The sequence below is a fragment of the Salinifilum aidingensis genome (assembly GCF_054782015.1).
In genome coordinates this window covers 225,494-339,923 of sequence record NZ_BAAGTH010000001.1, presented here as the reverse complement: position 1 = coordinate 339,923, position 114,430 = coordinate 225,494, and the positions used below count along the sequence as shown (strand labels likewise).

Here is a 114,430-nt window from a genome sequence, read left to right as displayed (position 1 = left end):
TCCTCGCAGTACGACGCGCTGGGCCACGTCTGGTACGACGGCAAGATCTACAACGGCTACGACGCCGGGACCACCGTGGGCGGTCTGTCGAAGGCCTCCGTCCTGCCGATCGCGGAGAAGGGCGTCGTCGGCCGCGGCGTGCTCATCGACATCGCCCGGTACCGCGGCAAGCGGTACCTGGACAAGGGCGAGACCTTCGACCACAACGATCTCCTCGCCGCGGCCGAGAAGCAGGGCGTGACCATCGAACCGCACGACGTGCTGCTCGTGCGCACCGGATTCATGGGCTACTGGTACGAAACCACGCCCGAGGAGTTCTACGAGAACTTCCTCGAACCGGGATTGACCTACTCGCGGGAGCTCGTCGAGTGGTTCCAGGCGGCCGAGATCCCCAACCTCGTCACCGACACGATCGCCAACGAGGTGACCAAGGAACCGGAGACCGGCGTCATGCTGCCGCTGCACTGCGCGCTCATGCGCAACCTCGGCATCGCGCTCACCGAGGTGATCTGGCTCGACGATCTGGCCGAAGCGTGCGCCGAGGACGGCAGGTGGAGCTTCCTGTACGCGGCTGCGCCGCTGAAAGTCGTGGAAGGCACCGGATCCCCGGTGAACCCGATCGCCGTCCGCTGAGGAGCAGCCGTGAGCGTCTACGACGACAAGCCGTGGTTGGCCCGGTACGAGGCGGGCCAACCGGCCGAAATCGCGATCGAGCACGACAGCGCGGTCGCCATGTTCTCCGCGGCGGTGCGGCGCGACCCGGGCGGCGATGCGATCCGGTACTTCGACGGCCGGCTGACGATGCGCGAGCTCGACGAGCTCAGCGACGCGTTCGCCGCGGGCCTCGTCGCCGAGGCGGGGTTCGCCGCCGGCGAGCGCGTGGCCCTCTACGCGCAGAACGTTCCGCAGTTCGTCATCGCCCAGCTGGGCACGTGGAAGGCCGGCGGCATCGCGGTCCCGGTCAACCCGATGAACCGCGAACGCGAACTCGCCGCGCTGCTGCGGGATTCCGGGGCGAGCGTCCTGGTGTGCCTGCAGGCCCTGCACAGCGACGTCGCCGCCTCGGTGGTGCCGGGCACGTCGGTGCGCGCGGTCATCACCACCTCGGAACTGGAGTACCAGACCCGCGACGACAGCCGGGTCTTCGCCGGTTCCGCGCGCGAGGAGCGCCCGGGCACGCTTGACATGGCGGAGCTGCTGCGGCGGTTCCGCGGCCAGTCGCCCCCGGCGGCTTCCCCCGGGCCGGACGACGTCGCGCTGCTGACCTACACCTCGGGCACCACCGGTCCGCCCAAGGGAGCGATGGTCACGCACCGCAACGTGGTGTTCAACGCGCAGACCTACCGGGACTGGATCGGCATCGAAGCCGGGGACGTGATCCTCGGCGTGGCACCGCTCTTCCACATCACCGGCCTCATCGGACACGTGGCCCTGTCGTTGCTCACCGGTGCGCCGCTGGTGCTCGTGCACAGGCTGGTCCCGGAGGTGGTGCTGGAGGCCGTCCGGGAGCACCGGGCCACCTTCACGGTCGGCTCGATCACCGTGTTCATCGCGCTGATGAACGTCCCCGCAGCCGCGGAGGACGACCTGGCGAGCCTGACCAAGGTGTACTCCGGCGGGGCGCCGATACCGCCCAGCACCGTGGCGGCGTTCCAGGAGACGTTCGGCCACTACGTCCACAACATCTACGGGCTGACCGAGACGACCTCGCCGTCGCACGCGGTTCCGCTGGGCGCACAGGCCCCTGTGGACAGCTCCTCGGGAGCGCTGTCGGTCGGCGTTCCCGTGTACGGCACGGTGGTCCGCATCGTCGGCGAGGACGGCACCGACCTGCCGGCGGGGGAGATCGGCGAGCTCGTGACCTCCGGGCCGCAGGTGGTCGCCGGGTACTGGAACAAGCCGGAGGAGACCGCCGAAGCGATGGGCGGCGGCCGCTTCTTCACCGGCGACGTCGGCTACATGGACGAGGACGGCTGGTTCTACATCGTCGACCGCAAGAAGGACCAGATCAACGCCGGCGGGTACAAGATCTGGCCGCGCGAGGTCGAGGACGTGCTCTACGAGCACGAGGCGGTGCGGGAAGCCGCGGTCGTCGGCGTGCCCGACCCGTACCGCGGCGAGACCGCCAAGGCCTTCGTCAGCCTGCGTCCGGGAGCGCGGGCGGACCCGGAGGAGCTCGTCGCGTTCTGCAAGGAGCGCATGGCCGCGTACAAGTACCCGCGGGAGGTCGACGTGCTCGAGGAGCTGCCGAAGACCCTCACGGGCAAGCTGCTGCGCCGCGAGCTCCGCGAGCGCGAAGCGGGGCGGTGACCGCGCCGGCCCGTGGTCGCCCGATGTCCGCTGCCCGGGTTGGTGGTCGCGGGTGGCCGGGAGCCGGCGGATCCCCCGATCCACGGCGCCGGCCGGGCCGCGGGCCCTTCAGCGGGAGCGCTCGGCGTGGTGGGCCGGTTCGGTCGCGCGGCGGACGTGCCCGGCGATGCGCGCGTAGGTCTCGCGGACGGGTCGGGTGTCGTGCATGTCGTAACCGTGGTCGGCACCGGTGACCACGTGGTGCTCGAGCAGCGCACCCGCGGTGCGGAGGCGTTCGGCGTAGCGCTCGGCCTCCGGGCGCAGGACGTCGTGCTCGGCGGTGATCACCACGGCCGGGGCCATCCCGCGCAGGTCCGCGGAGTCGCCGGGGTGGGCGGGGGATGCCAGGCGATGGGTGCGCTGCGCGGGCTCGGGGACGTAGGAGTGGTCGAAGACGTCCCGCATCCACGGCCGCAGGACCGGCGTGTTCGGGCCGCTCGGCTCGTACGGGCGGTCGCCGACCAGGTCGAGCACCGGGTAGTGCAGCACCTGCAGCGCGATCGGCGGACCGCCGTGCTCGAGGGCCTGGCGGGCCGCCGCGGTGGCGAGGTTGCCGCCGGCGCTCTGCCCGCCCACGCACAGGCGCCCGGCGTCCCAGCCGCGGGCGCCGCCGCGCTCGGCGATCCAGCGGAGCACGTCGAAGGCCTGGTGCGCCGGCTCGGGGAAGCGGTGCTGCGGGGCGAGCGCGTAGTCGACGTTGACCACCACGACGCCGGCCTCGGCGGCGAGGTAGCGGCACAGCGGGTCCTCCCACTCGGTCAGCGGCAGCACGAAGCCGCTGCCGTGGAAGTTGACGTACACCGGAGCGCCCGTCGGCTGCTCCGGCAGGTACACCACGGCGCGCGCCGGCGCGGCCTCGCGCGCCGGCGCGGCCTCGCGCGGGAGCTCGACGACGCGGCGCGGGCACGCCGGGTACCGCTCCCGCCCCGGGGTGCGGGTCAGCCGCACCGCCCACTGCATCGTCCGGGCGGCCAGCGCCGCCACCGCGGGGCGGGCGAGCATCGACATGGCGGGCCTCCTCGAGCGCTGCTTCCGACGTGGGTCTCCGTTGCGGGAGGGGCGGCTGGGGGAGTTGGAGTTCGGGCGGGTCCTGCAGCAGCCGTCTTCCCGCGGTGCACCCGGCGTTCGTCGCCTCCAGCACAGCGGACCGGGAGGTCGTGGCGCAACCGGTGCTGCGGCGCGCGGGTGTCCGGGCGCAGCGGAGCGGGGCCGCGGCGGTCCGGTGCGAGCAGCGGGTGGTCCGGTGCGGGCGGTGGCGGGCGCGGCCCTTACCATGCTGCGGGTGACCACCCGCGATGATCTGCCCGCGTTCGAGCACCTGGACGCCGCGAACCTGCCGGTGCGCCAGCAGCGCATCCTGCTGACGATCCGGGACTGGGTGGTCCGCCGGGGGTATCCGCCGAGCACGCGGCAGCTCGCCGACGCGGTCGGCCTGCGGTCGACGTCGTCGGTGTCGAAGCACCTGTCGGCGCTGGAGGACAAGGGGCTCCTGCGGCGCAGTCCCAGCGTGTCCCGGCCGATCGACGTGCGGATGTTCCTGCAGGAACCCGCGGCGCAGGAGTCCACCGAGGACTCGGTCCCGGTTCCCGTGGTCGGCGACATCGCCGCCGGCAGCCCGATCACGGCGGAGGAGCACGTGGACGACGTGATCAAGCTGCCGCGGGAGCTGACCGGGCGCGGCAACGTTTTCGGGCTGCGGGTGCGCGGCGACTCGATGGTCGACGCCGCGATCTGCCACGGCGACATCGTCGTGGTGCGGCAGCAGCACGAGGCGCACTCGGGCCAGATCGTCGCGGCGATGATCGACGAGGAGGCCACCGTCAAGGTGTACCGGCGGCGCAGCGGCCACGTCGTGCTCGAACCGCGCAATCCCGAGTACCCGGTGCTCGACGGGGACGCCGCAGTCGTCCTCGGCGTCGTCACCTCGGTCCTGCGCAGCGTCTGAGCGTCCCGCCCCGCTCGTTCCCGTCCGCCCCATCCCGCCCCGCTCGTTCCGCCCGTCCCATCCCGCCCCGCTCGTTCCCGTCCGCGGAGGCGCCCGCCAGCCCGCGGAACGCACGTCATCCGTGGAGCAGCGCCGCGGCACTTTCTGGAGTCGTTCCAGAGAGCGCAATTTTCATGAAAATTGGAAATTGTCCCCACGCGGATGGAGCACAAACGATCACCACGCCGTCGGGTGATGTGGGCCGCGGGAACGGCGTGCGGTGGGGGAGCGGTGCGCGGTGGGGGAGCGGTGCGCGGTGGGGGAGCGGTGCGCGGTGGGCCCGCCTGATCCCCGGCGTCGCGGGGCCGGGGATCAGGCTCCGGGGGTGGTGTCGGGTCGTCCGGCTTGTCGGGTCCTCCGGCTTGTCGGGTTGATCTGGGCTCTGTCGGGGTGATCCGGACTGCTCGGGTGGTTCCCGGTCCTCCGGGGGTGCCGGGTCCTCCGGGGGTGCCGGGTCCTCCGGGGGTGCCGGGTCCTCCGGGGGTGCCCGGCCTCAGCTGCGGTCGAGGGCGTCGGAGGGCTTCTTGCGCAGGCGCTGCAGCACGGACGCGGCCCGCTCGGTCAGCCGCGGCGCGCGGGCGGGCCGCAGCCGCCCGGCGATGGCGTCCTCGAGCAGCGCCCCCACGGTTTCCTGCGCGCAGGTCTTGTTCGCGCCGATCCCGCCGGAGGGGCCGCGCTTGACCCAACCGACGACGTAGGTGCCGGGGCGGTCGTCCACGCGCCCGCTGGTGTGCGGGATCGTCGCGCTGGCCTCGTCGAACGGCAGACCGGGCAGCGCCGTGCCGCGGTAGCCGACGGCGGTGACCACCCTGCCGGCGCTGATGTCCACAGTGGTCCCACCGGAACCGCTGCTATCAGCACCGCTGCCACCAGCACCGCTGCCGGTGACGCGCAGCCCGCGCACGCCGTCCTCGCCGAGGAACTCCCGCGGTGCGGAGTGGAAGCGCAGCACGATGCGGCGCCGCCCCGGCTGCGGAGGCGCGGACCAGTCGACGGTTTCACGCGGGACGCCGCGCAGCAGCGCCGCCTTCTCCGCCTCACCCGCGGCATCGATGCCCGCGGCGGTGCGCGGATCGTGCCCGTCGACGACGAGGTCCACACCGGACTGCTGGTCGAGCGCGCGCAGCTCCGGTGCCGTGTAGGCGGCGGCCTCCGGGCCGCGCCGGCCGAGGACGACGACTTCCCGCACGTTGCTGGACCGCAGCTGCTCCAGCGCGGCGGGGGAGATCGGCGTGTCCGCCAACTGCTCGGGGTCGGCGGTGAGGATCCGCGCGACGTCGAGCGCCACGTTGCCGTTGCCGATCACGACCGCCCGCTCGGCGGAGAGCTCGAGCCCGCCCGCCGGGACGTCCGGATGCCCGTTGTACCAGGCCACGAGATCGGTGGCGGCGATGCTGCCGGGCAGGTCCTCGCCGGTCAGGCCGATGCGCTTGGCCGTGGAAGCGCCGACTGCGTAGATCACGGCGTCGTGCTGCTCGGCCAGCTCCGCGGCGGTGACGTCCTCGCCGACTTCGACGCCGAGCCGCAGCCGCACCCGCGGGTGGTCGTGGAAGCGGCTGAACGTCTCGCCGATCTTCCTGGTCGACGGGTGGTCGGGTGCCACGCCGTAGCGCACGAGACCGCCGGCGGTGGGCAGCCGGTCGATGAGCGTGACCCGGGCGCTGGTGTGCAGCAGCAGGTCCTCGGCGGCGTACATCCCCGCCGGGCCGGTGCCGACGACGGCGACGTCCAGCTGCGGGAAGTCCGGCGGCAGGTTCCGGTGGAACACCGGCGGGTTCCAGCTGTGGAAGTTCGGCGCCGGGTCCGCGTTCGCCGGCGCCGCTTCCCGCTCCGCGTAGTAGGCGGCGTTGATGTCGGCGTAGTCCTTGAGCGGTTCGGTCAGCTTCTCGACCGGGAAGATCGCCTCGACCGGGCACGCATCGGCGCAGGCACCGCAGTCGATGCAGGTCGCCGGGTCGATGTGCAGCATGTCGGTCTTGCCGAAGTCCGGCTCGTCCGGCGTCGGGTGGATGCAGTTGACCGGGCAGACCGCCACGCAGGACGCGTCGTTGCAGCAGGTCTGGGTGATCGCGAATGCCATGGGATCAGATCAGGTTCGCGCGCTTGTAGATCTGCTGCGCCGGTTTGGTCAGCAGGCCGGCGGAGCTGAGGAACTCCATCAGCCCGGAGCAGCTGGACCGCAGCATCGACTTGTGGTGCTCGTTCGCCCTCGCCTCGCGGATGGCGCGCTTCGCGTCCAGGCCGGCGCGCTCGTAGACCGTGTCGTTGACCATGCTGGTGACGATGAAGTAGGAGGCGATCGCGACGACGACCGCGTTGATCTCCCGCCGCAGCCGGCTCGCTCCCTGCAGGCGGGCCTTGGTCTCCTCGCGGGCGAACTTCATGTGCCGCGATTCCTCGACGACGTGGATGTTGTTCACGGTGCGCACGAACGGCACGACGCGTTCGTCGCGCATCCAGTCGCGCTGCATCACGTCGAGGACTTCCTCGGCGACGAGGATCGCGGCGTAGGCGGCTTCGCCGGTGGCGACGGACTTGAACACGCGGCCGAGCTCGACGGCCGTCCGCCGCGGGCGGTAGGCGGGCGCGTTGAGCTTGGCGGCCCCGCGGGCGAACATGATCGAGTGCCGGCACTCGTCGGCGATCTCGGTCAGCGCCCACTGGAAGTCCGGGTTGGTCGGGTCCTTCGCGTAGTAGTCCCGCAGCATCATCTGCTGCAGGATCATCTCGAACCAGATGCCGGTGCTCGCCACCGACGCGGCTTCCTGCCGGGTGAGTTCGCGCTGCTGCTCCGGCGTCATCTCGCGCCAGTAGGCGGTCCCGTACAGGGTGCTCCACTCCGGGCTGGTGCCGTGGTAGTTCGTGTCCAGCGGCGTCTCCCAGTCGACCTCCTGCGCCGGGTCGTAGGAGAGGGTCTCCGAGGAGCGCAGCAGCCGGTCCGCCGTCTCGTGGCGGTCGGACTGCGGCGGGGCCGTGTGATCCGCGGTCATGGGAGCTCCCTGCGACGGTGACGACTCTGTCCGTTACCAAGCGGTAAGTGTTACTCGAAGTAACAGTTATTGGGTACCGCGCGGGACGTCGCACACCAAAGCACGTGTGACGCAAATCACTCATTTGGTCGCTCCTGTTGGGCCGCTGGTGGACCCGCGGGCGGGGGCGCCCGGAACCCGCCGTCGGGGCCGGCGGGCTCCCCGGTCGCATCGGGCGGTTTCAGCGGCTTGTCGAGGTCGCGATCCGATTGATCCGCGCCGGGTATGAACCCGGTCGCGGTCGATATTTCACGCCGCGGGATCCGCTCGGAATACTCGGCCGCCGCACCGGTCCCGGCGACCTCCGCAGGGTCGCCCCGCCCAGCACCGGGCCGGCCGGTGCGTCCGCGCACCGCGGCATCCCCGCCGCCGTTGCAGGGAGGTCCCGTGACCAGCACGACCGGGCAGGACGCGCGCACCGGAGCAGCACCGGCCCCGCGGTTCGAGCGCCCAGCGCGCCCGGTGGCCGGCCCGCGCCGCGCGATCGCGGACCTCACCGCGACCACCGCGGCGAACGGCCTCATCGGTCTGGTGTTCTCCGCGACCGGGCCGATCGCGGTGATCCTCGCGGCCGGCACGCGCGGCGGCCTGTCGCAGGCGCAGCTGGCCTCGTGGGTGTTCGGGGTGTTCGCGCTCAACGGCGTGCTGACCGTCCTGGCCTCGTGGCTGTACCGCCAGCCGCTGGCGTTCTTCTGGACCATCCCCGGCACGGTCGTCGTCGGCGGATCGCTGAACCACCTGGCCTGGCCCGAGGTGCTCGGCGCGTTCGTCGTCACCGGGCTGCTCGTCCTCGCGCTGGCGCTGACCGGATGGGTGCGCGCGGTCATGGCCGCGCTGCCCGTGCCGATCGTCATGGCCATGGTCGCCGGGGTCTTCCTGAGCTTCGGCCTCGACCTGATCACCGCGCTCGGTGCGGACCCGGTGCTGGCGGTGCCGATGGTCGCGGTGTTCGCGCTGCTGAGCGCGCACGCGAGCGGTGCGAAGGTCCCACCGGTGCTCGGCGCGCTCGTGGTGGGCGCGGTGGCGCTCCTCGCGGGCGGGCGCTTCACCGGCGGTTCCGGGCAGAGCGCCGGGTGGCTGGCGAGCCCGCTGCTGCAGACCCCGCAGTGGTCGTGGGCGGCGATCCTCGAGCTCGTCGTCCCGCTGGCGGTGACCGTGCTCGTCGTGCAGAACGGCCAGGGCATCGCCGTGCTGCGGCAGGCCGGCCACGAGCCGCCGGTGAACACGTCCGCCGTCCTCTGCGGGCTCTGGTCGCTGCCCGCGGCGTTCGTCGGCGCCGTGTCCACCTGCCTGACCGGTCCGACCAACGCGCTGCTGACGGCCTCCGGCGAGCGCGACCGGCAGTACACCGCGGGGCTGGTCTGCGGGCTGCTGGCGATCGTCACCGGCCTGTTCGCCCCCGCCTTCGTGCGGTTCATGCTCGCCGCGCCGCCGGAGTTCATCGCCGTGCTCGGCGGTCTCGCGATGCTGCGCGCGTTGCAGGGCGCCTTCACCACCGCGTTCCGCGGCGGGTGCACGCTCGGCGCGCTGGTGGCGCTGCTCGTCACGGTCTCCGACGTGCAGCCGCTGAACATCAACTCGGCGTTCTGGGGGCTCGTCGCCGGTGTGGCGGTCTCCGCCGCGCTGGAGCGGCGGGACTTCGCCGCGGCCCGGGAGTCCGGCGGGGCGGCCTGACCCGGAGCTGGCGCCGGCCGAACCGGACCGGGCGGGACCGCCGAAGTGCGCATCGCGCTGCCGCGGCGGGCCGCGGAGGTCTGGGACACCTCGCGGCACGGCTGGCGGCTCGTCCCCGGCGACTACACCGCCGAGATCGGGCGCAGCACCGGCGACCCGCGGCTGCGCACCCGGGTGCGGGTCGGCTGGGCCGGCAGCGCACCGCCGCCGGGCGCGGTCACGGCTGCGCAGTATCGTGGCTGCCGGATGTGCCGGACCGCGATGGGAGCTGATCGTGTCGGTGGAGCCCCGCGTCGAACCTGAGCAGGGCGTCGGGCAGGAGCGCGCGGTCGAACTGGCCGTGGGCGGCATGACCTGCGCCGCGTGCGCCGCGCGGGTGGAGCGCAAGCTGAACAAGCTCGACGGCGTCTCGGCCAGCGTGAACTACGCCACCGAGAACGCCTCGGTGCACGCCCCCGCGGAGGTCGACGTCGACCAGCTCGTCGCGCAGGTCGAGAAGGCCGGCTACACGGCCCGCCCGGCGCAGCGCGACCACCCCGACGAGGAGGACGCGCACCCGGACGAGGACCGCGTGCGCTACCTGTGGCGCCGCCTCGTGCTCGCCCTGCTGCTCGGCGTGCCCCTGGCGGACTTCTCGATCACGCTGGCGCTGGTGCCGTCGCTGCGGTTCCCCGGCTGGCAGTGGGGCCTGGTGCTGCTGACGCTGCCCGTGGTCACCTGGTGCGCCTGGCCGTTCCACCACAAGGCGTTCACCGCGGCGCGGCACGGCACGAGCTCGATGGACACGCTGGTGTCCGTCGGCATCATCGCGGCCAGCTGCTGGTCGTTCTACGCGGCGTTCGCCTACGGCGACGTGCAGCGCTCGGTCGACGGCGTGCTCGGGCTGGTGCTCGAACCCGGCGGGGCGCTGTACATCGAAGTGGCCGTGGGCGTGACGATCTTCGTGCTCGCCGGGCGGATGTTCGAGGCCAAGGCCAAGCGCACCGCGGGCGGTGCCCTGCGCGCCCTGGCCGAGCTCGGCGCCAGCGAGGTCGTCGTGGTGGCCGCGGACGGTTCCGAGTCCACCGTGCCGGTCTCGCAGCTGCGCGTGGGCGAGCGGTTCCTCGTGCGCCCCGGTGAGACCGTCGCCACCGACGGCGTCGTCGAGTCCGGCGCGGCCACCGTGGACAGCAGCTCGATGACCGGCGAGTCGGTGCCGGCCGAGGTGACCGCGGGCGACGCGGTCATCGGCGGCACCACGGCGCTCGGCGGGCGCCTCCTCGTCCGCGCCGAGCGCGTCGGCTCGGACACGCAGCTGGCCCAGCTGGTCGACCTCGTCGAGCGGGCGCAGACCGACAAGGCCGGGGTGCAGCGGCTCGCCGACCGGATCTCGGGCGTGTTCGTCCCCGCGGTGTTCGCGCTGGCCGCGCTGACCTTCGCCGGGTGGATGCTCGCCGGAGGCGGGGTGGAGACCGCCTTCGGCGCCGCCCTGGCCGTGCTCATCATCGCCTGCCCCTGCGCGCTCGGATTGGCCACGCCGACGGCGCTGCTGGTGGCCTCCGGCCGCGGCGCCCAGCTCGGCGTGTTCATCAAGGGCCACCAGGCGCTGGAATCGGCGCGCGCCGTGGACACGGTGGTGCTGGACAAGACCGGCACGGTCACCACCGGCCGGATGTCCGTGGTGGACGTGCGCGCCACCGGTGACACCGGTGAGCTGCTGCGGCACGCCGGCGCGGTCGAGCACGCCTCCGAGCACGTGGTGGCCCGGGCGATCACGGCGCACGCCGCCGACGCGGTCGGCGCGCTGCCGGAGGTGGAGCGCTTCGCCGGGCTCTCCGGTCTCGGTGCCCGCGGCGCGGTGGAGGGCCACGAGGTCCTCGTCGGCTCGCGGCGGCTGCTGTCCGAGGAGGGCGTCGAGCTGCCCGCCGAGCTCGACGAGGTGCGCGAGCAGTGGGAGGGCTCCGGGTGCACCACCGTCTGCGTGGCGCGCGACGGAGCCGCGGTCGGGCTGTTCGCCGTGGCCGACGCGGTGCGCGCGAGCGCGGCTGCGGCGGTGGCCGAGCTGCGCTCCCTCGGGCTGCGCACGGTGCTGCTCACCGGGGACAACGAGGCCACCGCGCGCTCGGTGGCCGACGAGATCGCCGTCGACGAGGTGATCGCCGAGGTGCTGCCCGCGGACAAGGCCGCCGTGGTGGAACGGCTGCAGGAGCGGGGCAGCGCGGTGGCGGTGGTCGGCGACGGGGTCAACGACGCCCCGGCGCTGGCGCGCGCCGACCTCGGGCTGGCCGTGGTCACCGGTACCGACGTGGCCATCGGCGCGGCCGACCTGGTCCTCGTGCGCACCGATCTGCACGTGGTGCCGACCGCGGTCCGCCTGGCCCGCGCCACGCTCGGCACCATCCGCGGCAACCTGGCCTGGGCGTTCGGCTACAACGTGGCCGCGCTGCCGGTGGCGGCCCTCGGCCTGCTCAACCCGCTCGTCGCCGCGGCCGCGATGGCGCTGTCCTCGCTGCTGGTGGTGTCCAACAGCATGCGGCTGCGCACCTTCGCGGAGGCGGGCGGCCGACGGGGCGCCGGCGCTCAGCGCGAGGCGGCGCCCGCTCCGGTCGCCGCGCGGTAGTCCTCCGGCGACGAGGCGGCGAACACCTCGTCGGTGCGCGACCACCGGGCGAGCAGCGCGGCCAGCATGCCGAACAGCACCAGCTCGCCGATCACCAGCGCGAGGATGCCGCCCAGCCGCTGGTCGGCCAGCAGGTCCGGCACCCACGGCAGCGCCAGCGCCTCGTACATGTTCGACGCGGCCGGGCCGTTGCCGATCTCCCTGTCGGTGCCGATGACCAGCGCGCCGAAGACGATGTCGGCGGGCATGGCGGCCAGCAGCATGCCCAGCCGCGCGATGCTCGGCAGCGGCCGCGGCGCCCGGTCGGCGCCGATGAGCGGCCAGGCGAACAGGTAGCCGACCACGAGGAACCACGCGTTGATGAAGATGTGGCCCCAGTGGTAGCGCACGAGGGCGTCGAACAGGTCGGTGAAGTACAGCAGGAAGGGTGATCCGGCGAACAGCACCAGTGCCACGAGCGGGTGCGTCAGCCAGCGCACCGCCCGCGAGTCCTGCAGCAGGTCCGCCCAGTCGGACGCCCCCGGCAGCTGCGCGCTGCCGCCGCGGCCGCAGGTGCGCAGCAGCGTCAGCGGACCGCCGAGGGCCAGCAGCACCGGCACGGCCATGGACACGAGCATGTGGCTGACCAGGTGCGCGCTGAACATCGCCGCCGCGTACCGGCCGAGACCGGAGGAGGTCGCCACGAGCAGCACGAGGCACCCGGCGAGCCAGGCCAGCGTGCGGGCCAGCGGCCACCGCAGGCCGCGCCGCCGCAGGCGCACCACCCCCACCAGGTATGCGACCGCCAGGGCCGCGGCGAGCGCGGTGAACACGAGCTCGAGCCGCCAGTCGGTCAGCAGCCGCCACGCCGTGGGCGGTCCGGCCAGGTGGTAGCCGAGCAGCGTGTCCTGCGTGCCGCCGGCCCGGTCCAGCGCGGCGGGCAGCGGCAGGTGCGTCAGCCCGACCGAGAGCCCCGCCGTGCCCAGCAGCACGAGCAGCTCGGTCCCGGCCAGCCGCAGCGGTCCGGACCAGCCCTGTCCCGGTCGGTCCAGGCCGCGCAGCGCCCGGCGCCGCAGCAGCACACCGCCCGCGGCCAGCGCGGCGACGAGCAGCGTCTTGACCAGCAACGCGCGTCCGTAAGGGGAGGTGAGCAGTTCGGACGGCGGAACGAGCACGAACGCGTCGACCACGCCCGAGGCGATGAGCACGAGCAGGCACGCCGCGGCCAGCCGCGAGTACCGCGCCGCCAGCTCACCGCCGAGGCCGCCCGCGCGGCGCGCGTGGGCCAGCAGGGCGATGAGCGTGCCGAGCCACAGGGCCGCGGCCGGGACGTGCATCACCCGCGCGGCGATGGCCAGGTCGTGGCCCGCGTCGGAGGCGCCGTGCGCGGTCACCAGCGGCGGCAGCAGCGCGAGCGCGGCCAGCACCAGCAGCCCGGCGGCGGAGCGCCAGGCCAGCGCGGTCCGCGCGCCGAACGCGACGACCGCGGCGAGCACCGCGGTGACCAGCCACGCCCGCGGGGTCTCCAGCGCGGGCAGCAGGCCGAGCAGCTGCTCGGGGACGAGCGCTTCGCGCAGCGGGACCCCGGCCTGCTCCGCGGCGCTGAACGGCACCAGCAGCAGCGCGCCCGCGCACCAGGCGATCCCGGTGCGCCCGGCCACGCGGAGCTGCGCGTAGGCGGGGGCGGTGACCGTGCCGGAGGACTGGGCGCGCGTGCAGCAGGTCGCGAAGGCCAGCGCGCCGAGGCACACGACGGCGGCCAGTTCGGTGACCAGCCGCAGCACGGGCGTGCCGATGCGGATGACCGCCCCGGGGTCGGCGCTGCCCACGGCCGCGTAGGGCGTGGTGCCCGCGGCCAGGGTGATCGCGGCGACGACGGCGGCGGCCAGCACCGGACCGGCGACGAGCAGCCAGGTCGGTGCGGATCTGCGTGCGGATGTCACGGCGCCATTCTCGCGCGGCGGCACCTGCGCCCCTCCGCACCCCGGTGCGCTGCTCCGCGGCGGGTCACACGCTCCGCGCGAAACGCCGGTACAGCAGCAGGGCCAGCACGCCGTTGACCGCGAGGCCGCCGAGGACGTGGGGCCACCACTGGCCGCCCTCGGACAGGGTCCAGTACGCCTGGGCCGGCCAGTAGGTGGGGATGACCCCGAGCGCGAGCTGCCACGGCGAGTCGAGGAAGTAGCCGATCAGCGGCAGACCCGCGAGCACGATCGCCACGCCGCGCATGACCGCCAGCCCCTCCACCTTGTTCCGCGCCAGCGCCAGGACCAGCAGTGCGAACATGACTCCGCACAGGCCGTTGCCCAGGCCGATGACGGCGAGCCCGGGCAGCTGCTCCGCGGGCAGCATGCCGCTGGCGGCCATCGTCGCGACCGTGTACAGCGCGGTCAGCAGCAACGCCGTCACCGCGCGGTAGGCCACCACCCGGAGGAGCGGCACCGGGGTGACGCGCAGCGCGGTGAGCGTGCCGGAGTCGCGCTCGTCCAGCACGAGCATCCCCGTGAGGCCGCCGACCACGACCGGGCTGGTCAGCAGCAGGAACGCCGTCAGGATCAGCGGGTGGTACGGCGCGAGGTCCAGGCCGTAGCGCGCGTGCACGGCCGCGGCCACGGGCGGCGTGCCGAAGCGGAGCAGCGCGATCCAGCCCAGCGGGGCCAGCACGACGGCGATGAGCAGCGGTTCCCGCCGGATGCCGCGGAGGTCGTTGCGTCCGAGGACGGCGAAGGCGCTGGCCATCACACACCTCCCGAGCGCGCGACGACGCAGCGGGTGAACAAGCGCCCGGCGAACCACCACAGCACCGCGGCGCAGACCACGGGGTAGAGCAGCGCGTAGGCGACCACCCCCGGTGGCAGGGCGACCTGGTCGAACGCCGCGCCGAGCAGGTGCAGCGGCCCGTAGGTCGGGATGAGCGCGAACCACCAGCTCTGCCACACCCCGGAGTAGGGGAAGATCGGCAGGGTGCACAGCGCCAGCGGCAGCATCGACGGCAGGTACCAGTCGCTGACGGAGGCGAACGGCATCGAGCTGGCGAAGCTCACCAGCAGCATGATCACCGTCCCGAGCACCGCGCCGGCCACGAGCGGGGCGGGGTGGTAGCCGGGCCCGTGCGCGACCGTCGCGACCACGAGGGCGAGCACTGTGGACAGAGCTGTCAGCAGGACCACTTTGGACGCCAGGTACTCGCTGAACCGCAGCGGTGTGACGACCAGGGCGTGCACCGTGCGTTCGCCCTTCTCGAAGAACACCGCACCGGCGATGAAGAAGAAGCCGACGATGGACAGGTCGCCGAGGATCACGTACGGCTCGGCCAGCGAGCGCAGGTCCCGCGGCATCGGCAGCAGGATCGCCAACCACAGCAGTCCGGAGAACACCCCGGCGTGCAGGAACCGGTAGCGGTACTGCAGCCGCAGCTCCAGCCGCAGCGCGGTGCCGAACCGGCGGAGAGCTGCGCGGGGCGCGAGTGCGGCGGTGGTCATCGCAGGCTCCTCCCGGTCGTTTCGACGAACACGTCGTCGAGGGTGGCCTCCTGGCTGTGCAGCGTTTCCACGCGCTGCGTGCGCACCAGCTCCCGGAACGCGGCGTCATCGGCGAGCCCGTCCAGGTCGAACTCCGCCGCGGCGAGCTCGCCGGACCCGGTGCGGTACTCCACCCGCACCGCGCGCTGGCTGCGGGCGACCTTCAGCTCCTTGGGCGCGTCCAGCGCGGCGATGCGGCCGTCGACGACGAAGGCCACGCGGTCGCAGAGCTCGTCGGCGGTGGCCATGTCGTGCGTGGTGAGGAAGACCGTCGTGCCGCGGGCCTTCTGCTCGAGCACCAGGTCTAGGATCCGGCGCGCGTTGCGCGGGTCCAACCCGGAGGTGGGCTCGTCGAGGAACAGCAGGGCCGGCCCGTGCAGCAGGGCGCGGGCGAACCCCAGCCGCACCTGCATGCCCTTGGAGAACCGGCCGACCTTCGTGCGCGCGTCCGCGGCCAGCCCGACGGCGTCCAGCAGCTCGCGCGGGTCGGTGGCGGCGCCGTCGTGCAGCTGCGCGAAGAGCTCCAGGTTCTCCAGCGCGGTCAGCTTCTGGTAGTGGTTGGGCAGTTCGAAGGACACGCCGATGTTGCGGTAGTGGTCCTGGCCCGCCGCGGCCGGATCCGCTCCCAGCACCGACACGCGACCGCCGTGCCCCGTCAGCAGTCCGATGAGGATCTTCTGCGTCGTGGACTTCCCGGCCCCGCTCGGTCCGAGGAAGCCGAAGACCTCGCCCGGCCCAACGGTGAAGTCCATGCCGCGCACGGCGGGCTCGGACGAACCCGCGTAGGTGTAGGTCAGGTCCTGCACGGACACGGCCTCGGTCGGCTCCGCCGCCGCGGACCGCTGCTCGGCGGAGGGGTACCCGGCGGGGGTGTTCCCGGCGGGGGCGCGCCCGGTGGAGGTGTTCCCGGCGGGGGCGTGGTCGCTCGTGTCCCGTGTCATTCGGCGTCCTCGTGGTGCGCTGTGTCCTCGCGGTGCGCGGCGTTCTCGTGGTGCGCTGTGGTCAGTCCGGTGGCGACCACGTCGGTGAGCAGCTGCGCGACCGCCTCGTAGTGCTCGCCGAACTCCTCGCGGTGCGCGGCGATGAGCCCGGCGGCGCGGATGACGCCGAACACGAGCTCGGGATCGGCGTCGACCAGCTGCCCGCACCGCTGCCAGCGGGTGATGAAGTCGAGGACGGGCTGCAGGAGGTGGGGCCGCACCCGTTCGGCCTCGTCGGCGCCGACGCGCCGGCGCACGGCTTCGAGCTCGTCGGGGTGCGTGAGCAGCCGCCGGTAGAGCGGATCGTTCGCGGTGGTCTCGCGGCTGCCGGTGAGGATGCGCACCAGGCCGGTGCGCGCGTCGCCGACCTGCTGCAGGTCGCCGAGGGCGCGTTCGGCGACCTGCGGTGCCTGGCGGAGCATCAGCTCCAGGTAGAGCTGCTCCTTCGAGTCGAAGAACGCGTAGAAGCTGCTCTTGGCGATGCCCGCGCGGCCGGCGAGTTCCTCCAGGGAGGTCTTGCGCAGGCCCTGCGTGGTGAACAGCTCGTAGCCGGCGGAGAGCAGCTCCGCGGTGACGCGTTCGCGCTCCTCCGCGGTGAACTTGGCGGGCATACCGCCTCCCTGCCTTCCTCTGCCCGGGGCCTTCTTGCCGGCGGCTTCTGCTGGGGCCTTCTCGCCGGGGCTGGCGCGAGCTCCGCCGGCGCCAGACCCTCCCGCGTGCTCCGCGGCCGCCGCTCCCACCCGCCCCCGGTGTGCGCATTCCCGCGGAATGGACATATCCCTCGTGCGGGGCCGCCTGCCGAGTGATCAGCGGACCTGCCGGCGCCGCGGCCGGCTGGCGGGGGCGCGTGGTCGCGGTGCCCGTGGAGAATCTGTGCGAACAATGTGGTTTTCCATTCGCGAAAACCGTACTCCTCGGCGAGGCGGCGCGACAAGGTCGCGGCACTGCGGCGACTTTGACACCCTACCCCCCTAGGGTATAAATTCAGGTGTGTCGCAACCGCTGCGGAGGGAGTCGGGCGATGCCGCACCCCGGAGGAGCCGGTTCCGAGCAGACCGGCGTGGAACTGGCGATCGAAGGGATGACCTGCGCTTCGTGCGCCGCGCGGGTGGAGCGCAAGCTGAACAAGCTCGACGGCGTCGAGGCCAGCGTCAACTACGCCACCGAGAAGGCGAAGGTGCAGCGCCCCGCCGCGGTCGGCGACGACGAGCTCATCCGCGCCGTCGAAGCCGCGGGCTACGGCGCCCGCCTGCCCGCGCCGGAGCAGGAGGCCGAGCAGGCCGAGCAACGGCGCCTGACCGCGCTGCGCACCCGCGTGCTCGTCTCCGCGGTCCTGTCCGTGCCGGTCATCGCGCTGGCGATGGTCCCCGCGTGGCAGTTCCCCGCCTGGCAGTGGGTCTCGCTGGTGCTGGCCGCGCCCGTCGTGCTGTGGGGCGCGCTGCCGTTCCACAGCGCCACGTGGACGAACCTGCGGCACGGCGCGGTCACGATGGACACGCTCATCTCGATGGGCACGCTCGCCGCGTTCGGCTGGTCGCTGTACGCGCTCGTGTTCGGCAGCGCCGGGGAGATCGGCATGACCCACGCGTTCGAGCTGTCCGTGCAGCGCGGCGAGGGCGGTGGCGCGATCTACCTCGAAGTCGCCGCGGGCGTGACCACGTTCGTGCTCGCCGGCCGGTACTTCGAGGCGCGGTCCAAGCGCAGCTCCGGTGCGGCGCTGCGCAAACTGCTGGACATGGGCGCCAAGGACGTCGCCGTGCTGCGCGGCGGCGAGGAGCACCGCCTGCCCGTCGAGCAGCTGCGCGTCGACGACGTCTTCGTCGTCCGGCCCGGCGAGAAGATCGCCACCGACGGCGTCGTCACCGAGGGCTCCTCGGCCGTGGACGCGGGCATGCTCACCGGCGAGTCCGTGCCCGTCGAAGTGGGCCCCGGCGATGAGGTCGTCGGCGCGACGGTGAACGCGGGCGGGCGGCTGGTCGTGCGCGCCACCCGCGTCGGCGCGGACACGCGCCTGGCCCAGATGGCGCGGCTCGTCGAGGACGCCCAGAGCGGCAAGGCGCAGGTGCAGCGGCTCGCCGACCGCATCTCCGCCGTGTTCGTGCCGATCGTGCTGGCCCTGGCGCTCGGCACGCTCGTGTTCTGGCTGGTCACCGGCGGGCCGGTGCAGGCGTTCACCGCGGCGGTGGCCGTGCTCATCATCGCCTGCCCGTGCGCGCTCGGGCTGGCCACGCCGACGGCGCTGCTCGTCGGCACCGGTCGGGGCGCCCAGCTCGGCATCCTCATCAAGGGCCCGGAGGTGCTCGAGTCCACCCGCCGCGTCGACACGGTCGTGCTGGACAAGACCGGCACCGTCACCAGCGGGCGGATGGAGCTGACCGGCGTGCACACCACCGCCGGCAGCTCCGAGGAGGAGGTGCTGGCCCTCGCCGGCGCGGTCGAGAGCGGTTCGGAGCACCCGGTCGCGCAGGCGGTCGCGCGCGATGCCGCCGAGCGAACCGGCCGGCTCGGCGAGGTCGAGGAGTTCGGCAACGAGGCGGGCCTCGGCGTCCGCGGGATCGTCGACGGGCACGCCGTCCTCGTCGGTCGGCAGGCCCTGCTGGAGCGGTGGAGCATCACCGTGCCCGCGGAGCTCACCGCGGCCAGGGAGGCCGCCGAGCGGCGCGGCGCCACCGCGGTGCTCGTGGCCGCCGACGGCCTCGCCCGCGGGGTGCTCGTCGTCGCCGACGCGGTCAAGCCGACCTCGGCCGAGGCCGTGCGCTCCCTGCGCGGGCTGGGACTGCACCCCGTGCTGCTGACCGGGGACAACGAGGCGGCCGCGCGGACCATCGCCGAAGGCGTCGGCATCGACGACGTGCGCGCCGAAGTGCTGCCGCAGGACAAGGTGGACGCGGTCGCGCAGCTGCAGGCCGGGGGCCGCGCGGTGGCCGTGGTCGGCGACGGGGTCAACGACGCCGCGGCCCTGGCGCAGGCCGATCTCGGCCTCGCGATGGGCACGGGCACCGATGTCGCCATCGAGGCCGGCGACCTCACGCTGGTGCGGGGCGACCTGCGGGCCGCGGTGGACGCGATCCGGCTGTCGCGCCGCACGCTCGGCACGATCAAGGGCAACCTGTTCTGGGCGTTCGCCTACAACACGGCGGCGCTGCCGCTGGCCGCGGCCGGACTGCTCAACCCGATGATCGCCGGGGCGGCGATGGCCTTCAGCTCGGTGTTCGTGGTCAGCAACAGCCTGCGCCTGCGGCGGTTCCGCAGCGCCGCGGGCCGGGCGGAGGCCGGTGCCGCCCCGAGCGAGCCGCGTCCGGCGGTGCCGGCTTCCGCGGCGCGTTGAGGGAAGCCGTGCGGATCGGTGCTCGCCAGCCCGGCCGCTGCGGTGGTCACGCCTCGCGGCGGGCCCGCTGGCGTCCGGTGCGGCTGGTGAGCTCGGTCTCGATGTCCTCGAGCGTGCGGTTCTTCGTCTCCGGCAGCCAGCGGTAGAGGTAGATCAGCACGAACAGCCCGAGCACGCCGTAGAGCCAGAACACCCCGGCGGGTCCGCCGAACAGGCCGATGAGCGTGAGCACCGAGACGGACACGACGAAGTTCAGCGCCCAGTGCGAGACGATGCCGAACGAACCCGCCTTGCCGCGCACGCTGCTCGGGAAGATCTCGCTGTTGACCAGCCAGATCGCGATGCCGAGGCTGCAGGCGAACGCCGACTGGTAGACGATCAGCGCGGCGATGAGCAGCACGGCGACCGTGCCTTGCACCGGCTGGGTGAACAGCAGGCCGATGAAGGCCAGGGCGGCGATGATCACGACCGTGCCGCCGAGGATGAGCGGGCGCCGCCCGAGCCGGTCGATGAACACCAGCGCGAAGATCGTGAACAGCACGTTGAGCGTGCCGATGCCCACCGAGGCCAGGATCGCGCCCGCATCGCCGAATCCGGCGTCGGTGAGGATCGTGGGCGCGTAGTAGATGATCGCGTTCACCCCGACGACCTGGCTGCCGCCGGCGGCGGCGACGCCGACGGAGACCCACCGGCGGTAGCGCGGCCCGAGCAGTTCGCGGTAGGTGATGCGCCCCTCGGCCCGCACCGTGTCGCGGATCTCGGTGAGCTCGGACTCGACGTGCTCGGGCGGCCGGGTGCGGGCGAGCACGGCCCGCGCTTCGTCCTGCCGGCCGTGCGTGATCAGCCAGCGCGGGCTCTCCGGTAGTCGCAGCAGACCGAGGAACATGGCCACGGCGGGCAGCACGGCCACGCCGAGCATCCACCGCCACGCGCCGGTGTGGGACAGGCCGTAGCCGACGACGTACGAGACGAGGATGCCGACGGTGACCATGAACTGGTGCAGCGACACGAGCGTGCCCCGCCGGTGCGGTGGCGCCATCTCGGCGATGTAGCCGGGGACGACGAGCGAGGAGATCCCGATGGCCACGCCGAGGAATCCGCGGGACGCCACCAGGAACGCCACGTTCGGTGCCAGCGCGCAGGCCAGCGTGGCCAGGATGAACAGCACGGTCACGGCGATGAGGGTGTTGCGGCGTCCCGCCCGGTCGGACACGGGGCCGCCGATGAGCACGCCGATGACCGCGCCGACGAGGATCGAGGCGGTCACGACTTCCTGCGTGGAGTCGCCGAATCCGAACTCCGGTCGGATGTAGAGGATGGCCGCCGAGATGACGCCGGTGTCGTAGCCGAACAGCAACCCGCCGAACGCCGCGATGATCGACGCGCCGATGACGAGGCCGCTTCCGCTGGCGCGCCGGGGGCCGTTGCTCTCGCGTGCGGTGCCACTCGTCATGGCAGCTCCCTCCGACGGTGGTGCCGGCTCCGAACTGGAGAACGCACGCCCGGATCGTACGAGCTGCGCGGGGTTTCCGCCGGACCGCGGACGTCGCACGTCCGAGCACTGTGGACGCCGGACGGCTCCGGCGCGGAGGGCCGCCGCGGTCGGCGGGCTCCACCCCGCCGCGGAGGGGAGCGGGGTCGCCACCGGGCTCTGCCGGGGTCCTCCTTCCGGCTGATGCGCTACCGAGTAGGAAATTTTCCTGGTTTTCCTGTGTTTTGCAGGATATCATTGAGCTACAGTAGGTGCGGAAGGGAAAACCGTTCCCTCGGCGTGCTCGGGAGGCCGGAGATGACCCTGCGGGACGACACGGCGCGCGACGCCACGACACGGCACGACCACCCCGGAGCCGGCAGCGCCGGCGCGAGCGCCGAGGCGCGCAGCGCGGGCGCCGCGGTGCCGGATCCCCGGGAGGGCGGCGCGGTCACCGCCGCGCACGCGGTGCAGGACCTGCGCGCCAGCGTCACCGGCGATCTGCTCGACATCGTCGTCGACCTGGACTCCGGCAGCGGATGCCGCTTCTCCGACGCCCGCGACGGCACCGAGTACCTCGACATGACGATGTACTTCAGCTCCGCGCCGCTCGGGCACGGGCACCCGGCGCTGCGCGAGGCCTCGTGCGAACGGGCGCTGCTGCGGGCCGCGCGCACGAAACCGTCCAATCCGGACTTCGCCACGGTCGAGCAGGCGGAGTTCGCCGAGGCCTTCCGCCGCGTCGCCGGCGACCCCGAGCTGCCGCTGCTGTTCTTCATCGACAGCGGCACGCTCGCGGTGGAGAACGCCCTCAAGATCGCGTTCGACTGGAAGACGAAGCGCAACGCGCGCGCCGGCGTGGCCGCGCGCGGGCACCGGGTGCTGCACCTGCAGCACGCGTTCCACGGCCGCAGCGGGTACACGATGTCGCTGACCAACACCGAACCGGCGAAGGTCCGCGACTACCCCAAGTTCGACTGGCCGCGGATCCCCGCCCCGACCGCGTCCGCGGCGGAGTGGGACACCCCCGGACTGCTGCCCGCCGAGACCGCCGCGCTCGAGCAGGCGCGCGCCGAACTGGAGCGCCACGGTGCGGAGATCGCCTGCTTCGTCTACGAACCCGTCCAGGGCGAGGGCGGCGACCGGCACCTGCGCTCCCGGTTCCTGCGGGAGGTGCGGGAGCTGTGCGCGGAGTACGACGTGCTCACCGTCGCCGACGAGGTGCAGACGGGGGCCGCCGCCGGGGCGCCCTGGGTGTCGGTGGACCTCGACCTGCGTCCCGACCTCATCGCCTTCGGCAAGCGCATGCAGGTCTGCGGTGTCCAGGGTGGACGCCGCGTGCTGGAGGTCGAGGACAACGCGTTCCGGGAACCCAGCCGGATCAGCTCGACCTGGGGCGGTTCGCTGGTCGACATGGTGCGGGGCACGCACATCCTGCGGACGATCGAACGCGAGGGGTTGTTCGACCACGCCGCCCGGATGGGGGAGGTGCTGCGGAACGAGCTGCACGAGCTCGCCGCGGAGTTCCCCGCCGTGCTGCGGCACCCGCGCGGTCGTGGTCTCATGTGCGCCATCGGCTTTCACGACCGCACCGTGCGGGACCGCGTGATCGCCGAGGCCCGGCGGCGCTGTCGCACGCTCTTCCTGCCCAGCGGGCCGGATTCCGTGCGGTGGCGTCCTCCGCTGACCGTCTCGGAGGAGGAGATCTCCGCTGCGGTCGCGGCGATGCGCACGTGCGTGCGACAGGCGCGCTGACCGGGGGAGGGGAGCGGGGCGGAGCCGAGCGCTCCGCCCCGCGGTGTCCCCGCGGGGCGGTGGTGCGACGGAGGCCACGCCCGCGCCGCCGGTCCGTCGTGCGCGCCGCACCTCCGGTTACCGTAGGTATTCATGGATGTCCGGGTCATCGACCACCCCCTCGCCAAGGCGCGCTTGAGCACGATGCGCGACGTGCGCACCAACAGCGCCGCGTTCCGCGCGGCGCTGCAGGAACTGACGCTCATGCTGCTGTACGAGGCCACCCGCGAGGCCGAGGTGGCCACTTACGACGTCGAGACGCCGATCACGCGCACCAGCGGGTACGCGCTGGCCGAGCCGCCGCTGTTCGTCCCCGTGCTGCGGGCGGGACTCGGGATGGCGGACCAGGCGCACCGCCTGGTCCCGGAAGCGCAGATGGGCTTCGTCGGGCTCTCCCGCGACGAGGAGACGCTGCGGCCGACGCCGTACCTGGAGTCGCTGCCGGCGGACCTCTCCGGACGCCCGGTTTTCGTGCTCGACCCGATGCTGGCCACCGGCGGGTCGATGGCGTACACGATCCGCATGCTCGTCGAGCGGGGCGCCAGCGACGTCACCGCGATCTGCACGCTGGCCGCGCCGGAGGGCCTGCGGCGGCTCGAGGAGTCGGAGCTGCCGCTGCGGGTCGTCACCGCCAGCGTGGACGACCGGCTCGACGAGAAGGGCTTCATCGTGCCCGGGCTCGGGGACGCCGGGGATCGCGAGTACGGCGCCGTCACCTGAGCGTCCGCGGATCGGTTGACGTCGTGGTTCGGGTGGGGAACCCCCGACGGGGTGGTCTGCGCACGTGGCGCGGAAGCGGTTGCGCCGCCTCGCCTGGCGGAGCGCTGCGGCCGAGCACGCGGCCACCCGATCCGCGTGGCCGCGTGCGGCGCGAGGCGGCCTGCGTTGGTTCGCCGTTGTCTCGCGGTCATGCACCCGAGGCATGAGATTCACGACCGGGGGGCGGAGATCTCGGCGAGTTCGTGGGAGCCTGTCACGGTGACATCACGACAATCCGGTTTCTTACGCGCGGGGGCCCGTGGCCTGCTGGGGGCGGCGGCCGCCGGGGTGGTGTACCGCAACGCACGGACGTTGTCCCAGGTACGTGCGGTGCTGCCGCTCGGTGCTCCCGGAACCCCGAGCACGCTGCCGCCGAAGGTCACCGCTGTCGTGCCGGCCCGCAACGAAGCCGCTGTGCTGGACGCGTGCGTGCGCGCGCTGCGGGAGCAGACCCACGGCAGCCGGACCGGTGCCGAGGGGAGCGCGCTGCGCATCGTGGTCGTCGACGACAGCTCGACCGATGACACACCGGTGATCGCCCGCCGGCACGCCGAGGAGGACCCGCGGGTCCGCGTGGTCCGGTTGGACGAGCTCCCGGAGGGGTGGAGCGGCAAGGTCCACGCGATGCACTCCGGAGTCGCGCACGCGGACGAGCCGGAGGCCGGCGAGTGGCTCATGTTCGTGGACGCGGACATGCAGCTCGGCCCCGAACTGGTCGGCCGCCTGCTGTCGACGGCGGAGGGAGCCGATGCGGACCTGGTGTCCACGCCCGGCAGCCCGCCGGAGCAGCACTCCGCGACCTGGCCCTGGCTGATGCCCGCGGGCCTGCAGCTGATCGGGGAGAACGCGGCGCCGGACGGGCGGGGCCGCAAGGCCTTCGCGATCGGTCACTGCATCCTGCTGCGACGTTCGCACTACGACAAGATCGGCGGGTGGTCCGCGCTGGCGTCCGTGCGCAACGAGGACATCGCGATCGCGACGCGGGTGCGCGACCACGGGGGCACGACGCAGCTGGTCGATTCGGGCAGGCACGCGATCACCACCGGCATGGACCCGTTCCGCCAGGGCTGGCGTTCGTTCCGGAAGAGCTTCGTGGCGGGCACGCGCGGTTCGGTGCCCGCGCTGACCGCGATCGGCGTCGGGCAGATCGCGGCGTCGCTGGCCGCTCCCGCGGCCGCGCTGGTCGGGTTGGGCACGCGCCGGCGCGGATTGGCCGCGGTGGGAGCTGCGGGCTGGGCCGTGCAGAGCGCCGCGCACGCGCGCACCGCGCGGCTGATGGGCTCGGACCCGCGGTACGCCCCGCTGGCCCCGGCGTCCGGCACGCTGTTCGGCAGCGTCCTGCTCGACGGCGTGGTGCGCGTCGTGCGCGGCAAGACGGCGTGGAAGGGACGCCGCACGCGCTACTGACCGCTCCCGCGGTCAACGACCTGTTCGGTGCGTCCCCGGCGTGCCGGAACGCGCGAGTTCCGGGCCCGGCTGCGACGATGGTGGTCCCACCGTGGCGCACCGTTGCGCGCGTGCGCGGGGTGCGGCGGTCACCTTCCCCGCGAGGGCCGCGCGTTGCGGGGAGGGCGGCCGATGTGGCCACGGACTGGGGCGCCCTGAACATCGCACGGTGATGAGGGAAGGCGGGCTCTGCTCAGGGCGCCCACTGGCCGCCAAGGCGAACCTTGACGACACGATTAGGTTACTCGTTCCACGTCGACCAAGATCAACTGGGGTAATCTGCCCGTGTGACCACGGTTTTCGCGCACGCGCGGAGCCGGTGCCACCGGGGTTGCGGGTGTCGCCGGGTTTGCGAGCGCTGCCGGGATCGCGGGCTTCGCCGGGAACGGTGCGCGAGCGGCGGCGACGGCCGGGCGCACCGGGACGCGGCGCTGCGCCGGCGCCCGGGCCGGGCGCGGCGGGGAGGGTGCGGTGGGGAGCGGTCACGGCATCAGCCCGGCGGCGTAGGCGGCGACCGTGGCACCCAGGTTCCAGCACGCCTCCGCGTCGTCCTTGTCCGGTTCCCCGGTGACGGACACGTTGTCGGTGACCTTCGCCCAGTCGAGTCCCGTGGTGATGGATTCGATGCCGCGCACCGCGCCGGTCGTGTCGCTGCCGCCGTGCACGTACAGGCCGTACGGCCGCTGCCGGGTGGAGTCCAGGCACGGGTAGTAGATGGTGTCGAAGAAGACCTTGAGGGCCCCGCTCATCATGCCCAGGTTGGCCGGTGTGCCGAGCACGTAGGCGTCGGCTGCGAGCACGTCGGACGCGGTCGCTTCCAACGCGGCCCTGCGCACGACCTCGACGTCCTCGATCTCGTCGGTGGCCGCCCCGTCGAGCACTGCTTCCAGCATCGACTGCAGGTTCGGCGACGGGGTGTGATGCACGATCAGCAGCCTGGGCACGTTGTTGACCTTCTCGCGGATGCGCGCGAGCGCGCAACCCACCGGGAGTGTGTGGATCAGCGGGGGCGCGGACCGGGGCGTGCGCGGATCAGCGCACGGTCCTCACCGACGCGCTGGTCACGGCGCCGGTTCGTCCGGTGCGAGCAGTTCCGCCACGGCCGTGCCCAGCCGCGCGAGCCGGTCGCTCGCGCGCTGCTTCGCCGCCGCGAGCGCCGCGGCCGCGTCACCGGCGTGCGCCTCCGGCGCGGGGTGCTCCACCACCTGCAGGTAGCACTTCAGCTTCGGTTCCGTCCCGGAGGGCCGGATGACCACGCGGGTGCCCCCGTCGCCGGTGAGCACGAGCGCGTCGGTGGCGGAGAGCGGATCGCGCAGCCGCAGCGGCGTCCCGGCCAGCTCGGCCGGTGGCCGCTCGCGCAGCCGCGCCGCGCGCTCGGCGCCGTCGGACACGCGCAGCGAGACCTGGTCGGTGCTGTGCACGCCGTAGCGCAGGAACAGCTCGTCCAGCAGGTCCGGCAGGCCGCGGCCCTGCGCGGCCAACCGCGCGGCGAGGTCGCAGCAGAGCACCGCGGCCGAGATCCCGTCCTTGTCGCGCACGTGCTCGGGGTCGACGCAGTGGCCGAGGGCCTCCTCGTAGGCGTAGACGAGGCCGGTGCCCCGCCCGTCGCCGGCGCGGACCAGCCACTTGAACCCGGTGGGGGTCTCGGCGTGGCGCACGCCGAAGTCCTCGGCCATGCGGCCGAGCATCGTGGCGGACACGAGCGTGCTGGCCACCAGCGGCACCGGAGCGCGCCCTCCCCCCAACGTGGACAGGACGTGCCAGCCGAGCAGGACGCCGGTCTCGTCGCCGCGCAGCATCCGCCACCGCCCGCCGTCGGCCACGCCGAGCGCGCAGCGGTCCGCGTCCGGATCGAGCGCGATCGCGAGGTCCGCCGCGCTGCCCTGCGCGTGCCGCAGCAGGGCATCGGTCGCTCCCGGTTCTTCCGGGTTCGGGAAGTTCACGGTCGGGAACTCGGGGTCCGGGTGCTCCTGCTCGGGCACGAACGACACGTCGCCGACCCCGCAGCGCCGCAGCGCCTCGCGCAGCGGCCCGGCCCCCACGCCGTGCAGCGCGGTCGCCGCGACCCGCGGCGCTGCGGACCGGTCGGTCCGGCGCGTCAGGTGGATCACGCGGTCGAGGTAGCCCTCCAGCGCGTCGGTGCACCACTGCCACGTGTCCGCGCGGGGCACGGCTGCGGCCGGCGCGGACGCCGCGATCCCGTTCTCGATCTCCGCGTCGGTGGGGGCGACCGGCTGCACCCCGCCGCGCAGGTAGAGCTTGTACCCGTTGTCCGCGGGCGGGTTGTGCGAGGCGGTGATCTGGATGCCGGCCGCGGCCCCGCGCGCCCGCGTCACGTGGGCCAGCACCGGGGTGGGCAGGGGATCGGCGAGCAGTCGCGCGTCGAAGCCCGCCGCGGCGAGCACCGCCGCGGCTTCCCGCGCGAACGCCTCTGAACCGTGCCGGGCGTCGCGCCCGACGAAGACCAGCCCGCCCGGTTCCGCGCGCCGCAGCCAGTCCGCGAGCCCCGCCGTGGTGCGGATCACCACGGAGCGGTTCATGCCGTTGGCGCCGGCCCGCACGGGCGCGCGCATCCCCGCGGTGCCGAAGCGGGGCAGCCCGGACATGCGCTCGGTCAGCTCCTGCGCGGCCTCCACCGAACCGGCGTCGGACCGCGCGAGCAGGTCGTCGAGCTGCTCGCGCGAGAGTGGATCGACGTCGTTGGCGACCCACTCCCGCGCAGTTTGCCTGATCGTTGCGTCCATGGCCAATGTCCCCACCCCGGTTCGTTCCCGTGCTCCGGGGCTCCCTAAGCGGTTTCCGCGAGGGAGCGCAGGAGCTGCCCCATCCTCGCGGCCGAGGCCCGGCCGGCTTCGAGGACCTCCTCGTGGTCCAGCGGCTGACCGCTGAGCCCCGCGGCGAGGTTCGTGACCAGGGACAGCCCGAACACCTCGAGTCCCGCAGCGCGGGCGGCGATCGCTTCCAGCACGGTCGACATGCCGACGAGGTCGATGCCGAGCTGCTGGAACATGCCGATCTCCGCCGGGGTCTCGAAGTGCGGTCCGACGACACCGGCGTAGACGCCCTCGGCGAGGGAGGGGTCGATCTCGGTCGCGCGGGCGCGCAACCGCGGTGAGTACAGGTCGGTGAGGTCGACGAACTCCGCCCCCACCAGCGGTGAGCGCGCGGTGAGGTTGATGTGGTCGCTGATCAGCACGGGCTGGCCGACGTCGAAGCCCTCCCGCAGCCCGCCGGCCGCGTTGGTGAGCACGACGGTCCGGCACCCGGCGGCCGCTGCGGTGCGCACGCCGTGCGCGACGGGGTCGACGCCGCGGCCTTCGTACAGGTGGGTGCGCCCGAGCAGCACGAGCACCCGCTTGCCGGCGACGGGCACGGACCAGGCCCTGCCGCTGTGCCCGACCGCGGTCGGTGCGGCGAAGCCGGGCAGCTCCTCCATGCCGATCTCGGCGGCCGGGGTGCCGATCTGCTCGGCGGCCGGTTGCCACCCGGAGCCGAGCACGACCGCGATGTCGTGCTGCGGGGTGCCGGTGCGTTCGGCGAGCGCGTCCGCGGCGCGCCGGGCGACGTCCGCGGGCTCGAGGGCGGTGGTGTCAGCGTTCGAAGCAGTCACGCCCCGCAGCTTAGTGGCCGCGCGGCTTGCCGGTCGTGTGCTTGGCCGCACCCGACGCGTCCCGGCGCGTCGGGCGGGCCGCCCAGCCCGGGGGAACAGAGCCCGGGGGAACAGAGCCCACGTGCGCAGCACTGCCGGGGAACAGCTCCCCGGGAACGAGGTGCCGGGGACCGGTCGGACTCCTGCCGCGGGTCACTGCGCGGTGCGGAAGCCGGGCAGCACGGCGGCGAACAGTTCGCGGCCGGTCTTGGCGAAGTGCTCCGGTGCGGTCACGCGGACGATCCACAGGTCTTCCCCCCGCTGCAGCACCTCCGCGATCGAGCTGCGCCGCATCCGCTCGTCCCCGGCGCCGCGCTCGGTCGTCGTGTAGCGCACCTGGTGGGCGTTGCCCCCGGGCTCCGCGGTGTCCGAGAGCAGCTCGAACTCCTGCGGGGAGCCGCCGGCCAGCTCCGGCAGCCGCCGCAGGTAGTCCGTTGTGGAGCGCTCGGTCGCGAGGAACCCGCCGAACCGCTGGACCGCCAGCTCGACCGTCCCGTCGGGGGAGACGAACGAGATGGTCTTGTTCGGGGCGAATTCGCGCCCCTCGTAGTGGAACACCTCCCAGCCCTCGGGCACGCTCAGCGAGAAGCGGCCGCCGGAGGGCGCCGAGGTGTGCTTGGCGTTGTCCGAGTACGGCATGAGCGTGCCGAGCGCGGGTGGTCGGTCCACAGTGTTGCTGCTCAGGCTCGGTGGCAGCACGGGGACCCCGGCGACCGCGCGGGTGCCGGCGAAACCGGCCGCCGCGGCCACCGCGAACACGAGCACCGCGGAGCAGGCCAGCACCGCCGTGCGCCACCGGGAGCGGCGCGGGCGCTGCGGGGTGAGCGGGAAGGGGGGCGCGCCGGGGCTGTCGGCCAGCGGGGCGGCGTCGCCGCCCCCGCCGTCGGGGGAAGCGCCGCTGGGAGGGGCGTCCGCCGCGGAGGAGCTCGCCGCACCGCCCCCGGGCTCCGGCCGCTCGGGGCGCTCCGCGTCCTCGGTGGCGCTCCGCGCGCGCTCGCGGACCAAGCGGACCGTCGGCGCGTCCGGGTCGAGCAGCATCGCGAACGGGTGCGCGCCCGGTTCCGGCAGCAGCGGCTGCAGGCGGCGGCGCACCTCGGTCAGCGGCATGCGGGCACCGGGGTCTTTGACCATGAGGCCCGCGATGACCTCCCCGACGGGGCCTTCGCGGGGCGGTGCCGGGACGGGGCCGCGCACGACGTTGGCGACCGTCTCCAGCGGATCGTCCTCGACGTCGTACGGCGGTGCTCCCCGGACCGCGGCGTACAGCGTCGCGCCGAGCCCCCAGAGGTCGCCTGCCGCCGCCGCACCGTGCCCCTCGGCGGTCTCCGGGGCGATGTAGGCGGGTGTGCCCAGCATCGTCCCGGTCCGGGTGATGGTGCTGTCGTTGAGGCTGCGCGCGATGCCGAAGTCGGTGAGCTTGACCCGCTCCTCGTCCCCGATGAGCACGTTGCCGGGTTTGACGTCGCGGTGGACGATCCCGGCCCGGTGCGCCGCGTCGAGCCCGGCGGCCACACCGTCGGCGACGAGGGCCAGCTGGGTGTCATCGAGGGGACCGTGGTCGTCGAGGATGGACGCGAGGCTCTGGGCGGGGGCGAGCTCCATGACCACGAACGGTTGGCCCTCCTCGCGGGCCACGTCGTACAGCGTCACCACGTTCGGGTGAGTCAGCGCCGCGATCGCGCGGGCTTCGCGGAGGGCGCGCTCGCGCAGCTCGGCGGCCTCCTCCTCGGGGAGGCCCTCGGGCAGGCGCATCTCCTTGACCGCCACCGGGCGGTACAGCAGTTCGTCGGTGGCGGCCCACACGGTGCCCATGGAGCCGCGGCCGAGCCGCGTGTCCAGGCGGTACCGCCCGCCGATGAGGCGCCCGGCGCCGTCGGCGTCGTCGCTGTCGGTGGTCACGCGGATCATTGTCCCGCGCGCGCTCGGCGCAGTGGTGCGGAATCCGCTCGTCCGGTTGCGAAGTCCGGATCGCGAGTGATTTTTCCCACCAAGTGGGTCGCGGGGAGTTGTTAACGTGCGTCGATCGTGCTCCGTGAAAACGACTTTCGCCGTCGGGGCCCGCCGCGCGCGACATATGCGCTATTGGGCATACATCGTACTGTTCGGTTAGATTGGCGGACACCGATTTCGGCGCACCGGCGGTGCGCGGTCGGCGGATGCGCGCGAGCTGCCGGCGCACCTCGCGAACGCGGGGAGTGTCGCGGTGCGTGCGGACAGCGGGTGGCGAACAATCCCGGGCGAGTTCACCGACGTCGAACTCGGCGAGCCGGACGGTGTGCCGCGCGCGTCCGCACCGGTCGGACTGCTGGCCTCCCGGGTGCCGAACACGTCCCAACCACGGGTGGGCGCGCCGACCCGGGAATCCGGGCGGTCGCAGCGGGCCGCCACGCGCGGTGCGCGTCCGCGTCCGGTGGCGGTGACCGTCCGGCAACGAGGAGGTGTCCTTGCTCGCGTTCGTCCTCGTGCACCTGCTCGTGGCGGGTGCGCTCCCGGCGCTCGCCCGGCGCAGCACGCGGGCCGCCTTCTTCACCGCCGCCGTTCCGCCCGCCGCGATGCTCGGCTGGAGCCTGGCGCACGCCGGCAGCGCGCTCGGCGGGGTGCCGCGAACCGAGAGCCTGGCGTGGGCACCGCTGCTCGGGCTCGAGCTCACCTTCCGCCTCGACTCCCTCGCACTGCTGCTGACGATCCTGGTCACCGGCATCGGCGCCCTGGTGCTGGTCTACTCCGCCGGTTACTTCGCACCCGGCAGCGGTGCCGCGCGCCGCTCCGCGCCGCTGCTGCTGACCTTCGCGGCCGTGATGCTCGGGCTCGTCCTCGCCGACGACCTGCTCACCGTCTACATCTTCTGGGAGCTCACCACGATCTGCTCGTTCCTGCTCGTCGGGCAGGCCGGTGTGAGCCGCGAGTCGCGGCGCTCCTCGGTGCAGGCGCTGATGGTCACCACCCTCGGCGGGCTGGTCATGCTGCTCGGGTTCGTGGTGCTCGGCGAGACCGCGGGCACCTACCGGATCTCCGAGCTCGCCGCCGACCCGCCCGGCGGTGCGGCCACCGCGGTGGCGGCCGTGCTCGTCCTCGTCGGCGCGTTCACCAAGTCCGCCCAGCTGCCCTTCCACAACTGGCTGCCCGCCGCGATGATCGCGCCCACGCCGATCAGCGCTTACCTGCACGCGGCGTCGATGGTCAAGGCCGGGGTGTTCCTCGTGGCCCGGATGGCCCCGGTGTTCGCCGGGGTCGAGCTGTGGACGGTGCTCGCGGTGGTGTTCGGCCTCGCCACGATGATCGTGGCGGGGTGGCGCGCGCTGCACGAGCACGACCTGAAGAAGCTGCTCGCCTACGGAACGGTCAGCCAGCTCGGGTTCCTGATGGTGCTCGCCGGACCGGGCACGTACACCACGATGCTCGCCGCCGACACGATGCTGCTCGCCCACGGCATGTTCAAGGCAGCGCTGTTCCTGGTCATCGGCATCATCGACCACCAGGCGGGGACTCGGGACACGCGCGAGCTGTCCGGGGTGGGCCGGCGCATGCCGTGGCTGGCCGCGCTGGCGTCGGTCGCCGGCCTCTCCATGGCCGGGGTGCCGCCGACGTTGGGCTTCCTCGGCAAGGAGGCCGCTTTCGCATCGTTCATCGCCGGTGGGGGCGCGTTGAGCACCTGGGGGACGATCGGCCTGCTCGTCGGCTCCGCCCTCACCGTCGGCTACACCGCTCGGCTGCTGTGGGGCGCTTTCGCCACGAAGGAGGGCCTGTCCCCGAGCCGGGCGGCCGCACCGGGCCCGGTGCTGTGGGTGCCGGCCGCGCTGCCCGCGGCCGTCAGCATCGCGCTCGGGATCGGCTATCCGGTCACCGACGTGCTCGCCGGCGGCTACGCGTCGAACTTCGCGGTCGGCCCGGACCCGTACCACCTCGAGCTGTGGCACGGGTTCAACCTCGCGCTGCTGTGCTCGGCGGTCGCCCTGATCGGCGGTGTCGCGCTGCACCTCGCGCGCGACCCGGTCAGCGCGTTCCGCGCCCGGTTGCCCCGGATCGCCGACGCGCAGCGCGGCTACGAGGCGATCATGGCCGGGCTGGAGCGGACCGCGGTCGGCGTCACCGGTCGGCTGCAGGCCGGGTCGCTGCCGATCTACCTGGGCGTCATCCTGCTGATGGTGCTGTGCGTGCCGGGTGCGGTGATGCTCACCCACCACGCGGACCTGCCTGCGGACCTGCGCGCCTACGACAACCCGCTGCAGGTCGCGCTGGCCTTCGGGGCCATCGTCGCGGCCTTCGCCGCGCTGCGCGCGCGCCGCCGCCTCACGGCGGTGCTCATGGTCGGCGTCATCGGGTACTGCATCGGCGGGCTGTTCATCGTGGACGGCGGACCCGACCTGGCGCTGGCCCAGTTCATGGTCGAGACGCTGACCCTGGTCGTGTTCGTCTTCGTGCTGCGCCGGCTGCCGGTGCGCTTCGGCCAGGACGGCACCAACACGCTGCGCTGGCCGCGCGCGCTCGTCGCCGGCGCCGTGGGCACGTTCATCGCCGTGTCCGCGCTGGTGTTCAGCGCCGCGCGCCGGAGCCCCTCGGCCGTGAGCGGCAACTTCATCGCCAACGCCGAGGAGGGCGCCGGCGCGCACAACGTCGTCAACGCCATCCTCGTCGACTTCCGCGCGCTGGACACCGTCGGCGAGATCTCGGTGCTGGGCATCACCGCCACCGGGGTGGCCAGCCTCATCCTCGCGGGCCGGCACGAGCGCCGGAAGCGCAGCGCCGGCGTCACCCCGCGTCCCGTCACCGGCTCGCCGCCCACCGAGGACGCGGGCACCCCGGCGCCGAGCAGCACCGCGAACGGAACCGAGACGCACGAGGAGGGCCGGCAATGACCAACGGCGGATCCGCGCTGTCCGGCCAGCGCGGCACCTCCGAACTGGAAACCCGCCAGGTGCGCCGCTCCTGGACCAACTGGGACGCCCCGACCGAGCGCTGGCTGCTCACCGGGTTCCCGCGGGACAGCCGCGAGCGCACCGTGCTGCTGGAGCTGGCCGCGCGGACCGTGTTCCCCACGGTGCTCGTGCTGTCGCTGTACCTGCTGTTCGCCGGGCACTACCGCGTCGGCGGCGGGTTCAGCGGCGGGCTCGTGGCCGGGCAGGCGTTCGTGCTGCGCTACCTCGCCGGCGGTCGCATGGACGGCAGCGCCGTGGTCCCGCTGCGCCCGCCGGTGCTCATCGGCTGCGGGATCACCCTGACCGTGCTCACCGCGCTGTTGCCGCTGGTCGTCGGCGACCCCGTGCTCACGGGGGAGATCGTCAAGCTGAACGTGCCGCTGCTGGGCGAGCTCAAGCTGATGTCCAGCGTCGTGCTCGACGTCGGGGTCTACCTGCTGATCGTCGGAGTGGTGCTCGACCTGCTGCGCACGCTCGGCTCGGCGATCGAGGCCGATGCCGCCGCGGCGGAGAGGGGGCAGTCGTGATCGGCATGGCCACCGTCAACCTGACCATGGTCGTGCTGCTGGCCGTGCTGTACTCGGTGGGCTTCTACCTGCTGATGCAGCGGTCGCTGGTGCGCATCCTGCTCGGCGTCGTGGTCATCGGGCACGCCTCGAACCTGCTGCTGCAGCTGGCCGGCGGGCCGCCGGGGCGCGCGCCGTTCATCGGTTCGGCGCTGCCGGAGGAGATGACCGATCCGCTGCCGCAGGCGCTGGCGCTGACCGCCATCGTGATCACCTTCGGGCTGACGACCTTCCTGCTCGCCCTGGCCTACCGCTCCTGGACGCTGCTGGGTGACGACGAGGTGCGCGACGACCTCGAGGACCGGCGCATCCGCCGGCTCGAGCGGCAGCTGGCCGAGTCCGAGGAGGGCGAGACCGAGGACGACTCGATGGCCGACGCCGAGGTGCACGAAGACGAGATGCGCGAGGACGAGGGGGCGATCCGGTGACCGTCCTGGTGGCCCTGCCCGTGCTGCTGCCGCTGATGGCGGCGGGGCTGTCGCTGGCGCTGGGCCGGTTCGCCGACCTCCAGCGGATCATCGGGCTGGTGGTGCTGGCGGTCATCATCGCCGTCTCGGGCGCGCTGCTGCACGCCGCCGACCACGGCGGGCCGCTGGTGCTGCAGGTGGGCGCGTGGCCGGCGCCGTTCGGGATCACGCTCGTGGCCGACCGGCTCTCGTCGCTGCTGCTGGTGGTCTCCTCGGTGGTGACCTTCGGCGTGCTCGTGTTCTCCATCGGGCAGCGCATCACCGACTACGGGCGGGAGCGGCCGAGCACCACGTTCCACCCGATGTACATGATGCTCGCGGCGGGGGTGTCGCTGGCCTACCTCACCGGCGACCTGTTCAACCTGTTCGTCGCCTTCGAGATCATGCTGACCTCGTCGTACGTGCTCATCACCCGGCGCACCACGGCCCGGCGGATCCGTGCCGGGATGACCTACGTGATCGTCAGCATCACCTCCTCGCTGCTGTTCATCACGATGATCGCGCTGGTGTACGCGGCCACGGGCACGGTCAACATGGCCGACCTGGGCCCGCGCATCGCGGAGCTGCCCGAGGGGCTCCGCATCGGACTGGCGCTGCTGGTGGTCATCGTGTTCGGCATCAAGTCGGCCATGGTGCCGCTGCACTTCTGGCTGCCGGACAGCTACCCGACCGCGCCGGCGCCGGTGACGGCCGTGTTCGCCGGACTGCTGACCAAGGTCGGCGTCTACGCGCTGATCCGCACCCAGACGCTGGTGTTCGGCCACCAGGCGAGCTGGGACTTCATGCTCGTGATCGCGCTGGCCACCATGATCATCGGAGCGCTCGGCGCGCTGGCGCAGAACGACCTCAACCGCCTCATGTCGTTCCTGCTGGTCAGCCACATCGGCTACATGCTGTTCGGGCTCGGCGTCTACGACGTGGCCGGGCTGACCGGGGTGATCCTGTACGTGGTGCACCACATCACCGTGCAGGCCACGCTGTTCCTGGTCGCGGGCTTGATCGCGCGGCGCACCGGCACGGTGGCGCTCACCCGCATGGGCGGGCTGGCGCGCGCCTCGCCGCTCATCGCCGTGCTGTTCGCCCTGCCCGCGCTGAGCCTGGCCGGGATCCCGCCGTTCTCCGGGTTCGTGGCCAAGCTGGCGCTGCTGCAGTCCGGTGTCGGCGCGGGCACGTGGCCGGCCTACGTGGTCACCGGCGGGGCGGTGCTGACCAGCCTGCTGACGCTGTACGCCATGGCGCGCGTGTGGACCCGCGCCTTCTGGGGCCAGGTCAAGGCGCCCGAGGAGGATCCGGACCCCACCGACGAGCTGGTCGTGGGCACCGCGACGACGAATCGCCCGATGGTGCTGGCCTCGGCGCTGCTGGTGACCGCGAGCCTGGTCATCGCCGCCGCGGCGGGGCCGCTGGCCGGGATCAGCCGGCGCGCCGCGGAGGACCTGATGCACGCCGAGGGGTACCGCTCCGCCGTGGTGACGACCTCCGAGGGAGGTGCTGCCGGTGAGTGAGCGCGTGACGTGGCGGCACCGCTGGCTGCGGCGGGTGCCGCTGGTGCTCTGGCTGACGCTGGTGTGGCTGCTGCTGTGGGGCACGTTCGACCTGCGCACCCTGGTGTACGGCGTGCTCGTGGCGCTGCTCGTCGCGCTGGTGTTCCCGGTGCCGGCGATCCGCACCGAGCTCGTGGTGCGCCCGGTGGCGCTGCTGCGCTTGCTGGCCTACCTCGCCGCGGACCTGCTCGTGTCGACCGTGCGGGTGTCCTGGCAGGCGCTGCGGTACGGGCCGGGAACGCCCGCGTCGATCGTGGCGGTGTCGATGCGGGCGGACTCCGACCACCTCATCGCCATGGTGGCCAGCGGGGTCTCGCTGGCGCCGGGCAAGTTCGTGCTGCAGATCGACCGCCTCAACCGGATCTGCTACGTCTACGGGCTCGGGGTGACCGAGTCCACCGCGTGGACCGTGTGCCGCGACGTGCTGCAGCTGGAGCGCTTGGTGGTCAACGCGGTCGGCGCGCGGGACCAGGTCGAGCGGGTCGCCGCGCGGGGAACGGAGGGCTGAAGCCGTGTTCTGGGTGTTCGTCGCGACGTTCGGCCTGCTGTGCCTGGCCGGACTGCTCGTGCTCGCCCGCCTGCTGCTGGGTCGGTCCACCATGGACAGGATCGTGGCGGTCGACGTGTTCCTCACGCTGGTCGTGGCCGCCGTGTGCGCGAGCATGGCCGCCCAGCGGAACGGGGCCAACGTGGCGCTGCTGGCCGCGGTCGCGCTGCTCGGGTTCATCGGCACGGTCACCGCCGCCCGCCTGGTCGAGCGAAAGGAGCCGTACCGGTGAACTGGCTCGACGTCCTCTCCGCCGTGTGCCTGCTGTCGGGCGCGCTGTCCTGCCTGCTCGGCGCCGTCGGCGTCGTCCGCTTCCCGGACGTGGCCGCGCGGCTGCAGGCCGCGACGAAGCCGCAGACCCTGGGTTTGCTGCTGATCCTGGTGGGCACGGCGGTGCGGCTGGAGTTCGTCTACGCCTCCGGGCTGATCCTCGTGGGGCTGTTCCAGATGCTCATCTCGCCGATCACGGCCCAGCTGGTGGGGCGGGCGGGCTACCGCGCCGACAGCCTCGACCGCAGCACCCTCCGGGTGGACGACCTGGGGGAGCGGTTGCGCCGCGAGGAGCGGGTGCGGTGACGCGCTTCCTGCGCCGCCCGGTGTCCGCACGTCGGATCGGGGGATCTGCGGCGCGGGACGGTCCGCGGGCGCGGTGATTATGATCGAATGGCCGGCGCCGGACGTGCCGTGGAGGCGGTGCGCGCCGGCGTCGCGCCCGCAGGTGCGCCCACAGCGGAGGGAGCTGCCATGCCCAGCACGTGTCCCACCACGCGCAGCACGTGCCGGCGAGTGCTCGCCGGGCTGGTCGTGAGCGTTGCCCTGCTCGGCCTGCCCGGTCTGGCCCAGGCCGCTGCGCCCGCCGACCCCCCGGCTGCGCGCACCCCGGCGGTGAGCGCCCCGGCTGTGAGCGCCCCGGCGGGGCACGGTCGCGCTCCCGCCGCCGCGGTCCAGGCGCCCCCGGGGCCGGGCCGGGACTCCGGCGCGACCGAGCGGCGCAGCCGGCAGGACATCGCCATCGGCGTCGGCGGTGTGGCGCTGATCGGGCTGGTGCTGCTCTCGCGGCGGGCGCGGAAGAAGCCCGTGCTGTTCGTGAAGTGGAAGAAGTAGTGCCCGCTGCACGTGAAACCATCCAGGTGGTCGGTTTTGGCGAGAAGTTCTCCGGACTGATTCCGGGACCGGACTAGACCTCGCGCCGAACCTGTGGGATTTTCACAACTGCCCGTTGGTGATCGGCACCAGGCCGACACCGAGGGGTGTTCGTGGTCCGGCACCGGGAAGCCCCCCGACCGGTGCCGGCCCACCTCTCTTCGAGCGGTTGCGCCGCTTTCTCGATCGGTTCTGCCGAACTCCGCTCACCCGTTCAGCGCAGAGTGGCGACCGATGACCGGTTCCGCGGGCGCCTGTGCTCTCGTCCGCGCTCCTCCTGCGGCAGGATGTGCACCAGCTGGCGACCGCGCCAGCTGGCGAGCGGAGTGCCCGCTGCCGTGCGAGTTCCACCGCCCCCTCGGGAGGACCGCTCGCGCACTGCCCGACCGCGCAGCCGGCCGAACCACGGCCGCGCGCCGGTCCCGCCGTGCGGGCGCTCCCGCGGCTCGACCGGGCCGGACCGGCACCGGAGCCGGGGGGCGGTGCCCCGAACCGCTCGCGGCGGTGGGCGGGCTGCTCCCGACCGCGCGTCGTGCTGCGCGGTGAGCTGCACGCGCCGCACCGCTGAACGGTTCCCGCAGGCGGCGGTGCTGCAGTCGCGCGGCTTTTCGGGCGCGGTCGTCGCTGCGCGTGCGCACCGGAGCGGTGCGCACCGCGGTTCGTGCAACGGACACAGCGAAGCCGGTGCGGGAGATCGGGCGCGGTTCCCGCACGAGAACGGAGGCATGGCGTGACTGCGACGTACTCGCACGGTTCGCCCGCGGAACGGGCAGGCGACGGTTCCCCCGGCGGGAGCGCCGCCGAGCCGCTGACCGGTCGCGGCGGCACCATGTCCAGTGTGGAATCAGGTGTGGTGGACCTCGGTGCGGGACGCGGCCCGGCCTGGCTGGACGACTGGCTGGCGCGCCGCGGCGAGCGGATCGTGTCGTGGCGGCGGCACCTGCACCGCCGGCCGGAGCTCTCGCGAGCGGAGCACGGGACCACGGCCCTGCTGAGCGACCTCCTGCGGCAGGAGGGGCTGAACCCGCGGCCGCTGGACGTCGGGACCGGACTCGTGTGCGACGTCGGCGATCCGGCCGGACCGACGATCGCCCTGCGCGCGGACATCGACGCGCTTCCGGTCACCGAGAGCAGCGGGCTGCCGTACTCCTCCACCGAGGAGGGAGCGGCGCACGTGTGCGGGCACGACGCGCACGCGGTGATCACGCTGGCGGCGGGCCTGGCGCTGGCGCAGGCGCCGGACCTGCCCGGGCGGGTGCGGCTGGTCTTCCAACCCGCCGAGGAGGTCATGCCCGGCGGGGCGCTGGACGTGCTCGCCGAGGGGTGGCTCGACGGGGTCGACCGGATCTTCGGGCTGCACTGCGACCCGCGGCTGCCGGTGGGCTCGGTCGGAACCCGCGCGGGCGCCATCACTTCCGCCGCCGACCTGCTGGAGCTGCGGCTGAGCTCGCCGGGCGGGCACACCTCGCGCCCGCACCTCACCGCGGATCTGGTGCACGCGCTGGGCACGGCGATCACGGAGGTCCCCGCGGTGCTGTCCCGCCGCGTCGACCCGCGTACCGGGACCGTGCTGACCTGGGGCGCGGTGCACGCCGGCGAGGCGCCCAACGCCGTTCCGCAGCAGGGCGTCCTGCGCGGCACGCTGCGCACCGGTGACCGGGACACCTGGGCCAAGCTCGAACCGCTGGTCTCCGAGATCGTGCACAGCCTGCTGGGGCCGCTGGACGTGGGCATCGACCTGCACCACCGGCGCGGGGTGCCGCCGGTCGTCAACGACGGCACGAGCACGGCCCTGCTGCGCGCCGGGGTGGCCGAGGCGCTCGGCGAGCACGCGCTCAGCGGTACCCCGCAGTCCTCCGGCGGCGAGGACTTCGGCTGGTACCTGGAGAACGTGCCGGGGGCCTTCGCCCGGCTCGGCGTGCAGGGCGAGGGCGTGCAGACCGGGGACCTGCACCACGCCGGTTTCGCGCTGGACGAGCGGGCGCTGTTCGTCGGGGTGCGCACGATGGTGCACACGGCGCTGCACGTGCTGCGGCAGTACACCGGCGGTCAGGAACCGGCCGGACCGGGGGCGTGAGGCCGCCGGGCGCGGCTGCGGGGCCCTGGCCGGGGGCCAGCTGCCCGGCCCGGTCGCGGGAGGGCGGCCGCGGCGCCTCCTGCGTGCCGGGCGGGTCTGCGCTGTGACGGTCTGCCCGGGGCGGTCTGCGCGGGGACGGGCCCGCGCACCGCGCCACGGAGTCACCCGATCGAAGTGAACGTGTGCGGTAGCTGCCCGGATCGCGGGGTTGCGCGGCTCTCCAGGGCATGACGTCGAACACCGCATGGAACGACCGCTGGCAACGATGCGCCGAGGACCTCACCCCGCCGGGCCGGTTCTGGGACGAGACGCTGCACGGGGCGCTGTCCCGGAGCGCCGCGGAGGAGCTGCTCGGACCCGCCGTCGTGGGCGAGGCGGTGCGCGAGGGGACGTTGCGGGAGCCGTGGACCGGGGTGGTCGTGCCCTCCTCCCGGATGCGGGATCCGCTGACGCGCGCCGCGGCCGGCGTGCTGCGTGCCGGCGACCGCGCCGTGCTGTCCGGGCCGACCGCCGTGGCGCTGCACGGCTGTCCGGCCGCTGCGGAGCGCACCGTGCACGTCACCGTTCCCTACGACCGCGACCCGCGACCAGGCCACGGGCTGGCGGTGCACCAGTCGTGGATCCGCGAGTCCGACGTCGTCGAGCTCGACGGGCTGCCGGTGCTCGCCCTGGACGTGGCGCTGGCGGAGCTGTTGTGCACCGGGCCGCACCGGGTGGCGCTGGCGAGCGTGGAGCAGGCCTTCGCGCTGCTGGGCGAGCGGGCGGAGCGCTTCCGGACGCGCTTGGCCGAGCGCCTGTCCAGCCGCAGGGACCGGCGGGGCACGCGGCAGGCGGCCGGGTTGCTGGAGCTGGCCTGGTGTCCCCCGGCGGAGGAGGCGCGTTCGCTGCGGGACGGGGCCTGACCGCACAAATCCTGTTATTTTTATCAGGAATTATGTTATCTTTTGCGTGATGCGTGAGTCGGGGCCGCGGGGCTCCCGGTGGAAAGGACCGACGTGACGGCGAACCCGGGCGACTCCGCTGCGACTGCGGAGATCAACCTCGTCCTGCTCGACGTGGGCGGGCCGATCTACGACGACGTGGTCTACCGCGACGCGCTCCTGGGAGCGGCGCGGGAACTCGCCGGCGAGCGCGGCGCCGACGTCGACGCCGAGGCGTTCCAGCGCGTCTACGACGAGTGTCGGCAGGCGCAGCGGGGCTCGCTGCGCACTGCCGTCGCCGAACGCTTCCTCACCGCCGCGGACCGCCCGGAGCTCTCCCGGCGCGCCGCTGCGCGCTGGGAGTACCCGCCGGAGGCGCTGTACCCGGACGTGCTGCCCGCCCTGCGCGAGCTCTCCGGGCAGTACGCGATCGCGGTCGTGGCCAACCAGCGCTCCCTCGTCGTGGACGCGCTGCGCCGCGACGGGGTCGCCGAGCACGTCGACATCTGGGCGATCTCCGAAACCGTGGGTGCCGAGAAACCCGACCCGGCGATCTTCGAGCACGCGCTGCAGCAGGCCGGCGTGCCCGCCGAGCGCGCCGCGCACGTCGGGAACCGGCTGGACACCGACGTGCGCGGCGCCCGGCGCCTCGGCCTGCGCACCGTGTGGGTCGTGCGGGGCGAGGCCCCGCCCGAGCCGACGCCGCAGCAGCGGGCGGAAGCGGACGCGACGATCCCGGGGCTGGCGGAGCTCCCCACCGCGTTGCGCCGCCTCACCTCCGCGTGACGGGCAGAACGGGCAAGGAGGTTCGGCCGTGACCGAGTTGTTCGCCGGCGTCGACGTCGCCACGGCGAACGTGCGCGTGCAGATCCACGACCCGCACGGACGGGTGCGGGCCGCGGCCACGCGCGCGTTGCCGGAACCGGTCCGCGACGAGTGCGGGGCTTCCGAGCAGGACGCCACCGCCTGGTGGCCCGCCGTGCGGGCGTGCCTGCGCGAGTGCTGCACCGCCCTGGGCGAGCGGAGCGCCGCGATCTCGGCCCTGTCGGTGTCGGCGACCTCGGGCACCGTCGTGCTCGTCGACGAGACGGGCGCTCCGCTCGGCCCGGCGGTGATGTACGACGACCGCCGCGGGGTGCGCGAAGCCGGGATCGCCGCGGACGTCGGCCGCGAGCGGTGGCGGCACAGCGGCATCGTGCCCTCCGCGGGGTCGGGGCTGGCGCACCTCGCCTGGCTCGTGCGCCGCAGCCGCGAACCGGCGGCGCGCGTGTGCCACACGCCCGACGTCATCGCCCGGGAGCTCGTCGGCACCGCCGTGCCCACCGACACCAGTCACGCCCTCAAGAGCGGCTACGACGCCGTTCGCGGCGAGTGGGCGAGCGAGGTCTTCGACGCCCTCGGGGTGCCCGAGCACCTGCTGCCGGAGGTCGTGCTCCCGACCACGCCGCTGGGCACCGTCAGCGCGCACGCGGCCGAGCAGACCGGGCTGCCGGTCGGCTGCGTCGTGCGCGCCGGCATGACCGACGGGTGCGCGGGGCAGCTGGCCTGCGGCGCGGTCGGCACCGGCGAGTTCGTCACCGTGCTCGGCACCACGCTCGTGCTCAAAGGGGTCAGCGAGCAACCGGTGTCCGACCCGAGCGGAGCGGTGTACAGCCACCTGCACCCGGAGGGGTTGTGGTTGCCCGGCGGTGCGGCCAACATCGGCGGATCCGCCCTGTCCGACCTCGACCCGGACGGCCTGGCCGAGCGGGACGAGGCGGCGCAGCGGCGCGGCCCGGCCGGCGTGGTGAGCTACCCGCTGCGCGGCGAGGGGGAGCGGTTCCCCTTCCGCGCGGACGAGGCCGCCGCTTTCACGCTCGGCGAGCCGGCCGATGCCGTGGAGGACTACCGCGCTCGGCTGGAAGGCGTGGCCTTCGCCGAGCGCCTCGCGCTGAGCCGGCTGGAACAGTTGGGTGCTCCGGCGGTGGGGCCCGTCCGCACCGCCGGAGGCGGCTCCGCCAGCCGCGTGTGGTGCCGGATCCGCGCCTCGGTGCTGAACCGGCCGGTGATGCGGATGCTCCGGGCCCGCACCGCACTGGGAGCGGCGGTGCTGGCCGCCACCGGCAGCGCGCACACCGGCTTGGGCGAAGCTGCCGCTGCCATGGTCGGCTCGGGCGAGGTCGTCGAACCGGAGCCGGCGGAGGTCGACCGCCTCGACGAGAACTACCGGCGCTTCACCGCCGAACTGCGCAGGAGGGGGTGGCTGTGAACCGCCGCGTTCACGGGCCGACGTTGCGGCACGGGCGCGTGCGCAGTTCGGTGACGTAATCCGCGGGAGCGCCGGCGGACTCGGCGGCATCGGCGATCAAGCCGAGGTAGCGCGCCGACGGCAGACCGCCCTCGTAGGCCTCGAGCACGTGCAGCCACGCCAGCACCGGACCGTCGAGGGTCTGCACTCGCAGGCGCAGCTTCCGGTACATGCCGAGCTCCGTGCCCTCCCAGCCGTTCATCCTCCGCTCGTCGAACTCGCTGAGGTCGTACAGGACGGTGAAGACCTGGGCGTCGGACTCTTCGACGATCGTGGCGAGGGCGCCTTCCCAGCCGTAGTCCTCCCCGCCGAAGGTCAACCGCCAGTCCATCAGCCATCCCGTGCCCGCCATCGGTGAGTGGGGGGCACGCGTTGTCATGTAGTTGGGATCCATGTTGGATCCGTATGCGGCGTACAGCGGCACATGTCACAGGGTAGCGATCGATCGCCGTGAACGAAGCCCGGAGGGCGAAATCCCTGGCCGTGGTGCATGCCATCGCGTGTCACCACCCATATTGCCGGAATCGCTCGCCGCGTACCGTGAATGCCGGTGCCCACACGCGGAACGGGAGGCGAAGTGACCCGCATCGTGATCATGGGAGGTGGCCCCGCGGGGTACGAGGCGGCTCTGGTCGCCGCGCAGCACGGGGCGGACGTCACGCTGGTCGAGCCGGAGGGCTTGGGTGGGGCGTGCGTGCTCTACGACTGCGTGCCCTCCAAGACGTTCATCGCCTCCGCCGGTGCCCGGTCCTCCTTCCGCGACGCGCGCGACCTCGGCATCCGCACCGGTGACGTGGACGCCGACGTGGAGGTCTCGGTCGTGCACGGTCGGGTCAAGGGCCTCGCGCTGGCGCAGTCGGCCGACATCCGCTCCCGCGTGCGCCGCGAGGGCGTCAAGATCCTCCCCGGGCGGGCCCGCTTCACCAACACCCAGCTGGGCATGGCCCAGCACCACATCGGCGTCGACCTCGCCGACGGCGGGTTCGAGGAGCTCATCGCCGACCAGGTCATGATCGCCACCGGCGGGACCCCCCGCATCCTCCCCGGCGCCGAACCGGACGGCGAGCGCATCCTCACCTGGCGCCAGCTCTACGACCTGCCCGACCTGCCGGAGCACCTCGCCGTCATCGGCTCCGGTGTGACCGGTGTCGAGTTCGCCTCCACCTACACCGAGATGGGCGTGAAGGTCTCGATGATCTCCAGCCGGGACCGCGTGCTGCCGCACGAGGACGCCGACGCGGCGCGCGTGCTGGAGGAGGTCTTCACCGAACGCGGCACCGAGGTCGTCAAGCACGCGCGCGCCGAGCGGGTGGAGCGCACCGACTCGGGCGTGCTGATCCACCTCGCCGACGGGCGGCAGGTGGAGGCCAGCCACGCGCTGATGACCGTGGGCTCGGTGCCGAACACCGACGGCATCGGCCTGGAACGGGTGGGTGTCGAAATCGACCGCGGTGGCTACACCCCGGTCGACCGCGTCTCGCGCACGAACGTCTCCGGGGTGTACGCGGCCGGGGACTGCACGGGGGTGCTGCCGCTGGCCTCGGTCGCCGCGATGCAGGGGCGGATCGCCATGTGGCACGCGCTCGGCGAGGGCGTTTCCCCGATCAAGCTGAAGACCGTCGCTGCCAACGTGTTCACCCACCCGGAGATCGCCACGGTCGGCATCAGCCAGCAGGCCATCGACTCCGGCGAGGTTCCGGCGCGCACGGTCACGTTGCCGCTGGCCACGAACCCGCGTGCGAAGATGGAGGGGCTGCGCCGCGGGTTCCTCAAGGTCTTCTGCCGCCCGCAGACCGGTGTCGTGGTGGGCGGCGTCGTCGTCGCGCCGAACGCGAGCGAGCTGATCCTGCCGATCGCGATGGCGGTGCAGAACCAGGTCACCGTTGACGACCTGGCCAGCACGTTCTCGGTCTACCCCTCGTTGTCCGGCTCGCTCACCGAGGCCGGCCGGCAGCTGATGCGCCACGACGACCTCGACTGACGAGCCGCCGGTCGGCGGCGCCGCCGACCGCTCGGGTGTACGTTCCGCCCGGGAGGTTCCTCGAGTCCGCGGGAGGTGGCCGATGCGCTCGCAGGTGCTGATCTACGACGGTGACTGCGGCTTCTGCACGCGCTGCGTCCGCATCGCTGCGCGCCTTCCGGTGCGGATGCGCGTCGTGCCCTGGCAGGAAGCCGACCTCGCGGCGTACCGCACGACGACCGAGCGGGCGCGGGGCGAAGTGCTGTGGGTCGCTGCGGACGGCCGCGTGCTCGGCGGTGCCGCAGCGGTGGCCGGGGTGCTGCGCTCGGCGGCGCTGCCGTGGCGCGCGCTCGGGCACGCGCTGGACCTGCCCGGGGTGCGGTTCCTGGCCGAGCGCGCCTACCGGTGGACCGCCGACCACCGGCATCGGCTGCCGGGCACGACACCCGCGTGCCAGCTTCCCCCGCACGAGCGCCCGCGCGGGACGCAGTCGGAGTGAACCACGGGGCGCTCCGGCGTCTCGGACGGAAGTTCGAGGAATGCACGGGCGAACCCTGGCCGATAGGTCGACTCGGCATGTCTTTTCGGCCGAGTCGCAGCAGTCCTCTCCCTCCGTAACGTCGCAGGTATCGGAAACGGCGGGCCGGTGGCCCCGCATCGGTGGCTCCGCACCGGTGGCCCCGCGTTCGCATCGGTCCGATGTGGACTCTGCACGTGCGGCCTGCGAGGGGGAGGACGATGGTCGGTCAGGCGTTCGCGCCCGAATACCGGGGTGCGCTGGGAGAGCTCTCCGTGAACGCGTCGTACGCGGACGTGCTGCAGCAGGCGCGGGAGCGCTCCCGGCACAGCACCAACGGGGGCGAGTTCGCGCAGGCGCGGCTGGCGGAAGCGGAGGCGTGCCGCAGGTTGGGCGAGCTCACCGCTGCGGAGGAGGCGTGGCGGTCGAGCTACCGCGCCTCGCAGCACCGCGAGGACCGCGCCGGCATGGCCTGGGCGCTGTGGAGCGGCGGAACGCTGGCCCGGCAGCGCGGGCGGATGCGGCTGGCGCTGCGGTGGCTGGTCCGCGGGCGCGATTTCGCCTGGGAAGCGGGTGATCTGCTCGCGCACGGGTACACGCGCGCCGGGATCGCGGAAACGCTGCGCATTCAGGGGGATTACGTTCGGGCGCGCCCGCTGCACGAGGAGCTGCTCGCCGAGGCGCGGCAGCGCGGGGAGTGCCGGCACATCGTGTGGTCCTTGGAGGGCCTGGCGCAGATCGACCGGCAGGAGGGGGACCTGTCCGCTGCGTGGGACCGCTTCTCCGAGGCGCAGCGCGTCGCCGAGGAGGGCGGTGACGACCGGGGGAGCGCGTGGGCGCTGCGCGGCATGGCCGACGTGCGTTCGTTGTTCGGCGAGCACGAGGAGCCGCTGCGGCTGCTGACGCGGGGCGAGCGGATCTGCCGGGACATGCGGCTGGACAGCGCGTTGGCCTACAACCGCAAGATGCGCGGGAACGTGCTCTTCCGGGCCTGCTGGCACGGGGAGGCCGCACGGGTCTACGAGGACGCCTGCCAGCGCTTCGCGGAGCTGCACGAGCCGCGCGGGCTCCTGCTCGCCCGGCTGGGGCTGGTGAAGAGCAGGGCGCGGCTCGGTCGACCACGGAGCGAGACGGAACGGCATCTGCGGGAGCTGCGCGACACGGCTCAGGGGCACGACCTGCCCGGGCTCACCCGGCTGGTCACCGAAGCCGCAGCCGAATTCTGCCCGGACGCCTCGCTGTAGGGAGGGGCTGCAGGGAGGGGGACAGCCCCAGGATCCGCTCCCGGCCGCGCGGGAGGCTTCAGCGGGTGCGTTCACTCGACCCAGTCGAAGGTCTTCGTCACCGCCTTCTGCCACTGGTGGTACTGCTGCTCGCGCTGGTCCGCCGGCATCTGCGGAGTCCACTCCTTGTCCAGCTGCCAGTTCGAGCGGACGTCGTGCGTGCTGGTCCAGAATCCGACGGCGAGCCCGGCCGCGTAGGCAGCGCCGAGCGCGGTGGTCTCGTTGACCACGGGTCGCACCACGGGCACGCCGAGGATGTCGGACTGGAACTGCATGAGCAGCTCGTTGAATACCATGCCGCCGTCGACCTTCAGCGACTTGAGCGGCACACCGGAGTCGGCGTTCATCGCTTCGATGACCTCGCGGGTCTGGAACGCCGTGGCTTCCAGCACCGCGCGGGCGAGGTGCCCGCGGTTGACGAAGCGGGTCAGGCCGACGATCGCGCCCCGCGCGTCCGCGCGCCAGTGCGGGGCGAACAGGCCGGAGAAGGCGGGGACGAAGTAGGTGTCGCCGTTGTCCTCGACCGTGCTCGCGAGCTGTTCGATCTCGGGGGCGGTGGCGATCATGCCGAGGTTGTCGCGCAGCCACTGCACCAGCGAGCCGGTCACGGCGATCGAGCCCTCGAGGCAGTACACCGTGTGCTCGTCGCCGAGCTTGTACCCGACGGTCGTGAGCAGGCCGTTCTCGCTGAGCACCGGCTCGGTCCCGGTGTTGAGCAGCAGGAAGTTGCCGGTGCCGTAGGTGTTCTTCGCCTCGCCCGGCGACAGGCACGCCTGCCCGAACGTCGCCGCCTGCTGGTCACCGAGGATGCCGGCGATCGGGACCCCGCCGAGGGCGCCGCGCTCCCGGAACTGCCCGTACACCTCCGAGGAGGAGCGGATTTCCGGCAGCATGGACATCGGGATCCCGAACTCGGCGCAGATGCCCTCGTCCCACTGCAGGGTCTCCAGGTCCATCAGCAGGGTGCGGGAGGCGTTGGTGACGTCGGTGATGTGCAGACCGCCGTCGGTCCCGCCGGTGGAGTTCCAGATGACCCACGTGTCCATGGTGCCGAACAGGATCTCGCCGCGTTCGGCGCGCTCCCGCAGACCGTCCACATTGTCCAGCAGCCAGCGGATCTTGGTTCCGGAGAAGTACGGCGACAGCGTCAGGCCGGTCTTGCTGTGGTACCGGTTCTGCCCGCCCGCACCGGAGGAGAAGTAGTTCACCAGGTCGACGGTGCGGGTGTCCTGCCAGACGATCGCGTTGTGCACGGGCTTGCCGGTGTTCTTGTCCCACAGCACCGTCGTCTCGCGCTGGTTCGTGATGCCGCAGGCGGTGATGTCGCCGGTGACGAGGTCCGCCTTCGCGAGCGCCCCGGCGCACACCTGCCGGACGTTCGCCCAGATCTCCTCCGGATCGTGCTCCACCCAGCCGGCGCGGGGGAGGACCTGCCGGTGCTCCACCTGCTCCGAGGAAACGACGCGCCCCTCGCGGTTGAAGACCATGCAGCGCGTCGACGTCGTTCCCTGGTCGATGGCGGCGATGTAGGAGGTCATGTGCTGCTCACCTTCCTGTGTACGACGGGGTGCCGATCCAGCCGGGTCCTGCTGGTGCTGCGGCGCACCGCGCCAGTCGCACCCGGGCCCGGCAGCAACGGCACGCGGAATGTCCCCGGCGGAGTCCTCCTACGCTCCGGTGGCGGGGAGGAGGAGGGCGACGGCTCCGGCGAGCCCCCCGCCCAGGAGCGGGCCCAGGATCGGAACCCAGGAGTAGTCCCACCCGGCGGTGCCCTTCCCGCGGATCGGCAGGAACGCGTACGCGATGCGGGGGCCGAGATCGCGGGCCGGGTTGATGGCGTAACCCGTGGGCCCGCCCAGCGAGTTGCCGATGGTCATGACGACGAACGCCACCCCGGCGTAGCCGAGCGCTGCGTTCCCGAACTCCGGGATACCCGGTACGTCGCCGGGGGTGGCCTGCGGGGACTGGATGATCCAGAACACGAGGACGAACGTCCCGATGATCTCGGTCACGGTGTTCCACGGCTTGTTCGGCACGGTCGGGACGGTGGAGAAGATGCCGAGGGTGTTCGCCGGGTCGTCGTGCGTGTCGAACTGCAGCTTGTAGGCGGCCCAGCACAGCACGGCGCCGATGCAGCCGCCGACGACCTGCGCGACCACGTAGACGGGGACCTCGGACCACGGTGTCTGCCCGTTGACCGCCATCCCGAACGTCACCGCGGGGTTGATGTGCCCGTCCGTCGGCGCCGCAACGCTGGCACCGGTGAACACCGCGAACCCCCAGCCGACGTTCACCATCAGGAAGCCGCCGCCGTGGCCGAGCGTGCGGCTGAGGGTTACGTTCGCCACCACCCCGCAGCCGAGCAGCGTCAGCAAACCGGTTCCGAGGGCTTCCCAGAGGAATATCTCGCCGTAGCTCATGCCGCCGTTCCTTCGTTCTTCGGCCGTTGCGGACAGGGCACTCCAGCAGGGCACTCCAGCAGGGCGCTCCCGATGTCCGACATGGAATGAGTCGGAACAGTACTGCCGCATCGCAACACGTGTCCACGGTTGCCGCCACCCCGCCCCGCCGAACGGCACCGAAGTCCACCTGGGACTGCCGGCGCGGCCGCGTCCGGCGGACCCTACTGGCAAGCCCTCGCCGGGAAGTCCCAGATGCGGGAAGTGCGCGCGGACGAGCGTTAGACTGCGGGCGGCATCGCCGAACCCGGCCGAACCCGCGCGGCTCCGCCGGGGGAGGCGGAGCGCGTCGGGCGCTGTTCGCTCAGCTGCGGCATGATGGTCGCCCGGGACGGCGTCGGCGGTGCACGTCCGCGTCGAACGCAGGACGCGATCCGAGCGAGGAGGACGTCTGGTGTCCAACCACACGACCGGTACGACAGGCAGCGAGGCGTTTCGCCGCGGCGGCAAGCTCGGACCCGCTGAACGGACCGACAACTGGCGCCGGCTCGGAAACGAGAGGTTCGACGTCCTCGTCATCGGCGGCGGGGTCACCGGTTCCGGGGTCGCGTTGGACGCGGCCACGCGCGGGCTGCGCGTGGCGATGGTCGAGGCGCGCGACTTCGCCGCCGGGACGTCGAGCCGGTCCAGCAAGCTCTTCCACGGCGGTCTGCGCTACCTCGAACAGCTCGAGTTCTCCCTCGTCAAGGAAGCCCTGACCGAGCGCGAGCTGATGCTGACCAAGATCGCGCCGCACCTGGTCAAGCCCGTGAGCTTCCTGTACCCGCTGACCCACCGCTTCTGGGAGCGCCCGTACACCGCAGCCGGTCTGGCGCTGTACGACACGATGGGCGGTGCGCGTTCCGTGCCGGGGCAGAAGCACCTCACCCGCGCCGGTGCGCTGCGGATGATGCCCGCGCTGAAGAACGACGCGTTCGTCGGCGGCATCCGCTACTACGACGCGCAGGCCGACGACGCGCGGCACACGATGACCGTCGCCCGCACCGCGGCCAGCTACGGCGCGGCGATGACCACCTCCACCCAGGTGGTCGACTTCCTGCGCGATGCCGACCGGGTCGTGGGGGCGCGCGTGCGCGACACCGAGACCGGTGCGGAAACGGACGTGCAGGCGCAGACCGTCGTCAACGCGACCGGCGTGTGGACCGACGAGCTGCAGAAGCTCTCCGGCGGGCGCGGCCGGTTCCGGGTGAAGGCCAGCAAGGGCGTGCACATCGTCGTCCCCCGCGACCGCATCGTCGGTGAGACCGGCCTGATCCTGCGCACGGAGAAGTCGGTGCTGTTCGTCATCCCGTGGGACAACCACTGGATCATCGGTACCACCGACACCGACTGGAAGCTCGACCTGGCGCACCCGGCGGCCACGAAGAGCGACATCGACTACATCCTCGGCCACGTCAACGAGGTGCTGGCCACGCCGCTCGAGCACGCGGACATCGAAGGCGTCTACGCGGGGCTGCGGCCGCTGCTGTCCGGGGAGAGCGACGACACGTCGAAGCTCTCCCGCGAGCACGCGGTCGCGCGCGTGGCGCCCGGTCTCGTCGCCATCGCCGGCGGCAAGTACACGACCTACCGGGTCATGGCCGCCGACGCGGTCGACGCCGCGGCCGCCGACATCAGCGGGCGCGTGGCCTCGTCGATCACCGACGAGGTGCCGCTGATCGGCGCGGACGGGTACCACGCCCTGGTCAACCAGATCGACCAGCTGGCCTCCGAGTACGGCCTGCACCCGCACCGGGTGCGCCACCTGCTCAACCGGTACGGCTCGCGGGTGCACGACGTGCTCGCGCTCGCCGCCGACAGGCCGGAGCTGCTCAAACCGGTCCCCGAGGCCGCGGACTACCTGCAGGTCGAGGTCGTCTACGGCTGCGAGCACGAAGGCGCGCTGCACCTGGAGGACGTGCTCACCCGGCGCACCCGCATCTCGATCGAGTACCCGCACCGCGGTGTCGACTCGGCCGAGCCGGTGGCGCGGCTGATGGCCGAGACCCTCGGTTGGGACGACGCGCGGATCGCGCGCGAGGTGGAGGTGTACACCAAGCGCGTCGAGGCCGAGCGGGACTCGCAGATGCAGCCCAGCGACGAGGCGGCCGACGCGACCCGTTCCGCCGCGCCGGAAGCGCGGGAGAACCTCGCTCCGCTCGACGTGGGCTGATCCGGACGGCCCGTCGAGGTCGGCCTCCCGCCGCAGGCCGGCGTTCGCGCACCGCGGGCCCTCCGCCGAGCTCTTCAGCCCCGCAGCGCGCTCGGCGGGTCCGAGCCGCACTCGGTGAGCAGCTCCTCCACCTGGGCGAGCAGCCGTCGCGCGTCGACCGGGGCGAGCGTGCTCCACTCCTGCCCGGACGGCGTGCTGCGGCGCAGTTGCAGGTAGCGGCCGCGCTCGGTGTCGAAGAACCCGACCACGTGCCCGGCGCGGACGCGGTTGCCCCGGTGGTCCCGGGCCGCTGCGCCGAACTGCCCCTGGAAGCGCGCGCCGCGCACCATGTCGGTGACCGCCGCCGCGTCGTCGCGGCGCACGCCCCGGGATTGCAGCGCCGCGGTGAGCCCGTGCACGTCGTCACCGGCCTCCGCGGCGGCCGCGTCGAGGTCGGCGCTGGGCACCGACACCGAACGCCCCGGGCCGGCGGGCGCTTCCGGCAGCACGGACAGGGCCTGCCGCGGCAGCCCCCCGGCCGCGACCGGGTGCAGCGTGATCGCGTCACCGTCCTTGACCGCCAGCACCGCCCGCTGGCCGCCGGTCCCGGCGGCCAGCGCCCGCACGCTGCGCCCGAGCCACAGCCGGGCGTCCACCTCGCGAGCGGGACTGGTGAGCACCTCCAGGTGCGCTGCCAGTTCCGGATCCGGCTCGGTGGGACCGGCGAGCCCGCGCCCGATGAGCGCCTGCCAGGCGTCCGCGGCGATGCGCGCGCGCTCGGTGTGCGTGCGCCCCGGCGAGGGCACGGTGAGCACGAGCGGGACGGGGTGCAGGTCGAGGTGCTCGACGAGGACGTCGAGCTCCACGGCGGACAGGGCGACGGGACGGGTCGCGTGCCGCTCGCTCTCGCCGATGCCGATCACCGGTCCGGATCACCCCCGATGACCGGCACCGCCGTGGTGTGCGGAGCGTCGAAGAAGCCTCCCTCGCGGCCGAGGTCCTCGGTGACGGTTCCCCCGGTCGCCTCGTCCCCGTCGTCCGCGCCGTCCCGTGACGTGCCGGCTCCGCCGCGGGGGACGGCCGTGCCGGTGCGGGAGGTCGTCCCGGTGCGGGAAGGTGCGGTGGCGCCGGAGGTCGTGCCGCCGCGGTAGGGCGCGGCGGCCCCCGGCTGCGCCCGGCCGGGGAGCGGTTGCTCACCGGGGCGCGCGGTGGCGCCGCCCGCGCCGGGCGCGGCGGTCCAGCTCAGGGTGACCGCGCGTTCGGCCGAGCCCCCCGGTGCGGGTGCGGGCGCGGTCCCCGCGTCCACGACCGGCCGCGGCGGCCGGTCGAACGCGGCCAGCGCGGTGGTGTTCGCCGCGGTGGAGCTCTCGTAGCTGCGCATCACGTCGTGGGCGCGCTGTTCGGCGGCCGCCTTGCGGGCTTCCTGGTGCTCGTAGTCGGTCTGCCCGCCGAAGAGGTGCGTCAGCAGCGTCGTCGCCGGACCGGGTTCTTCGGCGGTCACGTGCACCGGCGGGGGCATGTCGCGGCGGGCGCGGCTGATGAACTCGGCCTGCTGCTCGGCCCGCTCCCGCATGGTGGCGGCCGCGTGGCGGGCCCGTGCGGCCCAGTCCGCGAGGGGGCGGAGTCCGTCGCGGGCGCTGTCGGCGGCCGCGCCTTCCCAGTCGGCTGCGGCGGAGCGCACGGCGGCGGCGATCCCCTCGTCGATCTCGTCGAGCGCCCGGGTGAGCTCGCCCCAGCGGCGCGCCGGGTCGGTGGAGCCGTCGGGCCCGGGCCCGCTGTTGATCTGCGCGAAGAGCTCGGCATGGCTGTAGCCCTGCCAGCGGTGGTCGCTCATGTTCATCCCCTCGGGGGCAGTCGGCGCGCGGTCAGCAGCCGCTGTCGCGGAGGTCGGCCGCGTTGTCCTCGTCGAGGCGCCGGTACTGGTCGTCGGCGCGGTTCAACGATTCGACCGCGTTCTGCAGCTGGTCGCGGTAGTCGCACAGGGCGGTCAGCGCGTCGTCACCGCCTTCGACGGAGCGCTGGTTGAACTGCTCGGCGGCGTGCGTGCTGACGGGGTCGCCCGCCCACGGGCGGATGCGCAGTTCGGTGATCGCGTGCTCGATCTGCACGCCGACGTCGTCCAGCGACCCCTGCAGGGAGCTGACCAGGTTCGGGATGGCCGAGGGTTCGATGCGCACCGATCCGTCCGAACCGCGTGGTCCGGGGACGGCTTCGCCCGGTGAACTCGCTGGCACGGTGTACCTCCCACACGGAGCCCGCGCTCCCGCACCGCGGCGGTGGGTCGCGGGCTCGGCGCACGATTCCGCGGCCACTCTAGTCACTGATCCGCGCCGCGCGGGAGGCGCTGCGCGGAGGACGCCCGCACTCCGCCCGTCACCGGCTCGGTTCGACGCTCCCGCCCCGTTCCGCGCCCGGTTCGCCGGAGGTGAGGGTGGCCACGGCCTCCTCGGCGACGTGGTGGGCCCCGCTGCACAGCTGCTCGAGCGGTGGGGGCGGGTGCCCGCCGTCGTCGCGGTAGAGCACGTCGATGTGCTGCCCCTGCGCGGTGCTCACGGCGACGTTGCAGGACAGGTTGAGCCCCGGGGTCTTGATGACCAGCGCGGGGAAGTCCTGCACCGTCGTCCGGGTGGCTTCCACCTGCGCCGTGTCGTCGGTCCACAGGCTCATGTCCTCGGTGGCGACCAGGGCGATGCGGGCGCCGACCCGCGCGGTGGTGTTGCGGTGGCTGCACGCCGGTGCGTCGGAGAACCCGGCGTCGACGTTCGCGACGGGGGCGCGGTCGAAGCCGAGCTGCTCGCGCTGGTCGTCGGTGAGCAGCGCGCAGGGGTCGACCCCGTTCAGCGGGACGTCGGCGGGGCGTTCCGGCGGCGGGGCGCTGCTGCTCGTCGGGGGAGGTGGCGGTGGTGGCGGTGCTGTGTGGGCGGAGCGCTCGTCCGGGCTGGACAGGGCGCATCCGGAGAGCACTGCGGTGCAGGCGGCGAGCGCTCCGCCGGTGAACCGCCGACTCGTCCTGGTCCGTGCGCGGGGCATGTGATCACCGTAGCGGAGAGGCTCTCCGCGCCGGAGGAGCTCGGCCACCCGTGGTGGCCGCTCCGCTACCGCCGGAAGGCCCCGCTGCACAGGGCGATCACCAGGGGGATGAGCAGCACCAGTCCCAGCTGCTTCATCGTCAGCAGCAGCGCGACGCCGAGCAGCGCCACACCCGCGATCAGCGCCACCCGGCGCAGCGGGAACCCGCCACCGCCCGAGCGGGCGGGTGGTCGCTCCTGCGCCGAGGCGGCCGGTTCGAGCACGTCGGGACGCGGGGAGGGCAGGTCGGCGAAGAGGGGGAGCAGATCGGAGCGGAAGCGCGCCGCCGCGGCGTCCTGGCAGCGCTGGTCGTACTCGGCGAGTTCCAGCCGGCCGGCGGAGAAGTGCTCACCGAGCAGCCGCATCGCTTGCTGGCGCTCGGAGTCGCCGATGCGCACGTCCCGGTCCACACCGCCATCCTAGGCGTTTCGGGCACGCCGGAAACAGCAGCGGGAAGCTGCCGGAGCGGTCCTGACCGCGCGGCCGGGTCCGGTGCGCGGCACCGGACCCGGCGCGGCACCCGGGCGGACGGGCACCACGGACCCGTCCGACGCGGGTGGTCAGCTGTGCACGAGCTGCCCGGTCCCCCGCTCGGACTCCTGATCGGCCGGAGCGGGGTCCGCCTCGGCCTCCGGGTTGAGCAGCGGCGGCTCCGAGGGCTGGTGCAGCCGCTCGTCGTCGATCAGGCCCTCGGTGCGCGCCACCACCGTCGGCACGACGATCTGCCCGGCGACGTTGGTCATGGTGCGCATCATGTCCAGGATCGGGTCCACCGCGTAGGCGATGGCGATGCCGGTGGCCACGACCTGCGGCGGGAAGCCGAGCGCGGACACGGTGAGCGTGAGCATCGTGAACCAGCCGGTGACGCCGGCCGTGGCGATCGCGCCGAACACGGCGACGAGCACGATGATGACGTACTGGGTCGCCCCGAGCTCGATGCCGAACATGTTCGCGATGAAGATCGACCCGATGGCCGGGTAGATCGCGGCGCAGCCGTCCATCTTCGTGGTCGTCGCCAGCGGCACCGCGAAGTTCGCGTACGCGGGCTGCACGCCGAGGTTCTCCGCGGTCTGCCGGGACAGCGGCAAGGTCGCGCTGGACGAGCGCGACACGAACGCGAACTGCAGCACGGTCCACGCCTTGCTGAAGAACCGCAGCGGGCTCACCCGGGCCACCGTCGCCAGCAGCACGGGGTAGACGACGAGCAGCACGAGCGCGCAGGCCACGTAGGTGGCGCCGGTGAGCTTGAGCAGCGGCGCGAAGAACTCGTTGCCGTAGGTGGCCACGGCGTTGCCGATCAGCCCGAGGGTGCCGAGCGGCGCCAGCCGGATGATCCAGCCCAGGATCCGCTGGATGATCTCGAACAGGGAGCGGTTGAACGAGACGAACGGCGCGGCCTTGTCCCCCAGGCTGTAGGTCGCGGCCCCGACGAGCAGGGCGATGAACACGACCTGCAGGGTCTCGCCGTCGGCGAAGGCGCTGACCAGGTTGTCCGGCACGAGACCGGTGAGCAGGTCCAGCCACGAACCGGCTGATTTCTCCCCGACCTCGCGCACGTTCTCCGGATCGGGGGCCAGGGAGGTGCCGTCCCCCGGCTGGAACAGCCTGCCGATGACCAGACCGATGATCACGGCGATGAACGAGGTGGTCGCGAACCACAGCGCCGTCTTGCCGCCGAGGCGCGCCGCGGTGCGCCCGCCGCCGATGTTGCGCAGGCTGTTGATGCCCACGACGATCGCCGTGAAGATCAGCGGCAGCACGGTGAACGTGAGCAGGTTGGTGAACGTCGAGCCGATCGTGTCCAGCGCGGTGGTCAGCCAGTCGGCTCCGGTGGCTCGCGCGAGCCAGCCGAGCCCGGCGCCGGCGACCAGCGACGCGAGGACGAGGACGGCGAAGATCTTCGGGTTGAACCGGAAGCGGCGGCGCGCCGCCGACGGCGCGGTGGAAGATGCCGAGGTGGGCACGGGGCTCTCCTGATATCGCTGGACGCGGCCGCTCCGCCGCGGGCGCTCCGAGCGCGCCGGCGGGGGAGCGGACCGTGGGCTTTCCCGTCGTGACTGCGGGCACCGGTGCGGTGCCGGCCGGGTGGTGCCGGCCTGGGAAGCGTCCGGTCAGCGACAGATGGCGCTGGCCTGCAGTCGCAGGTCGACGTGCAGGCGGCTGGTCAGCAGGAGGAGCCGCGGGTGTCCCATCACGGTCAGTTGTAACTCGATCGGGGCGCCCTGGCATTCCCCGGGGGCGGGATTTGTGCCCGAGTTCATCCGGGTGTCGCAGTGCTGCACCGATTTTCGCGAGAAGACGTCACTGCTGCGTGTTGCGCTGACCCCGCAACGTGACGACGTCCGCGGTGCCACGGGGATGCCGGCGTCAGGGGGATGCCGGCGTCACGCCGTCCACAGGGTCACGACGTCCACCCCGACCTCGGCGAGCAGGCTCCGCGTCAGCGGCAGGCTGATGCCGAGCACGCTGGAAGGGTCGCCGTCCACGCCCTCCACGAACCAGCCGCCGAACCCCTCCAGCGTGAAACCTCCTGCCACGTGCAGCGGTTCACCGGTGCTGACGTAGGCGTCCACCTCGGACTCGCTCGGCGTGCCGAACCGCACCGTCGTCGCCCGGTGCGCCTGCGCGCGGGCCGCCGGGCGCCCGGCGCTGATCCGCACCACCGCGTGCCCGGTCAGCAGCGTGCTCTCGGACCCCGCGTTGCGCAGCCAGCGCTGCTCGGCCGCCGCGGGCGTGCCGGGCTTGCCCGCGAGCTCGCCGTCGGGCGTGCGCAGCATCGAATCGCAACCCACGACCACCGCCTCGCCGAACTCCTCCGCGACCGCGGCGACCACCGCCTCGGCCTTGGCGGCCGCGAGCGCGAGCACCTGCTCGGCCGGGCCCGCGTCGCCGGCGCGCCGCAGCACCGCCTGCTCGTCGACACCGGACACGCGGACGACCGGATCGATCCCCGCGGAGCGGAGGACGGAGAGGCGGGCGGGGGAAGCGGAAGCCAGCACGAAGCGCACGGGGGAGAGTTTAGGGTATGCGCCGGAAGCGGCTTCGCCGCTTGCCTGACGAGTCGGTGCGCGGCCGAACGATGCGAACTGTTTCACATCGGATTGCAGCGGTGGTCGCGGTCGTGTCGTGGGCGCCTTCGGCGCTGCCGCGCCGAGAACGAGGCGGTGGCCCGAACAGGCCCCGGGTCGTCGCGGACAGGGGGCGTTCTAGGCTGAACGAATGACGACTCCTGCGCTGCTGGACCCTGAGACGCTGCGCACGCGCCTGGTGGAGCACGGCCCGTACGCGGCTCTGGACGTGGTGACCGTGACCGGGTCGACGAACACCGATCTCGTCGCGGCCGCCGGCCGGGGCGCGGTCGACCGCACCGTGCTCCTCGCCGAGGAGCAGCGCACCGGGCGGGGACGTCGCGACCGCTCCTGGACCTCCCCGCGCGGTTTCGGCCTGCACGCCAGCGTGCTGCTGCGACCGGAGCTCCCGCTGGCGTCCCTGGCGCGCCTGCCGGTCGTGGCCGGGCTGGCCGCGGCGGAGACCATCAGCACCGGCTACCTGCTGCCGGTGTCGTTGAAGTGGCCCAACGACGTGCTCATCGGCGAGCCGGGGCGCAAGGTCGCGGGCATCCTCGCGGAGACCACCACCGGCGGGGGCGGTGCGGCCGCGGTGCTCGGCATGGGGATCAACGTGCACCACGCGCGCGAGGACCTGCCGCAGCAGGCCGGCGCCGCCGAGCCGACCTCCCTGGACGCCGAGGGGGCCGGTGTCGACCGGGAGGAGTTCGCGGTGCAGCTGCTGCGCGAGTTCGCCCGCTTCGAGGGCATGTGGCGCGCGGCCGGGGGCGACCTCGCCCGCGCCGGTCTGCTCGAGCGCTACCGGCGCCACTGCGGCACGATCGGACGGCAGGTGCGGGTGGATCTCACCGACGGCGCGGTGCACGGCACCGCGGTGGACGTCGACGACACCGGCGGCCTGCTGCTGCGCACCGAGTCCGGCGAGCTCACGGCGGTCTCCGCCGGCGACGTGGTGCACCTGCGCCCCGCGGGGACGTGATCGCGGGGACGTGACCGGCGGAACGTGATCAGCGGGAGCAGCCGGATTGGTAATACTGAGTCGCACCACCGGCTGCGAGCACCGCTGACGGTGCTCGGGGCGCGGAGCATCCGCGACGACACGCCCGGGCGGACGCGTCCGGGCGGTCGACCGCAGGCGCGCTGATCCGCCGGGAGGACCGCCCGGGGAGATCGGCAGCAGCTCCCGGTGCGGTGCTTCCGGCGGGTACGGTGCTCGCGAGAGCCGTCGAACCTCGGGAGGAAACGCGGTGGCCTACCCTGACGCCCTGCTCGGGGAGGACGAGGACGTGGTGGTGCACGCGCACCCCCACTGGAAGAAGCTCGTCCTCCCGGTCCTGGTGCTGTTCGCCGTGGTCGGCGGCGGTTCCTACCTCGCCGCGCTGGCCGCCCCGCTGTCGTGGCACGCGATCGCCTGGGGCGCGCTGGGAGTCCTCGCCGCGGTCATCCTCGTCCCGGCCACGCTGACCCCCGTGCTGCGGCGGCAGACCACGCACTTCGTCGTGACCACGCACCGCATCATGGTCCGCGAGGGCGTGTTCACCCGCAGCGGCGTGGACATCCCGCTGCAGCGGGTCAACTCGGTGCAGTTCCGGCACGGCCTCGTCGACCGGATCTTCGGCTGCGGCACGCTCGTGGTCGAGTCGGCGTCCGAGAACCCGCTGGAGTTCGAGGACATCCCGCACGTCGAGCAGGTGTACACGCGGCTGTACCAGGAGGTCCCCGCGCCGGGCGGCGAGGACCACGGCCGGCGCGACGCGGTGGAGGAGCGTTGATGGACGCTTGGGAGTCCGGCCTGCCGGTGCGCACGCCCGACGAGGACCTGCCGAGCGCGGTGACGATCTGGGAGGTCGGTCCGCGCGACGGGCTGCAGAACGAGAGCGGCACGGTGCCGGTGGAGGTCAAGCGCGAGTTCCTGGAGCGGCTGACCGAGGCCGGGCTGCCGGTGGTGGAGGCGACGAGCTTCGTCCACCCGAAGTGGGTGCCGCAGCTGGCCGACGCCGCGGAGCTGCTCGAGGCCTTCCGGCCCGCCCCCGGAGTGCGCTACCCGGTGCTCGTGCCCAACGACAAGGGCCTGGACCGCGCGGTGTCCGCGGGAGTGCGCGACGTGGCGATCTTCGCCGCGGCGACGGAGAGCTTCGCCCGGCGCAACCTCAACCGCGCGCTCGACGAGCAGTTCGCCATGTTCGAACCGGTGGTGCAGCGGGCGCTGTCCGAGGGGATGAACGTCCGCGGGTACGTCTCCATGTGCTTCGGCGACCCGTGGGAAGGTCCGGTCGCGGTCGACCAGGTCGTCGACGTGGGCAAGCGGCTGCTGGACATGGGGTGCGCGCAGCTGTCGCTGGGCGACACGATCGGCGCGGCCACCCCGGGCCACGTGGCCGCCCTGCTGCGCGGGTTCGCCGCAGCGGGCGCGGGAACCGACCGGCTGGCGGTGCACTTCCACGACACCTACGGCCAGGCCCTGGCCAACACCTACGCGGCGCTCCGCCACGGGGTGACCACGGTGGACTCCTCGGCGGGTGGTCTGGGCGGCTGCCCCTACGCCCGCTCGGCCACCGGCAACCTCGCCACCGAGGACCTCGTGTGGATGCTGTCCGGACTGGGCATCGAGCACGGTGTGAACCTGCGCTCCCTCGTGGACACGAGCGCGTGGATGGCCGAGCACCTCGGCAAGCCGAGCCCGTCGGGCGTCGTGCGGGCGCTGGCCCCGTGACCGCGGCACCGGAGCCGGAGCTGCGCTCGGTGCGGGGACGCCCGGTGCTCGTGTGGCGGTGCGACCGCCCGTGGCTGGCCATCTCCTCCGGGCCCTGCGGCGGCGGGCTCGGCACCCGCCGGTGGGTGCTCAACGCGATGGTGCACCGCGACTACGTCCGCCCCGACCCGGCCGCGCACGTCGACGAGATCCGCGCCGAGCTCGACCTGCCGGGGTCCGGCGCGGGCCTGCTCACCGCGGTCGACGTGCGGGAGGCGGTCACCGCCGCGGACGCGGGCGTGCAGGCCTGCGTCACCACCGGCGTGACCGACCCGGTGTGGGCCGCCGCCCCGGAACCGGCGCTGCACGCCCCGGAACCGGGCACGATCAACGCGGTGTGCTTCTCGCCGGTGCGGCTCAGCGACGCGGCCCTGGTCAACGCGGTCTCCACCGTCGCGGAGGCGAAGGCCCAGGCACTGGTCGAGGCCGGCGTGGCCGGCACCGGCACGGTCACCGACGCGACCGCGGTGCTCTGCCCGCCCGACGGTCCCGCGGAGGACTACGGCGGGCCGCGCTCGCGCATCGGCTCCTCGCTCGCGCGGGCCGTGCACCGGGCCGTGACCGGTGGGCTGCGGAGCGGGGGCTGAGCCGGCGCGGGCGCGGTCCCCCGCCGACGGGTACCTCCGCCCGCGGGCTGCTCCGCGCGGTCAGATCGGCTGGTTGAGCGCCTTCTCCTTGCGCGCGGCCACGGTCGACCCGGATTCGCGGCGCGCCATGCGGCGCAGCACCACCGGGGCGACGAGCATCCCGACGACCGCCCACGTGCCGAGGACGCCGAGGGTCTCCAGGTGCCGCCACGACTCGCCGATCTCGGCGATGGCCATCTGGTCGGGCAGCAGCGCCGAGCGCATCCCCAGCCCCGTCCAGTACAGCGGGAAGACCTGCGCGATCACCTGCACCCACGTGGGGAACACCGTGATCGGGAAGAAGATCCCCGAGATCACCACCAGCCCCATGATGGGCACCATGATGAAGCCCATCTGCCGCGGGTTGGAGAACAGCGAGCCGAACACCGCGCCGATGGGCAGCGTGGCCACGAGGCCGAGCGCCGCCACCCACAGGAACGTCGCCCACGAGCTCAGCGAGGCGAGCTCGAGCCCGTCGAAGAACACGGCCCCGGGGACGAGCAGGATCAGCAGGCTGACCGCGGTGATCCCGCCGAGCATGACGATCTTGCCGGCGAGGTAGGTGACCATGCCGTGCGGGGTGGCCTTGGCCCGCAGCAGGGTGCCGTCCTCGCGGTCCACCGTCAGCGCCTGCGTGGCGTTGACCATCCCCGTGAACACCACGGTCATGCCGAGCACGCTGGGCAGCGTCATCGCCGCGAGCGAGAACCCGGTTCCCTCCACGGTGGAATCGCTCTGGGTGCTCATCACGATGAGGAACACCACGGGCGGGAACAGGTAGCCCCACAGGTCCTGGCCGCTGGTGAACGTGTGCCGCAGCTCGACGAACCCGCGGCGGAACGCGAGGCGCGCGGTGTGCCCGGTCACGGCTGCTCCTCCCCGGTGGTGAAGGCGAACCGGTCGATGTCCTGCCCCGACTCGAAGGCGCGGACCAGTGCCATGTAGGTGTCCTCCAGCGTGGCGCGGCGCACCTCCAGCTCGGTGACCGCCTCGTGCCGGTTGAGCAGGTCGCGGACGAAGGGGGTCGGGTCGGCGGTGCTGTGCGCGTGCCGCTGCCCGTCGAGCGTCCAGCGGACCTCGGTCTCGCTGGAGACCTGGCGCGAGAGCTCCTCGGCCGTTCCGCCGGCGAGGATCCGCCCGCCGGCGAGGACGAGGATCCGGTCGGCGAGCTTCTCGGCCTCGTCGAGGTCGTGCGTGGTCAGCAGGATCGTGGTGGCCTCGTCGGCGGCGAGCTGGTGCACCAGCTCGTGGAACTCGCGGCGGGCCTGCGGGTCGAAGCCCACCGTCGGCTCGTCGAGGAACAGCAGCTCGGGACGCCCGACGATGCCGATGGCCACGTCCAGCCGGCGGCGCTGCCCGCCCGAGAGCGATCCGACGCGCTTCGCGCCGTGCTCGGCCAGCCCCACGGTCTCCAGCAGCACGTCCACGTCCCACGGCCGCTCGATCCCGGGGGCGGTGAACGGGCGGTAGTGCTCCCCCAGGTGCTGCAGCAGCTCCCGGACGTTCCACTTGGCGTGGTCCCGCCAGGACTGCAGCACGATGCCCAGCCGCGCGCGCCAGCGCTCGCCCGCGTGCTCCGGGTCGGCGCCGAGCACCTGCGCGTCACCGCCGGAGCGGGCGCGGAACCCCTCGAGCACCTCGACGGTCGTCGTCTTGCCCGCGCCGTTCGGGCCGAGCAGCGCGAGCACCTCACCGCGCCGCGCGGTGAACGACACCCCGGTGAGCACGTCGGTGCTCCCGTAGCGCATGCGCAGGTCGTGCACGTCGACCGCGGTCTCGGCGCGGGGGGCTTGCGCGGAGACCTGCGCGGTCTTCCCCAGTTCCATCGGTCCTCCGCACGGGAGCGGTCGCAGGTGGCGACCGCGGGGCGAACTCCTCGGATGCCCGCCCACGCTACCGGAGGGAACGCCTCCGGTGCAGCAACGCCGCCCGGATCCGCGCTGGCGGCGGTCCCGGAAAACCGAGGTGGCGCGGGGCAACCTCCGCGCCCCGGGCGCGTCCCAGGGGTACAGGGACGAACCGGATGAAGGGGACGGGCATGAACCGACGGAAGCGATACCTGCGCGGGGTGGTCTCGGTGGCGAGCGCGAGCGCTCTGGCGGTGGGGGTGCCCGCCGCAGCAGCGGGCGCGAGCGGTGAGCCGCGGCCCGCCGGCGCCTCCGCGCCGATCTGCGACTACCAGCCCGGCGCCACGGCACGGGTGGCGGGATCGGCGATCGACGACCGCTACGAATCCGAGGTCGGGCTGCGGCAGATGCTCGGCGAGCCGGTGGCCGAGGAGGTCGTCGACGGCGGGATGCACTACCGCGAGTACGAGAACGGCAGGTTGTACTGGACGGAGGCGACGGGAGTCCGGGAGTCGCACGGGGACGTCCTGGCGAAGTACCTCGCCCGCGGTGGTCACGAGGCGTTCGGCGCACCCATCACCGACGAGTGCGCCACGGCGGACGGCCGCGGCCGCTACAACCACTTCACGGGCACCAGCGCGACCGGGACCACCTCGGTCTACTGGCGTCCCGACCTGGGCGCCCACCTCATCCACGGACCGGTGCGCGAGCACTGGGAGAACGCGGCGTGGGAAACCGGAACTTACGGCTACCCCGCGACCGACACGATGTCCACACCGGACGGTTCCGGGCTGTTCGGGCACTTCACCGGTGGGGACGGGCTCGGCGCGTCGATCTACTGGACGCCGGGCTCCGGCGTGCACGGCGTGCAGGGTCAGATCCGGCAGCACTGGGCGGACCTGGACTGGGAACGCTCCTACTTGGGCTACCCCACCTCGGACGAGTTCGACACGCCCACCGGCAAGCGCAGCAACTTCCAGGGCGGCTACATCACCTGGAACGCCCGCACCGGTGAGACGCAGGACTTCAGCTGGTGAACGGGCCCCGCTGCTCGCAGCGGATCCCCGGCCGCGCCGGCCGGTACCGCGGCAACGCCCGGCACGCACCGGGACCCGGCGGGCAGCACAGGTCCGGCGGGTCCCGCCGGACCGGTGGCCTCGGCGGTGGCGCACGTCCACCGCCGAGGCGGTTCCGAGCCCGGTCGGCGGAACGCCGCCTCGGCGGGGTGCGCGCCCCGCGTGCTGCGCTAGCGCGCGGCGCCGACGAACTCGGCCAGGTCGGCGCTCTGCTGCAGCCGCGATGGCTCGTGCACGTACATCATGTGCCCGGCCGAGTAGTAGCGGACGTCGATGTTGCCGTGCAGCTGCTGCGGGATCTTCAGCTGCGCCAGGGTGTGCTCGGCCGCGTAGTACGGCGTCGCCCCGTCGGTGCGCCCGCAGGCCACGTGCACCCGCAGGTGCGGGTTGGTCCGCATGGCGGCGCCGAGGTTGTCCACAACGGACACGCTCTGACCCTCGAACTCCTTGTACGACCACGGGTGCACCCGGCGGCTGAGCACCTCGTACGGCAGGTCGTTGCGGTAGCCGAGCTCCTCGCGCACGTAGTGGTTCAGCGCCGCCGAGTACGCTCCGCGGATGCCGGAGATCGCCGGGTCGTCGGTGAACTTCTCGCCCACGGCGTCCGGTTCCCAGCCGGTGAACCGCCCGTCCATCCGGCCGACCGTCAGCCGCCGGTCCCGCAGCAGCTCGGTGAAGAACCGCAGGTGCTCGATGCGCAGGTTCGCGCGGTCCACGTAGTCCTCGGACAACCCGGTCAGCTGCGCGGTGCGCCGCACGATCCCCGCGCGCTCCTCCGCGGACAACCGCGCGCCCCGCGCCAGCGCCCACGGGTAGTCGCGGGAGGCGAACTCCTCCGCCTCGGCCAGCACCTCGTGCAGCGGGCGGTCGCCGTGCTTGCCGTGGTGGTGCGCGATCGCCGCGTACGTCGGCAGGTACAGCGCGTACGGCAGGTCGTTGCCCTCGGTGAACCGGATCGTTCCCATGTCCAGCACCGAGGACAGCAGGATCAGCCCGTTCGGGTACCAGCCGCAGTTCTCCTGCATGTGCTCGGCCAGCGCCGCCGCGCGGATCGTGCCGTACGACTCGCCGGCGAGGTACTTCGGCGACAGCCAGCGCCCGTTGCGCGTGGTCCACAACCGGATGAGCTCGCCGACGGACTCGATGTCGCGCTGGTAGCCGTGGAAGTCGTCCGGCTTGCCGCCCTCCACGGCGCGCGAGTAGCCGGTGGAGACCGGGTCGATGAACACGAGATCGCTGTGCGCCAGCAGGGTCTCCGCGTTGTCGGTGAGCCCGTACGGCGGTGCGGCGAGGTCGCCCGCGTCGCCGGAGAGCACCCGGCGCGGTCCGAGCACGCCGAGGTGCAGCCACGTGCTCGACGCGCCCGGGCCACCGTTGAACGCGAACGTGACCGGGCGGCGCGTGCTGTCGGCGACGTCGGCCACGTACGAGGTCACGAACACCTCGGCCTTGGGCTTGTGGCCGTGGAACGTGCCCTCCTCGTGCACCTCCTCGCGCAGCACCATCCGCCCCGCGGTAGCCGTGTAGGACAGCTCGCCCGCCCTCGTGCTGATCGTGTGGTGGGTGCTGACGAGATCGTCCACCGCGGCCGGGGTCTCGGCGGAGGTCTGCTCCTCCCCGGCCTTGCCGCTCCCGGCCTTGCTGCTCCCCGTCCTGCTCTCCTCGGTTCCGTCTTGCTGCGTCATACCGCCACACTACGTGCGCGCCCCGCGCGGCGATCGGCGTTTCGCACCGATCCGCCGGTGTGTCGGGTGGTGCGGGGATGCGGCCCCCTGGTAGCGGCGCTGCGGGGTGCGGAGGGCCGGTGGCCGATCGGCGAGGACCGCGCGCGGGCACCGGTGGCGGTCCGCGCGGAGGGCGTCCGGGAGACTGGGGCCATGTCCGCGGACGCCGTTGCGCACATCGCTTCACTGGGCGAACTCGACCGGGAGGTCACCTCGTGCCGCGCCTGCCCGCGGCTGGTGGAGTGGCGCGAGGAGGTCGCCCGGGTCAAGCGGGCCGCGTTCCGCGACGAGGAGTACTGGGGCCGCCCGGTGCCCGGTTTCGGCGCGGAGGACGCGGCGATCGCCGTCGTCGGCCTGGCGCCCGCCGCGCACGGCGCGAACCGGACCGGGCGGATGTTCACCGGCGACCGCTCGGGTGAGGTGCTCTACCGCGCGCTGTACGACGCGGGGCTGGCCTCCCACCCGGAGTCGGCGCACCGCGGCGACGACCTGGAGCTGTTCGGCACGCGCATCACCGCCCCGGTGCGCTGCGCGCCTCCGCAGAACAAGCCGACCCCGCAGGAGCGGGACACCTGCCGCCCGTGGCTCGCGCGCGAGCTGCAGCTGCTGCGACCCACGCTGCGGGTGGTGCTCGCGCTCGGCGCGTTCGGCTGGCAGGCCGTGCTGCCCGTGCTGGGACAGGCGGCTTGGCAGATCCCGCGACCGCGGCCCAAGTTCGGCCACGCGGCCGAAGCGGTGCTGCCGGCCACCGACGGGGGAGCGGACCTGCACCTGCTCGGCTGCTACCACGTCAGCCAGCAGAACACCTTCACCGGCAGGCTCACCCCGGAGATGCTGCGCGGGGTGCTGGAGCGGGCGAAGGTGCTGGCTGGGCTTTGATGACTTGACTCTGAATGCTATATGACTGCAAAATGCAGTCATGGCCGTGTTGACGATTCGCGATGTGCCCGAGGGCGTCAAGGAGGCCCTCGCGGAGGACGCGCGCGAGAGCGGGCAGTCCTTGCAGGCGTTCCTGTTGGGTGTGCTCCAGCGGCAGACGGCGTTCAGTCGTAACCGGCAGCTTCTCTCCGAGATCGAACGCGATCTCGCCGAGGGGGGCGGTGCCGGTGATGATGCGCTCGATGCCGCGGCGCTCCTGGAACAGGCGAGGCCGGGCTATCTGGGCGGTGGGGTCGGTACTTCCGGGGCGGGTGGCGCAGCGTGATCGTGGTCGACGCCTCGGTGTTGGCGAACATGCTGCTCTACGCGGATGAGCGGGGACGCCGCGCGCGGGCGGTGTTGGGCAGGGATGTCGAGTGGGCCGCCCCCGAGCACTGGAAGGCGGAGGTGTTCTCGGTCGTTCGCGGGCTCGCGCTCGGCAGCAAGATCAAGGAAGAGCAGGCCGTCCGAGCGGTTGAACGCCTTCCGCTGCTCGGCGTCGAGCACGTCTCCCTCGACGAGCTTCTCCCCCGGATGCGGCAGCTTCGTGCCGGAATCAGCGGCTATGACGCCGCATACGTGGCGCTCGCAGAGGCGCGTGGCCTCCCGCTCGTGACGTCGGACGGCCGACTTGCACGTACGGCGACGAGCTATTGCAGGGTGGAGCTCGTCGCTTCTGGAGCGTGATGGCTTGGTCGGGCGGGCGTCCCGCTCAGGTTCCGCGGAACCAGGACGTCGGTCAGCAGAACACCTTCACCGGCAGGCTCACCCCGGAGATGCTGCGCGGGGTGCTGGAGCGGGCGAAGGAGCTGGCCGGTCCGGGGTGAGGGGCCCGGTTCAGCTCCTCGGCGCCGAACCGGGACGTCGACGGGCTCGGTGCGTGATCGCTGCCCACCGGTTGCGCAGTTATGCTGAGCAGTGATGACGACGACGCCGCGCGAAGCGCTCGGGCGGCTCCACTCCGCGGTGGAGTCGGGTGAAGTCGAGCAGTTGTGCAGCAGCTACGACCTCGATCTGCTCGTCGTGCACGGCAGCGCGGTGGAGCAGGAGCCGTTGCGGCCGCCGGCGGACCTGGACATCGCGTGCCGGCACCGCCCGGGAACCGCGCTGGACGCCATCGGGTTGATCAACGACCTGATGGTCCTGACCGGCTTCGAGGGCATCGACCTCCTCGATCTGAACTCCGCCGGTGTCGTGGCCACCGCCCGGGCACTCGGTCCGCAGAGCCTGTTGTTGTACGAAGCGGAGCCGAGCCTGTTCACCCTGGCGCAGATCGCGGCGTTGACGACGGAGATGGAGACCCGGCACCTCCGCCTCCTCGACCTCAAGCTGATGGCGGGGCGATGACGCGCAACGGCCTGGACGTGGACGTTCTCCGCAGCAAGCTCGACGCGATCGATCGAGCGACGACGACGTTGCAGAGCATCACCCCGGTGGACGCGAGCAGGCTGCGGTCCGATCCGGTGACAGCGGCTGCTGTCGAACGGCTGACCTGCCGGTTGGTGGATCTGGCCGCTGATGTCAACACGCATATCAGCTCGGTCATCCTCGGGCGCGCCCCGGAGAACTATCGCGACAGCTTCGACCTGATGGAGCAGGCGCGCGTGTCGACGGCGGAGATCGTCGAGAAGATCAAACCTTCGGTGGGCATGCGCAACGCGATCGTGCACGAGTACATCCGCATCAACTACGACATCGTCGCGGCTGCAGTTCCGCTCGCGCTCGACACGTACTCGGAGTATCGGAAGCAGGTCGCCGGGTTCGTGTACGACCGGGCGAGCGGCTGAGTGCCGTGCTCGGCCGCTACCTGGGCTCCGGCCGGGGCACCTGCGGATTCGCGCGTGGAATCGCCCTTGGAGGTCGAGCTGCGCGGCGCCGCGAAGGTCCAAACCGCCGCGGTCGAGGACGTGCTGCGCCGGTTGCCGCGCTCGCGAGCGCACGTCGACGTCCACGACGAGCCTGGTGAGGACTGGATGAGCTTGTGGTGGATGGTGGGCGGTCGCGGTGGTGCCGATGCTCGGGCGTTAGCTGGGGACATCCTCACCAGCGGACCCGCGCTGTACGCGGTGGGGCGCGATGAGGCCGGGCCTGCTGCCGTTGGCCGTCTTTCGCTGGTGGGCCGGTGGGCGGGCATCTACTGCATGGCGGTCCGCCCCGATGTCCGTCGTCGTGGCCACGCGACGGACGTACTCCGCGCGTTGCTCGTGGACGCCACCGCCCTGGGAGTGCGGCACACTTGGTTGCAGGCCGCCGCTGACAACGCTGCCGCTCTGGCCCTTTACGAGCGCGCCGGTTTCGCGGACGTCTCCAGTTACCACTACCGGGTAAGCCCGTAGCTGATCCGAGCACGAAAAGGCTCGGGGCCGGTCCGTCAGGGCCGTGGGGCAGCGAAGAGCTCCAAGTTCCGTGAATCCGTGCACGCCAGCCAGCAGAACACCTTCACCGGCAGGCTCACCCCGGAGATGCTGCGCGGGGTGCTGGAGCGGGCGAAGGTGTTGGCAGGGATCGGGTGAGGTCCAACACCCCGCTCGTAACGCTTGCCGTTATTAACGTGCTACGTTAAACTTATGCTGCGATCTTTCGCTGACAAGGAGGCCGAGCGCGTATGGCACCGACGTCGTTCGCGGATGCTCGATCCGAAGGTTCAGCGGGCGGCTCTGCGTAAGCTCGCCATTCTCGATGCGGCGGAGGCCCTGGAGGATCTGCGGGTCCCACCTGGAAATCGGCTGGAGAAGCTGAGCGGTGATCGGGCTGGTCAGTACAGCATCAGGATCAACGAGAGTGGCGGATCTGCTTCGCGTGGACGCCAGCCGGACCCGAGAGCGTCGAGATCGTGGACTACCGCTGAAGGAGGCTGAGGATGTCTGACGAGTGCGTCATGCCTCCGGTTCATCCCGGGGAAGTCCTGGCCGAGGAGTACTTGGAGCCGCTCGGCGTCACACAGCACCGCTTGGCCGTGGCGATCGGCGTTCCACCGCGCCGGATCAACGAGATCGTGCACGGCAAGCGGGGGATCTCGGCCGACACGGCGCTGCGGCTCGCGCGCTTCTTCGGCACGTCCGAGCGGTTCTGGCTCAACCTCCAGTCCCGCTACGACCTGGAACGTCAGAGGGACGTCCTCGCCGACACGCTGCCGCGCATCCAGCCGCTGTCGGCCTGACAACGGCTGGGCCATCACCCCGGTGGACGCGGGCAGGTTGCGGTCCGATCCGGTGACAGCGGCCGCTGTCGAACGGCTGACCTGTCGGTGGGTGGACGGGGAGTACCGCGAGCAGGTCGCCGGGTTCGCGCACCCCCGGCGAGCGGCTGAGTGCCGTGCTCGCCCGAAAAGCAGCCGCGCCGGGCTCCGCTGCGGCATAGGGTGAGCACCGGCAGACTTCGCCGATCACGGAACGGAGCGCACGTGGTGTCTGCGAACGCGCAGGGTAACGCCGGGAAGAACCAGGACGACGCCGGGCAGGGCGCCGGGGAAGCCGTTCCCGCCGTGCCGCGGCGGGAACTCGGCGGCCTCGAGGTGAGCGCCGTCGGCTACGGCGCGATGGGCCTCTCCGGCGTGTACGGGGCGGCCGAGGACGAGGACTCGCTGCGCACGCTGCACCGGCTGGTGGACCTCGGCGTCGACTTCGTCGACACCGCCGACGTCTACGGCAGCGGGCACAACGAGGAGCTCATCGGCCGCCTGCTCGCCGAGCGCCGCCGGGAGGTCGTGCTGGCCACGAAGTTCGGCATCGGCCGGGGGAGCGGCCTCGGCCGTCCCGAGTACGTGCGGCGGGCGATCGACGCGAGCCTGTCGCGGCTGGGCACCGACCACGTGGACCTGTACTACCTGCACCGGGTCGACCCGACCACCCCGATCGAAGACACCGTCGGCGCGATGGGCGAGCTCGTCACCGCCGGCAAGGTGCGCCACCTGGGCCTGTCCGAGGTGAGCGCGGCGACGCTGCGGCGCGCGCACGCGGTGCACCCGATCACCGCGGTGCAGCAGGAGTACTCGCTGTTCACCCGGGAACCGGAGCGGGAGCTGCTGCCGGCGATGCGCGAGCTCGGCGTGGGGCTGGTCGCCTACTCGCCGCTGGGCCGCGGCGTGCTCACCGGGATCAACAGCGCGGCCGAGGTGGAGAACCTCGAGGCGCGGCAGCAGCGGTACCCGCGCTTCGAGGAGGAGAGCCTGCGGCGCAACATCGAGCTCACCCGGCCGCTGCGCCGGCGCGCCGAGGAGCTCGGCCTCGCCCCGGCGCAGCTGGCGCTGGCCTGGTTGCTGGCGCAGGGGGAGGACGTCGTGCCGATCCCGGGCAGCCGGCGCATCGCCAACGTGGCGGCGAACGTGCGCGCCGCGGCGGCGCAGGTCGACGAGTCGGTGATCGCGGAGCTGTCCGCCGCGTTCCCGCCCGGAGCGGCCGCGGGGCAGCGCTACCCCGACGCGGGGATGGCGCGCGTCGAGCAGTGAGCCGCCCGACCTGCGGCAGATCCGGCCCCGCCGACCACCACCTCGGCGGGGCCGTCGCACGTGCGCCCGGCGTCGTGCGGCCCCCGGCGCCACGACTCGAGATCGAGCTGCCGGGGGCACTCCGCAGCGGATGGGCCCGAAGGGGCAGCGGACGAGCCCGAAGGGCCCGGCGTCGGTGAGCAGCGAGGTGCGCGGGCGGGCAGTGGTTTCGACATAGACAGCTTCTATGGGAAATATCGAAAACCGGTCTGCAGCGCTTTTTCGTGCCGCGTGACCAGCGACGGGAATGATTTCCCGTGCTCTTCGGCGTCGAATTCGGAGCCGCCGGAGGTTGCGTCGGGCGAGTGGGTGGCTAGTATCCGGCGGCGCATCAGGGAAATCGCTTCGCCGCTGTTCCGAGCGATTCGCCGTTTCGGCGAGGAGGAAACGCATGTCAGATTCCGGTGCGAACCGGGAGCACCTGCCGCTGCACGACCCGGTGCCGAGCGCGCCCACCACCACCGACGTCCGCGACCAGGTCCCGGCCTTCGAGCCGACCCAGCCGACCCGGCCGCCGCAGGGCGCGCCGAACGTCGTCGTCGTGCTGCTCGACGACATGGGCTTCGGCGCCCCCAGCGCCTTCGGCGGGCCGTGCGAGATGCCCACCGCGGACCGGCTGGCGCGGGGAGGCCTGCGCTACAGCCGCTTCCACGTCACCGCGGTCTGCTCACCGACGCGGCAGTCGCTGCTGACCGGGCGCAACCACCACTCGGTGGGCATGGGCGTGACCACGGAGATGGCCAGCGCCGCCCCCGGCTACAGCGGCATCCGCCCGCGCAGCGCGGCCACGATGGGGCAGGTGCTGCGGGACAACGGCTACAACACGGCCGCGTTCGGCAAGTGGCACCAGACCCCGGCGCGCGACGTCAGCGCCGCCGGCCCGTTCGACCGGTGGCCCACCGGCGAGGGCTTCGAGAAGTTCTACGGCTTCCTGTGCGCCGAGATGAACCACTGGTACCCGGTGCTGTTCGACGGCACCACCCCGGTGGAACCGGACCGCAGGCCCGAGGACGGGTACCACCTGTCCGAGGACCTGGTGGACCGGGCGATCGACTGGGTGCGCACCCAGCGCACGCTCAACCCGGACAGCCCGTTCTTCACCTACCTCCCCTTCGGCGCGACGCACGCCCCGTACCACGTGCCCAAGGAGTACCGGGAGAAGTACCGCGGCGCGTTCGACCACGGCTGGGACAGGCAGCGCGAGATCACGCTGCAGCGGCAGAAGGAGCTCGGCGTGGTGCCCGAGGACGCCGAACTCGCCCCGTGGGCCGAGGGCGTGCCGCACTGGGACGAGCTGTCGGAGACCGAGCAGCGCTCCGCCGCCGCGCTGATGGAGCTCTACGCCGGCTTCGCCGAGCACACCGACGTGCAGATCGGGCGCCTCGTCGACGCGCTCGAGGAGCTGGGCGAGCTGGACAACACGATGATCGTCTACGTCCTCGGCGACAACGGCGGTTCCGCCGAGGGCGGCCTGGGCGGCACGCTCAACGAGCACCGGCTGGCCAGCGGCATCGAGGACGCGCCGGAGCAGATCCTCGAGCACGACGAGGCGCTGGGCGATGCCACCACCCACGCGCACTACCCGGTGGGCTGGGCGCTGGCGATGAACACGCCGTACCAGTGGACCAAGCAGGTGGCCTCGCACTTCGGCGGCACGCGCGACGGCATGATCGTGCACTGGCCGCGGGGCGTCGAGGAACCCGGCGGCGTGCGGCACCAGTTCCACCACGTCATCGACGTCATGCCCACGGTCCTGGAAGCCGCCGGCATTCCCGAACCGTCCAGCGTGGAGGGCGTGCCGCAGCAGCCGATCGAGGGGACCAGCCTGCTGTACAGCCTCAACGACCCGCAGGCCCCCGACCGGCACACGGTGCAGTACTTCGAGATGGTCGGCAACCGGGGCATCTACAAGGACGGCTGGATGGCCGTCACCCGCCACGGCACGCCGTGGGAGATGGTCCAGGACGGCGTGCGGCGCTACTTCGACGACGACCGGTGGGAGCTGTACGACACCAACGTCGACTGGACGCAGGCGCGCGACATCTCCGAGGAGCACCCGGGCAGGCTGCGGGAACTGCAGCAGCTGTTCCTCATCGAGGCGGCCCGGCACCAGGTGTTCCCGCTGGACGACCGGATGACCGAGCGGGAGAACCCGCGCGAGGCGGGGCGGCTGGACCTGCTCGGCGACCGGCGCAGCATCACGCTGCACGCGGGCACGCCGCGGTTGACCGAGGAGACCTCGCCGAACGTGAAGAACCGCTCGCACGCGATCACCGCGCGGTTCGCGGTCCCCGCCGGGGGCGCGGACGGCGTGCTCGTCGCCCAGGGCGGGCGCTTCGGCGGGTGGTCGCTGTACCTGCACGAGGGCCGCGCCTGCTACGCCTACAACTACTTCGGCCTGCGCACCCACACCGTGCGCGGCCCCGTGCTCGGCGAGGGCGAGCACGAGGTCGTGGTGGACTTCGCCTACGACGGCGGCGGCGTCGGCAAGGGCGGTGACGTCGAGCTGCGCGTGGACGGCGAATCCGCGGACAAGGGGCGCGTGGACGGGACGATCCCGTACTACTTCGCCTTCGACGAGACCTTCGACGTCGGCGTCGACCGGGCCTCGCCGGTGACCGAGGACTACCCGGCCGCGGACAACGCGTTCACCGGTGCGCTGCACTCGGTGCGCGTCGACCTGGGCGACGACCTGTGCAGCGACGTGGAAGCCGCCGAGCAGTTCCGGAACGCCCATGAGTGAGCCGACGCGGACACCGGGGACGTCGACGGGAGCGGGACGGCCGGCGGATGGTCCCGGCGCCGGCTCCGCGCCCAAGGCGTGCTGCGCCCCCTCGGCGCAGCGCGCCACCGGCGCGGCGAGCGGGACGACGGCGGAGGTCGGACCGGGCGGTGCCGCCCCCGGTCCGGGCTCCCCCGGCCCGGCTGGCGCCGTGTCCACGGTGCCGCTGCCGGGCGGTGCGTTCACCATGGGCTCCGAGGACGAGCGCGCCTACGCCGAGGACGGGGAGGGGCCGGTCCGCGACGTGCGGGTCAGCCCGTTCCGAATCAGCCCGACGGCCGTGTCCAACCGGGAGTTCGCCCGGTTCGTCGACGACACCGGGTACCGCACCGAGGCGGAGGAGTTCGGCTGGTCGTTCGTGTTCGCCGGGCTGCTCCCGGACGAGTTCCCGCCGACGCGGGGAGTTGCGGCCGCGCCGTGGTGGCGGGTCGTGGAGGGGGCGGACTGGCGCCGCCCCGAAGGACCGCAGTCCACTGTGGATGACCGCCTCGAGCACCCGGTCGTGCACGTGACGTTCAACGACGCCCTCGCGTTCTGCGCCTGGGCCGGGGCGCGGTTGCCGACCGAGGCGGAGTGGGAGTTCGCCGCGCGCGGCGGTCTGCACGGGCAGGCCTTCCCGTGGGGCGACGAGCTCGAACCGGGCGGCGAGCACCGGATGAACGTCTGGCAGGGCGAGTTCCCGCGGCGGGACACCGCCGCCGACGGGTGGCGCGGCACGTGCCCGGTGGACGCGTTCCCGGCGAACGGCTACGGCCTGCACAACACGACGGGGAACGTGTGGGAGTGGTGCCAGGACTGGTTCCACCCGACGTTCCACACCCGGGACGCGCGCACCGACCCGCGCGGGCCGCGCTCCGGCACGCACCGCTGCGCGCGGGGTGGTTCGTACCTGTGCCACGCCTCGTACTGCCGCCGCTACCGGGTGTCCGGGCGCCAGGGCATGACGCCGGACTCGTCGCTGGGCAACGTCGGGTTCCGCTGCGTGGTCGACGACGTCGGATAATCCGGCTCCGTCACCGGACGGAGCGGAGGGACCGATGGAACGCCGCGAGCTCGAGTACTTCGTCGCCATCGCCGAGCACGGCAGCTTCACCGCCGCGGCGCAGGCGCTGCGGGTGGCGCAGCCCTCGCTGTCGCACGCGATCGGCACGTTGGAGCAGGAACTCGGCGGGCGGCTGTTCCACCGGCTCCCGCAGGGGGTGCGCCCCACGGCGGCGGGTGAAGCGCTGCTGGAACCGGCGCGCCAGGTGATGCGGGACATGCGCACGGCGGGGGAATCGGTGCGGCGCGTGGTCGGCCTGTCCGCGGGGCGGTTGGACATCGTCGCGCAGACGACGCTGGCCGTGGACCCGCTGGCCGACCTGGTGGGCCGGTTCCTCCGGCAGCACCCGGAAGTGCGCGTGCAGGTGCGCGACCCGGAACTCGGCGCGGACGTCGCGAGCAGCGTGCGCAGCGGTGAGTGCGAGCTCGGCATGGTCGACTCGGCCACTCGCGTCAAGGAGCTGGAGAGCCTGCTGCTGCGCGGCAGGGAGATACGCGCCGTGCTCCCCCCGCAGTGGACCCTGTCGGGGCGGAGCCGGATGGGCCTGGCCGACCTGGCCGCGCTCGACTTCGTCACCACGCCCGAGGGCACGGCGACGCGGGCGATCATCGACAACACCGTCGGCAGCCGGGGCGTGCTGCCGCGCGTCGCGGTGGAGACCGCGCACCAGGCGATGATCGTCCCGCTCGTCCTGGCCGGTGCCGGCGCCACGCTGCTGCCCAAGTCGATGGCGGAGGAGGCCGAGCGCGACGGGGCCGTCGTCCGGCCGCTGCACCCGCGCGTGGTGCGCAGCGGCCGCCTCCTCTGGCGCCCCGGCCCGCTCTCGCCCGCTGCCGGCGAATTCGTGGAGCTCGCCTCGCGGCACGCGGCGCGGGGCGAGCGGTCCGGCCGGGGTGCTCCCGCCCGCCGGGCGGCGGAGCGGGGCGGAGAGGTGTAGGGAGTCCGCCGGTGGTGTTCCGCTGCCGCCGTTGCCACCGCTGCCGCCGCTGGCGCCGCGGGGTGGCAGGAGGGGAGAGGGGCCGGTGCTGCGGGCTTCCGCGGCGCCAGCGCGCTGCGGAAACGATCCAGTGCCGGGCACGTCGTCGGCAATGCCCGAACGTCGACAACCTCACAGTCGCAGCGGCGGCCGGGGAGGGCAAGATCCGGTACCGTAGCTGCAAAGCCAGCCGATGACGCCTCGCTGACGTCGTGCTGACACCGGCCAGCCGACGTCCCAAGCTCCCGCGCGTGGCCGCCCGGCTTCGCGAGCACGGCGCGCGGCCGACCGCCCACGGTCGGTGGCCCGTGATCGACGCCACTCGCGATCGGGGTCACATTCCCGGGGGCCGCCGCAGCGCGCCCAAGGGCGGTGGTGCGACCATGGGGGCCATGGCTGGTAAATCCGATCCCACGCGGATTCTCATTCTCGGCGGCGGTTCCGTCGGCATGGGCGTGGCGCTGCAGCTGCAGAAGAAGCTAGGGCGCCGCGAAGCATCCGTGACGGTCGTCGATCCTCAGCCGCACATGACCTACCAGCCCTTCCTCCCGGAAGCGGCAGCGGGCTCGGTCGAGCCCCGCCACGTGGTAGCGCCACTGCGACGAGTGTTGAAGCGGTGCCATGTGGTCACCGCGGCCGTGACGGAGATCAACGACGACACCCGGACTGTGACGGTCGAGAACCCGCAGTCCGGCAAGCAGACCCTCGAGTACGACCACCTGGTGGTCGGTCTGGGCTCGGTCTCCCGTCTGCTGCCCATCCCGGGTCTCGCGGAGCACGGCATCGGCCTCAAGACCGTCGGCGAGGCCACCTACCTGCGCAACCACGTGTTGGCCATGATGGACGCCGCGGCCAACACCGACGACGAGGAGCTCCGCAAGCGGCTGCTGACGTTCACCTTCGTCGGTGGCGGTTTCGCGGGCGTGGAGGCCCTCGCGGAACTGCAGGACATGGCGCGGTTCGCGTGCCGCTACTACTCCGCGATCACCCCCGAGGACATGCGGTGGGTCCTCGTGGAGGGCGCCGGGCGCGTGATGCCCGAGGTCAGCGAGAAGATGGGCGTCTACGTCGTCAAGGCCCTCGAGGAACGCGGTATCGAGGTTTACCTGAACACCGTCCTCAAGACCATCGAGAACCAGCACGCCGTGCTCTCCGACGGCAGCGAGTTCGACACCAACACGCTCGTGTGGAACGCCGGCGTGAAGGCCAACCCGGCGCTGAAGAGCAGCGACCTGCCGCTCGACGAGCGCGGCCGCGTCAAGGCCACCTCGCACCTGCAGGTCGAGAGCAAGCCGCACGTGTGGGCCGCGGGCGACTGCTCGGCCGTTCCGGACCTGTCGAAGACCGACGAGGACCCGAACGCCCTGTGCGTGCCGAACGCCCAGCACGCCGTGCGCCAGGCGAAGCAGATGGCCAAGAACATCCTCGCCACGCTGCGGGGCAAGGAGACGCACGCCTACAGCCACGCCTACGCCGGCTCCGTGGCCGGGATGGGGCTGTACAAGGGCGTGGCCGACGTCTACGGCTTCAAGGCCAAGGGCTTCGTCGCCTGGTTCATGCACCGCGGTTACCACGTGGGCAAGATGCCGACGTTCAACCGGAAGATGCGCATCCTGATCGACTGGACGCTGGCGTTCCTCTTCCGCCGGGAAGCCGTGTCGCTGGGGCAGATCCAGGAACCGCGCGCCGAGTTCGAACAGGCCGCGGAGAGCTGAGCTCCCGGCCCGCCGTGTCCGGTCGTGTTGTGACAGCCGCGTGCCGCCGAGGCACGCGGCTTTGTCGCGCGCGGCCCGTTGAGTGTGATCTGCCCGGGACCTGCTTGACAGCACGTAGTCAGCGCTCGAACACTGATCTACCGTGTCACCTGAAAGAGTGGGTCCCGTGCGGGTGAGGGGTAGCCGAGCGATGGCCTGTGCCGCCACGCGAGTCGACTTACCGGTGCCACCGTCCGCACCGGGCCAGGATGTGCGCGTGACACGTCGCTGACGTTCGCGCGCGTGGTGCCACCGTCCCGGTTCGGCGTCACTCCACCTGCGGAGTTTCCGACGCGATGGAACCAACGGTGGTGCCGATACGTCTCACAAGCACGACCCTGGTGTTGTGACCGTCGGTAGCTGGCGAGTCGGCCCCCGTAGCCCAATTGGCAGAGGCAAACGACTTAAAATCGTTCAAGTGTCGGTTCGAACCCGACCGGGGGCACGTGTCCTGCCTCGGCTGCGCGTCCGAGGCGGGTGCCCGCGCGGGCCCGGCCGCACGCGGGAGCGCGGCGCTCCGGGCGGTTCCGCTCCCGCCTGCGACGCGGGCCGAGCCGCGGACTCCCTCCTCAGTCGTCCAGCAGGTCCTCCAGCCTGATCGGGATGTCGCGGACGCGGACGCCGGTGGCGTTGTGCACGGCGTTGGCCACGGCCGCCGCCACGCCCACGATGCCGATCTCGCCCACGCCCTTCGCCCCGATCGCGTTGTGCAGCGTGTCCGGGTGCTCGACGAAATCGACGTCGACATCGCCGATGTCCGCGTTCACCGGCAGCAGGTACTCCGCGAAGTCGCCGTTGGCCAGCCGGCCGTTCTCCTCGACCTCCAGGCCCTCGTGCAGCGCAGCGGACACGCCCCAGATCATGCCGCCGATGAGCTGGCTGCGCGCCGCCTTCTCGTTGACGATCCGACCGGCGTCGAACACGCCGAGCAGGCGGGAGACCCGGATCTCCCGGGTCAACCGGTGCACGCGGACCTCGCAGAACTGGGCGCCGAACGAGCTGAACGAGTGCTTCGACCGCTCCTCGCCGGGCGCTGAGGAACCGGTCGCGGAGAGCGACGTGCGGTTCAGCGCCCGCAGCAGCTCGCCGAACGTCATCGAGCGGCCGTCGGCGAGCACGCGCCCCCGCTCGTAGGTGACCTCCGCGCCCTCGAACGGCGCACCCGTCGACGAGGCCAGACCCAGCAGCGCGTCGATCGCCTCGGTCGCGGCCACGACGGTGGCCGAGCCCGCGCTCGCCGTGCCGGTGGAGCCGCCGGACATGCCGCCGGGCGGGAGCGCCGAGTCGCCCAGCTGCGGCGCGATCCGCTCCGGTGCGATGTCCAGCGATTCGGCCCCCACCGTGGACAGCACGGTCAGCAGCCCGGTGCCGGGATCGGCGCCGCTGGTCGCGACCACCGCCGTGTCGTCCTCGCGCAGGGTGACCTCGACGCTGGCCGGGAACCGCATGGCCGGGAACATCGCGGTCGCCACGCCCGTGCCCACCTGCCAGTCGCCCTCGGTGCGACCGCGCGGCGCGCGCCCGGACCAGCCGAACCGCTCGGCGCCGATGCGGAAGCACTCGTCCAGGTGCTTGTCGGACCACTGCAGGTCCTTGTCGACGGGAGCGGTCGCGTTGTTCCGCATGCGCAGCTCGATCGGGTCCGCGTCCAGCGCGACCGCCAGCTCGTCGATCGCGCTCTCCAGCGCGAACGAACCGGGGGCCTCGCCCGGGGCCCGCATGAAGGTCGTCGGCGGGATGTTCAGCGGCACGACCCGCTGGCTGATCGCCAGGTTCCGGGTGGCGTACCACTCGCGCGAGGTGCCGTGCGAGGTGGGCTCGACGAACGAGCGGTCCGCGTCCGTGCTGCAGCACGACTCGTGCCGCAGCGCGTTCAGCGTCCCGTCGGCGTCCGCCCCGAGGGAGATCTTCTGCACCGTGCCGGCCCGTCCGGCCGTGGCGGTGAAGACCTGCTCCCGGGAGAGCGCGGCCTTCACCGGCCTGCCGAGCTCCCTGGCGGCGGCCGCCGCCAGCAACGCCGGCGCGGAGGTGCGCGCCTTGCCGCCGAAAGCCCCGCCCACGAACGGGTTCACCGCGCGGACCGCCGAGGGGTCCACGCCCAGCGCCGAGGCCAGCTCCGCCGCCTGCAGGTCGGAACCCTGGTTTCCACTGTAGATGGTCAGGCCGCCGGACTCCCACACCGCGACCGCGGAGTGCGGCTCCATCGCGGCGTGGTTCTGCGGCGCGGTGCGGTACGTCGCCGCGACCACCCGCTCGCTGGCCGCCAGCGCGTCCGCAATGGACTCCGTCCCTTCGGCGAGGACCTCGAGGTCCTCATTGGACGGATCGGGTTCCGCGGCGGGCAGGCCGGCCTCCAGCGAGGTCAGCGCCGGCCGCTCGTGGTAGGAGACCTCGACGAGCATCGCCGCGTCCCGGGCCTGCTCGAAGGTCTCGGCCACCACGAACCCGATCGGCTGGCCGTAGTGGGAGACCCTGCTGTCCTGCAGCGGGGCCCGCCCCGCACCGAACACCGGGGAGCTCGGCGCGTGCAGGCCGAGCGGTGCGAACGGGGTGTACACGCCGAGCACACCGGGGGAGTTCGCGGCCGCTGCGACGTCCATGGTCGCGATCTCGCCGTTGGCGATCGTGCTGAGCACGAGGTAGCCGTGGACCGTACCGGGGTAGGTGCGGTCCGCTCCGTAATCGGCCCGGCCGGTGACTTTGAGCGGGCCGTCCAGCCGACTGGTCACGTGCTGCTCCCTTCGGTCGCTTCGAGCAGTGCGCGGAGCACGGTCCGCTTCAGCAGGGACACCTTGAAACCGTTGCCGGACAGCGGTTCGGCGCCCTCGGCAGCCGCATCGGCGGCGTTCTCGAAGGAGTCGGCGGTCGCGGGCGCACCGCGCAGCGCCTCCTCGGCGGCGGACAGCCGCCACGGCACGGTCGCGACCCCGCCGGCCGCCAGCCGGACGTCCGCGACGTGCCCGTCCCGGACGTCCAGCGCGACCGCGGTCGAGCACAGCGCGAACTCGTAGGACTGCCGGTCCCGCACCTTGACGTAGGTGGAGCGCGCCGCCGGGTCCGGCCGCGGCACCAGCACCTCGCTGATCAGTTCACCGGGGCGCAGGTCGGTTTCCACGTCCGGTGCGTCCCCGGGCAGGTGGTAGAAGTCGGCCAGCTCGACGTCGCGGGTGCCGCTCTCGCTGACGAGCCGGACCTGCGCGTCGAGCGCGACCAGTGCGACCGCCAGGTCGCTGGCGTGCGTGGCCACGCACGCATCGCTCGTGCCCAGCACGGCGTGCATCCGGTTGCTCCCGGAGATGGCCGAGCAGCCGCTTCCGGGCTCCCGCTTGTTGCAGGGCATCGCCACGTCGCGGAAGTACGTGCAGCGGGTGCGCTGCATGAGGTTCCCGCCGATGCTGGCCATGTTCCGCAACTGCTGCGAGGTGCTCTGCGACAGCGCGCGCGAGATCGCCGGATATACCCCGGGGTGCGCGGCGACGTCGCTCATCCGCTCCAGTGCGCCGATCCGCAGCCCGTCGGCGGTGTCGATGCCGCGCAGCGGCAGCCGGTTGATGTCCTGGACGTGCTGCGGTGCGACGACGTCGAGCTTCATCAGGTCGACGAGGGTGGTTCCGCCGGCGAGGAACGCGCCGGACGAGCTCAGCGCGTCGTCGACGGACGCGGGTGCCGTGAGTTCAAAGGGACGCATCAGCCTGCCTCGCTTGTTCGACTGCGGCGACGATGTTCGGGTAGGCCGCGCAGCGGCAGATGTTGCCGGACATGAATTCCCGGACGTCCTCGACGTCCTGCTGCACGGCGGCGACCGCCGACATGACCTGCCCGGAGGTGCAGAAGCCGCACTGCAGCGCGTCCTGGTCGACGAAGGCCTGCTGGACCGGGTGCATCCGGTCCTCATCGGGCAGTCCTTCCACGGTGGTGACCGGTTGCTGCGTGGCGGCGGCCAGGGTCAGGCACGAGAGCACGGGCCTGCCGTCGACGTGCACCGTGCAGGCGCCGCACTGGCCGCGGTCGCAGCCCTTCTTCGGGCCGGTGATGCCGAGGTGCTCGCGCAGCGCGTCCAGCAGGGTCACGCCGGGGTCGACGCTCAGCTGCTGCGTGCTGCCGTTGATGTCGAGTGTGATGTCCACTGCTTTCTCCCCCGCAGAAGATCGCCCACGCGGGAGACCCGTGGCGGCACGGGTCGTGGTGGTGGGAGTCGAGTCGTCGAGATCGACCCGGATATTCATCCGGTTGATCTCGGGTCGACGCTACCGGATTCCTATCCGCACCGCAATCGGCGCCTCCTCCGGAGGTCGCTGCCGGTGGGGCGGGTCGTTGCATTACATTCCCGGAAAGCCGATGCAACGACCGGGGAGGGACGATGACGACGGGCTCGGTCAGCCCGCGGCGCGCGGACACCCGGCGCAACCACGAACGCATCCTCACCGCGGCGGCGGAGTCGCTGGCCGGTTCGGGGGCCGTCTCGTTCAACGCCATCGCGAAGCAGGCCGGGGTGGGCGTCGGCACGGTGTACCGGCACTTCCCCACGCCGGAGGCGCTCATCCTGGCGGTCTACGAACGCGAGCTGCGGCACCTCGTCGACGTCGTCCCGCGCCTGCTCGACGAGCACCCCCCGGAGCGGGCCCTCCGGGCCTGGGTGACCGATCACCTGGCGCACTACATGATGACCAAGCGCGGCCTGGCCAGGGCCCTCGGCGCCGCCACCGCCTCACCCGGGGCGCGGCCCGCCGACGCCCACGAGACCATGGTCGGCGCGGTCGCCACGCTGCTGGAGGCCAACGTCCGGGCCGGAACGGTCCGCGCCGACCTGGACGCGGAAACGGTCCTGCGCGGGCTGGGCGGTCTGATCCACCTCGACCCGGAGGGCGACTGGCGGACGCAGACCGCGAACCTGGCCGACCTCCTGTGGCGGGGCATGCGCAACGACGGCTGAAGCCGGGGCGCGCGGCGCCGGAGGTGCGGGTGCGGCGTCGGCTCATCCCCGGTGGGGCTCCCCGTCGGCGCCCTGCTCCGAGGCGGCGCCGGAAGCGCCGGTGCCCGGCCAGCCGGGCGTGCTGAGGCTCCGGCCGGTGCGGTAGCCGCGGATGCCGGCGGCGGGGTAGGAGATGAGCTCGGCCGGCAGGTCGTCGAGCTCGAACCAGCGCAGCTCGGAGCACTTCGCGGGTTCGCGGTTGACGGGTTCGCCCACCCACTCGCGGGCCTCGAAGAACAGCCCGAGCCGCGGTTCGAGCCCCGGGGCGCTCACGTGCGCCGTGTGCACGTGCCGCAGCGCGGGCGCGGCGAGGCGCACCCCGATCTCCTCGGCGGCCTCGCGGCAGGCCGCCTCGAGCACCGATTCACCGGCCTCGAGCTTGCCGCTGGGCAGGTGCCACATCCCGTCGAACTCGCTGTGCGGATCACGCCGCTTGCTCAGCAGCAGCGAGGTGCTGCTGACGAGCAGCACGTGCACGTCGACGAGGTGCCGGTCGGCCATGGGGGTGTCCGCTGCGGATCGAGTGCCTGGTGTGGACTGAGCTCATCGCGTGATCTGTCCGTTGTGGACCGTCGTGGGTGGTGCCGAGCACCGGTGGGTCCGCTGTGGAGGGTGGTGCGCGGCGCTCCGGGGCGGCCACCGGTGCTCCGGCGGGCTCACGCGCCCGGCCGGTGGTCGTCGTGCTCGGCGCCCGACGGCAGGATGACCAGCCGCCCGCGCACGCCGCCGCCCTCGAGCGCCCGGTGCGCCTCGGCGGTCCGCTCCGGCGGGAACGTGCGCGCCACGCGCAGGCTCAGCACCCCTCGCTCCGCCTGCTCGCGCAGCTCGTCCAGTTTGGCGTGCTCGCGGGCGTAGTCCACCACGAGCGTGGGGCGCACCTCGATTCCGCGGTCGTACTGGCCGCGCCACCCGCGCACGCTGGTGATCACACCGCCGTCGCGCACCGCGGGCAGCAGCTGTTCCCCCTGCACGGAACCGTCGGCGAGCCCGTCCGCGCCGTCCGGGACCTCGTCGCGGATCGCCTCGGCCACCTGCTCGCCGCGGGGTACCACCACGTCCGCACCGAGGTCGCGGACCAGCTGCTCGTCCTCGCTCGCCGCATCGGCGACGACGCGCAGTCCCGCTGCCTTGGCGAGCTGGATGACGTAGCCGCCGTAGGCGCCGGCCGCACCCGTGACCGCCAGCGTCGAACCCGGGTTCAGGTTCAGCAGGTCCAGCGACAGGCGGGCGGTGAGCCCGTTCATCGGCAGCGTCGCGGCCTCGGCGTGGCTGGTGCCGGCCGGAGCGGGGGCGACCGACTCGGCGGGCAGGACGACCTTCTCCGCGTAGGCGCCGTGCGATCCGACGGGCACGACGATGCCCATGGCGCGGTCGCCCACCGCGAGTTCGGTCCGCGTCCCGGCGCCGACGGCGTCGACGACTCCGGCGACGTCCATGCCGGGGACGTAGGGCGGGTCGTGCTTCTCCAGGCTCTTCCGGCGCGCCCCGTTCCGCACGTGGGTGTCGGTCGGGTTCACGGCTGCGGTGCACACGCGGAGGCGGATCTCGCCGGGGCCGGCGCTCGGCTCGGCGATGTCGTGCACCTGCAGCTCCCCGGGGCCGCCGAATTCGGTCACTCCCACTGCTCGCATGCCCGGGGCAACGCGCCTGATCCACACCCTATTCCGCCCCGGGCCGTGCCCGCCGCTCTCGCGGCCGCCCGCACCCACCCCGTGTTCTCTCCCCCGTTCGAGGTCACCGAGGCTCCCCGCCTGTGGACAACCCGCACCCCTGTGGACGAGTGGTGCTCCATCCGTGTGGGGACGGCTTCCAATTTTCATGAAAATTGCGCTTTCTGGAACGAGTCCAATGTGCGCTGGTGGGGTCGTGGTCGAGTGGGCAACGGGCGGTGCGGGCAGGAACGTGCGGAGCTGTGCGCAGGCTCATCGCGCCACCGCGCGGGGGCGGACTTTCGCGCCCCGCCTGTGGTGGCCACAATCTGCGCGATGCCCAACGAGCGTGCGCAGCCCCCGAACGGCCCGCAGCGACCCGGAGCTCCGGGGCCGGCGGCACCACGACCTCCCGAGGGGGCGGAGACGCACCAGGCACCCCAGCAGCCGTCCGCCCCGGGGGGATCCGCAGCCGAAGCGCCGGCGCAGCCCCCGCCCGGGCAGCAGGCGCCACCGCCCGCGCCGGCCGGCCAGTCCGGGCCGCGGGGTGCGCCGCCCCCGGCAGCTCCTCCCGCCGCGCCGGGCGCAGTGCCGCAGGGGGCTCCCCCGCAGGGTGCGCCACCGCCGCCGGAGGCACCGCCCGGGCCGCCCGCGGCGCAGGGGGCTCCCGGGCAGGGCTTCTCGCCGCAGGGCGCACCGCCGCAGGGAGCGCCCCCGCACGGCGCCCCGCCGGCAGCACCTCCGCACGGTCCGCCGGGGCCGCAGGCCCCGCCACCACCGCAGGCCCCGGCGCAGCACGGAGCACCGCCCGGCCCGCAGAACCATCCCGGTGGACCGGGGCATCCGCCGCAGGGACCCCCGGCCGGGCAGCCGGGTCCGCCCCCGGGCGCGCCCCCCGGCCCTCCTCCGCAGGCGCCGCCCGGACAGCCGGGTCAGCCCGGCGGACCACCGCCGGGTCAGCCAGGTGGGCCGCCGGGCCCCGCCCCCGGGCAGGCGATGCCGGGGCCGTCCGGTGCCCCCGCCCCGCCGCCCGGCCACCAGCCCGGGCCGCCGGGAGCGCCTCACGCTCCGCCGGAGCAGGCGCACCCGGCTCCGGGAGTGCCCGGCTACCAGCCGCCGCAGCATCCGCAGCCGACGCGCGTGCAGCCGGCCTCCGCCGAGCCGCACCCCCCGTACGAGCCCTCGCACGAGGAGGACCGCTACGGGTACTGGGACGACGATCCCGCCTACGACGAACCGGAGCCGTACCGCGAACCCGAGCCCCGCTCGCGCCGGCGCTCCCGCTACGAGGAGGAGGACGAGCGCTACGGCCCGGAGTCGCGGCGGTCGCGCCGCGAGGGCGGCGGGGGTGGTGTGCCGCTGCCGAGCGCCTCGGCCGTGGGGCGCGCGGTCCAACTGGTCACCGGTCTCATCGCCCTGGCGTTCGTGCTCCACATCGTGTTCGTGGTGGCGGGCGCGAACCAGGACCACGGGTTCGTGTCGTTCACCTACACCGTGGCCAAGACGTTCGTGTTCGGGCTGGGCGACGTCTTCCAGCCCGGTGACGCCACGCTCGGCGTCATCGTCAACTACGGCCTGGCCGCGCTGATCTACCTGTGGGGCGGGCGGCTCGTCGGCCGCGCCCTCAAGTAGCGGCGGTCGGCGGCACCGCTGAACCCGCCCGGCCGGGTTCCACCCCCTGGTCGGGTCCGCCGGGCGGTGCGGCCGCCGGCCGCGCACCAGGGAGGCCGCAACAGGCCGAACCGGCCGCGGGCGGATCCCGGAAGCAGTCCCGATCCCTCCGGTGAGCGGCGCGCTGCGCTGCGACGGCGGCCGCCGGGGGGTGCGGGTTCCCCGGCGGCCGCATGGCACCCTGGTGTGGTTGGCCCCTGTGGGGCGCGGCCGAGCGGGCGCGCCCGCTGCGGGCGCGTTCCAGGCGCGACCGGGAGTAACGAGTGGCGGATTTCTTCGGCTTCATCCTGTACCCGGTGTCGTTCATCCTGTGGGTGTGGCACCAGGTCTTCGGCTTCGTCCTCGGGCCGGACAACGGCTTCGCGTGGGCGCTGTCGGTGTTCTTCCTGGTCTTCACGCTGCGTGTGCTGCTGCTGAAGCCGGCTCTGAGCCAGATGCGCTCCGCGCGCAAGATGCAGAAGTTCGCGCCGCAGATCCAGAAGATCAAGGACAAGTACAAGAACGACCGGCAGCGGCAAGCGCAGGAGATGCAGAAGCTGCAGTCCGAGCACGGGGTGAACCCGCTCGGCGGCTGCCTGCCGGTGCTGGTGCAGCTCCCGGTCTTCCTGAGCCTGTTCCACGTGCTGCGGAGCTTCAAGCCGGGCGCGGACAGCAACTTCTTCTTCGACCGCTCCGGCGTCGAGTCGTTCATCAACGCGCACATCTTCGGCGCGAAGCTCTCCAACGCGATCACCCAGCCGCAGGCCGTGCTGGAGGACTTCGGCACCGACCGGATGTCGATGATCGTCGTCGGCGTGCCGCTGATGCTCGTGGCCTCGGTGGCGACGTACTTCACGATGCGCATGTCCATGCGCCGGCAGACCGAGATGTCCATGGCGAACCCGCAGACGGCGGCCATGGGCAAGATCATGATGTACGTCGCCCCGATCGGCGCGCTGATCTCCGGCTGGATCCTGCCCATCGCGGTGCTGCTGTACTGGCTGGCCAACAACGTCTGGACCCTGGGCCAGCAGCACTTCCTCACCAACAAGGTGGATCGCGAGCAGGAGCGCGAGAAGGAGAAGGAGAAGGCCAAGGAGGAGGAGCGCAAGCAGAACATCTCCCGTCCGAAGCCGGGGCAGAAGCCGGTGCGCTCCAAGTCCTCCGAGAACGGCGCGAGCGGCGCGGACGACGCGGCGGACGACTCCGGCGAGCGGGCCGAGCCGACCGCCGCGGGGACGCAGAACGGACAGGCCAAGGCGAAGACCAACGGGCAGCCGGACCAGTCGAGCCCGGGCAAGTCGCAGGGCCAGGGCGCCCACTCGGGCAAGAAGAAGGCGCAGCCGAAGAAGCGCCCCGGCAAGCAGGCCGCCAGCGCCAAGAAGGGCAAGAAGCGGCGATAGCGCACCGACCTCCGGTGCTCGATCCGCGGCCGGTGGAGGACGCGGTGCGCTCCTCGTCCCGTGCGGCCCGCGCCGGCGCGGAACCGGCCGATGCGGAACCGGACCCGTGCAGAACCGGGCCGGCGGACCTCCGCGCGGGCCCGGCGTCGCTTGATCACCGGCCCCGTCGCGTAGGGTCTGATTTGTCCTGCCGGGAACTGATCGGGGCACCTGTTCGTTGTTCCGCCGAAGACGGCGCGCACGCACCCTCAGGAGGATGAGTTGCGCACAAGCAGCAACCCCGCGTTCAAGAACCTGCCTGCGCACAGCGGCGGGGGATACGCGAGTTTCAACTACGGCCAGGCGCAGCCGGGTGGTCACGGCGCGCCGTCGGGGCAGGCGCCGACCGCGCCGCCGCAGTCGACGCGGCCGATGACCATCGACGACGTGGTCACCAAGACGGCGATCACGTTGGCGATCGCGGTGATCACGGGCACGATCACCTACACCTTCGGGCAGCCGGCGGTGGCCCTGGCGCTGCCGGCGGCGATCGTGGGCTTCGTGCTCTCGCTGGTGATCATCTTCACCAAGAAGATCCGCCCCGCCCTGGTGGTCGCCTACGCCGCGGTGGAGGGCGTGTTCCTCGGCGGCATCAGCTACCTGTTCGCGAACCTCATCGCGGGCAACCCGGGCATCATCCTGCAGGCCATCGCGGGGACGGTCGGCGTCTTCGCCGGCATGCTCGTCGTCTACAAGACCGGCGCGATCCGCGTCACGCCGAAGCTGACGAAGTTCATCATCGGCGGCATCGCCGGCGTGGCCGCGCTGATGCTGGTCAATCTGATCGCGAGCTTCTTCATCTCGGGCGGGCTGGGCCTGCGCGACGGCGGTCCGCTGGCGATCGGCTTCAGCCTGCTGTGCATCGGGCTGGCGGCGTTCAGCTTCCTGCTCGACTTCGACCAGGCCGACCGGGCCATCAAGGAGGGCGTGGACGCCAAGGTGTCCTGGTACATCGCCTTCGGCCTGATGGTCACCCTGGTCTGGCTCTACATCGAGATCCTGCGCCTGCTCAGCTACTTCCAGAGCGAATAGGGAGTCCGCGGACCGGCGGCGCAGCGGGCCCGGTGCGGGCCGAGCGCGCGACCGCCGATCCGCGCGGCCGGTGAGCGCGGGGAGTCCTGCGCGGCGGGGGCGGCTCGCGAGCCGCCCCCGCCTTCTCGTGCGAGCCCCTCGAACGACCGCGGGACGTCGCTGCGGCAGCGGCGCCCCGGTTCGCGCGGGCCCGGCCGGCGGCCGGGGAGCGGACTCAGCTGAGCCGCTCGACGATCATCGCCATGCCCTGGCCGCCGCCGACGCACATCGTCTCCAGCCCGTAGCGCTGGTCGTGCCAGTCCAGCGAGTTCAGCAGCGTGCCGGTGATGCGCGCGCCGGTCATGCCGAAGGGGTGGCCCACGGCGATGGCGCCGCCGTTGACGTTGAGCTTCTCCAGCGGGATGCCCAGCTGCTGGTAGGACGGGATGACCTGGGCGGCGAAGGCCTCGTTGATCTCCACCAGGTCGATGTCGTCGATGCTCATCCCGGCGCGCCGCAGCGCTTGGCGGGAGGCGTCGACCGGGCCGAGCCCCATGATCTCCGGGGACAGCGCGGACACGCCGGTGGAGACGATGCGGGCCAGCGGGGTCAGCCCGAGTTCCGCGGCCTTCGTGTCGCTCATGACGACCACGGCCGCGGCGCCGTCGTTGAGCGGGCAGGCGTTGCCCGCGGTGATCCGGCCGTCGGGGCGGAAGACCGGCTTCAGCTCCGCGACGGACTCCTTGGTCACGCCCGAGCGCGGGCCGTCGTCGCTGTCGACGACCTGGCCGGAGGGCGTGGTGATCGGGGTGATCTCGCGGGACCAGAACCCGTCGGCGATGGCCTTCTCCGCCAGGTTCTGCGAGCGCACCCCGAACTCGTCCATCTCGTCGCGGGTGACGCCCTCCCGCCGCGCGAGGTTCTCGGCCGTCTGCCCCATGGGGATGTAGACGTCGGGCAGCAGGCCCTCCTCGCGCGGGTCGGTCCACGTGTCGGCGCCCTGCTCGCCGGTGCGCGCGGTGCGCTCCTGCGCGGGGGTGAACTCGGGGTTCTGGGTGTTCTCCAGCGAGTCCGAGTTGCCCTTCGCGAAGCGGGAGACCATCTCCACGCCGGCGCTGATGAACACGTCGCCCTCGCCGGCCTTGATGGCGTGCATCGCCATCCGCGTGGTCTGCAGGCTGGAGGAGCAGTAGCGGGTGATCGTGGTGCCGGGCAGGTGGTCGTGGCCCATGAGCACGGCGACCACGCGGGCCATGTTGAAGCCCTGCTCGCCGCCGGGCAGACCGCAGCCGAGCATCAGGTCGTCGATCTCGGCCGGGTCGAGCTGCGGCACCTCCTCCAGCGCCGCGCGCACGACCTGCGCGGTCAGGTCGTCCGGTCGGGAGTCGGCCAGCGAGCCCTTCTTGGCGCGGCCGATCGGGGAGCGGGCGGTGGCGACGATGACTGGCTCTGGCATGACGGCTCCTCGGGACTGGCGACCTGCTGGTCGGTCGTGTTGACGTGACGCCGTCATCCTGACGGCGGGACGCCTCCGCGGACAATACGCAGACCGACCATTCGGTACGCCTGTGATCCGCGTCGCGGGACGGAAGCGCGCGGCGGTGCGCGGCCGGGTCCCGGGCTCAGCCCAGCTCGTTCCCCTCGGCGCGGTGCAGCCGCCAGTTCAGCCGGCGCACGATGCGGCGGGTGGGACGGCGCGCTTCGGCGGCGGTCGACCGCGTCGGAGCGGGGGGCAGCGGCCCGCCGTCCCAGGCGCCCAGGGCGGCGCTCAGCGCGGGCAGCAGCACCGTCGTGGCGGCCTCGTAGCCGGCCGCGGAGGGGTGGAACCGGTCGGGGCTGAAGAACTCGCCGGGGCGGGTGAGGAACTCCGGCGAGAGCAGGTCCGCCAGCGGCACCGCGTACCCGCCGGCGGCCTCCACCTCCCGCCGCTGGGACTGCGCCAGCGCCAAGCTCCACCGGCTGGCCACGGCGCGCAGCGGTTGCGGGATCGGGCGGATCGCGCCGAGGTCCGGGCAGGTGCCCGCCACCACCGGGACGCCGTCGGCCCGGAAGGAGCGCACCGCATCGCCCAGCAGGCGCCCGGAGGACGCGATCGGCAGCCGCGAGGTGACGTCGTTGGCGCCGACGATGATCAGCACCAGCTCGGGCTCCTCGGTGCGGGCCGCCGTCACCTGCCGGGCCAGCCCCTGCGAGGTGGTGCCGACGATCGCGTGCGTGGTCAGCGCGACGGGGCGGTCCAGCTCTTCGGCCAGCTCGCGGGCGATGAGCACCCCGGGCAGCTCCGCGGGGGTGGTCACGCCGAGCCCCGCGGCCGAGGAGTCCCCCAGCACGGCCAGCGCCAGCGGTTCGGGGGACCCCGCCGGGGGTTCGTCCCGGCCGCGGTCCCGCCGCGGGTGGTACACGCCGTCGGCGCGCAGCGGGGCGTCGCCGGGCAGTCCGATCACGCGCCGGGCGTGCCGGGACTGGCCGTTGAGCAGGCCGTAGGCCGCACCGGACAGCCCACCGGCCGCCCCCGCGGCCAGGAGCGCGAGCCGCAGTGCCTTCGCCGCGAGCAATGTCGCCCTCCTTCGCGTGTCGCGCCGCCCGTCCGCTCGGCGACCGGGCGCGGGGCGGGCACGATCGGCGTCCGGGGTGCTCGGAAGCGCCCCGGTGTGTCGTGCCCGATGCTGCGCCGGTTCGCCGGCGAGGTCAGATTAGGCTCGACGGCGTCGGTCGGCGAGCAGGACCGTTCCCACCGGGTACCAGCGTCCGGTCCCGCCCGGCCACGCGCCGTGCCGCCCGTGGCGGACGGCACGGCGCTGCGTTCGACAACCCAGTTCCAGCACCGAGGGACCCAACGTGGAATACGCCGAGCATGTCATCGATCTGGTGGGCAACACCCCGCTCGTCCGGCTGGACGCCGTGGCGAGCTCGTCGACGCCGGTCCTGGCCAAGGTCGAGTACCTCAACCCCGGCGGCAGCGTGAAGGACCGCATCGCGCTCGGCATGGTCGAAGCCGCGGAGCGCTCGGGAGCGCTGCGGCCGGGAGGCACGATCGTCGAACCGACCTCCGGCAACACCGGCGTCGGCCTGGCGATGATCGCCCAGCGCAAGGGCTACCGCTGCGTGTTCGTCTGCCCCGACAAGGTCAGCCAGGACAAGCGCGACGTGCTGCGGGCCTACGGCGCGGAAGTGGTCGTGTGCCCGACGGCGGTGCCGCCGGACCACCCGGACTCCTACTACCAGGTCTCCGACCGGATGGTCGCGGAGATCGAGGGGGCGTGGAAGCCGGACCAGTACGCGAACGCGGCCAACCCCGAGGCGCACTACCAGTCGACCGGCCCCGAGGTCTGGGCGCAGACCGGGGGGCGCATCACCCACTTCGTCGCGGGCATCGGCACCGGCGGCACGATCTCCGGGGTGGGCCGCTACCTCAAGGAGGTCTCCGACGGGCGCGTGCGCGTCGTCGGGGCCGACCCGGAGGGCTCGGTCTACTCCGGCGGGAAGGGCCGGCCGTACCTCGTCGAAGGCGTCGGCGAGGACTTCTGGCCGGAGACCTACGACCGGGAGATCTGCGACGAGATCGTGTCGGTCTCCGACGCCGACTCGTTCCACATGACCCGGCAGCTGGCGCACTCGGAAGCGCTGCTCGTCGGCGGGTCGAGCGGCATGGCCGCGGTCGCCGCGCTGCGGGTGGCGGAGAACGCCGACCCGGACGACGTGGTGGTCGTGCTCCTGCCCGACGGCGGGCGCGGTTACCTCACCAAGGTCTTCAACGACTCGTGGATGGCCTCCTACGGCTTCCTCCCGCCGGACCACTCGGGCGGTTCGGTCGCCGATGTGCTGCGCCGCAAGGACGGGACGATGCCCGAGCTGGTGCACGTGCACCCGAACGAGACGGTGGCCGACGCGGTCGCCATCCTGCGCGAGTTCGGGGTGTCCCAGATGCCCGTGGTCAACGCGGAACCGCCGATCATGGCCGCCGAGGTGGCGGGGTCGATCGTGGAGAGCGACCTGCTGGACGCCCTGTTCGCCGGGCGGGCGCACCTCGCCGACCGGGTCGAGGAGCACATGTCACCGCCGCTGCCCAGCATCGGCGCCGGGGAGCAGATCAGCGCGGCGCTGAGTTCGATGGCCCGCGCCGACGGCGTGCTCGTGCTCGTCGACGGCAAGCCCACCGGGGTGGTCACCCGCCAGGACGTGCTCGGGTTCGTCGCAGGCGGTTGACGAGTTGCGGCGGACAGGCACGGCCGTTACCGGCGATCCGTTAATGTAGGCCGCGCACGACGAGCTTTCATGCCTTACGAGGGGGTTAGGAGAAACCCGATGAGCGCTCCGCAGCCGCCGGACGGCGGCCAGCAGGAACAGCCTCCCCAGGACCCTGGTGCTCAGGAGCAGGCCGGCGACTCGACGCAGGTCGTCAACCCGGCCCAGGCCGCGCAGGCGGCCCAGGCGGCGCAGGCCGCGCAGCAGGGGCAGTCGGCGGGCGACTCCACGCAGGTCGTCTCGCCGATGCAGCAGTCCGGGCAGCAGAACCCGGGCGGGGGTGATTCCACATCGGTGGTGCCGCCGTCGATGCAGCCGCCGCAGCCCATGTACCAGCAGCCGGGCACGCAGAGCCAACCCGGTGGTTTCCCCGCGCAGCCGGGTGGCCCCGGCAGCCAGCCGGGGGGCTTCCCGGCGCAGCAGCCGGGCCAGCCGCAGCAGGGTTTCCAGCAGCCCGGCCAGCCCCAGCCCGGCCAGCCGCAGCAGGGCTTCGGCCAGCCCCAGCCCGGCCAGCCGCAGCAGGGTTACGGCCAGCAGGCGCCGTACGGCCAGCAGGCGCCGTACGGCCAGCCCGCCGGTGCGTACGGAGCGGGGCAGCAGGGCGGTTCCTCCGGCACGATGCTGCAGGTCGCCATGTGGGTCACGATCGGCATCTCCGCCGTCGCAGCTCTGTTCTCGCTGATCAACGGCATCCGCGCGATGACGACGGGCTACGGCGCTGCGGTGGTGGGCGGCGTCATCGGGATCCTCCTCGGCTTGGCCATGGCCGGTCTCCTGGCCTGGTGCGCGTGGAACGCCGGGCAGGGGAAGAACTGGGGCCGCATCGTGATCACCGTCTTCGGTGGTCTCAGCCTCCTGGGTGGCCTCGTCAACCTCTTCATGGTGCCCCTGTCGGGGATCTTCGGGCTCCTCTTCGGCGCGGCGCTGCTCGTGCTCTGGTGGCTGCCGGACACCTCGAAGGCCATGCAGGCCAAGGCGGCCGCCGGTCAAGGCGGGATGCAGGCGCCGTTCGGGCAGCCCCAGCAGGGCGGTTTCCCCGGCCAGCAGCCGCAGTACGGCCAGCAGGGCTACGGCCCGCAGGGGCAGCAGCCGCCGCCGTACGGTCAGCCCCAGCCCGGACAGCCCCAGCCCGGTCAGCCGCAGCAGGGCGGTTTCCCCGGCCAGCAGCCGCAGTACGGCCAGCAGCCGTACGGGCAGCCCCAGCCCGGCCAGCAGCCCCCGCAGTACGGCCAGGGCTACGGCCAGCCGCCGCAGCAGGGCGGTTTCCCCGGTCAGCAGCCCCCGCAGTGGTGAGCACAGCACTGGTGAGCCCCCTGAGAGAGTCCGCGGATTGGCTGTTGAGGGCGGGGGATGGGGGTAGCTGGGAGGAACCTCCGGCGGCACCTCGCTCCGGGATCCCCGACATCGGGTAGCCACCTACTCCCAGCTGCCCCCGACCACCCTCCCCGGACAGCGGACGGGAGCAGCATCGTCGGGGCTGTCCTCGCGAGGCGGCGCCGGAGAACCCGCGGCGGGGCGCTCTGCGTACGTGGCGATGAAGCGGCTGCCGCTTGCCTGACGGGCCGGTGCGGTCGAGCACATGGCCACCAATCCGCGCGGTCCCTGAGGTGAGCCCGGCGCCACCTGCGTGATCGCGACGGTCCCCGCGCCCCGCCGGGTGCGGGGACCGTTTCCCGGGTCTCCCGCCGGCGGCGTTCCCGGCGCGCGCCGGCGCCGGCACACCGCGTCCCGCGCGGGCGCGACCGTCGGCCCGCGTTAGGCTGTGCGGCCATGAGCGACGGCTTCGCCACGCGCGCGATCCACGCGGGACAGGACGCCGACCCCTCGACCGGTTCGGTGATCCCCCCGATCCACGCCACGTCCACCTACGCGCAGGACGGCGTCGGGGGCCAGCGGGCAGGGTACGAGTACTCCCGCACCGGCAATCCCACGCGCACCGCGCTGGAGGAGTGCCTCGCCGCGCTGGAGGGCGGCGCCCGCGGCCGCGCGTTCGCCTCCGGCATGGCCGCCACGGACGCGGTGCTGCGGGCACTGCTGCGTCCCGGCGGCCACATGGTCATCCCGGACGACGCCTACGGCGGCACGTTCCGCCTGGTCGACAAGGTCCTCACGGACTGGGGGGTGCAGTACACCCCGGTGCCGGTGTCCGATCCGGCCGCGGTGCGCCAGGCGATCCGCCCGGAGACCGCGGTGGTCTGGATCGAGACGCCGACGAACCCGCTGCTGACGATCGCCGACATCGCCGCGGTCGCGGAGGTGGCCCACCAGGCGGGGGCCACGCTGGTCGTGGACAACACGTTCGCCTCGCCCTACCTGCAGCAGCCGCTGGAGCTCGGCGCGGACGTGGTCGTGCACTCCACCACGAAGTACCTCGGCGGCCACTCGGACGTGGTCGGTGGTGCGGTGGTGACCTCCGACGAGGAGCTCGCGGAGAAGCTGGCGTTCCTGCAGAACAGCGCCGGGGCGGTGCCGGGGCCGTTCGACGCGTGGCTGACGCTGCGCGGCGCGCGCACGCTGGCCGTGCGGATGCGCCAGCACAGCACCAACGCCGAGCGCGTCGTCGAGGCCCTGCGCGGCCACCCGAAGGTGCGCCGCGTGTTCTACCCGGGGCTGGCCGAACACCCCGGCCACGACGTCGCCGCGCAGCAGATGGCGGCCTTCGGCGGGATGGTCTCGTTCACCCACGTCGACGGCGAGGACGGCGCGCTCGGCGTGTGCGCGCGCACGCGCCTGTTCACGCTGGCCGAATCGCTCGGCGGGGTCGAGTCGCTCATCGAGCACCCGGGCGAGATGACGCACGCCAGCACCACCGGGTCGATGCTGCAGGTGCCGGAGAACCTGGTGCGGTTGTCGGTCGGTATCGAAGAGCCCGCGGACCTCGTCTCCGACCTGCTGCAGGCGCTCGGCTGACCGCGCTGCACGCCGGTGCCGGCGCGGTGGCAGGATTGCCCGCATGGTGCTGGTCGACGCGGAACGGATACGGCAGGCGGCGCAGCAGCTCGGGCAGGTGGTTCGGGAAACGCCGCTGACCCACTCGCGCGTGCTCGGCCGCTCACGCGGTGGCGAGGTCTTCCTCAAGTGCGAGAACCTACAGCGCACCGGCTCGTTCAAGATTCGCGGCGCGTACGTGCGGCTCGCGGGGCTCACGGCGGAGCAGCGCGACGCCGGGGTCGTGGCGGCCAGCGCCGGCAACCACGCCCAAGGCGTGGCGCTGGCGGCCTCGCTGCTGGGAATTCACTCGACGGTGTTCATGCCCGAGCGGGCGCCGCTGCCGAAGCTCGCGGCCACCCAGTCCTACGGGGCCGACGTGCGGTCGCACGGTGCGACGCTGGGCGAGACGTTCACCGCCGCCCGTGAGTTCGCCGAGCGCACCGGGGCCACGTTCATCCACCCCTTCGATCACCCGGACGTGATCGCCGGGCAGGGCACCGTGGGCCGCGAGATCCTGGCGCAGCTGCCCGAGGTGCGCAGCGTCCTCGTACCCACCGGCGGGGGCGGGATGCTCTCCGGGATCGCCGCGGCGATCAAGGCCGAGCGGCCCGAGGTGCGCGTCATCGGGGTGCAGGCGGCGCAGGCGGCGGCGTGGCCGCCGTCGCTGGCGGCCGGCTCGCCGGTGCGGCTGGAGACCACCCGCACCATGGCCGACGGCATCGCCGTGGCCGAACCGGGTGCGGAAACCTACGCGCACGTCTCGGAACTGGTCGACGACGTGCTCACCGTCGGCGAGGAAACGCTGTCGCAGGCGCTGCTGCTGTGCCTCGAGCGCGCCAAGCTCGTGGTCGAACCGGCCGGGGTGGCCGCAGCCGGCGCGGTGCTGGAGCACCCGGACCGGCTGCCCGCGCCGACCGTGGCCGTGCTCTCCGGCGGCAACATCGACCCGCTGTTCCTGCTGCAGGTCATCCGGCACGGCATGGCCGCGGCCGGGCGGTACCTGTCGCTGCGCGTGCGGTTGCCCGACGAACCCGGCGCGCTGGCCGGTCTGCTCACCCGGTTCGGCTCCTGGCAGGCCAACGTGCTCGACATCGAGCACTCCCGCGTCAGCGGCGCGTTGGAGCTCGGCGAGGTCGACGTGGAGATCAGCCTGGAAACGCGCGGCCCGCAGCACCGCGAGCACGTGGTGAGCAGCCTGGAGAGCGCCGGGTACGCGGTCATCGCGCGGCGGTGATCCCGACCGGGCGGCGCTGGGCCGCCGGGAGGCGCTGGGCCCCGGTGCAGAAACGTCCCCGGCGCAGCGTTGTGCCGGGGACCACCGGACCGCGCTCGTGGCGGCGGGGAGCGACGACGGCGGGCGCCTCCGGCTCCGGAGGCGCCCGCTGCGCGCGAGCGATCGTTCAGCCGGTGAACGGCTCCGCCTTGACCAGCGTGACCTGCATCGTCCCGCCGTTGGGGAGCTCGTACTCGACCGTCTCGCCCTCCTTGGCGTCGATGAGCGCCTGCCCCAGCGGCGAGTTCGGCGAGTACACCTCGAGGTCGCCGTGCGCGCCCTCCTCGCGCGTGGCCAGCAGGAACGTCTCGGTCTCCGCGTCGTCCTCGAAGCGCACGGTCAGCACCGATCCGGGCTTGGCCACGCCCTGCTCGGTGGGGACATCGCCGACCTTGGCGGTGCGCAGCAGCTCCTGCAGTTGGCGGACCCGGCCCTCCAGCTGGGCCTGCTCCTCGCGGGCCGCGTGGTAGCCGCCGTTCTCCTTGAGATCGCCCTCTTCCCGCGCCTCGTTGATCTTCGCGGCGATCACAGGGCGGTTGGCCACGAGCTCGTCCAGCTCAGCCTTGAGCCGGTCGTAAGCATCCTGGGTCAGCCAGGTCACCTGGGTCTCGCTCACGGTCACCACTCCTCGTCGACGGAGGCTCCGCGTTTTCCGCGGGCCGACAACCCTTCCGCGCCCGGCGGTTCCTCAGGGCGGCCAGGAACGGAAAAACACGGCCCCCGCGTGGGGCCGTGCCTCTTCGGTCGACACTAGCACGACATCGCACGTCCAGGGATCGGATTTTCCGAACTCATGGCGTGCGGGAGCGGTCTTCACCCAATCGGCCGCTGCTGGGTGGACAAATATTCAGGAACGTTGTATGTGCAGCCGTACACCTCCCCGATGGTCGCTCGTGCGGAGGTGCGCAGCGTCGTGCCCTGCACGACCGCACCCTCCGCCGGGGGGACCACGATCTCCTTGCGGCCGACTTCCCGGCCGGATTCGGCCCGGGCCCGCACCACGCACTCCGCTCGGTCGGAGGGGTCGTCGCGCCGGACCTGGACGGTGACGTGCACGTGACCGTCGTCGCGGACGTCGAAGGCGACCTGCTCGGCCTCGATCGGTGCGTTGCCGAAGTTGCGGTAGGCGACGATCGACAGCACCAGCAGCACGACGAGGGCCGCCGCGGTGAGCAACCACCGCAGCACGGGGCGCGGCCGGCGTCGCGCGCGGGACCCGTACCGGTCCTCGCGAACCCCGGTCTCGCTCACGCGCTCCCCCTTCCCTGTCGTGCTGGTCGCGGCCGGTGCCGCGGGGAGGATCGGGGTTGCCGACGGATCGAACGACCCCGCGGGGAACAATAGGCCCCCGCCCCCGCGTTGAGTATCGCTGGGGTGCCCGCGGCCTTCGCGGCGGGGCCGTCTGTGCAGAGTGCTCACGAGCAGGAGGGGACAGCCGGGCGATGGCGGACAAGCTGCGTCTCATGACGGTGCACGCGCACCCGGACGACGAATCCAGCAAAGGTGCGGCGACGACCGCCCGCTACGTCAGTGACGGGCACGAGGTGATGGTCGTCACGTGTACCGGAGGGGAAGCCGGAAGCATCCTCAACGAGGCCATGGACCGGCCGGGTGTGCGGGAGGACCTCACCGACATCCGCCGCGAGGAGATGGCGGACGCGGCCAAGATCCTCGGAGTGCAGCACCGCTGGCTCGGCTACGTGGACTCCGGGCTGCCCGAGGGCGACCCGCCACCGCCGCTGCCGGAGGGGTGCTTCGCCACGCTGCCGCTGGAGGAGGAGACCCGGGAGCTGGTGCGCGTGGTGCGGGAGTTCCGCCCGCACGTGCTGATCACCTACGACGAGAAGGGCGGGTACCCGCATCCGGACCACATCCGGTGCCACGAGGTCTCGGTGGCCGCGTTCGACGCCGCCGGCGACCCGGACCGCTTCCCCGAGGTCGGGGAGCCGTGGCAGCCGCTGAAGCTGTACTACTCGCACGGGTTCTCCCGGCACCGCATGCAGCTGTTCCACGACGCGCTGGTGGAGCGCGGCATGCACTCCCCGTACGGTGAGTGGTTGAGCAAGTGGGACGAATCCCGCCCCGATCCGAACGAACGGGTGACCACGCGGGTGGAGTGCGCCGATCACTTCGAGGCGCGCGACGACGCGCTCCGCGCGCACGCCACGCAGATCGACCCGAGCAGCAGGTGGTTCGCGGTGCCGCTGGAGCTCCAGAAGGAGCTGTGGCCGCACGAGGACTACGAGCTGGTGCGCTCCCTGGTCGACACCACGGTGCCGGAGGAGGACCTGTTCGCGGGCGTGCGTGAGAAGGTGTGCACATGACGAGCCGGGAAGCGCTGACCTTCGTGGTGGCCCAGGCCCCGCAGCCGGACGACCCCGGCGGTCAGGGCGAGGACTTCGGCAAGTCCTCGCCGGTGGGCCTGCTGTTGCTGCTGGTGCTGCTGATCGGCGTGTGCCTGCTGGTGTGGTCGATGACCCGGCACCTGCGCAGGCTGCCGGAGCGCTTCGACCAGGAGAGGGCCGAGGCCGCCGCGCCCGCGCGGGCGCGGTCCGGTGCCACGACCGCGGCGGGCTCGGCGGACGGGAACGCCGACGGCGGCGATCCCGACGGCGGTGGTCCCGACGGCGGTGGTCCCGACGGCGGGGCAGCTGACGGGAGAGCGGGCGGCGCGAGCGGTTCCGCGGGCTGACCCGGCTGTGCGCTGACCCGTGCGGCCGGTCCGCACCGGGCACTGCGGGCCCGGCATCCGGGCGGACCGGGCACTGCGCGGGCTGCCCGCGGAACGTGCCGCCGTGCTGACCCCGCGCAGGGCCGGTGCCGAGCACCGGCCGGCCCGCACCGCTCAGCGCTCACCCGGTCGGCGGCGCGTTCAGCGGTCGGGGTGCACCACGGCCTTGATCGCGTCCTCGCGCCGACCGACCGTCAGCGCCTGCGGCACCGCGTCCAGCCCGAAGCGGTGCGTCACCAGGCGGTCCAGATCGACCTGCCCGCTGGCGGCCAGCGCGATCGCCGTCGGCCACGTGTTGGCGTAGCGGAACGTGCCGGTCAGCTCGATCTCGCGGGTCTGCACGTGGTCCAGCGGCAGCGGCAGCTCGCTGCCCCCCATGCCGACCAGCACGACGCGCCCGGCGCGGCCCACCGTGGTGATCGCCTCCGCGGCCGCCTTCGGCACGCCCGAGCACTCCAGCAGCACGTCCGGGGTGTAGCCGACCTCCGGCAGCGGGGTCTCGCTGACGTCGACGGTGCGGGTGGCGCCGAGCTCCTCGGCGACCGCCAGCCTGCTCGCCTGCACGTCGCTGACCACGATCTCCGCCGCGCCGAAGGCCCGCGCCGCCTGCACCGCGATCAACCCGATCGGCCCTGCCCCGGTGATGAGCACGCGCGCACCGGGGCTGACGCGGCCCTTGCGGTTGGCCCACACCGCCACGGACAGCGGTTCGAGCAGCCCGGACGCGTCGTCCGAGAGCGAGTCCGGCACGGCGTGGGCGAACTCCTCGTGGATCGCCACGTACTCGCAGAACGCCCCGTCCACCGGCGGCGTGGCGAAGAACCGCATCCGCGGGCACAGGTTGTAGCGGCCCAGCCGGCACTCGGCGCAGACGAAGCACGGCACGCCCGGTTCGAGCGCCACCCGCCGGCCCACCTCGTGCTGCTCGGCGCGCGCACCGCGGGCGACGACCACGCCCGCCGCTTCGTGGCCCAGGACCAGGGGTTCTTCGACGACGAACCCGCCGATCCGACCGTGTTCGTAGTAGTGCGCGTCCGAACCGCAGGTGCCGACCGACGTGATGCGCACGAGCACCTCGTGCTCCCCCGGCTGCGGGACGGGGCGTTGTTCGAGCGCGATGTCGTGCACCTCGCGGAGCACCGAAGCGCGCATCGTGCCGGGGATGTCCACGACTTCCTCCTCTTCGAGTCCCTCCTCGCGGTGGCCCGGCGGGCCGGGTCGCCCGCGGACCGGTGTCGTTCCTACCACGGCCGCAGCACCCGGTTCACGAGATCGCCGCGCGCCTCCCGGGTGGGCCACCGCCCGCGCGCGGTGGGACGGTGGGGGCATGGTGAACCGGCTGGCCGAGGCGACGAGCCCCTACCTGCTCCAGCACGCCGACAACCCGGTCGACTGGTGGCCGTGGTGCGAGGAGGCGTTCCGCGAAGCCCGCCGCAGGGACGTCCCCGTGCTGCTGTCCGTGGGCTACGCGGCGTGCCACTGGTGCCACGTGATGGCGCACGAGTCGTTCGAGGACCCCGAGATCGCGGGAGTCATGAACGAGCGGTTCGTCAACATCAAGGTGGACCGGGAGGAGCGCCCGGACATCGACTCGGTCTACATCGAGGCCACGCAGGCCATGACCGGCCAGGCCGGGTGGCCCCTGACCTGCTTCCTCACCCCCGACGGCGAGCCGTTCCACTGCGGCACCTACTACCCGGCGCGCCCGGTGCACGGCATGCCGTCGTTCCGGCAGCTGCTCGACGCCGTCACCAGCGCCTGGCAGGAGCGCGGCGACGAGGTGCGCCAGGCGGCCACGCGCATCGTGGAGCAGCTCAACGAGCAGCGCGGTCCGCTGCCCGAGACCGCCGTCGACGACCAGGTGCTCGACGCGGCCGTCACCGAGCTCGGCGGCGAGTTCGACGAGGCCAACGGCGGCTTCGGCGACGCGCCGAAGTTCCCGCCGTCGATGGTGCTCGAGTTCCTGCTGCGGCACCGCGAACGCACCGGTTCGGACGAGGCGCTGCGACTGGCCGGGCGCACCTGCGAGGCCATGGCCCGCGGCGGGATCCACGACCAGCTGGCGGGCGGGTTCGCCCGCTACAGCGTGGACGCCACGTGGACCGTGCCGCACTTCGAGAAGATGCTCTACGACAACGCGCTGCTGCTGCGCGCCTACGCGCACCTCGCGCGCGTGGCGCGCGCGCCGCTGGCCGAACGCGTCACCCGGGGGGTCGCCGAGTTCCTGCTGCGCGACCTGGCCACCCCCGAAGGCGGCTTCGCCGCCTCGCTGGACGCGGACACCGACGGGGCCGAGGGGCTGACCTACGTGTGGACGCCGGAGCAGCTGCGCAGCGCGCTCGGCGAGGAGGACGGCGACTGGGCCGCCGCGGTGTTCGGCGTGACCGCCGAGGGCACGTTCGAGCACGGCAGCTCCACCCTGCGGCTGCCGCGCGACCCGGACGACGCGGAGCGCTTCGAGCGCGTGCGCGCGGCGCTGCTGGCCGAGCGGAACCAGCGGCCGCAGCCCCCGCGGGACGACAAGGTCGTCACCGCCTGGAACGGGCTGGCGATCACCGCGCTCGTGGAAGCGGGCGAGGCGTTCGGCGAGCAGCGGTGGATCGAGGCGGCGCAGCGGGCCGCCGAGACGGTCCTGAGCACGCACCTGGTCGAGGGGCGCCTGCGCCGCGCCTCCCGCGCCGGGGAAGTCGGTGCGGCGGCGGGCGTGCTCGACGACTACGGGTGCTTCGCCGCGGGACTGCTGGCGCTGCACCAGGCGACCGGTGCGGCGCACTGGCTCGACCGCGCGCGGGAGCTGCTGGACGCCGCCCTGGCGCGGTTCGCCGACCCGGACCACCCCGGCCAGTTCCACGACACCGCCGACGATGCCGAGGCGCTCGTGCGGCGTCCGGCGGACCCGACGGACAACGCCGCCCCGAGCGGGGCGGCGTCCCTGGCGGAAGCGCTGCTGGCCGCTTCGGCGCTGACCGGGGCGGACAGCGCGGGGAGGTATCGGCAGGCCGCAGAGCAGGCGATCGACCGCGCGGGCATGCTGCTGCAGCGCGCACCGCGCTTCGCCGGGCACTGGCTGTCCGTCGCCGAGGCGCGCGCGGCCGGGCCGATCCAGGTGGCCGTCGTGGGCGCCACCGGCGATCCGGACCGCGAGCTGCTGGAGACGACGGCACGCCACCGCGCGCCGGGCGGGGCGGTGGTCCTCGCCGCCGAGCCCGAGTCCTCCGCGGCGCCGCTGGCGGCCGACCGCCCGCTGGTCGACGGTGCACCTGCGGCGTACGTGTGCCGCGGTTACGTCTGCGACCGCCCGGTGACCACCGCCGACGCCCTCCAGCAGCAGCTCGTCGAGTTCCCGTAGCACCCCCGCGCCGGCCTGCTGGGGGCTCCGCTCCCGGAACCCCCAGCAGGCCGGGTCCCGCCGCAACGCGTTCGCCCGGTCCCGCAGTGCTTCCCGCGCCTTCCGCCGCGCCCAATCTGGAAGCGTTCCAGGGAGCGCAATTTTCATGAAAATTGGAAGCCGTCCCCACGCGGATGGAGCATGATCCATCCACAGGGGTGCGAGTTGTCCCCAGCGTGCGGGCCGGGGAGGGCTCGATCGGGGGATCGTGCGGGGGTGAGGCGGCTGCCGCGGGGCTTAGGCGTGGGGGACAGCTGCCGCCGGGGCTGCTCAGGCGTACAAGGCCAGCCAGATGGCGATGTGGTGGCAGATCGCCGCGGCGGAGACCGCGGTGTGGAACACCTCGTGGTAGCCGAAGGTGCGCGGCCAGGGGTCGGGGCGCTTGGCCGCGTAGGCCACACCGCCGAGGCTGTAGAGCACGCCGCCGGCGATGAGCAGCGTGAGCGCCGCCGCTCCGGCGTGCATGAGCAGTTCCGGCAGCACGAACACGGCGACCCACCCCAGCGCCAGGTACACCGGCACGCCGACCCAGCGCGGGGCGTTCGGCCAGGACAGCTTGAGGATCACGCCGCCGAGCGCGCCGCCCCACACGACCGCGAGGACCACCGCGCCGGTCGTGGGCTGCATCGCCAGCATGGCGAACGGGGTGTACGTGCCCGCGATGAACATGAAGATCATCGAGTGGTCGAGGCGGCGCATCCACGTGCGCGCACCGACCGTGCGCCAGGTCTTGCGGTGGTAGAGCGCGCTCACGCCGAACAGGCCGAGCACGGTCGCCGCGTAGATCGACGTTCCGATGGCGGCAGGGGCGGACACGGTGGATCCGGCCAGTGCGATCAGCGTCGCACCGGCCGCGGTCGCCACCACGGCCGACCACAGGTGGATCCACCCGCGCAGCTTGGGCTTCGGGGGGAGGGCGGCGGGACTCGTGCCTACGCTCACGCACCCGAGGCTACGCGAGCGTAGGTCTGGGCGTTATGTCGGCGCTCACGCCGACCGGGTCACCACGCGGTTCCGAGCACGCGCGCGCGGCGTAGTCTCACCGGACGTGGCGCTCAAGGTTCGGCTGAAAGATCTGATCTACGACCTGTACGAGTGGCGACTGCGTCGCCAGCTCGAGACGATGCAGCGACCCCGCCACGTCGGCGTGGTCTTGGACGGCAACCGCCGGTGGGCGAAGGAAGCGGGCCTGGAGGCCGCGCACGGCCACCAGGCAGGTGCTCGCAAGATCACCGAGTTGCTCGGCTGGTGCCGCGAGGCCCGCGTCGAGGTGGTGACGCTGTGGTTGCTGTCCACCGACAACCTCAACCGCAGCAGCGAGGAGCTGCAGGCACTGCTGGAGATCATCGTCAGCGTCGTCGAGGAGCTCACGGCGCCGTCGATGCCGTGGCGGGTGCAGACCGTCGGCACGCTCGACCTGCTGCCGCAGGAGACGGCCGAGCGGCTGGCCGCCGCCACCGAGCGCACCGAGGGGCGCTCGGGGATGCAGGTGAACGTGGCGATCGGTTACGGCGGGCGACAGGAGATCGCGGAGGCCGTGCGCAAGCTGCTGCAGCAGCACGCCGAGGCGGGCACCACGCTCGAGGAGCTGGCGGAGGTGCTCACCGTCGACCACATCACCGAGAACCTGTACACCTCGGGGCAGCCTGATCCGGACCTGCTCATCCGCACCTCGGGGGAGCAGCGGCTGTCCGGGTTCATGCTCTGGCAGTCGGTGCACTCGGAGTTCTGGTTCTGCGAGGCGTACTGGCCGGCGTTCCGCCGGGTGGACTTCCTGCGCGCGTTGCGCTCCTACGCGGCCCGGCACCGCCGCTTCGGCGGCTGAACGCGGTCCTCGCCCGGGCGCCGGTGCCGGCGCGCGGGCCCGGGCGTGGTTCCGGTGCGGAGAGCCCCGGTGCGAGGCTCCGGCGAAAGGTGCGCGGGCCCGGTGAGGAGTCGGGCGGCCGTGGCTGCTGTCCGCGGCGTTCGCCGACGCGCGGGCCCGGAACACGTCGAGGGCGGGGCCGGATCGTCCGGCCCCGCCCTCGCGGCGTGTTCGCCTGCGGCGATCGTCAGCCCTGCTGCGAGGGGTGGTCGACGATCGGCGCGTTGGTGCAGCTGGCTTCCTGCGGCGACAGCACCGGCAGGGTGACGCCGAGCACCGCGACGTTGTTGTTGCACGCGTTGATCGGCAGAACGCTCAGGTTCGTGTCGTTCGCGACGCCGACGCCGTCGTTGTCCACGCTGTCGGCGTTGGCCATCGGGGCCAGGGCCACCATGCCGGCGGCGGCACCGGCGACAATCGCTGCCTTCTTCAGCACTGGATTCACACTCCTCTGATGTGCTGGGGTTCGTTCCCGTCCACGAAGGACTCCCGCGGGGCGGGGGTGAACCCTGCCAAGTTCCTGGAAAATACAACCGGCGCCACGCCGTGGGCCCACCCGTGTCGACTCGTTCGTGTGACTTCGTCGGGTGGCGACAACTGCTGCAGTGCTACCCGTTGCGGCGTGTTGAAGAATGCGAGAGTGCGTGCGGGCGAAGAGCGGGCGCGTTGGCCCCTTGCCCGCCGCGCCTCGTTGACCGGTTCGTTCGTCGGTCGTCAGCCCTGCTGCGACGGGTGGTCGACCACCGGCGCGTTGGTGCAGCTGGCGTCCTGCGGCGACAGGATCGGCGCAGTGATGCCGATGGCGGCGCTGACGTTGTTGTTGCACAGCTGGACCGGAACGGCGCTGATGTTGTCGTCGTTCAGCACGCCGACACCGTCGTTGTCCATGCTGTCCGCGTTGGCCATCGGGGCCAGGGCCAACATTCCGGCTGCGGCGCCGGACACGATCGCTGCTTTCTTCAGCACTTCCGTTGCTCCTTGTTGGACGCTGATGAAGTGAGTGCGAATTCTCCGGAACCCGCGGGCCGTTCGCCCGGGGCGGCCGGCCTCGGACCTCACTCCGAGGGAGCACCCGCGGAAAAACATATCCACGAAATCCGGTGAACGGTACCGAGTTACCACCATTGTGTGGTTCTTGGATACGCGCATCCACTTGCGCGAACAACGGAACACGGCGTGTCGCGCTGGCTTCATGTTGCCGCACATGCCGAGTCGTCACAATACGCCCATTGGAATTCTTCTATCGATCACACTGGAGTGTGATCATCGGGCGGGTGTTGAGCGCGGATCGTGGATCTACCCCGAAGCTGCGATCACCCGTCCGTGGGGATTGACCGCGATGGCCAGTCCGCGGCCAAGCGGTCGCCCGACACGTCCCGGCGTGTCGGGCCGAAAGTAACGAGTCGATTACGCTCACGAGTTGGTTGCGCTCACGAGTCGATTACGCCGGGGCGGCCGCGGACAACCGCCGTTCGGGGGTTCTCGCGGCTCCGCGCCGCGCTACCGCCGTCGGTGTAGGACTGGAATCACCTGTGTGGCTGCCTGCTGAGCGGGCTTCGCGGCGGTAGCGTCCGCGGTGACGGGCCAGCTCAGTCCGTACGGCCCGTCCGGGAGGCCCTGATCGTGGCTGATGGTTCGTGGTCGCCGACGGGCGGCAGCGCCGTCCACCGTGGTCGCGAGGGGCGGGTCCCGGCCCGCGCGGCTGTCCGGTCGCCGCGATCCGGCGCGGGTAGGGCAGACCCGGCCCACCAACGAGCGGGCGTCCTCGCGGCGCCCGCGAGGGAGTTGCCGTGACCGCACGACGTTCCCCGTTCGAATCCCGGACCGCCGGTGTTGGCGAGCGCGCCACCGCCGAGACACCCGGCGTTCCCGCCGGAACCCGGTCCGATGCCGCCGCCGGCCGCACCTACGTGCTCGACACCTCGGTGCTGCTGTCCGACCCGTGGGCGTTCAACCGCTTCGCCGAGCACGACGTGGTGCTGCCGCTGGTCGTCGTCGGTGAACTGGAAGGCAAGCGACACCACCCCGAACTGGGCTGGTTCGCCCGGGAAGCACTGCGCGGCCTGGACGAGCTGCGCTGCCGGTGCGGGCGGTTGGACGAACCGATCCCCGTCGGGGTGTCCGGCGGGACCGTCCGGGTGGAGCTCAACCACTCCGATCAGGACGTCCTGCCACCGGGTTTCCGCACCGACAGCAACGACGCGCGCATCCTGGCGTGCGCGCTGAACCTGCGCGCCGAGGGGGCGGCGGTGACCCTGGTGACCAAGGACATGCCGCTGCGCGTGAAGGCCGGTTCGGTGGCGCTGGAGGCCGAGGAGTACCGCGCCCAGGACGTCATCTCCTCCGGGTGGACCGGAATGGCCGATGTGGACGCCGGGCCGGGGGAGATCAACACCCTGTTCAAGGAGGGCTCCGCCGACCTCGCCGAGGCCGCCGAACTGCCCGCGAACACGGGGGTGCGGCTGCTGTCCGGTTCGCAGAGCGCGCTCGGGCGGGTCACGGCGGACAAGCGCGTCAAGCTCGTCCGCGGTGACCGGGAGGCGTTCGGGATCCACGGTCGGTCCGCGGAGCAGCGCATCGCGCTGGACCTGCTCGCCGACGAGGGCGTCGGCATCCTCTCGCTCGGCGGGCGGGCCGGCACGGGCAAGTCAGCGCTGGCGCTGTGCGCCGGTCTGGAAGCGGTGCTGGAACGGCAGCAGCACCGCAAGGTCGTGGTCTTCCGCCCGGTGTACGCGGTCGGCGGGCAGGAGCTCGGCTACCTGCCCGGCAGCGAGGGCGAGAAGATGCAGCCCTGGGGCCAGGCGGTTTTCGACACGCTCAGCGCCGTGGCCGGGCAGAACGTCATCGACGAGGTGCTCGACCGCGGGATGCTGGAAGTGCTGCCGCTGACGCACATCCGCGGGCGCTCCCTGCACGACTCGTTCGTCATCGTCGACGAGGCGCAGTCGTTGGAGCGCAACGTGCTGCTCACGGTGCTGTCCCGGCTCGGCTCCAACTCCCGGGTCGTGCTCACGCACGACGTCGCCCAGCGCGACAACCTGCGCGTGGGCCGGCACGACGGGGTCGGTGCGGTGGTGGAGAAGCTCAAGGGGCACCCGCTGTTCGCCCACCTGACCCTGTCCCGGTCCGAGCGCTCGCCCGTGGCGGCGCTGGTGACCGAGATGCTGGAGGAGGAGTACCTGTCCTGACGCGGCTGCGGTGCACGCGTCGTGCCGGTTCCCCCGCCGGTACGACGCGTGCACGACCTCCGGAGCGAGTGGTGGTGGGACCCTCCGCCTGACGTCCGATCCGTTCGATGCCGGCCGTCCGCGCGACCCCTACGCTTCACCCATGACGATGCAATTCAGCGCCCTGGGCCTGGTCGCCGACGACATGGCGAAGACGCTGGCGTTCTACCGCCTGCTCGGACTCGACGTCCCCGCGGGGGCCGACGACCAGCGTCACGTGGACGTGCTCCTGCCGAGCGGGGTGCGGTTGATGTGGGACACCGCTGAGACGGTGCGCTCGATCGACCCCTCCTGGGCTCCGCCGTCCGGCGGGCACCGGGCGGCGCTGGCCTTCGACTGCGGTTCGCCCTCGGCGGTGGACGGCGCGTACGCCGAGATCACCGCTGCCGGCTACGACGGGCACCACGAACCGCGGGACGCCCCCTGGGGCCAGCGCTACGCGACCGTGCTCGACCCCGACGGCAATCCCGTGGACCTGTTCGCGGAGCTCACGGGCTGACCAGCTCCGCGAAGCTCGCGCCGGCCGAGCCCCGGGCCTCCCGGATCAGGTGCGCCCGGTCGGCGCAGCCGGCGCGCGCCGCTCCCGCTCCACCGTCACCAGCCCTTGGGCAGGGGCCTGCCCTCGGCGAACCCCGCCGCGGACTGGATGCCGACGACGGCGCGCCCGTGGAACTCCTCCAGGTCGCGCGCGCCCGCGTAGGTGCACGCCGAGCGCAGGCCCGAGGTGATCTCGTCGAGCAGGTCCTCCACGCTCGGCCGCTGCGGGTCCACCCGCATCTTGGAGCTGGAGATGCCCTCCTCGAACAGCGCCTTGCGCGCCCGGTCGAAGGAGTTGTCGCTGCGCGTGCGCGCGCTCACGGCTCGCTTGGACGCCATGCCGAACGACTCCTTGTAGGCGTTGCCGTGCTCGTCGCGCTGCAGGTCGCCGGGGGACTCGTAGGTCCCGGCGAACCAGGAGCCCACCATCACCGAGGACGCGCCGGCCGCCAGCGCCAGCGCCACGTCCCGGGGGTGCCGCACGCCGCCGTCGGCCCAGACGCGCTTGCCCAGCGCGCGGGCCTGCTCGGCGCACTCGACGAGCGCGGAGAACTGCGGCCGCCCCACGCCGGTCATCATCCTGGTGGTGCACATCGCGCCCGGCCCGACGCCCACCTTGATCACGTCGGCGCCGGCCACGGCCAGGTCCCGCACGCCTTCGGCGGTGACCACGTTGCCGGCGACGACGGGCACGCTCGGCGAGACGGTGCGGACGGCCTCGAGCGCGCTGATCATCTTCTCCTGGTGGCCGTGGGCGGTGTCCACGACGAGCGCGTCCACCCCGGCCTCCAGCAGCGCCGAGGCCTTGGCGGCCACGTCGCCGTTCACGCCGATCGCCGCGCCGATGCGCAGCCGCCCCCGCTCGTCCAGCGCGGGGGTGTAGATCTCCGAGCGCAGGGCGGCCCGGCCGGTCATGATGCCGGCCAGCCGCCCGTCGTCGTCGACGGCCAGGGCCACGTCCCGCGCCTGCCGGTCGAGGTGCTCGAAGACCTCGCGCGGCTTCGTGTCCAGCGGAAGCACGACCGGGTCGGGGTCGGCCACCTCGCTGAGCCGGGAGAACCGGTCGACCCCGGCGCTGGAGGCCTCGCGGAACACGCCGGTGGGCCGGTCCTCGTCGTCGACGACCACGACCGCGTCGTGCGCGCGCTTCGGCAACAGGTTCAGCGCGTCGGCCACGGCGGCGTCGGCGTGCAGCACGATCGGTGTGTCCCACACCGGGTGGCGCTGCTTCACCCAGGAGACGATCTCGGAGACCGCCGAGGGGTCGACGTCCTGGGGGAGCACGGCGATCCCGCCCCGGCGGGCGATCGTCTCGGCCATCCGCCGCCCCGCGACGGCCGTCATGTTCGCCACGACCAGCGGCAGCGTGGTGCCGGTGCCGTCGCTGGCCGCGAGGTCGACGTCGAACCGCGACTCGACGCCGGAGCGGCGGGGCGCCAGGAAGACGTCGTCGTAGGTCAGGTCGGTGGTGGGCTGCTGCCCGTTCAAGAACTGCACATCTCGTCAGCATACGGGCTCGGCGCCCGGGCGACGACACGTACTGCTCACCGCAGTGCGCGCGGACCGCAGCGGCGCGAGCTGCGGCTGGTGGGCGTCACCGCGCCGGTGCCGGGCGGCCCGCTGCCGCGGCCACCGGCGTCCTCCGGTCGGCGTCCGCGGAACCGGGCTCTCAGAGCTCCCCGTCCAGGTGCGGTTCGAAGGCGCGGTAGGCCCGGTAGTCGCGGAACAACCGGCTGTACAGCTCGGTCCCGTCGTCGAACGAGGAGTCCTCGAGCGGCTTGACCTCGAGGACGCGCTCGAGCTTCCAGGTCACCAGCGTGTGGTTCTCGTCGCGGTAGGTGGTCTGCTGCTGCTTGGCCAGGTCCCCCGCCTTGGTCTCGGCCTCCTCGGCGGACTCGGCCTTGAGCAGCACGAACGACTCCTCGTACAGCGGCCGGTGGCCCTCCTCCTCGGAGGTGGTGCGCAGCAGGAGCACGGCCACGTAGTAGTCCGGCGAGACCGGGCGCCGCGGCACCTGGAACTCGCTGGGGTCGATGGTCCCGGGGCCGATGTCGATGGAGCCGACCGATTCCGCCTCGGCCTCGGCGTCCTCGTCCTCCCAGCCCTCGGCTCCCTCGACGTCGGGCTCGTGGGCGGAGGCGCGCTCCTCGGGGTCGAACTGCTCGCCGTGCTGCATGCCCCCAGGATTCCACCGCTCCCCGGCGGGGCGGGCAGGCCCCCGGGAGCGCGGCTGCGCCCGCCCCGCGCGGGGACGTCCGGGCGCGCGGGGCCGGCGGGCTCGCGCGCGACCGCGTCCTCCGCGCGGGAGTCCGGGCGCGGGCCTGTCCGCGCCCGGACGGGTGCTCAGCGCTCGCCCCGGGCCATGGTCAGCACGTCCAGCGCCTCGTCGAGCTGCTCGACGGTGAGCTTGCCGGCCTCGACGTGGCCGCGGTCGAGCACGACCTCGCGGATCGTGCGCCGCTCCTTGAGGGCCTGCTTGGCCACCGCGGCGGCTTCCTCGTAGCCGATGTAGCGGTTGAGCGGCGTGACGATCGAGGGGGAGCCCTCGGCGTACTCGCGGGCGTGCTCGGCGTTGACGGTGATCCCGGCGAAGACCCGGTCGGCCAGCTGGCGGGACGCGGCGGCGAGCAGGCGGGCCGATTCGAGCACGTTGCGGGCGATGACCGGCAGCATCACGTTGAGCTGGAAGTTGCCCTGCGAACCGGCGAAGGACACGGTCTGGTCGTTGCCGACGACCTGGGCGACGACCTGCAGCGTGGCCTCCGGGATGACCGGGTTGACCTTGCCCGGCATGATCGACGAACCGGGCTGCAGGTCGGGCAGGGCCAGCTCGGCCAGGCCGGTGCGCGGGCCGGACCCGAGCCAGCGCAGGTCGTTGGCGATCTTGGTGAGGCTCACGGCGACGGTGCGCATGCTGCCGGAGGTCTCCACCACGGCGTCCTGCGCGGCCTGGGCCTCGAAGTGGTCGGCGGCCTCGCTCAGCGGCAGGCCGGTCACCTCGGCCAGTTCCCGGGAGACCGCGTCGCCGAAGCCCTGCGGCGCGTTGAGGCCGGAGCCGACGGCGGTGCCGCCGATGGGCAGCTCGCCGAGGCGCGGGAGCCCGGCGCGGAGGCGCTCGACGCCGTAGCGGATCTGCGCGGCCCACGCCCCGGCCTCCTGGCCGAGGGTGACGGGCACGGCGTCCATGAGGTGGGTGCGGCCGGACTTGACGACCTCGCTCCACTCCGCGGCGCGCTGCTCGATCGTGCTCGCCAGGTGCTCCAGGGCCGGGATCACGTCGGTGAGCACGGCTTCGGTGGCGGCCACGTGGATGGTGGTCGGGAAGGTGTCGTTCGACGACTGCGAGGCGTTGACGTGGTCGTTCGGGTGCACGTCGCGGCCGAGGGAGCGGGTCGCCAGCGTGGCGATGACCTCGTTGGCGTTCATGTTCGACGAGGTGCCGGAGCCGGTCTGGAACACGTCGATGGGGAAGTGGTCGTCGTGCTCGCCCTCGGCCACCTCGTCGGCGGCCCGGGCGATCGCCTCGGCGAGGTCCGCCTCCAGCACGCCGAGCTTGGCGTTCACCCGGGCCGTGGCCGCCTTCAGCAGTCCGAGCGCCCGGATCTGGGCTCGTTCGAGACCCCGGCCGGAGATGGGGAAGTTCTCCACGGCGCGCTGGGTCTGCGCGCGGTACAGGGCGTCGGCGGGGACCCGCACCTCGCCCATGGTGTCGTGTTCGATCCGGTATTCCTGTTCAGCCATGGCTGAAGTCTCCCGCTTCGGCCGCGGCCCGGTCAGCGCGGGTCGCCTGTGGGGTTGGTAACGGCCTCCCGGCATCGCCGCCGGGCACGCCGGCAATGCGGCGGAGTCCGGTTCCCGATCGATTCCGATGCGGTCGGTCACACGGCCGCCGCCGCCCCCGCCCGCTCGGCGCGGGGCCGCGGGGAGGCGCTGATGCGCGGGTGCCGGGCCCGCGCGGTTCGGGCGCGCCGGCCGGGCGGTCCGCGGACGCGGTTCGGCGCGGGGCGTGCCGTCAGCAGCGCCCCGCGCCGAACCGCTGGTGGCTGCTCGATGCCCGTTGTCCGGGGCGGGTGGTCGGTGGTCGGGACGTGCAGGAGGCCCCTCCCAGCGGTCCCGAGCCGCCCACCCCGCGACGAGCACGAGGACCTGGCGAAGCCCTGTCAGGCGGTGGTCGCGTTGATCCAGTCGGTGTAGGCGGTCGCGTCGGTGTAGACCGAGGGAGCGGTGCCGCACACCGGTGCCGGACTGCCCAGGCGGCTGGTCACCCCGGTGAGCTGCCAGTCACCGGGCCGGCCCTCCAGCTGCGGGCCGCCGGAGTCGCCGAAGCAGGCGTTGGCGAGCAGTTCCTCGCTGCCGGTGCAGATCTCGGTCTGCTCGTCGATGGAGCTCAGCGAGCACTGCTGCGGGTCGGTCACGTGGGTCTCGAGCTCCCGCAGCTGTTCGGGCGGTTGGCCGCAGCCCCGCAGCGGGCAGGTGACGCCCCAGCCGAGGATCCGGGAGGGCGTTCCCGGCGGGCCGGCGTTCTCGGCGATGCTGATGGGTTCCTGCTGCACCGCGCGGTCCAGTTTGATCAGCGCGATGTCGCCGTTGGGGGACTTCTCCGCGTAGTCGGGGTGCGCGACGATCTCGGCGACGCCGGCTTCGGTGCCGCCCGAGCTGCGGTTCGGGCTGCCGATGCGCAGGCTCAGATCGGCCGGTTGCCGCTCCTCGACGCAGTGCGCCGCCGTCAGCACCCACTGCTCGTCGATGAGCGAAGCACCGCAGCTGTGCTCGCCCTGGTACTTCAGCGAGGCCATCCAGTCGTACTGCTCGGTGGATTCGTGGCCACCGACGATGAGCTGGCCCGGGGAACCCGCGGAGGACTCCGAAGTGGACTTTTGCGATGTGTCGCCGGTTTCGGGTGTGGCGTTCGCTGCGGTGGGCAGCAACCCCATTCCCAGTACCGCTGCGGCGATCCCGCCGAGCAATGTGGACTTTCGCATCGGGGTTCCTCCCGTGCCGACGTCGTTTCGACGTGAAGGTAGGCCTCCCGGTTACTGCTGAGTACCGCCGGCTGCGGGGTGGCGATTGCGGAATTCGGACCAACAACCTCGGCCGCGTTCGCGCGTTGTCCCGGGCGTGCGTAGGCCCGGGTGTGACGTGCGCCGCGCTACCGGGGCGGCGTGCTGCGGCGGCGCCGGTGACCTGCTCCTCGTCCGCGCTGCGCCGCTGGCGCGGGGACGCGGGCGCGGGGTTTCCGCGCGGCCGGCGGGGCGATCGCGCGGCTCCGCCGCGTGGCGGGCGACGTGCGGGTGGCGGAGCGGATACGCTGGGGGTGTCCGTCGCGGCGGAGCGCGAGGTGGTGGACATGGCGGAGACCCACGAGGTCGACCTCATCGTGGTGGGCGCGGGCCCCGCGGGGTTGTTCGCCGCCTACTACGCGGGGTTCCGCGGTCTGAGCGCGGCGCTCGTCGATGCGCTGCCGGAACCGGGCGGGCAGGTCACCGCGATGTACCCGGAGAAGCTGATCTTCGACGTGGCGGGCTTCCCGGAGGTGCGCGGCCGCGAACTCGTGGACAGGCTGGTGCAGCAGGCCGCGCAGTACGATCCGCACTACCTGCTCGGCAGGGCCGCGCAGCAGTTGTCCGATGTGGAAGAAGGGTTGGTCCTGGAGCTGTCCGGCGGTGATTCCGTGCGCGGACGAGCCATGCTCATCACCGCGGGGATCGGCGAGTTCACCCCGCGGCCGCTGCCCGCGGCCGAGGGGTGGTTCGACCGCGGCGTCGTCCACTTCGTCCCCGAGATCGACGCTCACAGTGGACACGACGTGGTCGTCGTCGGCGGTGGGGACTCCGCGTTCGACTGGGCGCTGGCGCTGCAGCCCGTCGCGCGCAGCGTGACGCTGGTGCACCGCCGCAAGCGCTTCCGCGCCCACCCGGGGCTGATGCAGAAGGTCACGGATCTGGGCCTGCCGGTGCTGACCGACACCGAGATCGCCGCCGTCCGCGGTGACGGCTGGGTGGCGGAGGTCG

101 protein-coding genes, 1 tRNA gene and 3 pseudogenes (2 of these 105 cut by a window edge) are annotated in these 114,430 nt (G+C 73.0%); 62 read left to right on the top strand and 43 right to left on the bottom strand.

Features of this window, described 5'->3' with window-relative positions:
- Both ACYVJE_RS01595 and ACYVJE_RS01590 read left to right on the top strand, forming a co-directional pair.
- Positions 1–633 carry the 3' portion of a cyclase family protein gene (locus ACYVJE_RS01595; protein WP_461142925.1) on the top strand. The gene continues 333 nt to the left of window position 1, outside the view, so 633 of the gene's 966 nt are visible here — the last part of the coding sequence; the start codon falls outside the window, past its left edge; the stop codon is at positions 631–633.
- Between the two features lie 9 nt (positions 634–642).
- On the top strand, positions 643–2,310 hold the full coding sequence (locus ACYVJE_RS01590; protein WP_461142924.1) for a class I adenylate-forming enzyme family protein: 1,668 nt from the start codon (positions 643–645) through the stop codon (positions 2,308–2,310).
- A 108-nt stretch (positions 2,311–2,418) separates the two neighbouring features.
- Here ACYVJE_RS01590 and ACYVJE_RS01585 read toward each other — a convergent pair whose 3' ends face one another.
- A complete protein-coding gene (locus ACYVJE_RS01585) occupies positions 2,419–3,357 on the bottom strand; it encodes an alpha/beta hydrolase (protein ID WP_461142923.1) in 939 nt (312 codons plus the stop codon).
- Between the two features lie 274 nt (positions 3,358–3,631).
- Between ACYVJE_RS01585 and lexA the strand changes: the two genes are divergently transcribed.
- Positions 3,632–4,294 (top strand): transcriptional repressor LexA, encoded by a 663-nt coding sequence (gene lexA, locus ACYVJE_RS01580; RefSeq protein ID WP_461142922.1) that lies wholly within the window; start codon positions 3,632–3,634, stop codon positions 4,292–4,294.
- Between the two features lie 532 nt (positions 4,295–4,826).
- On the opposite strand, the gene ACYVJE_RS01575 is transcribed toward lexA, so the two are convergent.
- Together ACYVJE_RS01575 and ACYVJE_RS01570 are read right to left on the bottom strand one after the other, a co-directional pair.
- Positions 4,827–6,413, bottom strand: a complete 1,587-nt coding sequence (locus ACYVJE_RS01575) for an FAD-dependent oxidoreductase (RefSeq protein WP_461142921.1) — start codon at positions 6,411–6,413, stop codon at positions 4,827–4,829.
- A 4-nt stretch (positions 6,414–6,417) separates the two neighbouring features.
- Complete coding sequence (locus ACYVJE_RS01570) at positions 6,418–7,323, bottom strand: AurF N-oxygenase family protein (RefSeq protein WP_461142920.1); 906 nt, start codon at positions 7,321–7,323, stop codon at positions 6,418–6,420.
- Between the two features lie 426 nt (positions 7,324–7,749).
- Here ACYVJE_RS01570 and ACYVJE_RS01565 point away from each other — a divergent pair, with 426 nt between their 5' ends.
- The 3 genes and pseudogenes from ACYVJE_RS01565 (at position 7,750) to ACYVJE_RS01555 (ending at position 11,635) form a co-directional block, all read left to right on the top strand.
- Positions 7,750–9,036, top strand: a complete 1,287-nt coding sequence (locus tag ACYVJE_RS01565; RefSeq protein ID WP_461142919.1) for a benzoate/H(+) symporter BenE family transporter — start codon at positions 7,750–7,752, stop codon at positions 9,034–9,036.
- Between the two features lie 39 nt (positions 9,037–9,075).
- Positions 9,076–9,339, top strand: a pseudogene (locus ACYVJE_RS01560) (fibronectin type III-like domain-contianing protein); the annotation flags it as partial.
- Positions 9,340–9,385: 46 nt separating this feature from the next.
- Complete coding sequence (locus ACYVJE_RS01555) at positions 9,386–11,635, top strand: heavy metal translocating P-type ATPase (RefSeq protein WP_461143148.1); 2,250 nt, start codon at positions 9,386–9,388, stop codon at positions 11,633–11,635.
- On the opposite strand, the gene ACYVJE_RS01550 is transcribed toward ACYVJE_RS01555, so the two are convergent.
- The 5 genes from ACYVJE_RS01550 to ACYVJE_RS01530 all read right to left on the bottom strand — a co-directional run bounded on the left by ACYVJE_RS01550 (position 11,596) and on the right by ACYVJE_RS01530 (position 16,726).
- Complete coding sequence (locus ACYVJE_RS01550) at positions 11,596–13,557, bottom strand: cytochrome c oxidase assembly protein (protein WP_461142918.1); 1,962 nt, start codon at positions 13,555–13,557, stop codon at positions 11,596–11,598. The two genes, ACYVJE_RS01555 and ACYVJE_RS01550, sit on opposite strands and share 40 nt — an antisense overlap.
- A 64-nt stretch (positions 13,558–13,621) precedes the next feature.
- Positions 13,622–14,353: an ABC transporter permease gene (locus ACYVJE_RS01545; RefSeq protein ID WP_461142917.1), complete on the bottom strand. Its 732-nt coding sequence runs from the start codon at positions 14,351–14,353 to the stop codon at positions 13,622–13,624.
- Positions 14,353–15,096, bottom strand: coding sequence for a fluoroquinolone export ABC transporter permease subunit (locus ACYVJE_RS01540; RefSeq protein WP_461142916.1), 744 nt, complete (start codon positions 15,094–15,096; stop codon positions 14,353–14,355). Before ACYVJE_RS01540 ends, ACYVJE_RS01545 begins: the two co-directional genes overlap by 1 nt.
- Entirely contained in the window at positions 15,093–16,076 is a 984-nt protein-coding gene (locus ACYVJE_RS01535; protein ID WP_461142915.1) for an ABC transporter ATP-binding protein, read from the bottom strand. The genes ACYVJE_RS01540 and ACYVJE_RS01535 overlap by 4 nt, the downstream gene beginning before the upstream one ends.
- Positions 16,073–16,726, bottom strand: a complete 654-nt coding sequence (locus ACYVJE_RS01530; RefSeq protein ID WP_461142914.1) for a TetR/AcrR family transcriptional regulator — start codon at positions 16,724–16,726, stop codon at positions 16,073–16,075. Before ACYVJE_RS01530 ends, ACYVJE_RS01535 begins: the two co-directional genes overlap by 4 nt.
- A gap of 410 nt (positions 16,727–17,136) precedes the next feature.
- Between ACYVJE_RS01530 and ACYVJE_RS01525 the strand changes: the two genes are divergently transcribed.
- The gene (locus ACYVJE_RS01525; protein ID WP_461142913.1) at positions 17,137–19,443 is read left to right on the top strand and encodes a heavy metal translocating P-type ATPase; all 2,307 of its coding nucleotides are present in this window, start codon (positions 17,137–17,139) and stop codon (positions 19,441–19,443) included.
- A gap of 46 nt (positions 19,444–19,489) precedes the next feature.
- Here ACYVJE_RS01525 and ACYVJE_RS01520 read toward each other — a convergent pair whose 3' ends face one another.
- On the bottom strand, positions 19,490–20,896 hold the full coding sequence (locus ACYVJE_RS01520) for a sugar porter family MFS transporter (protein WP_461142912.1): 1,407 nt from the start codon (positions 20,894–20,896) through the stop codon (positions 19,490–19,492).
- 336 nt (positions 20,897–21,232) lie between these two features.
- Here ACYVJE_RS01520 and lat point away from each other — a divergent pair, with 336 nt between their 5' ends.
- The 3 genes from lat (at position 21,233) to ACYVJE_RS01505 (ending at position 24,874) form a co-directional block, all read left to right on the top strand.
- Complete coding sequence (lat, locus tag ACYVJE_RS01515) at positions 21,233–22,669, top strand: L-lysine 6-transaminase (protein ID WP_461142911.1); 1,437 nt, start codon at positions 21,233–21,235, stop codon at positions 22,667–22,669.
- 132 nt (positions 22,670–22,801) lie between these two features.
- Positions 22,802–23,428, top strand: coding sequence for a uracil phosphoribosyltransferase (upp, locus tag ACYVJE_RS01510; protein ID WP_461142910.1), 627 nt, complete (start codon positions 22,802–22,804; stop codon positions 23,426–23,428).
- 258 nt (positions 23,429–23,686) lie between these two features.
- Positions 23,687–24,874, top strand: a complete 1,188-nt coding sequence (locus tag ACYVJE_RS01505) for a glycosyltransferase family 2 protein (RefSeq protein ID WP_461142909.1) — start codon at positions 23,687–23,689, stop codon at positions 24,872–24,874.
- Between the two features lie 521 nt (positions 24,875–25,395).
- Here ACYVJE_RS01505 and ACYVJE_RS01500 read toward each other — a convergent pair.
- The 4 genes from ACYVJE_RS01500 to ACYVJE_RS01485 all read right to left on the bottom strand — a co-directional run bounded on the left by ACYVJE_RS01500 (position 25,396) and on the right by ACYVJE_RS01485 (position 30,470).
- Positions 25,396–25,857 carry a flavodoxin family protein gene (locus tag ACYVJE_RS01500; RefSeq protein WP_459159904.1) on the bottom strand — a complete coding sequence of 154 codons (462 nt, stop codon included), beginning with the start codon at positions 25,855–25,857 and terminating at the stop codon, positions 25,396–25,398.
- 117 nt (positions 25,858–25,974) lie between these two features.
- On the bottom strand, positions 25,975–27,657 hold the full coding sequence (locus tag ACYVJE_RS01495; protein WP_461142908.1) for a phospho-sugar mutase: 1,683 nt from the start codon (positions 27,655–27,657) through the stop codon (positions 25,975–25,977).
- A 44-nt stretch (positions 27,658–27,701) separates the two neighbouring features.
- Positions 27,702–28,523 carry a purine-nucleoside phosphorylase gene (locus ACYVJE_RS01490; RefSeq protein ID WP_459158323.1) on the bottom strand — a complete coding sequence of 274 codons (822 nt, stop codon included), beginning with the start codon at positions 28,521–28,523 and terminating at the stop codon, positions 27,702–27,704.
- Between the two features lie 192 nt (positions 28,524–28,715).
- Positions 28,716–30,470, bottom strand: coding sequence for a serine/threonine-protein kinase (locus ACYVJE_RS01485; protein ID WP_461142907.1), 1,755 nt, complete (start codon positions 30,468–30,470; stop codon positions 28,716–28,718).
- Positions 30,471–31,006: 536 nt separating this feature from the next.
- Between ACYVJE_RS01485 and mbhE the strand changes: the two genes are divergently transcribed.
- The 12 genes from mbhE (at position 31,007) to ACYVJE_RS01425 (ending at position 42,990) form a co-directional block, all read left to right on the top strand.
- Positions 31,007–33,418: a hydrogen gas-evolving membrane-bound hydrogenase subunit E gene (mbhE, locus tag ACYVJE_RS01480; protein WP_461142906.1), complete on the top strand. Its 2,412-nt coding sequence runs from the start codon at positions 31,007–31,009 to the stop codon at positions 33,416–33,418.
- Positions 33,415–34,005, top strand: coding sequence for an MnhB domain-containing protein (locus tag ACYVJE_RS01475; protein ID WP_461142905.1), 591 nt, complete (start codon positions 33,415–33,417; stop codon positions 34,003–34,005). Before mbhE ends, ACYVJE_RS01475 begins: the two co-directional genes overlap by 4 nt.
- A 5-nt stretch (positions 34,006–34,010) precedes the next feature.
- Positions 34,011–34,472 carry a Na(+)/H(+) antiporter subunit C gene (locus tag ACYVJE_RS01470; protein WP_461143147.1) on the top strand — a complete coding sequence of 154 codons (462 nt, stop codon included), beginning with the start codon at positions 34,011–34,013 and terminating at the stop codon, positions 34,470–34,472.
- Positions 34,469–36,016, top strand: a complete 1,548-nt coding sequence (locus tag ACYVJE_RS01465; protein ID WP_459158327.1) for a Na+/H+ antiporter subunit D — start codon at positions 34,469–34,471, stop codon at positions 36,014–36,016. The genes ACYVJE_RS01470 and ACYVJE_RS01465 overlap by 4 nt, the downstream gene beginning before the upstream one ends.
- On the top strand, positions 36,009–36,563 hold the full coding sequence (locus tag ACYVJE_RS01460) for a Na+/H+ antiporter subunit E (protein ID WP_461142904.1): 555 nt from the start codon (positions 36,009–36,011) through the stop codon (positions 36,561–36,563). Before ACYVJE_RS01465 ends, ACYVJE_RS01460 begins: the two co-directional genes overlap by 8 nt.
- A gap of 4 nt (positions 36,564–36,567) precedes the next feature.
- Positions 36,568–36,834, top strand: coding sequence for a monovalent cation/H+ antiporter complex subunit F (locus ACYVJE_RS01455; RefSeq protein ID WP_459158329.1), 267 nt, complete (start codon positions 36,568–36,570; stop codon positions 36,832–36,834).
- Positions 36,831–37,178 (top strand): monovalent cation/H(+) antiporter subunit G, encoded by a 348-nt coding sequence (gene mnhG / locus ACYVJE_RS01450; protein WP_461142903.1) that lies wholly within the window; start codon positions 36,831–36,833, stop codon positions 37,176–37,178. Before ACYVJE_RS01455 ends, mnhG begins: the two co-directional genes overlap by 4 nt.
- A gap of 168 nt (positions 37,179–37,346) precedes the next feature.
- Positions 37,347–37,706, top strand: a complete 360-nt coding sequence (locus ACYVJE_RS01445; RefSeq protein ID WP_461142902.1) for a hypothetical protein — start codon at positions 37,347–37,349, stop codon at positions 37,704–37,706.
- 847 nt (positions 37,707–38,553) lie between these two features.
- Positions 38,554–39,822, top strand: coding sequence for an amidohydrolase (locus ACYVJE_RS01440; protein WP_461143146.1), 1,269 nt, complete (start codon positions 38,554–38,556; stop codon positions 39,820–39,822).
- A 227-nt stretch (positions 39,823–40,049) separates the two neighbouring features.
- Positions 40,050–40,724, top strand: coding sequence for a hypothetical protein (locus ACYVJE_RS01435; protein WP_461142901.1), 675 nt, complete (start codon positions 40,050–40,052; stop codon positions 40,722–40,724).
- Positions 40,725–40,817: 93 nt separating this feature from the next.
- Positions 40,818–41,528: an HAD family hydrolase gene (locus ACYVJE_RS01430; protein WP_459158333.1), complete on the top strand. Its 711-nt coding sequence runs from the start codon at positions 40,818–40,820 to the stop codon at positions 41,526–41,528.
- A gap of 28 nt (positions 41,529–41,556) precedes the next feature.
- The gene (locus ACYVJE_RS01425; RefSeq protein WP_461142900.1) at positions 41,557–42,990 is read left to right on the top strand and encodes an FGGY-family carbohydrate kinase; all 1,434 of its coding nucleotides are present in this window, start codon (positions 41,557–41,559) and stop codon (positions 42,988–42,990) included.
- A gap of 10 nt (positions 42,991–43,000) precedes the next feature.
- Here ACYVJE_RS01425 and ACYVJE_RS01420 read toward each other — a convergent pair whose 3' ends face one another.
- Positions 43,001–43,453: a gamma-glutamylcyclotransferase gene (locus tag ACYVJE_RS01420; RefSeq protein WP_459158335.1), complete on the bottom strand. Its 453-nt coding sequence runs from the start codon at positions 43,451–43,453 to the stop codon at positions 43,001–43,003.
- Between the two features lie 153 nt (positions 43,454–43,606).
- Here ACYVJE_RS01420 and ACYVJE_RS01415 point away from each other — a divergent pair, with 153 nt between their 5' ends.
- From ACYVJE_RS01415 to ACYVJE_RS01405, 3 genes are all read left to right on the top strand, one after another.
- Entirely contained in the window at positions 43,607–45,010 is a 1,404-nt protein-coding gene (locus tag ACYVJE_RS01415) for an NAD(P)H-quinone dehydrogenase (protein ID WP_461142899.1), read from the top strand.
- Between the two features lie 82 nt (positions 45,011–45,092).
- Complete coding sequence (locus tag ACYVJE_RS01410; RefSeq protein WP_461142898.1) at positions 45,093–45,488, top strand: thiol-disulfide oxidoreductase DCC family protein; 396 nt, start codon at positions 45,093–45,095, stop codon at positions 45,486–45,488.
- A gap of 239 nt (positions 45,489–45,727) precedes the next feature.
- A complete protein-coding gene (locus tag ACYVJE_RS01405) occupies positions 45,728–46,750 on the top strand; it encodes a tetratricopeptide repeat protein (RefSeq protein WP_461142897.1) in 1,023 nt (340 codons plus the stop codon).
- 71 nt (positions 46,751–46,821) lie between these two features.
- Here ACYVJE_RS01405 and glpK read toward each other — a convergent pair whose 3' ends face one another.
- Positions 46,822–48,327, bottom strand: a complete 1,506-nt coding sequence (glpK, locus tag ACYVJE_RS01400; RefSeq protein WP_461142896.1) for a glycerol kinase GlpK — start codon at positions 48,325–48,327, stop codon at positions 46,822–46,824.
- A gap of 129 nt (positions 48,328–48,456) precedes the next feature.
- A complete protein-coding gene (locus tag ACYVJE_RS01395; protein WP_459158340.1) occupies positions 48,457–49,209 on the bottom strand; it encodes an MIP/aquaporin family protein in 753 nt (250 codons plus the stop codon).
- Between the two features lie 433 nt (positions 49,210–49,642).
- Here ACYVJE_RS01395 and ACYVJE_RS01390 point away from each other — a divergent pair, with 433 nt between their 5' ends.
- Positions 49,643–51,400 carry a glycerol-3-phosphate dehydrogenase/oxidase gene (locus ACYVJE_RS01390; RefSeq protein ID WP_459158341.1) on the top strand — a complete coding sequence of 586 codons (1,758 nt, stop codon included), beginning with the start codon at positions 49,643–49,645 and terminating at the stop codon, positions 51,398–51,400.
- 74 nt (positions 51,401–51,474) lie between these two features.
- Here the strand turns inward: ACYVJE_RS01390 and ACYVJE_RS01385 are convergent, their stop codons facing one another.
- The 7 genes from ACYVJE_RS01385 to ACYVJE_RS01355 all read right to left on the bottom strand — a co-directional run bounded on the left by ACYVJE_RS01385 (position 51,475) and on the right by ACYVJE_RS01355 (position 57,456).
- The gene (locus ACYVJE_RS01385) at positions 51,475–52,302 is read right to left on the bottom strand and encodes an ESX secretion-associated protein EspG (RefSeq protein WP_461142895.1); all 828 of its coding nucleotides are present in this window, start codon (positions 52,300–52,302) and stop codon (positions 51,475–51,477) included.
- The gene (locus tag ACYVJE_RS01380; RefSeq protein ID WP_461142894.1) at positions 52,299–53,213 is read right to left on the bottom strand and encodes a PPE domain-containing protein; all 915 of its coding nucleotides are present in this window, start codon (positions 53,211–53,213) and stop codon (positions 52,299–52,301) included. Before ACYVJE_RS01380 ends, ACYVJE_RS01385 begins: the two co-directional genes overlap by 4 nt.
- A 31-nt stretch (positions 53,214–53,244) precedes the next feature.
- Positions 53,245–53,556 (bottom strand): hypothetical protein, encoded by a 312-nt coding sequence (locus ACYVJE_RS01375; RefSeq protein WP_459158344.1) that lies wholly within the window; start codon positions 53,554–53,556, stop codon positions 53,245–53,247.
- Between the two features lie 196 nt (positions 53,557–53,752).
- Complete coding sequence (locus ACYVJE_RS01370) at positions 53,753–54,409, bottom strand: DUF3558 domain-containing protein (protein WP_461142893.1); 657 nt, start codon at positions 54,407–54,409, stop codon at positions 53,753–53,755.
- 65 nt (positions 54,410–54,474) lie between these two features.
- Entirely contained in the window at positions 54,475–54,858 is a 384-nt protein-coding gene (locus ACYVJE_RS01365) for a DUF1707 SHOCT-like domain-containing protein (protein ID WP_461142892.1), read from the bottom strand.
- Positions 54,859–55,008: 150 nt separating this feature from the next.
- Positions 55,009–56,412, bottom strand: coding sequence for a dicarboxylate/amino acid:cation symporter (locus ACYVJE_RS01360; protein ID WP_461142891.1), 1,404 nt, complete (start codon positions 56,410–56,412; stop codon positions 55,009–55,011).
- Positions 56,413–56,832: 420 nt separating this feature from the next.
- Positions 56,833–57,456, bottom strand: coding sequence for a Maf family protein (locus ACYVJE_RS01355; RefSeq protein ID WP_461142890.1), 624 nt, complete (start codon positions 57,454–57,456; stop codon positions 56,833–56,835).
- A 211-nt stretch (positions 57,457–57,667) separates the two neighbouring features.
- Between ACYVJE_RS01355 and ACYVJE_RS01350 the strand changes: the two genes are divergently transcribed.
- The 4 genes from ACYVJE_RS01350 to ACYVJE_RS01335 all read left to right on the top strand — a co-directional run bounded on the left by ACYVJE_RS01350 (position 57,668) and on the right by ACYVJE_RS01335 (position 60,855).
- Positions 57,668–58,495, top strand: a complete 828-nt coding sequence (locus ACYVJE_RS01350; protein WP_461142889.1) for a biotin--[acetyl-CoA-carboxylase] ligase — start codon at positions 57,668–57,670, stop codon at positions 58,493–58,495.
- 268 nt (positions 58,496–58,763) lie between these two features.
- Complete coding sequence (locus ACYVJE_RS01345) at positions 58,764–59,288, top strand: PH domain-containing protein (RefSeq protein ID WP_459158350.1); 525 nt, start codon at positions 58,764–58,766, stop codon at positions 59,286–59,288.
- On the top strand, positions 59,288–60,229 hold the full coding sequence (locus ACYVJE_RS01340) for a hydroxymethylglutaryl-CoA lyase (protein WP_461142888.1): 942 nt from the start codon (positions 59,288–59,290) through the stop codon (positions 60,227–60,229). Before ACYVJE_RS01345 ends, ACYVJE_RS01340 begins: the two co-directional genes overlap by 1 nt.
- A complete protein-coding gene (locus ACYVJE_RS01335) occupies positions 60,226–60,855 on the top strand; it encodes an adenosylcobinamide amidohydrolase (RefSeq protein ID WP_461142887.1) in 630 nt (209 codons plus the stop codon). The genes ACYVJE_RS01340 and ACYVJE_RS01335 overlap by 4 nt, the downstream gene beginning before the upstream one ends.
- A 60-nt stretch (positions 60,856–60,915) precedes the next feature.
- Here the strand turns inward: ACYVJE_RS01335 and ACYVJE_RS01330 are convergent, their stop codons facing one another.
- Complete coding sequence (locus ACYVJE_RS01330; RefSeq protein ID WP_461142886.1) at positions 60,916–61,761, bottom strand: ABC transporter permease; 846 nt, start codon at positions 61,759–61,761, stop codon at positions 60,916–60,918.
- Positions 61,758–62,720: an ABC transporter ATP-binding protein gene (locus ACYVJE_RS01325; RefSeq protein ID WP_461142885.1), complete on the bottom strand. Its 963-nt coding sequence runs from the start codon at positions 62,718–62,720 to the stop codon at positions 61,758–61,760. The genes ACYVJE_RS01330 and ACYVJE_RS01325 overlap by 4 nt, the downstream gene beginning before the upstream one ends.
- A gap of 212 nt (positions 62,721–62,932) precedes the next feature.
- On the opposite strand from ACYVJE_RS01325, the gene ACYVJE_RS01320 reads away from it, so the two are divergent.
- On the top strand, positions 62,933–63,778 hold the full coding sequence (locus ACYVJE_RS01320) for an LGFP repeat-containing protein (protein ID WP_461142884.1): 846 nt from the start codon (positions 62,933–62,935) through the stop codon (positions 63,776–63,778).
- A gap of 209 nt (positions 63,779–63,987) precedes the next feature.
- Here the strand turns inward: ACYVJE_RS01320 and ACYVJE_RS01315 are convergent, their stop codons facing one another.
- The gene (locus ACYVJE_RS01315; protein ID WP_461142883.1) at positions 63,988–65,502 is read right to left on the bottom strand and encodes a S10 family peptidase; all 1,515 of its coding nucleotides are present in this window, start codon (positions 65,500–65,502) and stop codon (positions 63,988–63,990) included.
- A gap of 192 nt (positions 65,503–65,694) precedes the next feature.
- Between ACYVJE_RS01315 and ACYVJE_RS01310 the strand changes: the two genes are divergently transcribed.
- The 16 genes and pseudogenes from ACYVJE_RS01310 (at position 65,695) to ACYVJE_RS01235 (ending at position 77,944) form a co-directional block, all read left to right on the top strand.
- Positions 65,695–66,420, top strand: a complete 726-nt coding sequence (locus ACYVJE_RS01310) for a uracil-DNA glycosylase (RefSeq protein ID WP_461142882.1) — start codon at positions 65,695–65,697, stop codon at positions 66,418–66,420.
- Positions 66,421–66,460: 40 nt separating this feature from the next.
- The gene (locus tag ACYVJE_RS01305; protein WP_461142881.1) at positions 66,461–66,745 is read left to right on the top strand and encodes a FitA-like ribbon-helix-helix domain-containing protein; all 285 of its coding nucleotides are present in this window, start codon (positions 66,461–66,463) and stop codon (positions 66,743–66,745) included.
- On the top strand, positions 66,742–67,146 hold the full coding sequence (locus ACYVJE_RS01300; protein ID WP_461142880.1) for a type II toxin-antitoxin system VapC family toxin: 405 nt from the start codon (positions 66,742–66,744) through the stop codon (positions 67,144–67,146). The genes ACYVJE_RS01305 and ACYVJE_RS01300 overlap by 4 nt, the downstream gene beginning before the upstream one ends.
- A gap of 47 nt (positions 67,147–67,193) precedes the next feature.
- Positions 67,194–67,286 (top strand): annotated as a pseudogene (locus ACYVJE_RS01295) (uracil-DNA glycosylase); the annotation flags it as partial.
- A 94-nt stretch (positions 67,287–67,380) separates the two neighbouring features.
- Entirely contained in the window at positions 67,381–67,806 is a 426-nt protein-coding gene (locus tag ACYVJE_RS01290) for a hypothetical protein (protein WP_461142879.1), read from the top strand.
- Complete coding sequence (hepT, locus tag ACYVJE_RS01285) at positions 67,803–68,246, top strand: type VII toxin-antitoxin system HepT family RNase toxin (protein WP_461142878.1); 444 nt, start codon at positions 67,803–67,805, stop codon at positions 68,244–68,246. Before ACYVJE_RS01290 ends, hepT begins: the two co-directional genes overlap by 4 nt.
- A 54-nt stretch (positions 68,247–68,300) precedes the next feature.
- The gene (locus ACYVJE_RS01280; RefSeq protein ID WP_461142877.1) at positions 68,301–68,795 is read left to right on the top strand and encodes a GNAT family N-acetyltransferase; all 495 of its coding nucleotides are present in this window, start codon (positions 68,301–68,303) and stop codon (positions 68,793–68,795) included.
- An 81-nt stretch (positions 68,796–68,876) separates the two neighbouring features.
- Positions 68,877–68,972, top strand: a pseudogene (locus tag ACYVJE_RS01275) (uracil-DNA glycosylase); the annotation flags it as partial.
- Between the two features lie 54 nt (positions 68,973–69,026).
- Positions 69,027–69,317 (top strand): type II toxin-antitoxin system RelE/ParE family toxin, encoded by a 291-nt coding sequence (locus ACYVJE_RS01270; RefSeq protein ID WP_461142876.1) that lies wholly within the window; start codon positions 69,027–69,029, stop codon positions 69,315–69,317.
- Between the two features lie 2 nt (positions 69,318–69,319).
- Positions 69,320–69,619, top strand: coding sequence for a HigA family addiction module antitoxin (locus tag ACYVJE_RS01265; protein WP_461142875.1), 300 nt, complete (start codon positions 69,320–69,322; stop codon positions 69,617–69,619).
- Between the two features lie 324 nt (positions 69,620–69,943).
- On the top strand, positions 69,944–70,906 hold the full coding sequence (locus ACYVJE_RS01260; protein ID WP_461143145.1) for an aldo/keto reductase: 963 nt from the start codon (positions 69,944–69,946) through the stop codon (positions 70,904–70,906).
- Positions 70,907–71,336: 430 nt separating this feature from the next.
- The gene (locus tag ACYVJE_RS01255) at positions 71,337–73,688 is read left to right on the top strand and encodes an arylsulfatase (RefSeq protein WP_461142874.1); all 2,352 of its coding nucleotides are present in this window, start codon (positions 71,337–71,339) and stop codon (positions 73,686–73,688) included.
- A 190-nt stretch (positions 73,689–73,878) separates the two neighbouring features.
- Complete coding sequence (locus ACYVJE_RS01250) at positions 73,879–74,730, top strand: formylglycine-generating enzyme family protein (protein WP_461142873.1); 852 nt, start codon at positions 73,879–73,881, stop codon at positions 74,728–74,730.
- Between the two features lie 34 nt (positions 74,731–74,764).
- Complete coding sequence (locus ACYVJE_RS01245; protein ID WP_459158365.1) at positions 74,765–75,706, top strand: LysR family transcriptional regulator; 942 nt, start codon at positions 74,765–74,767, stop codon at positions 75,704–75,706.
- Between the two features lie 431 nt (positions 75,707–76,137).
- Positions 76,138–77,460 (top strand): NAD(P)/FAD-dependent oxidoreductase, encoded by a 1,323-nt coding sequence (locus tag ACYVJE_RS01240; RefSeq protein WP_461142872.1) that lies wholly within the window; start codon positions 76,138–76,140, stop codon positions 77,458–77,460.
- A 410-nt stretch (positions 77,461–77,870) separates the two neighbouring features.
- Positions 77,871–77,944 (top strand) — tRNA-Leu (locus tag ACYVJE_RS01235).
- A 124-nt stretch (positions 77,945–78,068) separates the two neighbouring features.
- On the opposite strand, the gene ACYVJE_RS01230 is transcribed toward ACYVJE_RS01235, so the two are convergent.
- Genes ACYVJE_RS01230 through ACYVJE_RS01220 form a run of 3 tightly spaced genes read right to left on the bottom strand, consistent with a single transcriptional unit; the run spans position 78,069 to position 81,626 of the window.
- On the bottom strand, positions 78,069–80,228 hold the full coding sequence (locus ACYVJE_RS01230; RefSeq protein ID WP_461142871.1) for a xanthine dehydrogenase family protein molybdopterin-binding subunit: 2,160 nt from the start codon (positions 80,226–80,228) through the stop codon (positions 78,069–78,071).
- Positions 80,225–81,187, bottom strand: coding sequence for an FAD binding domain-containing protein (locus tag ACYVJE_RS01225; RefSeq protein ID WP_461142870.1), 963 nt, complete (start codon positions 81,185–81,187; stop codon positions 80,225–80,227). The genes ACYVJE_RS01230 and ACYVJE_RS01225 overlap by 4 nt, the downstream gene beginning before the upstream one ends.
- Positions 81,174–81,626 (bottom strand): (2Fe-2S)-binding protein, encoded by a 453-nt coding sequence (locus ACYVJE_RS01220; RefSeq protein WP_461142869.1) that lies wholly within the window; start codon positions 81,624–81,626, stop codon positions 81,174–81,176. Before ACYVJE_RS01220 ends, ACYVJE_RS01225 begins: the two co-directional genes overlap by 14 nt.
- 233 nt (positions 81,627–81,859) lie before the next feature.
- Between ACYVJE_RS01220 and ACYVJE_RS01215 the strand changes: the two genes are divergently transcribed.
- On the top strand, positions 81,860–82,432 hold the full coding sequence (locus ACYVJE_RS01215; protein ID WP_461142868.1) for a TetR/AcrR family transcriptional regulator: 573 nt from the start codon (positions 81,860–81,862) through the stop codon (positions 82,430–82,432).
- 42 nt (positions 82,433–82,474) lie between these two features.
- On the opposite strand, the gene ACYVJE_RS01210 is transcribed toward ACYVJE_RS01215, so the two are convergent.
- Positions 82,475–82,972 carry an NUDIX domain-containing protein gene (locus tag ACYVJE_RS01210; protein ID WP_461142867.1) on the bottom strand — a complete coding sequence of 166 codons (498 nt, stop codon included), beginning with the start codon at positions 82,970–82,972 and terminating at the stop codon, positions 82,475–82,477.
- Between the two features lie 155 nt (positions 82,973–83,127).
- Positions 83,128–84,087, bottom strand: coding sequence for an NADP-dependent oxidoreductase (locus tag ACYVJE_RS01205; RefSeq protein ID WP_461142866.1), 960 nt, complete (start codon positions 84,085–84,087; stop codon positions 83,128–83,130).
- A 1,131-nt stretch (positions 84,088–85,218) separates the two neighbouring features.
- Between ACYVJE_RS01205 and ACYVJE_RS01200 the strand changes: the two genes are divergently transcribed.
- The 3 genes from ACYVJE_RS01200 to ACYVJE_RS01190 all read left to right on the top strand — a co-directional run bounded on the left by ACYVJE_RS01200 (position 85,219) and on the right by ACYVJE_RS01190 (position 88,244).
- Positions 85,219–85,752 (top strand): hypothetical protein, encoded by a 534-nt coding sequence (locus ACYVJE_RS01200; RefSeq protein ID WP_459158373.1) that lies wholly within the window; start codon positions 85,219–85,221, stop codon positions 85,750–85,752.
- A gap of 302 nt (positions 85,753–86,054) precedes the next feature.
- A complete protein-coding gene (gene yidC, locus ACYVJE_RS01195; protein ID WP_461142865.1) occupies positions 86,055–87,173 on the top strand; it encodes a membrane protein insertase YidC in 1,119 nt (372 codons plus the stop codon).
- A gap of 261 nt (positions 87,174–87,434) precedes the next feature.
- Positions 87,435–88,244, top strand: coding sequence for a Bax inhibitor-1/YccA family protein (locus ACYVJE_RS01190; protein ID WP_461142864.1), 810 nt, complete (start codon positions 87,435–87,437; stop codon positions 88,242–88,244).
- Positions 88,245–88,458: 214 nt separating this feature from the next.
- Here ACYVJE_RS01190 and ACYVJE_RS01185 read toward each other — a convergent pair whose 3' ends face one another.
- Together ACYVJE_RS01185 and ACYVJE_RS01180 are read right to left on the bottom strand one after the other, a co-directional pair.
- Positions 88,459–89,679: an acetyl-CoA C-acetyltransferase gene (locus tag ACYVJE_RS01185; RefSeq protein WP_461142863.1), complete on the bottom strand. Its 1,221-nt coding sequence runs from the start codon at positions 89,677–89,679 to the stop codon at positions 88,459–88,461.
- 166 nt (positions 89,680–89,845) lie between these two features.
- Positions 89,846–90,778: an SGNH/GDSL hydrolase family protein gene (locus ACYVJE_RS01180; RefSeq protein ID WP_461142862.1), complete on the bottom strand. Its 933-nt coding sequence runs from the start codon at positions 90,776–90,778 to the stop codon at positions 89,846–89,848.
- A gap of 283 nt (positions 90,779–91,061) precedes the next feature.
- On the opposite strand from ACYVJE_RS01180, the gene ACYVJE_RS01175 reads away from it, so the two are divergent.
- The 4 genes from ACYVJE_RS01175 to ilvA all read left to right on the top strand — a co-directional run bounded on the left by ACYVJE_RS01175 (position 91,062) and on the right by ilvA (position 96,633).
- Complete coding sequence (locus ACYVJE_RS01175) at positions 91,062–92,429, top strand: cystathionine beta-synthase (protein ID WP_461142861.1); 1,368 nt, start codon at positions 91,062–91,064, stop codon at positions 92,427–92,429.
- A gap of 99 nt (positions 92,430–92,528) precedes the next feature.
- Positions 92,529–93,761, top strand: coding sequence for a hypothetical protein (locus tag ACYVJE_RS01170; RefSeq protein ID WP_461142860.1), 1,233 nt, complete (start codon positions 92,529–92,531; stop codon positions 93,759–93,761).
- 477 nt (positions 93,762–94,238) lie between these two features.
- Positions 94,239–95,378, top strand: coding sequence for a cystathionine gamma-synthase (locus ACYVJE_RS01165; RefSeq protein WP_461142859.1), 1,140 nt, complete (start codon positions 94,239–94,241; stop codon positions 95,376–95,378).
- A 43-nt stretch (positions 95,379–95,421) separates the two neighbouring features.
- Entirely contained in the window at positions 95,422–96,633 is a 1,212-nt protein-coding gene (gene ilvA / locus ACYVJE_RS01160) for a threonine ammonia-lyase (RefSeq protein WP_461142858.1), read from the top strand.
- Positions 96,634–96,799: 166 nt separating this feature from the next.
- Here ilvA and greA read toward each other — a convergent pair whose 3' ends face one another.
- Positions 96,800–97,288: a transcription elongation factor GreA gene (greA, locus tag ACYVJE_RS01155; protein WP_459158382.1), complete on the bottom strand. Its 489-nt coding sequence runs from the start codon at positions 97,286–97,288 to the stop codon at positions 96,800–96,802.
- Positions 97,289–97,485: 197 nt separating this feature from the next.
- Positions 97,486–97,923 (bottom strand): DUF4307 domain-containing protein, encoded by a 438-nt coding sequence (locus ACYVJE_RS01150; RefSeq protein WP_461142857.1) that lies wholly within the window; start codon positions 97,921–97,923, stop codon positions 97,486–97,488.
- Positions 97,924–98,114: 191 nt separating this feature from the next.
- Between ACYVJE_RS01150 and mca the strand changes: the two genes are divergently transcribed.
- Both mca and ACYVJE_RS01140 read left to right on the top strand, forming a co-directional pair.
- Positions 98,115–98,996, top strand: coding sequence for a mycothiol conjugate amidase Mca (gene mca / locus ACYVJE_RS01145; protein WP_461142856.1), 882 nt, complete (start codon positions 98,115–98,117; stop codon positions 98,994–98,996).
- Positions 98,993–99,364, top strand: a complete 372-nt coding sequence (locus tag ACYVJE_RS01140; protein ID WP_461142855.1) for a hypothetical protein — start codon at positions 98,993–98,995, stop codon at positions 99,362–99,364. The genes mca and ACYVJE_RS01140 overlap by 4 nt, the downstream gene beginning before the upstream one ends.
- A 180-nt stretch (positions 99,365–99,544) precedes the next feature.
- Here the strand turns inward: ACYVJE_RS01140 and ACYVJE_RS01135 are convergent, their stop codons facing one another.
- Positions 99,545–100,567, bottom strand: coding sequence for an NAD(P)-dependent alcohol dehydrogenase (locus ACYVJE_RS01135; protein WP_461143144.1), 1,023 nt, complete (start codon positions 100,565–100,567; stop codon positions 99,545–99,547).
- Positions 100,568–100,730: 163 nt separating this feature from the next.
- Here ACYVJE_RS01135 and ACYVJE_RS01130 point away from each other — a divergent pair, with 163 nt between their 5' ends.
- The gene (locus ACYVJE_RS01130; RefSeq protein WP_461142854.1) at positions 100,731–102,752 is read left to right on the top strand and encodes a thioredoxin domain-containing protein; all 2,022 of its coding nucleotides are present in this window, start codon (positions 100,731–100,733) and stop codon (positions 102,750–102,752) included.
- Between the two features lie 309 nt (positions 102,753–103,061).
- On the opposite strand, the gene trhA is transcribed toward ACYVJE_RS01130, so the two are convergent.
- On the bottom strand, positions 103,062–103,733 hold the full coding sequence (trhA, locus tag ACYVJE_RS01125) for a PAQR family membrane homeostasis protein TrhA (RefSeq protein WP_461142853.1): 672 nt from the start codon (positions 103,731–103,733) through the stop codon (positions 103,062–103,064).
- A 106-nt stretch (positions 103,734–103,839) separates the two neighbouring features.
- On the opposite strand from trhA, the gene ACYVJE_RS01120 reads away from it, so the two are divergent.
- Complete coding sequence (locus tag ACYVJE_RS01120) at positions 103,840–104,616, top strand: isoprenyl transferase (RefSeq protein WP_459158388.1); 777 nt, start codon at positions 103,840–103,842, stop codon at positions 104,614–104,616.
- A gap of 226 nt (positions 104,617–104,842) precedes the next feature.
- Here the strand turns inward: ACYVJE_RS01120 and ACYVJE_RS01115 are convergent, their stop codons facing one another.
- Together ACYVJE_RS01115 and ACYVJE_RS01110 are read right to left on the bottom strand one after the other, a co-directional pair.
- Positions 104,843–105,091 (bottom strand): hypothetical protein, encoded by a 249-nt coding sequence (locus ACYVJE_RS01115; protein ID WP_461142852.1) that lies wholly within the window; start codon positions 105,089–105,091, stop codon positions 104,843–104,845.
- A gap of 278 nt (positions 105,092–105,369) precedes the next feature.
- On the bottom strand, positions 105,370–105,621 hold the full coding sequence (locus tag ACYVJE_RS01110; RefSeq protein WP_459158390.1) for a hypothetical protein: 252 nt from the start codon (positions 105,619–105,621) through the stop codon (positions 105,370–105,372).
- Between the two features lie 944 nt (positions 105,622–106,565).
- Between ACYVJE_RS01110 and ACYVJE_RS01105 the strand changes: the two genes are divergently transcribed.
- Together ACYVJE_RS01105 and ACYVJE_RS01100 are read left to right on the top strand one after the other, a co-directional pair.
- On the top strand, positions 106,566–107,843 hold the full coding sequence (locus ACYVJE_RS01105) for a PhoH family protein (RefSeq protein WP_459159909.1): 1,278 nt from the start codon (positions 106,566–106,568) through the stop codon (positions 107,841–107,843).
- A gap of 142 nt (positions 107,844–107,985) precedes the next feature.
- Entirely contained in the window at positions 107,986–108,381 is a 396-nt protein-coding gene (locus ACYVJE_RS01100) for a VOC family protein (RefSeq protein ID WP_461142851.1), read from the top strand.
- Positions 108,382–108,476: 95 nt separating this feature from the next.
- Here ACYVJE_RS01100 and ACYVJE_RS01095 read toward each other — a convergent pair whose 3' ends face one another.
- The 4 genes from ACYVJE_RS01095 to ACYVJE_RS01080 all read right to left on the bottom strand — a co-directional run bounded on the left by ACYVJE_RS01095 (position 108,477) and on the right by ACYVJE_RS01080 (position 113,401).
- Positions 108,477–109,916: a GuaB1 family IMP dehydrogenase-related protein gene (locus ACYVJE_RS01095; RefSeq protein WP_461142850.1), complete on the bottom strand. Its 1,440-nt coding sequence runs from the start codon at positions 109,914–109,916 to the stop codon at positions 108,477–108,479.
- Between the two features lie 172 nt (positions 109,917–110,088).
- Positions 110,089–110,595, bottom strand: a complete 507-nt coding sequence (locus tag ACYVJE_RS01090) for a DUF4288 domain-containing protein (protein WP_461142849.1) — start codon at positions 110,593–110,595, stop codon at positions 110,089–110,091.
- 167 nt (positions 110,596–110,762) lie between these two features.
- Entirely contained in the window at positions 110,763–112,160 is a 1,398-nt protein-coding gene (locus tag ACYVJE_RS01085) for a class II fumarate hydratase (RefSeq protein WP_461142848.1), read from the bottom strand.
- Positions 112,161–112,579: 419 nt separating this feature from the next.
- Positions 112,580–113,401 (bottom strand): S1 family peptidase, encoded by an 822-nt coding sequence (locus ACYVJE_RS01080; protein WP_461142847.1) that lies wholly within the window; start codon positions 113,399–113,401, stop codon positions 112,580–112,582.
- A gap of 365 nt (positions 113,402–113,766) precedes the next feature.
- Here ACYVJE_RS01080 and ACYVJE_RS01075 point away from each other — a divergent pair, with 365 nt between their 5' ends.
- Positions 113,767–114,430: the 5' portion of an NAD(P)/FAD-dependent oxidoreductase gene (locus ACYVJE_RS01075; protein ID WP_459159910.1), read on the top strand. Its footprint extends 317 nt past the window's final position; 664 of the gene's 981 nt are visible here — the first part of the coding sequence; it begins with the start codon at positions 113,767–113,769; the stop codon falls past the right edge of the window.

Bases quoted from the DNA above. Each gene is read 5' to 3' on its own strand.
- ACYVJE_RS01585 (WP_461142923.1), bottom strand. From the start codon at position 3,357: ATGTCGATGCTCGCCCGCCCCGCGGTGGCGGCGCTGGCCGCCCGGACG.
- ACYVJE_RS01575 (WP_461142921.1), bottom strand. From the start codon at position 6,413: ATGGCATTCGCGATCACCCAGACCTGCTGCAACGACGCGTCCTGCGTG.
- ACYVJE_RS01570 (WP_461142920.1), bottom strand. From the start codon at position 7,323: ATGACCGCGGATCACACGGCCCCGCCGCAGTCCGACCGCCACGAGACG.
- ACYVJE_RS01555 (WP_461143148.1), top strand. From the start codon at position 9,386: ATGACCTGCGCCGCGTGCGCCGCGCGGGTGGAGCGCAAGCTGAACAAG.
- ACYVJE_RS01545 (WP_461142917.1), bottom strand. From the start codon at position 14,353: ATGGCCAGCGCCTTCGCCGTCCTCGGACGCAACGACCTCCGCGGCATC.
- ACYVJE_RS01540 (WP_461142916.1), bottom strand. From the start codon at position 15,096: ATGACCACCGCCGCACTCGCGCCCCGCGCAGCTCTCCGCCGGTTCGGC.
- ACYVJE_RS01535 (WP_461142915.1), bottom strand. From the start codon at position 16,076: ATGACACGGGACACGAGCGACCACGCCCCCGCCGGGAACACCTCCACC.
- ACYVJE_RS01530 (WP_461142914.1), bottom strand. From the start codon at position 16,726: ATGCCCGCCAAGTTCACCGCGGAGGAGCGCGAACGCGTCACCGCGGAG.
- ACYVJE_RS01525 (WP_461142913.1), top strand. From the start codon at position 17,137: ATGCCGCACCCCGGAGGAGCCGGTTCCGAGCAGACCGGCGTGGAACTG.
- ACYVJE_RS01520 (WP_461142912.1), bottom strand. From the start codon at position 20,896: ATGACGAGTGGCACCGCACGCGAGAGCAACGGCCCCCGGCGCGCCAGC.
- lat (WP_461142911.1), top strand. From the start codon at position 21,233: ATGACCCTGCGGGACGACACGGCGCGCGACGCCACGACACGGCACGAC.
- upp (WP_461142910.1), top strand. From the start codon at position 22,802: ATGGATGTCCGGGTCATCGACCACCCCCTCGCCAAGGCGCGCTTGAGC.
- ACYVJE_RS01495 (WP_461142908.1), bottom strand. From the start codon at position 27,657: ATGGACGCAACGATCAGGCAAACTGCGCGGGAGTGGGTCGCCAACGAC.
- ACYVJE_RS01485 (WP_461142907.1), bottom strand. From the start codon at position 30,470: ATGATCCGCGTGACCACCGACAGCGACGACGCCGACGGCGCCGGGCGC.
- ACYVJE_RS01475 (WP_461142905.1), top strand. From the start codon at position 33,415: ATGACCAACGGCGGATCCGCGCTGTCCGGCCAGCGCGGCACCTCCGAA.
- ACYVJE_RS01470 (WP_461143147.1), top strand. From the start codon at position 34,011: ATGGCCACCGTCAACCTGACCATGGTCGTGCTGCTGGCCGTGCTGTAC.
- ACYVJE_RS01445 (WP_461142902.1), top strand. From the start codon at position 37,347: ATGCCCAGCACGTGTCCCACCACGCGCAGCACGTGCCGGCGAGTGCTC.
- ACYVJE_RS01435 (WP_461142901.1), top strand. From the start codon at position 40,050: ATGACGTCGAACACCGCATGGAACGACCGCTGGCAACGATGCGCCGAG.
- ACYVJE_RS01410 (WP_461142898.1), top strand. From the start codon at position 45,093: ATGCGCTCGCAGGTGCTGATCTACGACGGTGACTGCGGCTTCTGCACG.
- ACYVJE_RS01405 (WP_461142897.1), top strand. From the start codon at position 45,728: ATGGTCGGTCAGGCGTTCGCGCCCGAATACCGGGGTGCGCTGGGAGAG.
- glpK (WP_461142896.1), bottom strand. From the start codon at position 48,327: ATGACCTCCTACATCGCCGCCATCGACCAGGGAACGACGTCGACGCGC.
- ACYVJE_RS01395 (WP_459158340.1), bottom strand. From the start codon at position 49,209: ATGAGCTACGGCGAGATATTCCTCTGGGAAGCCCTCGGAACCGGTTTG.
- ACYVJE_RS01380 (WP_461142894.1), bottom strand. From the start codon at position 53,213: ATGAGCGACCACCGCTGGCAGGGCTACAGCCATGCCGAGCTCTTCGCG.
- ACYVJE_RS01370 (WP_461142893.1), bottom strand. From the start codon at position 54,409: ATGCCCCGCGCACGGACCAGGACGAGTCGGCGGTTCACCGGCGGAGCG.
- ACYVJE_RS01350 (WP_461142889.1), top strand. From the start codon at position 57,668: ATGACGACTCCTGCGCTGCTGGACCCTGAGACGCTGCGCACGCGCCTG.
- ACYVJE_RS01340 (WP_461142888.1), top strand. From the start codon at position 59,288: ATGGACGCTTGGGAGTCCGGCCTGCCGGTGCGCACGCCCGACGAGGAC.
- ACYVJE_RS01325 (WP_461142885.1), bottom strand. From the start codon at position 62,720: ATGGAACTGGGGAAGACCGCGCAGGTCTCCGCGCAAGCCCCCCGCGCC.
- ACYVJE_RS01320 (WP_461142884.1), top strand. From the start codon at position 62,933: ATGAACCGACGGAAGCGATACCTGCGCGGGGTGGTCTCGGTGGCGAGC.
- ACYVJE_RS01315 (WP_461142883.1), bottom strand. From the start codon at position 65,502: ATGACGCAGCAAGACGGAACCGAGGAGAGCAGGACGGGGAGCAGCAAG.
- ACYVJE_RS01310 (WP_461142882.1), top strand. From the start codon at position 65,695: ATGTCCGCGGACGCCGTTGCGCACATCGCTTCACTGGGCGAACTCGAC.
- ACYVJE_RS01305 (WP_461142881.1), top strand. From the start codon at position 66,461: ATGGCCGTGTTGACGATTCGCGATGTGCCCGAGGGCGTCAAGGAGGCC.
- ACYVJE_RS01290 (WP_461142879.1), top strand. From the start codon at position 67,381: ATGACGACGACGCCGCGCGAAGCGCTCGGGCGGCTCCACTCCGCGGTG.
- hepT (WP_461142878.1), top strand. From the start codon at position 67,803: ATGACGCGCAACGGCCTGGACGTGGACGTTCTCCGCAGCAAGCTCGAC.
- ACYVJE_RS01270 (WP_461142876.1), top strand. From the start codon at position 69,027: ATGCTGCGATCTTTCGCTGACAAGGAGGCCGAGCGCGTATGGCACCGA.
- ACYVJE_RS01265 (WP_461142875.1), top strand. From the start codon at position 69,320: ATGTCTGACGAGTGCGTCATGCCTCCGGTTCATCCCGGGGAAGTCCTG.
- ACYVJE_RS01255 (WP_461142874.1), top strand. From the start codon at position 71,337: ATGTCAGATTCCGGTGCGAACCGGGAGCACCTGCCGCTGCACGACCCG.
- ACYVJE_RS01245 (WP_459158365.1), top strand. From the start codon at position 74,765: ATGGAACGCCGCGAGCTCGAGTACTTCGTCGCCATCGCCGAGCACGGC.
- ACYVJE_RS01240 (WP_461142872.1), top strand. From the start codon at position 76,138: ATGGCTGGTAAATCCGATCCCACGCGGATTCTCATTCTCGGCGGCGGT.
- ACYVJE_RS01225 (WP_461142870.1), bottom strand. From the start codon at position 81,187: ATGCGTCCCTTTGAACTCACGGCACCCGCGTCCGTCGACGACGCGCTG.
- ACYVJE_RS01215 (WP_461142868.1), top strand. From the start codon at position 81,860: ATGACGACGGGCTCGGTCAGCCCGCGGCGCGCGGACACCCGGCGCAAC.
- ACYVJE_RS01210 (WP_461142867.1), bottom strand. From the start codon at position 82,972: ATGGCCGACCGGCACCTCGTCGACGTGCACGTGCTGCTCGTCAGCAGC.
- ACYVJE_RS01185 (WP_461142863.1), bottom strand. From the start codon at position 89,679: ATGCCAGAGCCAGTCATCGTCGCCACCGCCCGCTCCCCGATCGGCCGC.
- ACYVJE_RS01170 (WP_461142860.1), top strand. From the start codon at position 92,529: ATGAGCGCTCCGCAGCCGCCGGACGGCGGCCAGCAGGAACAGCCTCCC.
- ACYVJE_RS01165 (WP_461142859.1), top strand. From the start codon at position 94,239: ATGAGCGACGGCTTCGCCACGCGCGCGATCCACGCGGGACAGGACGCC.
- ilvA (WP_461142858.1), top strand. From the start codon at position 95,422: ATGGTGCTGGTCGACGCGGAACGGATACGGCAGGCGGCGCAGCAGCTC.
- mca (WP_461142856.1), top strand. From the start codon at position 98,115: ATGGCGGACAAGCTGCGTCTCATGACGGTGCACGCGCACCCGGACGAC.
- ACYVJE_RS01140 (WP_461142855.1), top strand. From the start codon at position 98,993: ATGACGAGCCGGGAAGCGCTGACCTTCGTGGTGGCCCAGGCCCCGCAG.
- ACYVJE_RS01130 (WP_461142854.1), top strand. From the start codon at position 100,731: ATGGTGAACCGGCTGGCCGAGGCGACGAGCCCCTACCTGCTCCAGCAC.
- ACYVJE_RS01100 (WP_461142851.1), top strand. From the start codon at position 107,986: ATGACGATGCAATTCAGCGCCCTGGGCCTGGTCGCCGACGACATGGCG.
- ACYVJE_RS01090 (WP_461142849.1), bottom strand. From the start codon at position 110,595: ATGCAGCACGGCGAGCAGTTCGACCCCGAGGAGCGCGCCTCCGCCCAC.
- ACYVJE_RS01085 (WP_461142848.1), bottom strand. From the start codon at position 112,160: ATGGCTGAACAGGAATACCGGATCGAACACGACACCATGGGCGAGGTG.
- ACYVJE_RS01080 (WP_461142847.1), bottom strand. From the start codon at position 113,401: ATGCGAAAGTCCACATTGCTCGGCGGGATCGCCGCAGCGGTACTGGGA.